Annotated in this window: 110 protein-coding genes and 1 pseudogene (2 of these 111 only partly in view); 38 read left to right on the top strand and 73 right to left on the bottom strand. The window is 69.1% G+C overall.

Features of this window, described 5'->3' with window-relative positions:
* The 3 genes in view from K3A85_RS03850 to K3A85_RS03840 are tightly spaced (at most 11 nt apart) and all read right to left on the bottom strand, a layout consistent with a single transcriptional unit that may run on beyond the window.
* Positions 1–108 carry the start of a DUF3592 domain-containing protein gene (locus K3A85_RS03850; protein WP_225205177.1) on the bottom strand. The gene continues 450 nt to the left of window position 1, outside the view, so the window shows 108 of its 558 coding nt (coding positions 1–108); it begins with the start codon at positions 106–108; the stop codon falls past the left edge of the window.
* An 11-nt stretch (positions 109–119) separates the two neighbouring features.
* On the bottom strand, positions 120–1,325 hold the full coding sequence (locus K3A85_RS03845) for a serine hydrolase domain-containing protein (RefSeq protein WP_225205176.1): 1,206 nt from the start codon (positions 1,323–1,325) through the stop codon (positions 120–122).
* Positions 1,322–2,506 carry a cation:proton antiporter gene (locus K3A85_RS03840; RefSeq protein WP_225205175.1) on the bottom strand — a complete coding sequence of 395 codons (1,185 nt, stop codon included), beginning with the start codon at positions 2,504–2,506 and terminating at the stop codon, positions 1,322–1,324. The genes K3A85_RS03845 and K3A85_RS03840 overlap by 4 nt, the downstream gene beginning before the upstream one ends.
* A gap of 263 nt (positions 2,507–2,769) precedes the next feature.
* Between K3A85_RS03840 and K3A85_RS03835 the strand changes: the two genes are divergently transcribed.
* Together K3A85_RS03835 and fumC are read left to right on the top strand one after the other, a co-directional pair.
* On the top strand, positions 2,770–3,021 hold the full coding sequence (locus K3A85_RS03835; RefSeq protein ID WP_225205174.1) for a hypothetical protein: 252 nt from the start codon (positions 2,770–2,772) through the stop codon (positions 3,019–3,021).
* Between the two features lie 68 nt (positions 3,022–3,089).
* Positions 3,090–4,466 (top strand): class II fumarate hydratase, encoded by a 1,377-nt coding sequence (gene fumC / locus K3A85_RS03830; protein WP_225205173.1) that lies wholly within the window; start codon positions 3,090–3,092, stop codon positions 4,464–4,466.
* Between the two features lie 4 nt (positions 4,467–4,470).
* Here fumC and metH read toward each other — a convergent pair whose 3' ends face one another.
* From metH to K3A85_RS03810, 4 genes are all read right to left on the bottom strand, one after another.
* Positions 4,471–7,104, bottom strand: a complete 2,634-nt coding sequence (metH, locus tag K3A85_RS03825) for a methionine synthase (protein WP_225205172.1) — start codon at positions 7,102–7,104, stop codon at positions 4,471–4,473.
* 88 nt (positions 7,105–7,192) lie between these two features.
* Positions 7,193–8,251, bottom strand: coding sequence for a homocysteine S-methyltransferase family protein (locus K3A85_RS03820; RefSeq protein ID WP_225205171.1), 1,059 nt, complete (start codon positions 8,249–8,251; stop codon positions 7,193–7,195).
* Positions 8,251–9,156: a methylenetetrahydrofolate reductase [NAD(P)H] gene (gene metF / locus K3A85_RS03815; protein ID WP_225205170.1), complete on the bottom strand. Its 906-nt coding sequence runs from the start codon at positions 9,154–9,156 to the stop codon at positions 8,251–8,253. Before metF ends, K3A85_RS03820 begins: the two co-directional genes overlap by 1 nt.
* Positions 9,153–10,133 (bottom strand): ArsR/SmtB family transcription factor, encoded by a 981-nt coding sequence (locus tag K3A85_RS03810; protein WP_318248060.1) that lies wholly within the window; start codon positions 10,131–10,133, stop codon positions 9,153–9,155. Before K3A85_RS03810 ends, metF begins: the two co-directional genes overlap by 4 nt.
* 155 nt (positions 10,134–10,288) lie before the next feature.
* Here K3A85_RS03810 and K3A85_RS03805 point away from each other — a divergent pair, with 155 nt between their 5' ends.
* Together K3A85_RS03805 and K3A85_RS03800 are read left to right on the top strand one after the other, a co-directional pair.
* Positions 10,289–10,618 carry a hypothetical protein gene (locus tag K3A85_RS03805; protein WP_225205169.1) on the top strand — a complete coding sequence of 110 codons (330 nt, stop codon included), beginning with the start codon at positions 10,289–10,291 and terminating at the stop codon, positions 10,616–10,618.
* 7 nt (positions 10,619–10,625) lie between these two features.
* A complete protein-coding gene (locus K3A85_RS03800; RefSeq protein ID WP_225205168.1) occupies positions 10,626–10,865 on the top strand; it encodes a hypothetical protein in 240 nt (79 codons plus the stop codon).
* Between the two features lie 31 nt (positions 10,866–10,896).
* On the opposite strand, the gene arfB is transcribed toward K3A85_RS03800, so the two are convergent.
* The 5 genes and pseudogenes from arfB to K3A85_RS18185 all read right to left on the bottom strand — a co-directional run.
* The gene (gene arfB / locus K3A85_RS03795) at positions 10,897–11,280 is read right to left on the bottom strand and encodes an alternative ribosome rescue aminoacyl-tRNA hydrolase ArfB (RefSeq protein ID WP_263624706.1); all 384 of its coding nucleotides are present in this window, start codon (positions 11,278–11,280) and stop codon (positions 10,897–10,899) included.
* Between the two features lie 29 nt (positions 11,281–11,309).
* On the bottom strand, positions 11,310–11,960 hold the full coding sequence (locus K3A85_RS03790) for an RluA family pseudouridine synthase (RefSeq protein ID WP_404822906.1): 651 nt from the start codon (positions 11,958–11,960) through the stop codon (positions 11,310–11,312).
* Positions 11,960–13,132, bottom strand: coding sequence for a pyridoxal phosphate-dependent aminotransferase (locus tag K3A85_RS03785; RefSeq protein ID WP_225205165.1), 1,173 nt, complete (start codon positions 13,130–13,132; stop codon positions 11,960–11,962). Before K3A85_RS03785 ends, K3A85_RS03790 begins: the two co-directional genes overlap by 1 nt.
* Positions 13,133–13,140: 8 nt before the next feature.
* Positions 13,141–14,928, bottom strand: a complete 1,788-nt coding sequence (gene pabB / locus K3A85_RS03780) for an aminodeoxychorismate synthase component I (protein ID WP_225205164.1) — start codon at positions 14,926–14,928, stop codon at positions 13,141–13,143.
* A gap of 23 nt (positions 14,929–14,951) precedes the next feature.
* Positions 14,952–15,125, bottom strand: a pseudogene (locus K3A85_RS18185) (PEPxxWA-CTERM sorting domain-containing protein); the annotation flags it as partial.
* Between the two features lie 639 nt (positions 15,126–15,764).
* Between K3A85_RS18185 and K3A85_RS03770 the strand changes: the two are divergent.
* Complete coding sequence (locus K3A85_RS03770; RefSeq protein ID WP_225205162.1) at positions 15,765–17,339, top strand: helicase HerA-like domain-containing protein; 1,575 nt, start codon at positions 15,765–15,767, stop codon at positions 17,337–17,339.
* Positions 17,340–17,345: 6 nt separating this feature from the next.
* Here the strand turns inward: K3A85_RS03770 and K3A85_RS03765 are convergent, their stop codons facing one another.
* The 5 genes from K3A85_RS03765 to K3A85_RS03745 form a co-directional block, all read right to left on the bottom strand.
* Positions 17,346–18,827, bottom strand: a complete 1,482-nt coding sequence (locus K3A85_RS03765) for a sensor histidine kinase (RefSeq protein ID WP_318248059.1) — start codon at positions 18,825–18,827, stop codon at positions 17,346–17,348.
* An 8-nt stretch (positions 18,828–18,835) separates the two neighbouring features.
* Entirely contained in the window at positions 18,836–19,579 is a 744-nt protein-coding gene (locus tag K3A85_RS03760) for a response regulator (protein ID WP_225205161.1), read from the bottom strand.
* Between the two features lie 47 nt (positions 19,580–19,626).
* The gene (locus tag K3A85_RS03755) at positions 19,627–20,370 is read right to left on the bottom strand and encodes an EF-hand domain-containing protein (RefSeq protein WP_225205160.1); all 744 of its coding nucleotides are present in this window, start codon (positions 20,368–20,370) and stop codon (positions 19,627–19,629) included.
* Positions 20,371–20,639: 269 nt separating this feature from the next.
* On the bottom strand, positions 20,640–21,011 hold the full coding sequence (locus K3A85_RS03750; protein WP_225205159.1) for a VOC family protein: 372 nt from the start codon (positions 21,009–21,011) through the stop codon (positions 20,640–20,642).
* Positions 21,012–21,103: 92 nt separating this feature from the next.
* Positions 21,104–22,903, bottom strand: coding sequence for an aminopeptidase P family protein (locus tag K3A85_RS03745; RefSeq protein WP_225205991.1), 1,800 nt, complete (start codon positions 22,901–22,903; stop codon positions 21,104–21,106).
* Positions 22,904–22,967: 64 nt separating this feature from the next.
* Here K3A85_RS03745 and K3A85_RS03740 point away from each other — a divergent pair, with 64 nt between their 5' ends.
* Positions 22,968–25,043, top strand: a complete 2,076-nt coding sequence (locus tag K3A85_RS03740) for a S9 family peptidase (protein ID WP_225205158.1) — start codon at positions 22,968–22,970, stop codon at positions 25,041–25,043.
* A 22-nt stretch (positions 25,044–25,065) separates the two neighbouring features.
* A complete protein-coding gene (locus K3A85_RS03735) occupies positions 25,066–25,470 on the top strand; it encodes an acyl-CoA thioesterase (protein ID WP_225205157.1) in 405 nt (134 codons plus the stop codon).
* Here K3A85_RS03735 and K3A85_RS03730 read toward each other — a convergent pair.
* The gene (locus K3A85_RS03730) at positions 25,467–27,251 is read right to left on the bottom strand and encodes a sensor domain-containing diguanylate cyclase (RefSeq protein ID WP_225205156.1); all 1,785 of its coding nucleotides are present in this window, start codon (positions 27,249–27,251) and stop codon (positions 25,467–25,469) included. The genes K3A85_RS03735 and K3A85_RS03730 overlap by 4 nt on opposite strands.
* Positions 27,252–27,287: 36 nt before the next feature.
* The gene (gene ald / locus K3A85_RS03725) at positions 27,288–28,403 is read right to left on the bottom strand and encodes an alanine dehydrogenase (protein ID WP_225205155.1); all 1,116 of its coding nucleotides are present in this window, start codon (positions 28,401–28,403) and stop codon (positions 27,288–27,290) included.
* Between the two features lie 135 nt (positions 28,404–28,538).
* Here ald and K3A85_RS03720 point away from each other — a divergent pair, with 135 nt between their 5' ends.
* Complete coding sequence (locus tag K3A85_RS03720; RefSeq protein WP_225205154.1) at positions 28,539–29,000, top strand: Lrp/AsnC family transcriptional regulator; 462 nt, start codon at positions 28,539–28,541, stop codon at positions 28,998–29,000.
* Here the strand turns inward: K3A85_RS03720 and K3A85_RS03715 are convergent.
* The 3 genes from K3A85_RS03715 to K3A85_RS03705 form a co-directional block, all read right to left on the bottom strand.
* On the bottom strand, positions 28,963–29,409 hold the full coding sequence (locus tag K3A85_RS03715; RefSeq protein WP_225205153.1) for a hypothetical protein: 447 nt from the start codon (positions 29,407–29,409) through the stop codon (positions 28,963–28,965). The two genes, K3A85_RS03720 and K3A85_RS03715, sit on opposite strands and share 38 nt — an antisense overlap.
* A 163-nt stretch (positions 29,410–29,572) precedes the next feature.
* Positions 29,573–32,041, bottom strand: a complete 2,469-nt coding sequence (locus K3A85_RS03710; RefSeq protein WP_225205152.1) for an FtsK/SpoIIIE family DNA translocase — start codon at positions 32,039–32,041, stop codon at positions 29,573–29,575.
* 101 nt (positions 32,042–32,142) lie between these two features.
* On the bottom strand, positions 32,143–32,634 hold the full coding sequence (locus tag K3A85_RS03705) for a thiamine phosphate synthase (protein ID WP_404822882.1): 492 nt from the start codon (positions 32,632–32,634) through the stop codon (positions 32,143–32,145).
* A gap of 49 nt (positions 32,635–32,683) precedes the next feature.
* Between K3A85_RS03705 and K3A85_RS03700 the strand changes: the two genes are divergently transcribed.
* The 3 genes from K3A85_RS03700 (at position 32,684) to K3A85_RS03690 (ending at position 35,398) form a co-directional block, all read left to right on the top strand.
* Entirely contained in the window at positions 32,684–33,364 is a 681-nt protein-coding gene (locus K3A85_RS03700) for a YggS family pyridoxal phosphate-dependent enzyme (protein ID WP_225205150.1), read from the top strand.
* 165 nt (positions 33,365–33,529) lie between these two features.
* The gene (locus K3A85_RS03695; RefSeq protein WP_225205149.1) at positions 33,530–34,837 is read left to right on the top strand and encodes a sensor domain-containing diguanylate cyclase; all 1,308 of its coding nucleotides are present in this window, start codon (positions 33,530–33,532) and stop codon (positions 34,835–34,837) included.
* Positions 34,838–34,918: 81 nt separating this feature from the next.
* The gene (locus tag K3A85_RS03690; protein WP_225205148.1) at positions 34,919–35,398 is read left to right on the top strand and encodes a cupin domain-containing protein; all 480 of its coding nucleotides are present in this window, start codon (positions 34,919–34,921) and stop codon (positions 35,396–35,398) included.
* A gap of 7 nt (positions 35,399–35,405) precedes the next feature.
* Here the strand turns inward: K3A85_RS03690 and pyk are convergent, their stop codons facing one another.
* The gene (pyk, locus tag K3A85_RS03685; protein WP_225205147.1) at positions 35,406–36,884 is read right to left on the bottom strand and encodes a pyruvate kinase; all 1,479 of its coding nucleotides are present in this window, start codon (positions 36,882–36,884) and stop codon (positions 35,406–35,408) included.
* A gap of 84 nt (positions 36,885–36,968) precedes the next feature.
* Here pyk and K3A85_RS03680 point away from each other — a divergent pair, with 84 nt between their 5' ends.
* Entirely contained in the window at positions 36,969–37,319 is a 351-nt protein-coding gene (locus tag K3A85_RS03680; protein WP_225205146.1) for a DUF1244 domain-containing protein, read from the top strand.
* Here K3A85_RS03680 and K3A85_RS03675 read toward each other — a convergent pair.
* Positions 37,316–38,011, bottom strand: a complete 696-nt coding sequence (locus tag K3A85_RS03675; protein ID WP_449867125.1) for an HPP family protein — start codon at positions 38,009–38,011, stop codon at positions 37,316–37,318. The genes K3A85_RS03680 and K3A85_RS03675 overlap by 4 nt on opposite strands.
* 99 nt (positions 38,012–38,110) lie before the next feature.
* Between K3A85_RS03675 and K3A85_RS03670 the strand changes: the two genes are divergently transcribed.
* Complete coding sequence (locus K3A85_RS03670; protein WP_225205144.1) at positions 38,111–39,046, top strand: 1-phosphofructokinase family hexose kinase; 936 nt, start codon at positions 38,111–38,113, stop codon at positions 39,044–39,046.
* On the opposite strand, the gene K3A85_RS03665 is transcribed toward K3A85_RS03670, so the two are convergent.
* The 7 genes from K3A85_RS03665 to K3A85_RS03635 form a co-directional block, all read right to left on the bottom strand.
* Positions 39,037–39,441, bottom strand: a complete 405-nt coding sequence (locus K3A85_RS03665) for a DUF6165 family protein (protein WP_225205143.1) — start codon at positions 39,439–39,441, stop codon at positions 39,037–39,039. The genes K3A85_RS03670 and K3A85_RS03665 overlap by 10 nt on opposite strands.
* Positions 39,438–41,204: a tetratricopeptide repeat protein gene (locus K3A85_RS03660; RefSeq protein WP_225205142.1), complete on the bottom strand. Its 1,767-nt coding sequence runs from the start codon at positions 41,202–41,204 to the stop codon at positions 39,438–39,440. Before K3A85_RS03660 ends, K3A85_RS03665 begins: the two co-directional genes overlap by 4 nt.
* A 92-nt stretch (positions 41,205–41,296) precedes the next feature.
* Positions 41,297–42,046, bottom strand: coding sequence for a glycosyltransferase (locus tag K3A85_RS03655; RefSeq protein WP_225205141.1), 750 nt, complete (start codon positions 42,044–42,046; stop codon positions 41,297–41,299).
* 75 nt (positions 42,047–42,121) lie between these two features.
* Positions 42,122–42,805, bottom strand: a complete 684-nt coding sequence (locus K3A85_RS03650) for a glycosyltransferase family 2 protein (RefSeq protein WP_225205140.1) — start codon at positions 42,803–42,805, stop codon at positions 42,122–42,124.
* Positions 42,806–42,982: 177 nt separating this feature from the next.
* The gene (gene rpsI / locus K3A85_RS03645; RefSeq protein ID WP_225205139.1) at positions 42,983–43,519 is read right to left on the bottom strand and encodes a 30S ribosomal protein S9; all 537 of its coding nucleotides are present in this window, start codon (positions 43,517–43,519) and stop codon (positions 42,983–42,985) included.
* Positions 43,520–43,523: 4 nt separating this feature from the next.
* The gene (rplM, locus tag K3A85_RS03640) at positions 43,524–44,003 is read right to left on the bottom strand and encodes a 50S ribosomal protein L13 (RefSeq protein WP_225205138.1); all 480 of its coding nucleotides are present in this window, start codon (positions 44,001–44,003) and stop codon (positions 43,524–43,526) included.
* Positions 44,004–44,143: 140 nt separating this feature from the next.
* Positions 44,144–45,190 carry a COX15/CtaA family protein gene (locus tag K3A85_RS03635; RefSeq protein ID WP_225205137.1) on the bottom strand — a complete coding sequence of 349 codons (1,047 nt, stop codon included), beginning with the start codon at positions 45,188–45,190 and terminating at the stop codon, positions 44,144–44,146.
* A 141-nt stretch (positions 45,191–45,331) separates the two neighbouring features.
* Between K3A85_RS03635 and K3A85_RS03630 the strand changes: the two genes are divergently transcribed.
* Positions 45,332–45,703: a MerC domain-containing protein gene (locus K3A85_RS03630; RefSeq protein WP_225205136.1), complete on the top strand. Its 372-nt coding sequence runs from the start codon at positions 45,332–45,334 to the stop codon at positions 45,701–45,703.
* Positions 45,704–45,766: 63 nt separating this feature from the next.
* Positions 45,767–46,783: a sulfur carrier protein ThiS gene (gene thiS / locus K3A85_RS03620; protein WP_263624619.1), complete on the top strand. Its 1,017-nt coding sequence runs from the start codon at positions 45,767–45,769 to the stop codon at positions 46,781–46,783.
* 1,119 nt (positions 46,784–47,902) lie between these two features.
* Here the strand turns inward: thiS and K3A85_RS03615 are convergent.
* A complete protein-coding gene (locus tag K3A85_RS03615) occupies positions 47,903–48,958 on the bottom strand; it encodes a ribonucleotide-diphosphate reductase subunit beta (protein ID WP_225205135.1) in 1,056 nt (351 codons plus the stop codon).
* 800 nt (positions 48,959–49,758) lie between these two features.
* Between K3A85_RS03615 and K3A85_RS03610 the strand changes: the two genes are divergently transcribed.
* Positions 49,759–49,971, top strand: coding sequence for a DUF2171 domain-containing protein (locus tag K3A85_RS03610; RefSeq protein WP_225205989.1), 213 nt, complete (start codon positions 49,759–49,761; stop codon positions 49,969–49,971).
* Between the two features lie 245 nt (positions 49,972–50,216).
* On the opposite strand, the gene K3A85_RS03605 is transcribed toward K3A85_RS03610, so the two are convergent.
* Positions 50,217–50,642: a PepSY domain-containing protein gene (locus K3A85_RS03605; RefSeq protein WP_225205134.1), complete on the bottom strand. Its 426-nt coding sequence runs from the start codon at positions 50,640–50,642 to the stop codon at positions 50,217–50,219.
* A 361-nt stretch (positions 50,643–51,003) separates the two neighbouring features.
* Complete coding sequence (locus K3A85_RS03600) at positions 51,004–53,031, bottom strand: ribonucleoside-diphosphate reductase subunit alpha (protein WP_404822881.1); 2,028 nt, start codon at positions 53,029–53,031, stop codon at positions 51,004–51,006.
* A 544-nt stretch (positions 53,032–53,575) separates the two neighbouring features.
* Between K3A85_RS03600 and K3A85_RS03595 the strand changes: the two genes are divergently transcribed.
* Positions 53,576–53,824, top strand: coding sequence for a GlsB/YeaQ/YmgE family stress response membrane protein (locus K3A85_RS03595; protein WP_225205132.1), 249 nt, complete (start codon positions 53,576–53,578; stop codon positions 53,822–53,824).
* Positions 53,825–53,859: 35 nt separating this feature from the next.
* On the opposite strand, the gene nadB is transcribed toward K3A85_RS03595, so the two are convergent.
* Positions 53,860–55,443: an L-aspartate oxidase gene (gene nadB / locus K3A85_RS03590; protein ID WP_225205131.1), complete on the bottom strand. Its 1,584-nt coding sequence runs from the start codon at positions 55,441–55,443 to the stop codon at positions 53,860–53,862.
* A 195-nt stretch (positions 55,444–55,638) separates the two neighbouring features.
* Here nadB and K3A85_RS03585 point away from each other — a divergent pair, with 195 nt between their 5' ends.
* Positions 55,639–55,800, top strand: a complete 162-nt coding sequence (locus tag K3A85_RS03585) for a hypothetical protein (RefSeq protein ID WP_225205130.1) — start codon at positions 55,639–55,641, stop codon at positions 55,798–55,800.
* Between the two features lie 16 nt (positions 55,801–55,816).
* Here the strand turns inward: K3A85_RS03585 and K3A85_RS03580 are convergent, their stop codons facing one another.
* Positions 55,817–56,755, bottom strand: coding sequence for an ABC transporter ATP-binding protein (locus K3A85_RS03580; RefSeq protein WP_225205129.1), 939 nt, complete (start codon positions 56,753–56,755; stop codon positions 55,817–55,819).
* A gap of 99 nt (positions 56,756–56,854) precedes the next feature.
* Here K3A85_RS03580 and K3A85_RS03575 point away from each other — a divergent pair, with 99 nt between their 5' ends.
* The 11 genes from K3A85_RS03575 to K3A85_RS03525 all read left to right on the top strand — a co-directional run bounded on the left by K3A85_RS03575 (position 56,855) and on the right by K3A85_RS03525 (position 63,971).
* Entirely contained in the window at positions 56,855–57,082 is a 228-nt protein-coding gene (locus tag K3A85_RS03575) for a zinc-finger domain-containing protein (protein WP_225205128.1), read from the top strand.
* Positions 57,083–57,145: 63 nt separating this feature from the next.
* Positions 57,146–58,576, top strand: a complete 1,431-nt coding sequence (tldD, locus tag K3A85_RS03570; protein WP_225205127.1) for a metalloprotease TldD — start codon at positions 57,146–57,148, stop codon at positions 58,574–58,576.
* A 5-nt stretch (positions 58,577–58,581) separates the two neighbouring features.
* On the top strand, positions 58,582–59,052 hold the full coding sequence (locus tag K3A85_RS03565; RefSeq protein WP_225205126.1) for a GFA family protein: 471 nt from the start codon (positions 58,582–58,584) through the stop codon (positions 59,050–59,052).
* 78 nt (positions 59,053–59,130) lie between these two features.
* Positions 59,131–59,553 carry a hypothetical protein gene (locus K3A85_RS03560; RefSeq protein WP_225205125.1) on the top strand — a complete coding sequence of 141 codons (423 nt, stop codon included), beginning with the start codon at positions 59,131–59,133 and terminating at the stop codon, positions 59,551–59,553.
* A 44-nt stretch (positions 59,554–59,597) separates the two neighbouring features.
* Positions 59,598–60,152: a GNAT family N-acetyltransferase gene (locus tag K3A85_RS03555; protein ID WP_225205124.1), complete on the top strand. Its 555-nt coding sequence runs from the start codon at positions 59,598–59,600 to the stop codon at positions 60,150–60,152.
* Between the two features lie 9 nt (positions 60,153–60,161).
* Complete coding sequence (gene ispG, locus K3A85_RS03550) at positions 60,162–61,298, top strand: flavodoxin-dependent (E)-4-hydroxy-3-methylbut-2-enyl-diphosphate synthase (RefSeq protein ID WP_225205123.1); 1,137 nt, start codon at positions 60,162–60,164, stop codon at positions 61,296–61,298.
* Positions 61,299–61,337: 39 nt separating this feature from the next.
* Positions 61,338–61,601 (top strand): ribbon-helix-helix domain-containing protein, encoded by a 264-nt coding sequence (locus K3A85_RS03545; RefSeq protein ID WP_225205122.1) that lies wholly within the window; start codon positions 61,338–61,340, stop codon positions 61,599–61,601.
* Positions 61,598–61,903, top strand: a complete 306-nt coding sequence (locus K3A85_RS03540) for a type II toxin-antitoxin system RelE/ParE family toxin (protein ID WP_225205121.1) — start codon at positions 61,598–61,600, stop codon at positions 61,901–61,903. Before K3A85_RS03545 ends, K3A85_RS03540 begins: the two co-directional genes overlap by 4 nt.
* Complete coding sequence (locus K3A85_RS03535) at positions 61,900–62,811, top strand: EamA family transporter (RefSeq protein ID WP_225205120.1); 912 nt, start codon at positions 61,900–61,902, stop codon at positions 62,809–62,811. The genes K3A85_RS03540 and K3A85_RS03535 overlap by 4 nt, the downstream gene beginning before the upstream one ends.
* Complete coding sequence (locus K3A85_RS03530) at positions 62,808–63,305, top strand: GNAT family N-acetyltransferase (RefSeq protein WP_225205119.1); 498 nt, start codon at positions 62,808–62,810, stop codon at positions 63,303–63,305. The genes K3A85_RS03535 and K3A85_RS03530 overlap by 4 nt, the downstream gene beginning before the upstream one ends.
* 48 nt (positions 63,306–63,353) lie before the next feature.
* Positions 63,354–63,971 (top strand): murein L,D-transpeptidase catalytic domain-containing protein, encoded by a 618-nt coding sequence (locus K3A85_RS03525; protein WP_225205118.1) that lies wholly within the window; start codon positions 63,354–63,356, stop codon positions 63,969–63,971.
* Positions 63,972–64,013: 42 nt separating this feature from the next.
* Here the strand turns inward: K3A85_RS03525 and K3A85_RS03520 are convergent, their stop codons facing one another.
* Complete coding sequence (locus K3A85_RS03520; protein WP_318248058.1) at positions 64,014–65,207, bottom strand: L,D-transpeptidase family protein; 1,194 nt, start codon at positions 65,205–65,207, stop codon at positions 64,014–64,016.
* 500 nt (positions 65,208–65,707) lie between these two features.
* Between K3A85_RS03520 and K3A85_RS03515 the strand changes: the two genes are divergently transcribed.
* A complete protein-coding gene (locus tag K3A85_RS03515) occupies positions 65,708–66,604 on the top strand; it encodes a DMT family transporter (protein ID WP_225205116.1) in 897 nt (298 codons plus the stop codon).
* Between the two features lie 21 nt (positions 66,605–66,625).
* Here K3A85_RS03515 and K3A85_RS03510 read toward each other — a convergent pair whose 3' ends face one another.
* The gene (locus K3A85_RS03510; RefSeq protein WP_225205115.1) at positions 66,626–66,796 is read right to left on the bottom strand and encodes a hypothetical protein; all 171 of its coding nucleotides are present in this window, start codon (positions 66,794–66,796) and stop codon (positions 66,626–66,628) included.
* Between the two features lie 345 nt (positions 66,797–67,141).
* Here K3A85_RS03510 and acnA point away from each other — a divergent pair, with 345 nt between their 5' ends.
* The gene (acnA, locus tag K3A85_RS03505; protein WP_225205114.1) at positions 67,142–69,814 is read left to right on the top strand and encodes an aconitate hydratase AcnA; all 2,673 of its coding nucleotides are present in this window, start codon (positions 67,142–67,144) and stop codon (positions 69,812–69,814) included.
* 182 nt (positions 69,815–69,996) lie between these two features.
* On the opposite strand, the gene K3A85_RS03500 is transcribed toward acnA, so the two are convergent.
* Positions 69,997–70,080, bottom strand: a complete 84-nt coding sequence (locus K3A85_RS03500) for a hypothetical protein (RefSeq protein WP_263624698.1) — start codon at positions 70,078–70,080, stop codon at positions 69,997–69,999.
* On the opposite strand from K3A85_RS03500, the gene K3A85_RS03495 reads away from it, so the two are divergent.
* Positions 70,073–70,627, top strand: a complete 555-nt coding sequence (locus K3A85_RS03495) for a hypothetical protein (RefSeq protein WP_225205112.1) — start codon at positions 70,073–70,075, stop codon at positions 70,625–70,627. The two genes, K3A85_RS03500 and K3A85_RS03495, sit on opposite strands and share 8 nt — an antisense overlap.
* 503 nt (positions 70,628–71,130) lie before the next feature.
* Here K3A85_RS03495 and ruvB read toward each other — a convergent pair.
* Complete coding sequence (gene ruvB / locus K3A85_RS03490) at positions 71,131–72,162, bottom strand: Holliday junction branch migration DNA helicase RuvB (RefSeq protein ID WP_225205111.1); 1,032 nt, start codon at positions 72,160–72,162, stop codon at positions 71,131–71,133.
* A gap of 1 nt (position 72,163) precedes the next feature.
* Entirely contained in the window at positions 72,164–72,781 is a 618-nt protein-coding gene (ruvA, locus tag K3A85_RS03485) for a Holliday junction branch migration protein RuvA (RefSeq protein WP_225205110.1), read from the bottom strand.
* Positions 72,782–72,879: 98 nt separating this feature from the next.
* On the opposite strand from ruvA, the gene K3A85_RS03480 reads away from it, so the two are divergent.
* Positions 72,880–74,370 carry a glycosyltransferase family protein gene (locus tag K3A85_RS03480; RefSeq protein ID WP_225205109.1) on the top strand — a complete coding sequence of 497 codons (1,491 nt, stop codon included), beginning with the start codon at positions 72,880–72,882 and terminating at the stop codon, positions 74,368–74,370.
* Positions 74,371–74,381: 11 nt separating this feature from the next.
* Here K3A85_RS03480 and ruvC read toward each other — a convergent pair whose 3' ends face one another.
* From ruvC to K3A85_RS03465, 3 genes are read right to left on the bottom strand one after another with little or no spacing between them, the layout of a single operon-like run.
* On the bottom strand, positions 74,382–74,858 hold the full coding sequence (gene ruvC / locus K3A85_RS03475) for a crossover junction endodeoxyribonuclease RuvC (protein ID WP_225205108.1): 477 nt from the start codon (positions 74,856–74,858) through the stop codon (positions 74,382–74,384).
* A gap of 15 nt (positions 74,859–74,873) precedes the next feature.
* Positions 74,874–75,224, bottom strand: a complete 351-nt coding sequence (locus K3A85_RS03470) for a DUF3147 family protein (RefSeq protein WP_225205107.1) — start codon at positions 75,222–75,224, stop codon at positions 74,874–74,876.
* Between the two features lie 5 nt (positions 75,225–75,229).
* The gene (locus K3A85_RS03465; RefSeq protein ID WP_225205106.1) at positions 75,230–75,994 is read right to left on the bottom strand and encodes a YebC/PmpR family DNA-binding transcriptional regulator; all 765 of its coding nucleotides are present in this window, start codon (positions 75,992–75,994) and stop codon (positions 75,230–75,232) included.
* Between the two features lie 177 nt (positions 75,995–76,171).
* Between K3A85_RS03465 and K3A85_RS03460 the strand changes: the two genes are divergently transcribed.
* Positions 76,172–76,879, top strand: coding sequence for a CPBP family glutamic-type intramembrane protease (locus K3A85_RS03460; RefSeq protein WP_225205105.1), 708 nt, complete (start codon positions 76,172–76,174; stop codon positions 76,877–76,879).
* A gap of 10 nt (positions 76,880–76,889) precedes the next feature.
* Here K3A85_RS03460 and K3A85_RS03455 read toward each other — a convergent pair whose 3' ends face one another.
* From K3A85_RS03455 to K3A85_RS03315, 29 genes are all read right to left on the bottom strand, one after another.
* Positions 76,890–78,188, bottom strand: coding sequence for a metal-dependent hydrolase family protein (locus K3A85_RS03455; protein ID WP_225205104.1), 1,299 nt, complete (start codon positions 78,186–78,188; stop codon positions 76,890–76,892).
* Between the two features lie 67 nt (positions 78,189–78,255).
* On the bottom strand, positions 78,256–79,122 hold the full coding sequence (locus K3A85_RS03450; protein ID WP_225205103.1) for an SDR family oxidoreductase: 867 nt from the start codon (positions 79,120–79,122) through the stop codon (positions 78,256–78,258).
* 130 nt (positions 79,123–79,252) lie between these two features.
* Positions 79,253–79,489 carry a DUF2312 domain-containing protein gene (locus K3A85_RS03445; RefSeq protein ID WP_169494743.1) on the bottom strand — a complete coding sequence of 79 codons (237 nt, stop codon included), beginning with the start codon at positions 79,487–79,489 and terminating at the stop codon, positions 79,253–79,255.
* Positions 79,490–79,579: 90 nt separating this feature from the next.
* Positions 79,580–80,287, bottom strand: coding sequence for an RlmE family RNA methyltransferase (locus K3A85_RS03440; protein ID WP_225205102.1), 708 nt, complete (start codon positions 80,285–80,287; stop codon positions 79,580–79,582).
* Positions 80,284–81,576, bottom strand: coding sequence for a Ppx/GppA phosphatase family protein (locus tag K3A85_RS03435; RefSeq protein ID WP_225205101.1), 1,293 nt, complete (start codon positions 81,574–81,576; stop codon positions 80,284–80,286). Before K3A85_RS03435 ends, K3A85_RS03440 begins: the two co-directional genes overlap by 4 nt.
* 262 nt (positions 81,577–81,838) lie before the next feature.
* Entirely contained in the window at positions 81,839–82,045 is a 207-nt protein-coding gene (locus tag K3A85_RS03430; RefSeq protein ID WP_225205100.1) for a hypothetical protein, read from the bottom strand.
* A complete protein-coding gene (locus K3A85_RS03425) occupies positions 82,045–82,365 on the bottom strand; it encodes a hypothetical protein (RefSeq protein WP_225205099.1) in 321 nt (106 codons plus the stop codon). The genes K3A85_RS03430 and K3A85_RS03425 overlap by 1 nt, the downstream gene beginning before the upstream one ends.
* A complete protein-coding gene (locus tag K3A85_RS03420) occupies positions 82,362–83,018 on the bottom strand; it encodes an N-acetylmuramidase domain-containing protein (protein ID WP_225205098.1) in 657 nt (218 codons plus the stop codon). The genes K3A85_RS03425 and K3A85_RS03420 overlap by 4 nt, the downstream gene beginning before the upstream one ends.
* Positions 83,018–83,227: a hypothetical protein gene (locus tag K3A85_RS03415; protein ID WP_225205097.1), complete on the bottom strand. Its 210-nt coding sequence runs from the start codon at positions 83,225–83,227 to the stop codon at positions 83,018–83,020. The genes K3A85_RS03420 and K3A85_RS03415 overlap by 1 nt, the downstream gene beginning before the upstream one ends.
* Before the next feature lie 3 nt (positions 83,228–83,230).
* Complete coding sequence (locus K3A85_RS03410; RefSeq protein ID WP_225205096.1) at positions 83,231–84,145, bottom strand: hypothetical protein; 915 nt, start codon at positions 84,143–84,145, stop codon at positions 83,231–83,233.
* A 23-nt stretch (positions 84,146–84,168) separates the two neighbouring features.
* Positions 84,169–85,842: a glycoside hydrolase family 55 protein gene (locus tag K3A85_RS03405; RefSeq protein WP_225205095.1), complete on the bottom strand. Its 1,674-nt coding sequence runs from the start codon at positions 85,840–85,842 to the stop codon at positions 84,169–84,171.
* Positions 85,829–86,431: a hypothetical protein gene (locus tag K3A85_RS03400; RefSeq protein ID WP_225205094.1), complete on the bottom strand. Its 603-nt coding sequence runs from the start codon at positions 86,429–86,431 to the stop codon at positions 85,829–85,831. The genes K3A85_RS03405 and K3A85_RS03400 overlap by 14 nt, the downstream gene beginning before the upstream one ends.
* 621 nt (positions 86,432–87,052) lie before the next feature.
* Positions 87,053–89,503: a hypothetical protein gene (locus K3A85_RS03395; protein WP_225205093.1), complete on the bottom strand. Its 2,451-nt coding sequence runs from the start codon at positions 89,501–89,503 to the stop codon at positions 87,053–87,055.
* Positions 89,500–93,387: a hypothetical protein gene (locus K3A85_RS03390; RefSeq protein ID WP_225205092.1), complete on the bottom strand. Its 3,888-nt coding sequence runs from the start codon at positions 93,385–93,387 to the stop codon at positions 89,500–89,502. The genes K3A85_RS03395 and K3A85_RS03390 overlap by 4 nt, the downstream gene beginning before the upstream one ends.
* Positions 93,388–95,271: a hypothetical protein gene (locus tag K3A85_RS03385; RefSeq protein ID WP_225205091.1), complete on the bottom strand. Its 1,884-nt coding sequence runs from the start codon at positions 95,269–95,271 to the stop codon at positions 93,388–93,390.
* 2 nt (positions 95,272–95,273) lie between these two features.
* Entirely contained in the window at positions 95,274–95,738 is a 465-nt protein-coding gene (locus K3A85_RS03380) for a hypothetical protein (protein ID WP_225205090.1), read from the bottom strand.
* The gene (locus tag K3A85_RS03375) at positions 95,738–96,169 is read right to left on the bottom strand and encodes a hypothetical protein (RefSeq protein ID WP_225205089.1); all 432 of its coding nucleotides are present in this window, start codon (positions 96,167–96,169) and stop codon (positions 95,738–95,740) included. The genes K3A85_RS03380 and K3A85_RS03375 overlap by 1 nt, the downstream gene beginning before the upstream one ends.
* On the bottom strand, positions 96,166–98,445 hold the full coding sequence (locus K3A85_RS03370; protein ID WP_225205088.1) for a hypothetical protein: 2,280 nt from the start codon (positions 98,443–98,445) through the stop codon (positions 96,166–96,168). Before K3A85_RS03370 ends, K3A85_RS03375 begins: the two co-directional genes overlap by 4 nt.
* 3 nt (positions 98,446–98,448) lie before the next feature.
* A complete protein-coding gene (locus K3A85_RS03365) occupies positions 98,449–99,090 on the bottom strand; it encodes a hypothetical protein (protein ID WP_225205087.1) in 642 nt (213 codons plus the stop codon).
* Positions 99,091–99,243: 153 nt separating this feature from the next.
* Complete coding sequence (locus K3A85_RS03360; protein WP_225205086.1) at positions 99,244–99,672, bottom strand: hypothetical protein; 429 nt, start codon at positions 99,670–99,672, stop codon at positions 99,244–99,246.
* 87 nt (positions 99,673–99,759) lie between these two features.
* Positions 99,760–100,668: a phage capsid protein gene (locus tag K3A85_RS03355; RefSeq protein WP_225205085.1), complete on the bottom strand. Its 909-nt coding sequence runs from the start codon at positions 100,666–100,668 to the stop codon at positions 99,760–99,762.
* A gap of 242 nt (positions 100,669–100,910) precedes the next feature.
* Positions 100,911–101,840, bottom strand: coding sequence for a hypothetical protein (locus K3A85_RS03350; RefSeq protein WP_225205084.1), 930 nt, complete (start codon positions 101,838–101,840; stop codon positions 100,911–100,913).
* Entirely contained in the window at positions 101,833–102,192 is a 360-nt protein-coding gene (locus K3A85_RS03345) for a Bbp19 family protein (RefSeq protein ID WP_225205083.1), read from the bottom strand. The genes K3A85_RS03350 and K3A85_RS03345 overlap by 8 nt, the downstream gene beginning before the upstream one ends.
* Positions 102,189–103,877 carry a portal protein gene (locus K3A85_RS03340; protein WP_225205082.1) on the bottom strand — a complete coding sequence of 563 codons (1,689 nt, stop codon included), beginning with the start codon at positions 103,875–103,877 and terminating at the stop codon, positions 102,189–102,191. Before K3A85_RS03340 ends, K3A85_RS03345 begins: the two co-directional genes overlap by 4 nt.
* Positions 103,878–103,907: 30 nt before the next feature.
* Positions 103,908–104,765, bottom strand: a complete 858-nt coding sequence (locus K3A85_RS03335; protein ID WP_225205081.1) for a hypothetical protein — start codon at positions 104,763–104,765, stop codon at positions 103,908–103,910.
* Between the two features lie 16 nt (positions 104,766–104,781).
* The gene (locus K3A85_RS03330) at positions 104,782–105,012 is read right to left on the bottom strand and encodes a hypothetical protein (protein ID WP_225205080.1); all 231 of its coding nucleotides are present in this window, start codon (positions 105,010–105,012) and stop codon (positions 104,782–104,784) included.
* Complete coding sequence (locus K3A85_RS03325) at positions 105,012–106,607, bottom strand: hypothetical protein (RefSeq protein ID WP_225205079.1); 1,596 nt, start codon at positions 106,605–106,607, stop codon at positions 105,012–105,014. Before K3A85_RS03325 ends, K3A85_RS03330 begins: the two co-directional genes overlap by 1 nt.
* Positions 106,604–106,762 carry a hypothetical protein gene (locus K3A85_RS03320; RefSeq protein WP_225205078.1) on the bottom strand — a complete coding sequence of 53 codons (159 nt, stop codon included), beginning with the start codon at positions 106,760–106,762 and terminating at the stop codon, positions 106,604–106,606. The genes K3A85_RS03325 and K3A85_RS03320 overlap by 4 nt, the downstream gene beginning before the upstream one ends.
* Positions 106,759–107,415 (bottom strand): hypothetical protein, encoded by a 657-nt coding sequence (locus tag K3A85_RS03315; protein ID WP_225205077.1) that lies wholly within the window; start codon positions 107,413–107,415, stop codon positions 106,759–106,761. The genes K3A85_RS03320 and K3A85_RS03315 overlap by 4 nt, the downstream gene beginning before the upstream one ends.
* Positions 107,416–108,685: 1,270 nt before the next feature.
* Between K3A85_RS03315 and K3A85_RS03310 the strand changes: the two genes are divergently transcribed.
* The 4 genes from K3A85_RS03310 to K3A85_RS03295 all read left to right on the top strand — a co-directional run.
* Positions 108,686–108,904, top strand: a complete 219-nt coding sequence (locus K3A85_RS03310; RefSeq protein WP_225205076.1) for a hypothetical protein — start codon at positions 108,686–108,688, stop codon at positions 108,902–108,904.
* 90 nt (positions 108,905–108,994) lie between these two features.
* The gene (locus K3A85_RS03305; RefSeq protein ID WP_225205075.1) at positions 108,995–109,999 is read left to right on the top strand and encodes an ArdC family protein; all 1,005 of its coding nucleotides are present in this window, start codon (positions 108,995–108,997) and stop codon (positions 109,997–109,999) included.
* 90 nt (positions 110,000–110,089) lie between these two features.
* Positions 110,090–110,482 (top strand): hypothetical protein, encoded by a 393-nt coding sequence (locus K3A85_RS03300; protein WP_225205074.1) that lies wholly within the window; start codon positions 110,090–110,092, stop codon positions 110,480–110,482.
* Positions 110,479–110,570, top strand: the beginning of a protein-coding gene (locus tag K3A85_RS03295; protein WP_225205073.1) for a hypothetical protein. The gene runs 121 nt beyond the window's last position; 92 of the gene's 213 nt are visible here — the first part of the coding sequence; the start codon lies at positions 110,479–110,481; the stop codon falls past the right edge of the window. The genes K3A85_RS03300 and K3A85_RS03295 overlap by 4 nt, the downstream gene beginning before the upstream one ends.

Here is a 110,570-nt window from a genome sequence, read left to right as displayed (position 1 = left end):
GACCGCGGGGCTCCACCCGGCGAAGAGGACGGCTGCCCGCCAGGTGCATCCGCACGCGCCGAGCATCAGCGCGGCGATGGCGAAGGTCAGGAGATCGAGCGCGGACATCGCGCGCAAGGCTACGGAGTCTTGCTTAACAAAGCCTGCCGCACGAGCGCCTCCTCGGCGGCGGTGAAGGCGCTGGAGGCTGCCGGCGGCGCCGCGTCGGGAACCGCCGTGACGAAGAAGGCGAGGCCGCGGCCCGTTGCGGGATCGACCCACAGCCCGGAGCGAAGGCCGTAGGCCTCGCCCGAATGGCCGATCCGCGTACGGCCGTCGCCGAACAGGTCATCGCGGCAGCGGTCGTTGCGCCCGGTCAGGATATGCACGCCAAGGCCGTAGGCGCAGTCGATCCCTCCGGCCTCGCCGCCTTCGTCGACGCCGTTGCGGCCATCGAAGCGCCACTGCGCCCGGGTCATCTCGGCAAAGGCCGCATGCGAGAGGAAGCCGCGCCCGCCGCGCGCCAGCATCTGCCCGATCCGGGCGAGGTCGTTCGCCGATATGCGCAAGCCGCCCTGCGGCGAAAACAGCGCGCCGTTCGTCCCCGGCACGTAGCCGGCAAGATCGCAGGCAAGGCCCGGCGCGGTGGCCACGAGGCAGGGCGGCGGCGCGCCGTGCAGATCGTCGCGCCGGACCTCGCCATCTGCGCCATGGAGCACGACCGCCCGCGCCACGACCTCGGGCGAGCAACCCGACCAGTTGAAACAGGCGGACAAATGCAGGGGGCGCAACACCAGCCGCTGCATCAGCCGGTCGAAGCGCTCGCCCGTCGCCGCTTCCATCACCGAGGCGACGACCGGGAAGTTGAGGTTGGTGTAATGGAACCAGTCGCTTCCCGGCGGATGCGCGCGATCCCATGCCTTCGGATCGGCCAGTCGGGTGCGGACCGTCTCGCCCAATGGGATGACGTAGTCGGCATCATCGACGAGGCTCGACAGGTGCGAAAGCAGCATCCGCAGCGTGACCGGCCGGTCAGGAAAGGCCGGGTTGCGCAGGCGCCAGCCGAGCCAGCGCGACACATCGGCGTCGAGATCAAGCCTGCGCCGGTCGACCAGCCGCATCACGCCCAGCGCCGTCACCAGCTTCGAGATCGAGGCGATGCGAACCGGATCGTCCGCGCCGACCGCGCGCCCGGTCTGCCGGTCGGCAAGGCCCTCCACCACCACCGGGCGCAGGCGGTGGGCATCGAAGGCGACGGCGATTCGGGCAGGCTGCGCGCTGGCCGATACGGGCGCGCCCATCGCCGCCAGCAGGGCGCCGACCGCGGCGAGCGCGCGCACGATCACGCCGCGGCGAGCGCTGCGAGCCGCGGGCGGACCATCGGCACGGTCAGCGCGGTCGATCCCACCGCCATCAGCAGCAGCGCGGTGAAGGTCTGCGCGGTGATCACCTGCTTGTCGAGCAGGACGTTGACGAAGATGATCATGATCAGCGCCTTGGTCTGCAGCATCCAGCCGATCACGCTCGCCTCGCCCTTGCGCCAGCCGAGCAGCCGCCCGGCAAGATGCACTCCGGCGAGCTTGCCCGCGACCGAGGCGACGAGCAGCACGCCGGCGGCGGCGAAGACCATCGCGCCGTCGACGCCGAAGCTGGTGCGAAGGCCCGTCGAAAGGAAGAACACCGGCATCACCGTCAGCAGCAGGAAGCTGCGCATCGCATCGAGCCGCGCGGTGTCGAACCAGCGCGCATCGAGCACCGCGCCGGCGAGGAAGGCGCCGACCATGAAGTGCAGGCCGGACCAGTCGGCCCCGAAAGCGACCACCGCCAGCCAGACCAGCGCGACATACCAGCGGTCGTCCTGCGGCAGTCGCTGCATGGCCTTGCGCATGACGAAGGCGGCAGCGGCGAAGACGGCGAGGAACAGGCCCTGCCGGCCGAGACGGGTCCAGTCGAGCAGGATCAGCGCGAGCACGCCCCAGATCGCCACGTCGTCGAGGCTGGCGTAGCGCAGCAGCCGCTGGCCGAGCGGCCGCCGGAACATTCCGAGCTTCTCCATCAACAGCACCAGGATCGGCAGCGCCGTGACCGCGCAGGCCATGCCGACGCCGAGCACCGCCTGGCCGTAGCTGCCCTTGGGCCCCACCCAGCCGGGCCCCGCCAGCAGCACCGCCCCCGCCGCAGCGCCGAGCAGCAGCGGCGCGACCAGCGCGCAGGCCGCGGTCACCGCGGTTTCGCCGCGGTGCTTCCAGGCATCGGCGAGGTCGAGCTCGAGCCCGGCGACGAACACGAACATCATCACCGCCCACCAGGCGATGCCGTTGAGCGCACCGATCACCTGCGGGTTGAACACGAAGGCATAGTAGCCGGGAAAGGCCGCGCCGAGCACGCCCGGCCCGAGCAGGATGCCGCCGACGATCTGCACCACCACCAGCGGCGCAAACCGGTCGGTGCGGGCGATCCGCCACGCGGCATATGGCACCGCCAGAATGATCGTCAGCGCGATCAGGAAGATTTCGGTCGTGCCCATCGAACCCCTTCTTTGCATCCCCGCCCGTCTCCGCGGGCGCGCTTGCGAGAGCCTCGCTCCGCCGCCGGGCGCAAGGGAGAATACGAATACGTGCCCGGCGGGGCGAGCCCTTCTGCGCCACCGGGACCGAAAGCGGGGCGGGAAAGCCCGCGTGGTTGACGCCATCTTGCGTTATGCGCCCGGTGCCGCCCGCCGGGTCGCATTAAGCTGCAACTGCGTCCGGACTGTTAGCCCTGTTGTCAACGACAATGGGAGACCGATCGATGGGCCATCACCTGCACGAGAACTTCAACGCCGCCGAAGAATGGAAGGCCGCCCGCCTCACCGAGATCGAGTTCGAGGAAATGGCGCGGGCGCTGAAGGCCGTGGCCAAGGCGCACGACCGGTCCTGCGACGACCTGCTCGATACCTTCGCCCGCCAGGGCCTCGCCGCGGCGCTCAGCCTGCTCGCCGCCAGCGACGGCGCCGGGACGACGGCCGAATACTACAACCACCGCTCGCCCGCGTCCTCATAAACCGGTTGCGGAACGCCTGCCTCCGCTGTCCATTGCCAGCAGGCAAGGACGCGAGGAGCACGACGCAGATGGCCCGCAGCGAAACCGATTCGATCGGCGCGATCGAGGTTCCCGACGACGCCTACTGGGGCGCGCAGACCCAGCGCAGCATCGAAAACTTCCCGTTCGGCGAGACCGAGCGCATGCCGCTCGGGATCGTCCATGCGCTGGCGCTGATCAAGCAGGCGGCGGCACGGGTCAACCGGGCGCACGGGCTCGACACGGCGCTCGGCCAGGCGATCGAGGCGGCCGCCGCCGATGTCGCCGCCGGGCGCTTCGACGACCAGTTTCCGCTGGTGATCTGGCAGACCGGCAGCGGCACGCAAAGCAACATGAACGTCAACGAGGTGGTGGCCGGGATCGCCAACGAGCGCCTTGCCGGCCAGCGCGGCGGCAAAAGCCCGGTCCACCCCAACGACGACGTCAATCGCGGCCAGTCGAGCAACGACAGCTTCCCGACCGCGCTGCACGTCGCCACCGTCATCGCCCTGCACCGCGACCTGCTGCCCGCGCTCGACCGGCTCCACGCCGCGCTCGATGCCAAGGCGCTGGACTGGGCCCACCTCGTCAAGATCGGCCGCACCCATCTGCAGGACGCAACGCCGCTGACGCTGGGGCAGGAATTTTCGGGCTACGTCCGCCAGCTCGCCGCGGCGCGCGAGCGCCTGTCCGACGCCGAGCGGCACCTGTTGCTGCTCGCGCAAGGGGGCACGGCGGTCGGCACCGGGCTCAATGCGCCGACAGGATTTGCCGAGGCCATGGCGAACGAACTGGCGCTGCTGACCGGCCACGCCTTCGAGGCCGCGCCCAACCCGTTCGAAGCGCTCGCCAGCAACGATGCGCTGGTCCAGTTCTCCGCCACCCTGGCGACGCTCGCCGTGGCGCTGACCAAGATCGCCAACGACATCCGCCTGCTCGGCTCCGGCCCGCGTTCGGGCCTTGGCGAGCTCGACCTTCCCGCCAACGAGCCGGGCAGTTCGATCATGCCGGGCAAGGTCAACCCGACGCAGTGCGAAATGCTCACGATGGTCGCCGCGCAAGTCATCGGCAACCACCAGGCCGTCACTGTCGGCGGGCTGCAGGGCCACCTCGAACTGAACGTGTTCAAGCCGATGATCGGCGCCGCCGTCCTCCGCTCGGTCCATCTCCTGTCGGTCGGCATGGCGAGCTTTGCCGAACGCTGCGTCGAGGGGCTCGAAGCCAATGAGGCACGGATCGCCGAGCTGGTCGAACGCTCGCTGATGCTGGTGACCGCGCTCGCGCCCGAGATCGGCTACGACAATGCGGCCAAGATCGCCAAGACCGCGCTCGCCGAAGGCCTGTCGCTGCGCGAGGCGGGCCTGAAGCTCGGTCTCGTCGACGAGGCCACCTTCGACCGCGTGGTGCGGCCGCGGGACATGGTCTGACGCGTCAGCTGAGGTTCGGCCGCAGCCAGCGCTCCGCCGTGGCGAGGTCGATCCCGCGCCGCGCGGCATAATCCTCGAGCTGGTCGCGGCCGATCGTGGCGACCCCGAAGTACTGGCTTTCGGGGTGCGCGAAGTAGAATCCGCTGACCGCCGCGGTCGGCAGCATCGCCTGGCTTTCGGTCAGCGTGATCCCGGCATTGCCCGGCGCGTCGAGCAGGTCGAACAGGATCGGCTTGAGGCTGTGGTCGGGGCACGCGGGATAGCCCGGGGCCGGGCGGATGCCGCGGTACTGTTCGCGGATCAGCGCCTCGTTGGTCAGCTGCTCGCCGGGCGCATAGGCCCACAGCGTGGTGCGCACGTGCGCGTGCAACCGCTCGGCGAAAGCTTCGGCGAAGCGGTCGGCCAGCGCTTTCAGCAGGATGTCCTGATAGTCGTCGTTCTCGGCCTTGAAGCGGGCCAGGTGCGGCTCGATGCCGTGAATGCCAACGGCAAAGCCGCCGATCCAGTCGCCCGCCGGGTCGATGAAGTCGGCCAGGCAGAAATTTGCGCGCCCGCGGCTCTTGGCGAACTGCTGGCGCAGGAACGGCAGGTGCAGCGGCGGCTGCGGGCCTTCGAGATGCAGCACCACGTCATCGCCGTGGCGCGCGCAGGGCCAGAAGCCCGCCACGCCCTTGGCGGTCAGCCACTTCTCGGCGATGATCCGGTCGAGCATCGCGCGCGCATCGGCATAGAGATTGCGCGCACTTTCGCCGACGACCTCGTCGTCGAGGATCGCCGGGTAGGTGCCCGCAAGCTCCCAGGCGCGGAAGAACGGGGTCCAGTCGAAGTATTCGGCAAGATCGGCAAGGTCCCATTCGGGGAACACATGCAGCCCGGGCTGCTCGGGCGGCGGCGCCTTCTCGGTGAAGTCGGGCGCATAGGCGTTGTCGCGCGCTTCCTCGAGGCGCAGCAGCTTCGATTCGCCCTTGCCCGCGCGCGCCTCGCGCACGTGCTGGTAATCGGCGGCGGTCGCCTTGACGAAGGGATCGCGCTGCGTGTCCGACAGCAGCTGGCTGGCAACGCCCACCGCGCGGCTCGCGTCGAGCACGTGGACGACCGGCCCGTCGTAGGCAGGGTCGATGCGCAATGCGGTGTGCACCTTGCTGGTCGTGGCCCCGCCGATCAACAGCGGGATCGAAAGGCCCGCGCGCTGCATTTCCTCGGCCACGGTCACCATCTCGTCGAGCGAGGGGGTGATCAGGCCCGACAGGCCGATCATGTCGACGTCTTCCTTCACCGCCGTGTCGATGATCGTCGCCCACGGCACCATCACGCCCAGGTCGATCACCTCGTAGCCGTTGCACTGCAGGACCACGCCGACGATGTTCTTGCCGATGTCGTGAACGTCGCCCTTCACGGTCGCCATGATGATCCGGCCCTTCGCCTTGGCGCCGGCTTCCTTTTCCGCCTCGATGAACGGGATCAGGTGCGCGACCGCCTTCTTCATCACGCGCGCGGACTTGACCACCTGCGGCAGGAACATCTTGCCCGATCCGAACAGGTCGCCGACCGTGTTCATGCCCTCCATCAGCGGGCCTTCGATCACCTCGATCGGACGACCGCCGCGCGCCGCGATTTCGCTGCGCGCTTCCTCGGTATCCTCCACGACATGGGCGTCGATGCCCTTGACCAGCGCGTGCTCCAGCCGGCGCACCACGTCCCAGCCGCGCCATTCCTCGGCGGCCTTTTCGGCGACGGCGTCCTTGCCCTTGAACGATTCGGCGAGCGTGATGAGGCGTTCCGTAGCGCCTTCATCGCGGTTGAGGATAACGTCCTCGCAGGCTTCGCGCAGCGCGGGGTCGATCTGGTCGTAGATGTCGAGCTGGCCTGCATTGACAATCGCCATGTCGAGCCCCGCGGGAATCGCGTGGTACAGGAACACCGAATGCATCGCCCGGCGCACCGTCTCGTTGCCGCGGAACGAGAACGACAGGTTCGATAGCCCGCCCGAGAAGTGCACATGCGGGCAGGCGACGCGGATTTCCTTCACCGCCTCGATGAAGTCGACCGCGTAGTTGTTGTGCTCCTCGATTCCCGTCGCCACGGCGAAGACGTTGGGGTCGAAGATGATGTCCTCGGGCGGGAAGCCGATCCCGGTCAGCAGCTTGTAGGCGCGGGTGCAGATCTCGACCTTGCGCGCCTTGGTGTCCGCCTGGCCCTTCTCGTCGAAGGCCATGACCACCACCGCCGCGCCATAGTCCATGCATAGCCTCGCATGCGCGAGGAACGCCTCTTCGCCTTCCTTCATCGAGATCGAATTGACGATCGGCTTGCCCGAAACGCACTTCAGCCCCGCCTCGATCACCTCCCACTTCGAGCTGTCGATCATCACCGGCACCCGCGCGATGTCGGGCTCAGCGGCGAGCAGCTTGAGGTAGGTGGTCATCGCCTCGACTGCGTCGAGCAGGCCCTCGTCCATGTTGACGTCGATCACCTGCGCGCCGTTTTCGACCTGCTGGCGCGCGACCTCGATCGCCTTGGTGTAGTCACCGGCAAGGATCAGCTTCTTGAACGCCGCCGAACCGGTGACGTTGGTGCGCTCGCCGACATTGACGAAGCGGGCGGAGGACGGTGCGGGAGAGGAGGAAGTTTGGGTCACAACAAGATTTCCGTTCGTGTCGAGCGAAGTCGAGACACCATGCGCCCCCGTGTCTCGACTTCGCTCGACACGAACGGGGGTATTCTGATTATCCGGCCATCAGGAACGGTTCGAGCCCGGCAAGGCGCGTCACCGTTTCGACCTGCGGCAGCGCGCGCGGGGCAAGGCCCGCCACCGCCTTGGCCATCGCCGCGATGTGCGCCGGCGTCGAACCGCAGCAGCCGCCCAGCACGTTGACCTGGCCGTGGTCCGCCCATTCCTTGACCAGCCCCGCCGTCGTTTCCGGCAGTTCGTCATAGGCGCCCAGTTCGTTGGGCAGGCCGGCGTTGGGATAGACCATGATCAGCGTGTCGGCATTTTCCGCCAGCGTGCGCACGTGCGGGCGCAGCTGGGTCGCGCCGAACGAGCAGTTGAGCCCGATCGTCACCGGCTTTGCATGGCGCACCGCGTACCAGAACGCCTCGACCGTGTGGCCCGAGAGGTTGCGGCCCGAAAGGTCGGTCAGCGTCATCGACAGCATGATCGGCACTTCGCGCCCGATCTCCTGCTCGAGCTGCCTGACCGCCATGATCCCGGCCTTGGCGTTCAGCGTGTCGAACACCGTCTCGATCAGGATGAAATCCGCCCCGCCTTCGACCAGCGCGGCGGCCTGTTCCTTGTAGACATCGACCAGCGTGTCCCAGTCTATCTCGCGAAAGCCCGGATCGTTGACGTCGGGCGAGAGCGACAGCGTCTTGTTGGTCGGCCCGATCGCGCCCGCGACGAAGCGCGGGCGCCCGTCCCTGGCGGCGTATTCGTCGGCCAGCCGCCGCGCGAGCTTTGCGCTCTCGACGTTGATCTCGCGCACCAGATGCTCCGCGCCATAATCGGCCTGGCTGATGCGGTTGGCGGAAAAGGTGTTGGTTTCGGCGATGTCCGCCCCCGCCTCGAAATAGGCGCGATGGATCGCCTCGGGCACCTCCGGCTTGGTCAGCGCGAGGATGTCGTTGTTGCCCTTCTGGTCCTTCGACAGGCCCAGCGTGCCGGCATAGTCCGCTTCGGCGAGCTTCCAGTTCTGGATCTCGGTCCCGAACGCGCCATCGGTGATCAGGATGCGCTGGGCGGCTTGCGCGATGAAATCGGCGCGCGCTTGCGAAGGGGTGAGCATCAGGCGTTCTTTCCGGTTACGGGGCGCAGGCCGAGCAGGTGGCAGGTCGCATAGGACAGGTCGGCGCGGTTGAGCGTGTAGAAGTGGAAGTCGCGCACGCCGCCCGCATAGAGCCGTCGGCACAGGTCCGCCGCCATCACTGCCGAGACGAGCCCGCGCGGGCCCGGGCGCTCGTCCAATCCTTCGAACATCGCTTCCATCCACGCCGGGATCTCGGTGTTGCCGCTCATCCGGCGGATCGCGGCGAAATTGGTCACCGGCATGATGCCCGGCAGGATCGGCGCGGTGATCCCCGCGGCCAGCGCCTTGTCCTGGAAACGGAACCAGGCGTCGGTCGAAAAGAAGAACTGGCTGATCGCGCGGGTCGCGCCCGCGTCCATCTTGCGCTTGAGGTTGTCGAGGTCGGCCTCGAGGCTCGCCGCCTCGGGATGGCCCTCGGGATAGGCGGCCACCGAAATCTCGAAATCGTGGCGCTTCTTCAGCCCTTCGACCAGCTCGGCGGCATTGCGGTAGCCCTCAGGGTGGGGCGTGAAGCGCCCGCCGTCCGACGGCGGCGGATCGCCGCGCAGGGCGACGATGTGGCGCACGCCCGCCTCCCAGTACTGGTCGGCGATCTCGTCGATCTCGCCCTTGCTCGCCGCCACGCAAGTCAGGTGCGCCGCGGGCACGAGGTCGGTCTCGGCGACGAGCCGCGACACGGTGGCGTGCGTGCGCTCGCGCGTGGTGCCCCCCGCGCCATAGGTCACCGAGACGAACTTGGGCGCGAGCGGGGCGAGCGTCACCACCGTCTCCCACAGCTGTTCGGCCATCGCCTCGGTCTTGGGCGGGAAGAATTCGAACGACACCGCGATGTCGCCGGGGAGCCCCCCAAACAGCGGTTGGTCGGGCACCTGGTCCTTGGTCATCCTGTCCTCCGGAGCGCGATCGCCCCTCCGTCCTGTTCGCGCCGACCGATCCAGATCTTGACGATCAATTCGTGCCCGGCGAGCGCGCGCTCGGCTTCCATGCGGTAGCCGGCGTCGCTGAAGAGCATGTTCATCTGCGCGTCGGAAAACCCGAGCCGCGCATGGGCATGGCGCTCGCGCAAGTCCTCGCGACCGTGCGCGGCGAAGTCGACGATCGCCAGCCGTCCGCCCGGACAGGTCACCCGCGCCGCCTCGGCCAGCACGAGTTCGGGGGCCGGGGCATAATGCAGCACCTGGTGCAGCAGCACGGTATCGAAGCTCGCGCCCTCGAACGGCAGGTCGGTGAAATCGCCGCGCACCAGCTCGAAGCGGTCGGCGGGCAGGTCCTGGAGCCGGGCGCGGGCGAGCCGCAGCATTTCCGGGCTGCGATCGAGCCCGGTCACCCTGGCGGCGCGGTCGGCGAACAGCTCGGCCATGCGGCCCGTGCCGGTGCCGATGTCGAGCAGGCGACCGAGGCCGTCTGCGCCGAGCAGCTCGGCCAGCGCGGCCTCGACCGGGCCGTCGGCGATGTGCAGGCTGCGCAGGGAATCCCACTCCTCGGCGTGCGCGGCGAAGTAGTCTTCGGCGCTCGCCTGCCGCGCGGCGCGGATCGCGTCGAGGTGGCGACGGTCGGCCATGCAGTCGGCGGCGAAGGTGACATCGACCGCCTCGCCCACCGCGAGAAGTCCCGCCAGGGTCGACTTGAGGCTGTCGCCATCGTGCCCGGCGGCGGCGCGCAGGAAGACCCAGCCGCCCTCGCGGCGCCGCTCGGCGAGGCCCGCATCGCACAGGATCTTGACGTGGCGCGAGACGCGCGGCTGGCTTTGCCCCAGCACCTGCGCGATTTCGCCCACCGCCAGCTCCATGCTGGCGAGCAGCCGCATGATCCGCAGGCGCGTGGGATCGGCAAGGGCGCGAAGGGAATCCAGCAAAGTCACGGGAGGGGATATAAAGCATTCTTTATATGGGTCAACGGATGCGCCCCCGCTCGTTCCCCCGCATTTTTGTGGCCTTGACGCCGCCGCAGCGATAGAATCGCCTCCGAGCCGGCGCAACGTCGGTCAACTATCTGATTTCCTTCGAGAGGGACCCCATGAAGAAGTTCGCCATGACGGCTTTCGCCGCCGCCGCCGCGCTTTCGCTCGCCGCCTGCGGCAAGTCCGACGACGCCTCGCAGGAAGCGGCCCCCGACAACGTCGAAATGCCCGCCGACGACCTGCCCGCGGTCGAACCTTCGGCCGCCGCACCGGCGCCGCAGCGTGAAGTCGCGCCCGCCGCCGATGCCTCGCAGGCCGCGATGAGCGCCGAAGATGCGGCCAAGAGCGCGGCCGACAGCGCCGTCTCCGCCGCCGAAGCCGCGCGCGCCGCCGCCGCCGCGGCCGAGACCGGCGCCGACAAGCCGGCTACCGCGCCGCAACAGTAAGCCCGCGATGCGCCCGGCCTTGCTGCCCGCGCTCGCCTTGCTGCCCGCGCTTGCGATGCTGTCCGCGCTGGGGGGGTGTTCGAAGGACACCGATCCCGGCCCGGGCGGCGTCACCGTGGGCGAGGCCAAGGCGCTCGACAAGGCCGCCGAGCGGCTCGAGGCGCGGCCCCGGCCGCCGCTCGACGAGGCGACGGTTCCCGCCGACCTCGTCGCGGTCCCCGGCGCCGCGCCGAGCGGAACGAACTGATCCGCGCCCCGCGGAGCGAACCGATCGCGCCCTAGTCGAACGAGACCTTGCCGCGCCCGGCCTTGATCGCGCCGCGCTTCTTCTTGCCTTCGAGGCGCGCGGTCTTGCCCACGCGGTTGAGCCTTGATTTCGCCCGCTTGACCGGCAGGTTGCAGGCCTCACGCAGCAGGTCGGCCAGCCGCTTGCGCCCGTCCTCGCGGTTCTGCTCCTGTGTGCGGTTGCTGCGCGCGGTCAGCACGATCTCGCCCTTGGCGGTCATCTTCGATCCGGCGAGATCCTTGAGGCGGTGGAACACCTCGGGCGGCAGGCGCAGCGCGAAGACGTCGAGCCGCAGCTGCGCCGCCGTCGCCACCTTGTTGACGTTCTGCCCGCCCGGCCCCGCCGCGGCGATGAAGCTTTCCTCGACCAGCGCCATCGCCCGGCTGACCAGGGCGTCGGGATCGATCACAGCGTGAAGCCGAGCGCCCTGAAATCGTCAGGGATCGGCGCTTCGGCCACGACCGGCGGCTTGCCCTCGCGCGGCACTTCGAGCCGCAGCGCATGGAGCAGCGTGCGGGAGGCGCCGTCACCGTCGCCGTAGACCGGATCGCCGACCAGCGGCTGGCCCAGCCCTTCCAGCGCATGAACGCGGATCTGGTGGGTACGGCCGGTTTCGGGCCGGAATTCGACCAGCGAAAGGCCATCGCGTTCGGCCAGCACCTTCCAGTGCGTGCGCGCGGGCTTGCCCTTCTTGGCCGCAATCATCCGCCAGCCGTTCGCCGCCGAGCTGATCTTTGCCAGCGCCAGGTCGATCGTGCCGTGCTTCAGCTCGAAGTTCCCCTGCACCACCCCGAGATAGACCTTGGTCACGCTGCGCGCCTCGAACGCCGCCGAAAAGCGCTTGAGCGCCTTGGGGTTGCGCGCGAGCAGCAGGCAGCCCGAAGTATCGCGGTCGAGCCGGTGCACCGGGGCGGGCGCGCGCTGGAAGCCGAAGCGCAGCTCGTCGAGGTAATCGTCGAGGCTCACGCCCCCGGCGCGCGGGGTATCGAGCGGCAGGCCTGCCGGCTTGTCGATCACCAGCGCTTCGCCGTCTTCGAACAGGATCGGGAAGTCGATCACGCCACCGCTCCTGCAATGCGCCGCAGCGCTTCGTCGAGCCGCGCGTCGTCCGCGGCAAAGGAAATGCGAAAACCGTCACGCCCGCCAAAGGCCGAGGCGGGCACGATGGCGACCCCGTGTTCGAGCAGGTGCATCGCCAGCGCATCGTCATCGCCGAACCGCGCCATCAGGGGCGCGGCGTCGACCATGCAGTAGAACGCGCCATCGGGCACCGGCGTCGACAGGCCCGCAATCGCGTTGATCGCCGCGACCACCTTGTCGCGCCGGGTGCGGAAGCGTTCGCGCCAGTCGGCCAGGAAGTCCTGCGGCCCTTCGAAGGCGGCGACCGCGGCGGCCTGGCTGATCGAGGCGGGATTGCCCGAAGAATGCGACTGCAGCTTGGCCATCGCCTGGATCAGCCACAGCGGCCCGGTCGCAACGCCGATGCGGAAGCCGGTCATCGCATGGCTCTTGGAGACGCCCGAGACGGTCAGCACGCGGCCTGCAAGGTCGGGGCATTCGACCGCCAGCGTGGCGTGCGCGCCTTCAACATAGCGCAGCGGCGCGTAGATGTCGTCGCTCATCACCAGCACGCGCGGGTGGCGGCGCAGGATCTCGCCCAGCGCCTGCAGCTCGGCCGCGGGATAGGTTGCGCCGGTGGGATTGCCGGGGCTGTTGAGCAGCAGCCAGCGCGTGGCCGGGGTGATCGCGGCTTCGAGCTGCTGCGCGCTGATGCGGAACCCGCTCGCCGCCGTGGTCGGCAGGTCGACCACCGTGGCGCCGGCAAAGCGCACGATTTCGGGATAGCTGACCCACCACGGGCTCGGCACCAGCACCTCGTCGCCGGGATCGAGCGTCGCCAGCAGCGCATGGAAGATCGCCTGCTTGCCCCCGGCGCTGACGATCACCTGCGATGGCGGCACCACGATCCCGAGGTCGCGCGCGAAATGCAGCGCCGCCGCGCTGCGCAGCGCGGGCGTGCCGGCGACCGCGGTATAGCGCGTGTCTCCCGCATCGAGCGCGCGCTTGGCCGCTTCGATCACGTGTGCGGGCGTGGCGAAGTCGGGTTCGCCCACCGACAGCGAGATCACGTCCTTGCCGCTGCTGCGCAGTTCCATCGCGCGGTCGGTCATCGCCGTGGTGCGCGAGGGCGCGATGCGCGCAAGCGCCGTGGAGAGCTGTTGGGACATCGCGCGCGTTACCCGCCGTGGAGCCGCGCCGGGCACAGCCCGCGCACCGCGTTCCCGACGAGGAACCCGCAGGAGAGATCGTCGAGGGTGAGGTCGGCCTCCTCGGCGCGGCCTTGCTCGATCAGGCTGCGGCGCAGCACGCCGGGCAAGAGGCCCGAAGCCGCGCGCGGGGTCAACAGGCGGCCATCGCGCTCGACGAAGACGTTGGTGAAGCTGCCTTCGGTCACGCACCCGTCCTCGCGCACCAGCAGCGCCTCGTCCGCGCCGGTGCGCCTCGCCACCGCCAGCGCCTCCTCGTAGAAGCCGCGGTCGGACGATTTATGGCGCAAGCGCCAGTCCCCGCTCGAGACCGGCAGCGGCAGCGCGATGCAGCCGACCGGCGCGGCGAACGGCGCCGGCAGGGGGCCCGCCTCGAGCGCAAAGGCGCCGCTGCGCGAAACCACCAGCCGCACCTTCGCCGGCGCGTCGAGATCGAAGCACAGGGCGTGGATCGCATTGCGCACGGCGTGGCGATCGAACACGAAGCCCAGCTCGACGGCGCTCGCCTTGAGGCGTTCGAGATGAAGCTCGAGCAGCCCGATCCCTTGCGCGGGATCGAACGCCATGGTCTCGATCAGGTCGGCATTGCCGGCGGACAAACGCAAGAAACTCCCCTTCACCACGCATTCGCGCCATTCGCGCATGGGAGTGGAATCGGCGACGAGCCCCGATCCGACCCCCATGGTGGCGCGACCCCCCTGGGCGCCCCCGTGATCGGGGACGAGACGTATCGTCCGGATTGCCACATTGAACGCGGCATCGCCAGTGCTGTCCACACGCCCTATCGCACCACAATAGGGGCCGCGCGCATCGCGCTCGACCGCGTCGATCAGCTCCATCGCGCGGATCTTGGGCGCGCCGGTGATCGAACCGCACGGGAAGATCGCCCGGAGCAGGTCGGCCGCGCCGGTTCCGGGCGCCAGCTTCGCGCGCACCGTGCTCACCATCTGGTGGACCGTCGGATAGGTCTCGACCGCGAAGGGCGCCTCGACCCGCACCGAGCCTGGCTGCGCCACGCGCGACAGGTCGTTGCGCATCAGGTCGACGATCATCAGGTTCTCGGCGCGATCCTTGGGATTGGCCGCCAGTTCGTCGCGCAGCGCTTCGTCTTCGGCGGCATCGCGCCCGCGCCGCGCGGTGCCCTTCATCGGGCGCACGGTGGCCGTGCCGTCGCGCAGCTTGAAGAACAGTTCGGGCGAGAACGAGAGGTGCCAGTGCGCGCCGTCCCAGATCACCCCGCCATAGCCTGCGCGCGCATCGCCCCGGATCGCGCGGTAGATCGCCAGCGGATCGCCGGACCATGTGCCGCCGAGCGGGAAGGTCAGGTTGGCCTGGTAGATGTCGCCCGCACCGATCGCCTCGCGGATGCGCGCGAACGCCGCGCCGTAGCCGCCCGGCGATAGCTGCGGATCGAGCGGCCCGAGCCTGCCCGGACCGGCGATCTGCCGCTCCAGCCAGACCTCAACCTCGCTTGAGGTAAGCTCCTGCCAACCATCGAAGCGCGCGAACCAGGCCAGCGGGCCCGCTGCCCCGGTCCTCGCCTGCGCCAGCGGAGCCAGCCGCGGCTCGAGCGCGAGGCCCGCCTCGTAGGCGAGGAACCCGGCCCAGTCGCCGGGCGTCGCGGCGAGCCGGTCGAGCGCGGCGGGCACGTCCGCCGCGGTCCGCGCGACGACGATCTCGCGCGCGCCCTGGTAGAGCCGCGAAGGACTGGCGCCGCAGGACCGGGCGTCGTCGAGCAGGATGAAGGGCGCGCGCATGGAGCAGCGCGGCCCTTAGCGGTTCAGCCCGGGCGATGCAAAACCGGCAAGCCGCGTCGGCGGGCCGCCACTGGCCGCAGCAACGGACGGTCCGTTTGCGACCGGCGCCCGCGGCGGCGCATCGCGGCGCCGGCGAGTCCGAAGCCGACCACGGCGATCGCCCATGTCGCAGGCTCGGGCACGGCGCTGACCGAGAATGTGTAGCGCCCCGCCCCGGCGCCCGCGAAGCCGACGTCGTAGGTGCAGCAGGAATCGCTGTAGTCGCTGCGGCTTCCGTCGGGGTAGGTCACCGAATAGGGCGCCGCGACGCCGATCACCGCGCGATAGAGCGTGGGCGAGAGCTGTTCGAGCAGCGGCGCGGTCACCGTATCGTCGGAGCCGCAGTACGCGAGCGTGCCGTCGCCTTCGCGGTCGCAGTAGTCGACGGTATTGGTGCGCTTGGTGATCTCGCCCCCGACCGAATCGGCAGGGCCCGACAGCTGCAGGTCGAAGCGGTAGCGTCCCGGCCCGAGGGCGATCCGGTCGGCAAGGGTGATGGCCTCGCCTGCGGCAAACGCGCCCTCGCCGATGATCGTGGCGGCGCCGACCGGCGATGCGAGGGCGATGCAGGTGAACGGCACGAGCGCGCAAATGGCATAGCGCATGGTTCCGGCTCCTCGCTCCCGCATCGACACGACGCCATGCGCGATCGCCGATGACAAGCGGCCTTGCGACAAGGCGGGTGCGGCGGGGCCTGAACCGAACGCGCGCGCGGTCCGGTTCGGCCCACGATCCCGTTTGCAAACCCCGGCGCGCGGCCTAGACCTCATCCGGCGACAGCGGAAGGACAGGCGCGGATGGGCGAGATCGTGATCGGGCTGGGGGCGGACGGACAGCAGCAGGTGTTGCGGCTCGACCGCGCCAACCGCCATGGGCTGGTCGCGGGCGCGACCGGCACGGGCAAGACGGTGACGCTGCAGGGCATCGCCGAACAGTTCAGCCGCGCCGGCGTGCCGGTGTTCATGGCCGACGTGAAGGGCGACCTGTCGGGCATCGCCATGCCCGGCAGCCCGACCTTCAAGAACGCCGACAAGCTCGAGGCGCGAGCGAAGGAAGTCGGCCTTGCCGACTATGCCTATGCCGACAACCCGGCGGTGTTCTGGGACCTCTATGGCGAGGGGGGCCATCCGATCCGCACGACGATCTCGGAAATGGGGCCTGTGCTGCTCGCGCGGCTGCTCGGCCTCAACGATACGCAGGAAGGCGTGCTCAACATCGCCTTCCGCTACGCCGACGACAACGGCCTGCTGCTGATCGACCTCGCCGACCTGCAATCGGTGCTGGTCGCCTGCGCGCAGAACGCGAGCGCGCTGGCGACGCAGTACGGCAATGTCTCGAAGGCCAGCGTCGGCACGATCCAGCGCCAGCTGCTCGCCTTCGAAAGCCAGGGCGCGGACCGCTTCTTCGGCGAGCCGGCGTTCGAGATCAACGACTTCATCAAGGTGGACGAGCAGGGCCGCGGCATGGTCAACGTGCTTGCCGCCGACAAGCTGATGCAAAGCCCCAAGCTCTACGCGACCTTCCTGCTGTGGCTGCTGTCCGAGCTGTTCGAGGCGCTGCCCGAGATTGGCGACCCCGAAAAGCCTTGCCTCGTGTTCTTCTTCGACGAGGCGCACCTCTTGTTCGACGATGCCCCGCAGGCGCTGTTCGACAAGGTCGAGCAGGTCGTTCGCCTGATCCGCTCGAAGGGCGTGGGCGTCTACTTCGTCACCCAGAACCCGATCGACATTCCCGAAAAGATCGCCGGGCAACTGGGCAACCGCGTGCAGCACGCGCTGCGCGCGTTCACCCCGCGCGACCAGAAGGCGATCCGCGCCGCCGCCGAAACCTTCCGCATCAATCCCGATCTCGATGTCGAAAAGGTGATCACCGAGCTGAAAGTGGGCGAGGCGCTGGTCTCGACGCTCGATGCCGATGGCGCGCCGGGGGTGGTCCAGCGCACGCTGGTCGCGCCGCCGCGCTCGCGCCTGGGGCCGGTCAGCCCGAAGGAGCGGGCGGTGATCCAGTCGGTCAGCCCGTTCGAGGGCAAGTACGACACCGCCGTCAACCGCGAGAGCGCTGCCGAAGTGCTGGCGCAGAAGGCCGCCGATGCGGCCGCGGCGGCGAGGCAGGTCGAGGAGCAGGGCGAAGTCGCGCAGCGTGGCGCGGCGCGCCAATCGCCCAGCCTGTGGGGCAAGGCGGGCAAGGCGGCGGTGGGCGCGGTGGCGAGTTCGGCGGGCGCGGTGATCGCCGCCGAGATCATGGGCAAGAAGTCGCGCGCCTCGCCGGTCGCCTCGGGGCTTTCCGCGGTGGTCGGCACGGTCGCGACGCAGATCGGCGGCGCCGCCTTCGGCCGCTTTGCGCGCGGGCTGCTCGGCGGGCTGCTCCGCTAGCGCCGGTCAGGCGAGCGGAAGCCGCAGTTCGGCGGCGAGCCCTGCGACCTTGCCGCCATCGAGCCGGTTCTTCAGCACGAGACTGCCGCCGTGCTGCTCGGCAATGGCGCGGGCGAGCGCAAGGCCGAGCCCGGCGCCGCCGGTGGCGCTGTTGCGCGAGGCTTCGAGCCGGGTGAACGGCTCCATCATCCGCGCGATCTCCGCTTCGGGAATGCCCGGGCCATCGTCCTCCACCCGCAGCAGCGCATGGCGTCCGTCGCGCACCAGCGAGATGCGCGCGCGCATGCCGTAGCGCAGCGCATTGGAGACGAGGTTGCGCAAGGCCCGGCGCAGCCAGGTCGGCCGCAGGCGCAGGACCATGCGCTCGGTCTCGCCGAGGTCGACGTCCTCGCCCATGTCCTCGTATTCGCCGACCACGTCGGCGACGAGCGCGGACAGCTGCGTGCTCTCCACCGGGTCGGTCGGCCGACCGACGCGGGCGAGCGAGAGGATGTCGTCGAGCGAGCGGGTGATGTCCTCGATCGTGGCGGCCATCCGCGCGCGCTCGGCATCGTCGTCGACCGCCTCGATCCGCACGCGCAGCGCGGCGAGCGGGGTCTTGAGATCGTGGCCGATCGCGCCGAGCATCACGTCCTTTTCATCGAGCAGCGAAACGATCCGGTGCTCCATCGCGTTGTGCGCCTCGATCAGCCGCTGCACGTCCTCGGGTCCTTCGGGGGCGAGCTGGCCGTCGAGCGAGCGGTCGGCGGCGAAGCTCTCGACCCGGCGGGTCAGCGCGCGCAGGGGCCGGGCGATGCGCCGCACGATCAGCGCAGTCGCGCCGACCAGCACGATGTAGGTGAACACCGTCTGCAGCAGCAGCGAGATCAGGATGCGCCGCTCGTCGGCGGGCACCAGCACCCGCGCCACCAGCCAGCGCCCGTCGGCCTGGCGCAGCGCGGCGAGGACCAGGCGCGGCGGATCGTCGTCGGCATTGACGAGCGGCGGGCGGCGCGTGGTGCGGAACCAGCGCCCGATGACGGGGTCGTCCCACGGCCGGCGCTCGATCACCACGACCGTCGGTTCGGCAAGGCCCTGCGCTTCGAGCACTTCCTGCAGCGGCGTTTCGGCATCGCTGCGGCGATGATCGCCCCTGCCCGCAGCGAACGTGGATTCGATCCGCAGCCGCAGCGGCCGCGGCAGGCGGAAGCCGTCGTCGGGGCGACGATGGAACCGGCCTTGCGCATCTGCGGCGGACTGGGGCGGTCCATCGGGCGGGGGAGGTCCGTCAGGCGGCGGGGGGCCGTCCTGCGGCAACTGGCCGAGCAGGCGGAAGGCGAGCGCGTTGACCATGCCGTTGAGGTGCCGCTCGTGCTGCGCGCGCCACATCAGGCCAGAGGACAGCCCTTGCGCCACCATCAGCGCGAGCGCCAGCGCCAGCAGCATCTGCCCCTGGAGGCTGCGCGGCCAGACCGGGAGCCGGCGCAGGCGGGAAGAGAGCGCGCGCACCGTCGCGGTCAGTCGGTCGCCGGGCGCTTGCGCACTTCGGCCGCAAGCATGTAGCCGCCGCCCCACACGGTCTGGACCAGCTGCGGATTGCGGCTGTCGACCTCGATCTTGCGGCGCAGGCGGCTGATCTGGTTGTCGATCGCCCGGTCGAACAGGTGCGCCTCGCGCCCCTGCACCATGTCGAGCAGGCGGTCGCGGTCGAGCACTTGGCGCGGGTGGTCGAGGAAGGCGAGCAGCAGGCGGAACTCGGCCGAGGAGATCGCCACCGCCGCGCCTTCGGGATCGGTCAGGCGGCGCTTGAGCGGATCGAGGCACCAGCCTTCGAATTCGTAGACGAACGCATCGCCGCTTTCGGCCGGCTGGCGCGCGGCGCGGCGCAGCACGCTGCGGATGCGCGCGACCAGTTCGCGCGGGTCGAAGGGCTTGACCACGTAATCGTCGGCGCCGATCTCGAGCCCGACGATGCGGTCGGTCGCCTCGCCGCGCGCGGTGATGAAGATCACCGGAAGCTGCCGCGCCTCGACGAGGTGGCGGCACAGCGACAGCCCGTCCTCGCCCGGCATCATGATGTCGAGCAGGGCGATGTCGGGCCGCTGCCCGCCCTCGCTCTCGAGCAGGCGGCTGCGCGCTTCGGCAGCGGTTCCGGCCTGGGTCACGGCGAAGCCCTGGCGGACGAGGTAGTCCGCCAGGGGCTCCCGAAGGGCCGGTTCGTCGTCGACGAGGAGGACGCGGGTGGGCGTGGTCTCGGTCATCGCGCCGGCTTATCGCAGAATTGGCGCCAAATCACGCACCGGCAGGATCACTCGCCGGGCGGTGGCATCATGTCGCCCATACCGCCTCCCATCCCGCCCATCGGCTCGCCGTCGCGGGCGCGCGGTCGCATCGCCCGGAACGCGGCGCGGCGCTCCTCGCGGGTGATCTTGCCGTCGTGGTTGGCATCGGCGGCATCGAAGTGCGCCTTGACCGCGGCGTCGTATTCGGCGCGGGTGACGGCGCCGTCCTTGTTCGCGTCGGCAAGCATCAGCAGCATCGGCCCGCCCATCATCATGTCGCCGCCGCGGCCGCCGCGCATGCCGTGCGGGCCGCGCATCGGACCGTCGGGTCCACCGGCCATCGGACCCTCGGCGCCAGGAGGCGGCGGGCCGTCGGCGCCGGGCGGCGGCGGAGGCATGTCGGGGCCGCCCATCGGGCCCTTCATCGCACGGTGGTGCGCAACGAACTCGTCGCGGCTGATCGCGCCGTCGCGGTTGGTGTCGATCTCGTCGAACTTCTTCGCGGTCCTGGCATCGCGGTCGGCCTGGTCGAGCTTGCCGTCGCCATTGACGTCGAGCTTCGCCCACATCGCGTCGGCGCCCGCCTTGGCCTCGGCCCAGGTCACCGTGCCGTCGCCGTCGGCATCGGCGCCGCCGTGCATGCGGTGCGGCGCCGGGGGCGCGGGCGGCGTGGCGCCATCGGGCGCCGCGGCATAGAGCGTGCCGGCGCCGAGCACGAGAGCGGCGGCGGACACGCCGAGGACGTATTTCTTGATCGCGTTGCTGGTCACTGGCGGCTCCGGTCCGTTGAAAAACTGGAGGAAGCTGCGGCGCGCGGCAGGGGGCAGCGGCCGAAGGGGGAGTGTCCGTCCGCCCCGACCCCGAGGGGCTGGAGAGGGGAACCGTTCGCCACAGCTTCCTTGAGCAGCGGTATAGGCGCAGCTTGTCGCGCAACTATGCCGCGCACCGGGGCATTTTGTCGCAGTTTGTCACAGCCGCAGAGCCGCGTTCATCAACGGGCAAGCTAGAGAGGAGCGGGGAGCCGCCTGCCTGCCCGCCTTCAGCCCATGACGAAGGCGTTGAGCTTGTTGCCGTCGGGGTCGCGGAAGTAGGCGGCGTAGAACCCCTCCTCGCCGCGCGGGCCGGGCGCGCCCTCGCACGTGCCGCCGTGCGCCAGCGCGATGGCATGGAGCCGGCCGACCTGCGCTTCATCCTTCGCCTCTAGCGCGACCATCACGCCGTTGCCGACGGTGGCGGGCTGCCCGTCGAACGGCAGGGTGAGGCCGATGCCCGCGCCACCGCCGGGCGTGCCCCAGGCAATCGCGCCGTCCCACTCCATCATCCGCCCGGTGCCGAGTTCGGCGGCGAGCGCGTCGTAGAAGGCCGCCCCGCGCGCGAGATCACGGGTGCCGAGCGTCACGTATCCGATCATCGTCCTGTCTCCCTGTCGTCGCCGCCCGACTCGCAAACGAGGCCGGGCGACGGGAAGAACATATCACGAACAAATGCGCCGGCAAGCTTGCGTCACAGCGGTGCGCAGGCCTGCTCCAGCCAGGCAAGGTCGTCGCCCGAAAGCTGCGGCGCAAGCAGCGCGAAGGTGCGCGCGTGATAGGCGTTCCACCAGGCGCGTTCCTCGGCCGTCAACAGCGTCTCGTCGACCAGCGCGCGCTCGATCGGCACGTGGGTCAGCGTCTCGAAGCCGTAGAATTCGCCTTCGGCCCCGGCGATCTCGCGCTGCTCGACGAGGACCAGGTTCTCGATGCGGATGCCGTATTCGCCGGTCTTGTAGTAGCCGGGTTCGTTCGACAGGATCATGCCCGGACGCAGGTCCTGCCCGGTGCCGGCCTGTCCGCCCGCCGCCTTGGCGATGCGCTGCGGCCCTTCGTGGACCGACAGGAAGCTGCCGACGCCGTGGCCGGTGCCGTGCGCGTAGTCGAGCCCCGCCTGCCACAGGAACTGGCGCGCGAAAGCGTCGAGCTGGCTGCCGGCGGTGCCCTTGGGGAAGACCGCGCGGTCGAGCGCGATGTGGCCCTTGAGCACGCGGGTGAAGCGGTCCTTGACCTCGGCCGGCGGCGCATCGGGGCCGATCCAGACGGTGCGCGTGATGTCGGTGGTGCCATCGACGTACTGCCCGCCCGAATCGACGAGGTAAACGCTGTTGGGCTCGAGCGCGCGGTTGGTCTCCTCGCTGACGCGGTAGTGCACCACCGCCCCGTTCGGCCCCGCGCCCGAGATCGTGTCGAACGAGAGGTCGCGCAGCAGCCCGCCCTCGGCGCGGAACGCTTCCAGCTTGTCCGAAGCGGAAAGCTCGGTCACCCCGCCCTGCGGCGCGGTCGTCGTCACCCAGTGCAGGAAGCGCGCGACGGCGGCGCCGTCGCGTTCCTGCGCGGCCTTGTGCCCGGCCTGCTCGACCGGGTTCTTGATCGCCTTGGGCAGTACGGTGGGATCGGTCACCGCGACGACGCGCGCCCCGGCGGCTTCCAGCGTTGCGAAGATCGCCGCCACCGCGCGTTCGGGATCGACCGCGACCTTCTTGCCGGCGAGCGCCTGCAGCGCGGGCACGAAGGCATCGCGCGGAGCGATCCGCACGGCATTGCCGAGGTGCGCGACGAGCTCGGGCGTCACCTTCTCGGGCGCGATGAACAGGTCGGCGGTGCCGTCGGCATGGGCCAGCACGAACGAGAGCGCCACCGGCGTGCGCTCGACGTCGCTGCCCCGCAGGTTGAGCAGCCAGGCGACCGAATCGAGCGCCGAGATCACCACCGCGTCGAGCGCGTGGGCGGCGAGCCATTCGGCCACGGCGGCGCGCTTTTCGTTGCCCGATTGCCCGGCGTGGCCGTCGGCATGAACCAGCGCGGGGGCGAGCGAGGGCGCAGGACGGTCCTCCCACACCGCGTCGACTGGGTTGCCCTCGACCGCGACCAGCCGCGCGCCGCGCGCTTCGAGCGCCTGGGCGACGCCGACCGCCCAGCCCTTGGCATGGAGCCAGGCGTCATAGCCGATGGTCGCGCCTTCGGGCGCGTTCCGCGCCAGCCACTCGGCGACCGAGGTCTGCGGCACCGACTGGTATTCCCAGAAGCGCCCATCGACCTGATCGCGCACCTGCAGCGTGTAGCGTCCGTCGACGAAGATCGCGGCCTTTTCCTTCAGCACCACCGCGGTCCCGGCCGAACCGCCGAAGCCGGTCAGCCAGGCGAGCCGCTGCGCATAGGCTCCGACATATTCGCTCATGTGTTCGTCGGAGATCGGGATGACGAAGCCATCGAGGCCGCGCGCCGCCAGTTCCTTGCGCAGCGCGTCGAGTCGGGCTTCATGGGTGTGCATCAGCATGGTTCGTGTCCTGTGCGCGAATGTCGTTCGCCTTGCGGGCGTCATGCGGGGACCATAGATGCAGGGCATGGAACAGACCACCCCGCCGATCGCCGCCAAGAAGCCCTCGAGCTTCACTCGCCACGGTTTCACCGTCATCGACGACTACGCCTGGCTGCGCGATCCCGGCTATCCCAAGGTCGAGGATCAGGCGGTGCTCGACCACCTCAAGGCGGAGAACGCCTGGTTCGAAGCGCGGATGCAGCCGCACCAGGGCACGATCGACGCGCTGTTCGCCGAGATGCGCGCGCGGGTGAAGGAAGCCGACAAGTCGGTGCCGCAGAAGGACGGCGATTTCCTCTACTGGATCGAATTCGAGGAAGGCGCCGAATACAAGAAGTGGTGGCGCCGCCCGGTGGGCGCGGCCGACGACGGCAGCGCCGACGAACTGATCCTCGACGAAGTCGCGCTCGCGCAGGGCCACGACTACTTCCGCCTCGGCGCGATCTCGGTCTCGAACGACGGGACCCGCCTCGCCTGGAGCGTCGACGACAACGGCTCGGAACGCTACACCGTGCGGATCAAGGTCATCGCCAGCGGCGAAGTCCTGCCCGACGTGATCGAGGGCACCAATTCGGGCCTGATCTGGGTCAAGGGCGACAGCGGCCTCGTCTATTCGCTCGCCAACGAGAACTGGCGCACCGACAACGTCCGCCTGCACTGGCTCGGCCAGCCGGTGAGCGAGGACGTGGAACTCTACCACGAGGACGACGAAGGCTTCCGCGCCGGCGCGTCGCTGTCGGCCAACGAGAAGTGGCTGATCCTGTCGACCGGCGACCACGAGACCAGCGAAGTGCGGCTCGTCCCCGCCGACGATCCGCTCAAGGCCCCGCTGCTCGTCAAGCCGCGGCAGGCGGGCGTCGAATACGATGTCGACGTGCGCGACGATACGCTGTTCGTCCACACCAACGACACCCACGAGAACTTCCGCCTCGCCACCGCGCCGCTGGCCACGCCCGGCGAGTGGACCACGCTGATCGCGGGCAGCGACGACTTCTACCTGACCGGGTTCGACCTGTTCCGCGACTTTTACGTCGTCGAGGGCCGCGTGCGCGGGCTCGACCGGATCGAGGTGCGCTATTACGACGATCCCGCGCGGATCGAACCGATCGCCTTCCCCGAGGCGAGCTACGAGGCGAGCCTTGGCGACAATCCCGAATGGGCGGTCGACAAGCTGCGGGTGAGCTATGAATCGATGGTCAGCCCGGCTTCGGTCTATGACTACCACGTCGCCGACGGGTCGCTCGAACTGCTCAAGGTGCAGGAGATCCCGAGCGGCTACGACGCCTCGCTCTACGAGACCGCGCGGCTCGAGATCCCTGCACGCGACGGCACTGCGGTGCCGGTCTCGGTGCTCTGGCGCAAGGACCGCGAAGCAGCGGGCCCGCTCCACCTCTACGGCTACGGCGCCTATGGCATCGCCATCGGCCCCGGTTTCTCGACCACGCGGCTCAGCCTCGTCGATCGCGGCTTTGCCTATGCCATCGCGCATATCCGGGGCGGCGACGACCTCGGTCGGCGCTGGTACAAGGACGGCAAGCTCGACAAGCGCACCAACACCTTCAACGATTTCGTCGACGTCGCGCGCGGGCTCATCGAACGCGGCTTTACCAAGGAAGGGCGCATCTCGATCTCGGGCGGCTCGGCCGGGGGCGAGCTGATGGGCGCGGTGATCAATTCCGATCCGCACCTGTTCGGCGCGGTGGTGGCGCACGTGCCCTTCGTCGACGTGCTCAACACCATGCTCGACGAGAGCCTGCCGCTGACCCCGGGCGAATGGCCCGAATGGGGCAACCCGATCGAGGACGCCGCCGCGTTCGAGCTGATCCGCTCCTATTCGCCCTACGATCAGGTCAAGCCGCAGGCCTACCCGCCGCTGCTGGTCACCGCCGGATTGAACGATCCGCGCGTGACCTACTGGGAACCGGCCAAGTGGGTGGCGAAGCTGCGCGAAGTGAAGACCGACGCCAACGAGCTGCTGCTCAAGACCAACATGGGCGCAGGGCACGGCGGCAAGTCGGGCAGGTTCGGATCGATCAACGAAGTCGCCGAGGAGTACGCCTTCGTGCTCTGGCAGCTGGGCGTGCCCGCCTGAGCGGCGCGCCCGGAGCGATACGATGAGCAACCGACACACGCTTACCTTCACCGCGCTTGCCGAACACATCGACGTGATGGGCCACGTCAACAACGCGGTCTGGGTGCAGTGGATGGAGGCGCTGGCCGTCGCCCATTGGGAGGCGGTCGCGCCGGCAGAGCACCAGGCCGCCTATGTCTGGGTCGTGACCCGGCACGAGATCGATTATCGCGGCAACATCGGCGAGGGCGAAACCGTGACCGCCGAAACCTTCATCCCGCAGCCGCCGTCGGGCGCGCGGTTCGATCGCTGCGTCGAGTTCCGCGATGGCCGGGGCAAGGTGATCGTCGCGGCAAGGACGACCTGGGCGCTGCTCGACAAGGCGAGCGGGCGGCTGCTGCGCGTGCCGGCCGACGTCGCGGCGCCGTTCCTGCCGGACAAGCCCTAGCCGGCGGCGACCGCACTCAGCGGCTCGGGCGGGGTGAACGCGGTCAGCCGCTCGCGCATCGTGCGGTTGCGGCCGAGCCGCTTGGCTTCGTAGAGCAGGCGGTCGCAGTGCGCATAGAGCGCGTCGAAGCGCGCGGCGAGCTGGCCGTGGAGGTCGTGCTCGACCAGCCCCATGCTGGCGGTGACGACGCGGTCGAGCCCCGGCAGCTCGAGCGCGATGCGCGTGCTGATCGCGCGGCGGCGGCGCTCGGCGCGCTCGGCCGAATCGCTGCCGCGCAGCAGCAGCAGGAACTCCTCGCCGCCCAGCCGCACCGCGCGGGTGTCGCCGTCGCCGGCGAGCGCATGCGCCACGATCCTGAGCACGGCGTCGCCCATGGCGTGGCCGTGGCGGTCGTTGATGCTCTTGAAATGATCGAGATCGAGCACCGCCATCGTGCGGAACCCTTGCGCGAACAGGTCCTCGAAGCGCTGCTCGATCGAGCGGCGGTTCCACAGCCCGGTCAGCGCATCGCGCCCGGCGACGCCTTCGAGCTCGAGCGCCAGCGCGGTCGCGCGGTCGCGCTCGCGCCGCAGGTCGAGCAGGCGGCTGAGGATGCCCATCGAGCTGACGATGACCTCGACCGCAAGGGCAAGCTGCTGCGCGGCGATCGCGTTGGTCGGCTGCGCATCGGGCGAGACGTAGCGCGCGATGCGGTAGCCCGCGACCAGCAGCGCCGGCGCCCAGCCGACGATCTGGTAGAGCACCAGCCGGCTACCGTGGCGCCAGGCATCGATCATCCCCCAGACGATGAACGCGATCGCCATGCCCATCGCGAGGTAGACCGACATCGTCGAATAGGGTCGCAGCACCTCGAACGGCAGCGTCGAAACGAGGCCGCAGCACAAGGTCAGCGCAACGATCACGCGGGTGGCGAAGGCGGTGCGCCGGCCGAGCATCCCCGGCTCGATGAAGGTCGCGACGAACATCAGCGCGCTCGCGCCCATCAGCGCGTAGCAGAAGGTCGATATCGCGCCTTCCACGAAGATCGTCGGCTCGGCGAGGATGTGGATGAAGCCGGTTCCGACCAGCGCCTGCGCGAGCATCGCGAAGATCAGCAGGGTGTGCCAGACGACATAGGGTTCGCGCAGCACCACCCAGTAGCCGCCGGCCATCAGCAGCGGCACCACCAGCATGCCGCAGATCCCCGCCACCGCGACGATCTGGCCCAGCATCCAGCCGCTGCCGAGCGGCTCGCTGTCGAGCCGGGCGTCGCTCGCCAGCGTCTTCGACCACGGCCCGACGATTCGCGCGACGACGAAGCGGCTCTGCCCGGTGACCGGCGGCAGCGGTGCGCTGACCAGCGGCCCGCCGCCCATGTGGTGGGTCTGGGCGGCGGAATAGCGCTGCGTGCGCCGGGTCCCGTCGGCGTCGATCACGGTCAGGTCGATTCGCGCGAAGGTCACCGCGTGGGTGACGAAGCCCGCCGGGCGCGGCGCCGCCGGATCGAGCCGGAAGCGCACGAAGATCACGTCCTCGGCGATGCTGTAATGATTGTCGGCGCAGATCCAGCGCGCCGGGTCGATCGTCGCGAAGTCCTCGCCCAGCGCCGCGCTCGCGTGGCAGGTCTGCGCGGCGCGGATCGGCGCCGCCCGCGCGCTGCCGGGGAACGCGAACAGCCCGGCGACGAGCGCGGCGAGCACGCTGGCGAAAAGGGCCGCGAACAGCGCGCAGGGCGATGCCGGCGCGCAAGCGACATCGCGCGCAAGGCCTCCCGTGTGCGGCTTTGCGATCCGGACCATCATGCCTGCTTAGAACAGCAGGTCTTATTTCCAGTTAAATTACATAAGTAATTTTGCGTAAGGCTCGTAGTCGTAGCCCAGTTCCCGCGCGACCGCTTCGTAGGTTACGTGCCCTGCGTGAACGTTAAGACCTTCGGCGAGGTGGGCGTCGCGGCGCAGCGCTTCCTGCCAGCCGAGATCGGCGATGCGCAGCGCGTGCGGCAGCGTCACGTTGTTGAGCGCATAGGTGCTCGTCCGCGCCACCGCGCCCGGCATGTTGGCCACGCAGTAGTGGACGATGCCGTCGACGACATAGGTCGGCTCGGCGTGGGTCGTCGCATGGCTGGTCTCGAAGCAGCCGCCCTGGTCGATCGCGACGTCGACCAGCACCGCGCCCGGCTTCATCGTGCCGAGCATCTCGCGCGTCACCAGCTTGGGCGCGGCGGCGCCGGGGATCAGCACCGCGCCGATCACCAGGTCCGCCTCGGCCACCGCGGCGGCGAGGTTGGCGCGATTGGAAAAGCGGGTCTTGGCGCGCGCCTCGAAATGGATGCCGAGCCGTTCAAGCACGTCCGGATCGCGATCGAGCACGGTCACGTCGGCGCCGAGGCCCACCGCCATCTGCGCGGCGTTGAACCCGACCACGCCGCCGCCGATCACCGCGACCTTGCCCGGCAGCACGCCCGGCACGCCGCCCAGCAGCACGCCGCGCCCGCCGTGCGCCTTTTCGAGCGCGGTGGCGCCGGCCTGGATCGACATGCGCCCGGCGACCTGGCTCATCGGCTTGAGGAGCGGCAGCGAGCCGTTCGGCCCTGTCACCGTCTCGTAGGCGATCGCGGTGACGCCCGACTTGACCAGGTCCGCGGTCTGTTCAGGATCGGGCGCGAGGTGGAGATAGGTGTAGAGCACCTGGCCCTCGCGCAGCATCGCGCGCTCGACCGCCTGCGGCTCCTTGACCTTGACGATCATCTCGCAGCCGTCGAACACCGTCCGGGCGTCGGGCTGGATCGTCGCGCCGGCAGCTTCGTAGTCGGCGTCGCTCGCGCCGATGCCGAGCCCGGCGCCGGTCTCGACCCAGACCTCGTGGCCATGGACGACAAGCTCGCGCGCGCTCTCGGGGGTCAGCCCGACGCGGTATTCGTGGTTCTTGATCTCGCGGACGGTGCCGACACGCATCGCAACTCTCCCGGGGTTCCTCGTGGCGCCGAGGATACGCGCAACGCCGCGCGATGTTTCACCGGATTGGGGCTTGCGCGCGCACGCCTGCGGGAATTATTCCCGCGCGAACGCCAAAAACCGGGACAATCCTGCATGGACCGTGCGGACATCGCGCTGATCGAAGCACTGCAACGCGATTCGTCGCGCTCAATCGCCGAGCTTGCCGAAGCGCTCGCGCTCTCGCCCTCGGCGTGCCACCGCCGCATTCGCGCGCTCGAGGAAAAGGGCGTGATCGAAGGCTATGCCGCGCGGCTCGATCCGCACCGGCTGGGCCTTACCGTCGAGGTCTTTGTCGAGATCACGCTGACCAGCCAGAGCCGCGAGGCGATGGACCGCTTCGAGCGCGCGGTGGGCGATTTCGACGACATCCTCGAATGCCACCTGATGAGCGGCAGCGCGGACTACCTGCTGCGCGTCGCCGCCGCCGACCTCGGCCAGTACGATGCGATCCACCGCGACTGCCTCGCCCGCCTGCCCGGCGTCTCGGCGATGCGCTCGAGCTTCTCGCTGCGCCGGATCAAGCGCTTTGCCGGCTATCCGGCGCGGCGGGCCTGACCCCGGCGCGAGAGGGCGCCGCGCGTGGGCGCGGGCGCGGCCGGCCGCGCGGGCCCGGTCCGCTGTCGATCAGGCGCAGTGGCGAGCCCGCTTCGCCCAGCCCGTATTCGGCCGCGATCTGCTGCTTGAGCGCATCGACCGCCGCTTCGTCGACGAGGTGGGCGAGCGGGAAGCGATGGACCACCAGGTCCTCGGTCACGTCGACCAGGGTCAGCGAGCGGGCGCCGACCGTCTCGGCCAGCCGGCTGACGTTGAACCCGTCGGCGAGATACCACGAATCGCGATCCCAGCTGACGATGCGCCGCTCGCAATAGCGGCAGGCGGACAGGTGCGAGCCGTCCTCATCGTGCTCGATCCAGCGCTCGGGACGATGCATGCGGGTGAACCAGCACTGGGTCAGGGCTTGCATGGGCGGCGCGTCCTCTTGCGGTCTGTCTCTCCACGATTTTGGACCGGCGCGCCGGAAGGCGACGGTGGAAGACAAAGACCCCGACCCGCCGGTCCATCGACAAGGACGGCGCCGCGCGGCGCTGGTTAAGGGCAACTTTGCAAAAGACCGAATCCGGCTGCGGTCACAACGGATTGCCGTCCTTGTCGCGATAGATCTCGCGGCGGCCGACATGGTTGGCGGGGCCGACCAGGCCATCGGCCTCCATCCGCTCGATCCACTTCGACGCGGTGTTGTAGCCCACCCCCATCTGGCGCTGGATCCAGCTGGCCGAGGCCTTCTGGCTTTCGAACACCAGCTGGCAGACCTGGCGATACTTGCGCTCCTCGGGATTGTCCGAGGCGGTCGCATCGAGGTCGTCGAAGCCGAAACCGCCGTCCTCGGGTTCCTCGGTGACCGAATCGACGTATTCCGGGCTGCCCTGGCTGCGCCAGTGGTTGGCGACCTTCTCGACTTCCTCGTCGCTGACGAAGGGGCCGTGGACGCGCTTGATCGGGTCGGTGTTGGGCTTGTAGAGCATGTCGCCCTTGCCCAGCAGCTGCTCGGCGCCCTGTTCGCCCAGGATCGTGCGGCTGTCGATGCGGCTGGTCACGGCGAAGCTGATGCGCGTCGGCAGGTTGGCCTTGATCACGCCGGTGATGACGTCGACCGAGGGGCGCTGCGTCGCCATGATCAGGTGGATGCCCGCCGCGCGGCTCTTCTGCGAAAGGCGCTGGATCAGGACTTCGATCTCCTTGCCGACGGTGACCATGAGGTCGGCCAGCTCGTCGACGATGACCACGATCTGCGGCAGCACCTGGTAATCGAGCTGCTGCTCCTCGAACAGCTCCTCGCCGGTGTCGGGATCGAAGCCGACCTGGATGCGCCGGCCGAGCGGCTTGCCCTTGGACGCGGCGGCGCGGACCTTCTCGTTGAAGCCCGAGAGGTTGCGCACCCCGATCGAGGACATCTGGCGATAGCGCCGCTCCATTTCCTCGACCGCCCACTTGAGCGCGCGCACCGCCTTGGCCGGCTCGGTCACCACCGGCGAGAGCAGGTGCGGGATGTCGTCGTAGGATTTCAGCTCGAGCACCTTGGGATCGACCAGGATCAGGCGGCACTGCGCGGGCGTCAGGCGATAGAGCAGCGAGAGCAGGATGCAGTTGAGCCCGACCGACTTGCCCGAACCGGTGGTGCCCGCGACCAGCAGGTGGGGCATCGTCGCAAGGTCGGCGACGACCGGCTCGCCGGCGATGTCCTTGCCCAGGATGATCGGCAGCAGCGCCTTGGAGCTGGCGAACTTGTCGCACTCGACGATCTCGCGGAAGGAGACCATGTCGCGCACCGCGTTGGGCAGTTCGATGCCCATGACCGTGCGGCCGGGGATCGAGGAGACGCGCGCCGAGATCGCGCTCATGTTGCGGGCGATGTCGTCGGCCAGGCCGATCACCCGGCTCGCCTTGATCCCGGGCGCGGGCTCCAGCTCGTACATCGTCACCACCGGGCCGGTGCGCACCGCGGTGATCTCGCCCTTGACGTTGAAGTCGTCGAGCACGTTCTCGAGCAGGCGGGCGTTGCGCTCGAGCGCGAGCTTGTCGATCTTGGGCTGCGAATTGGGCGCCGGCTCCTCGAGCAGGCCGGTGGACGGCAGCTCGAACTTGTCGAACAGGTCGCCCTGGCGCAGCCTCGCGCCGCCGGCGAGCGGGGTCGGCGCGGCCGGCCGGGTGGGATCGGAAATCTCGGTCGGGCGGCGCGGCGGAGCCTCGACCTCGGCCTCCGCGAAGATCGCGCCCGCGTCGGCGGCGGCCCCCCCGGCCCCCTTTCCCTTGCGCTCCTTGCGCTCCTTGCGCAGCGGGGTGGCGAGACCTTCGTCGTTTGCCGGCACGACCCCGGCCGGCGCGCGACGGAACAGGGCCGGGATGGTCAGCAGCCGCTGCCACTCGAACGCGAAGACGCGGCCGAGGACGAGCGTGCCCGTGCCGAACGCGACGAGTGCGAGGGCAAGGATGATCCAGCCCTCGCCCGCGGGCGAAAGGTGGGCGATGCCGCGCACCGCGGCGGCGCCGAGCAGGCCGAGCAGGCCGCCCGCGCCCGCGGGCAGGGTCCAGCCCGGGGCCGAGAAGGCGAGCGCGAGGGTCGTGCCGATCAGCGCCATCGCCAGCGCGAGCTGGAGCGCCAGCCGCCACCACGCGGGCGCGGCGAGGGGCGCGTCGTCCTCCTCGTCGTCGATGCCCTCGTCGATCAGGTCGCCCGCAGCGTCCCACAGGCGGCGCGCATAGACATAGAGCAGCGGCAGCAGCAGGGCGCCGGGCAGGCCGAACAGCATCAGCACGCGCTCGGCCGCCCAGGCGCCGGGCAGGCCCATCCAGTTCTCGACCGGGCTGCCCGAGGCAGTGCTGCCCGAAGGATCGGTCTGGGTATAGCTGGCGAGCGCGAGCGCGAGGAACACCAGCGCCGCGAACAGCGCCGCGCCGCCGATCAGCTCGGCGCTGCGGCGCAGGCTGCGGCGCAGGATGGCGCGCCAGTCGCCACGCGCGGCCGGGCGCGGGCCTGCGGGCGCGGAAGCGCCGCGCGCGCGGGGCGATCCCGCAGTCGATAGTGCCCGGCTTGCCATTGCGATCCCTTCCGTCCCGTGGGGAACATAATGCGCCCGAAGCGGGGGCAGCGTCAAGAATCCTGCGGAATTCCGCGAAAGATTCCAATGTGGTTTTCCGCTCAGGCGAGCCCGTCGATCGCCGCCCAGCGCGCTCGGCCCAGCCGCAGCGCCCGCGCGCGGGTCATCCCGCCGAGCGCGATCACCGGCAGCGGCGCGCGGCGCGCGAGCAGGAGGAAGCGCACCGCGCCGAGCGTGGCGGCGCCGGGATGGCTGCGCGTGGGGTGGACCGGCGAGAGCAGCACCGCGTGGGCGCGATCGCGCGTCGCCTGCCCGATCTCGCGCAGCGAATGCGCCGTGGCGAGGCGCAGGCCCCGCCGGGCGCGCTGCGCCGGCGCGCCATAGACCCCGTCGATCCGCCAGCCCCTCTGCGGCCGGCTCGCGAGCACCGCGACGCCGCGGGCGCGGCACAGCCGGGCGAGAGCGTCGAACCGCGCGGTGCGCGCCGCGGGCGCGAGGTGATAGTGGCGGAAGACGAAGCCGCTGCCCCGCGGCAGGCGGGCGATGGCGCGCGCGAGCCCCGCGTCGTTGCGCGCGTCGGAGAGCAGCAGCACGCGGGGGACGGGGTGGTTTCGGCCCATCGCTTCGCTATAGCACCGCGCCATGAACCCGCCAGCCGACTCCGCCGCCCTCTCCCCCCTCGACGACGTGCGCGCGCGCATCGCGCAAAGCTGCCGGATCGCGCGACGCGCGCCCGAGGGCGTGACGCTGGTCGCCGTGTCCAAGACCAAGCCGGCCGAGGCGGTGCTGGACCTCATCGCGCAAGGGCAGCGCGTGTTCGGCGAAAACCGCGTCCAGGAAGCGCAGGCCAAGTTCCCGGCGATCCGCGAGGCGCATCCCGACGTCGCGGTCCACCTCGTCGGCCAGCTCCAGTCGAACAAGGCCGAGGACGCGGTGCGGCTGTTCGACTGCATCCATTCGCTCGACCGGCCCTCGCTGCTGGCGGCGCTCGCGCGCGCGATGGACAAGGTCGGGCGGCGCGTGCCGCTGTTCGTCCAGGTCAATATCGGCGCCGAGGAGCAGAAGGGCGGCTGCGCGATTGCCGACCTGCCCGCGCTGCTGGGCGAAGCGCGCGCGGCGGACCTGCCGGTCGAGGGACTGATGTGCGTGCCGCCGGCGGGCATCGAGGCCGCGCCGTTCTTCGCGCTGCTTGCCAGGTTCGCCGCCGACCACGGCCTTGCCGGCCTGTCGATGGGGATGAGCGAGGACTTCGAGACCGCGGTCACGCTCGGCGCCACCCACGTCCGCGTCGGCTCGGCGCTGTTCGGGGCGCGGCACGCGTAGCGGGGCGCCCGCCGGGCGCACGCCGGGTCCATTCGGGGTGCATGGGTAAACGCGGCGCTAACCCTGCCCTGCGGTTCCCCCTTGGGCACGCCTTAACAGCCTGCATGGCCCCGCCCCCGTAGAACGCTGCAGGTCGCCGCCTCCAGAGCGGCCAGGGGATCGGCGTTGGACAAGAACCAGGAACACGTGGCAGCCGCCCGGGCTGCGTCGGACGCGGCGCACCTCGTGCTGACCTGCGTCCACGTGGCGTCGATCCTGCTCGTGATCGCCTGCTTTTCCGCCACCGCCTATCACAACGCGGTCGACAACGCGGGTCGATCCTCGGTGCTCCATGCGGTCTCGACCGGACTGCTGCTCGTCTTCGCCTGCCAGCTCGCGCTCCAGGCGCTAGCGATGCGCGCCGACAAGCGCAACCGCGCCAACCAAGACGAGATCGACGAGGCGCGCTGGCAGACCGCCGAGCTGTTCGCGATGACCGACATGCTCCAGGCGGCCGAGACCTACGACGATGCGAGCGCGGTGCTGATGGCGACCGCGCGGCGGCTGCTGCCACGCTACGGCGCGGCGCTCTACATCTTCAACAATTCGCGCGACCGGCTCGACCTCGCCAAGGCCTGGGACCTGCCGCAGGGCTACGTCGCGCCCGAAACGCTCAGCCCGCACAACTGCTGGGCGCTGAAGCGCGGCAAGCCGCAGGTCAACGTGCCCTCGGACGCCACGCTGTGCTGCTCGCACCACGCCAGCGCGGCGGCGACGGTCGAGATCCCGATGATGGCCTGCGGCCAGGTCCACGGGCTGCTGATCCTGCTCCCCGAGGACCAGCACGACGTTTTCGCCCGGTTGCTCGGGGTGCGCCGGCTGGGCCGCGCGCTCGCCGATTCGATGTCGCTCGCGCTGTCCAACATCGCGCTGCGCGAAAAGCTGCGCACGCAGTCGCTGCGCGATCCGCTGACCGGGCTCTACAACCGCCGCTACATGGAGGACGCGCTCGAGCGGTTCGTCTCGCTGGGCGCGCGCACCGGCGGCAGCACCGCGGTGATCATGCTCGATCTCGACAACTTCAAGCATCTCAACGACGACCACGGCCACGCCAAGGGCGATGCGGTGCTGCGCGACGTCGCCGCGCAGATGGTCGGCGCGCTGCGCCCGACCGACGTGCTGTGCCGCTATGGCGGCGAGGAGCTGCTGGCGATCCTGCCCGATTGCAGCCTCGAGGACGCCGCCGAGAAGGCCGACATCCTGCGCGAGCGGATCGAGCTGCTGAGCGAAGTCCACGCCTGCGCGATCAGCGCCTCGCTCGGCGTGGCGGCAGTGCCCGAGGCGGCGACCACGGCGTCGGACGTCGTGCCGATTGCCGATGCCGCGCTCTATGCCGCCAAGAAGGCGGGCAAGAACCGCGTCGTCTGCGCCGAGCGCCGCGCCGCGCGCGAAGGCGGCGTCGCGCCGCGGCTCGCGGTGACCGGCAGGGGTTGAGCCCGGTTGCGGCTTTGACCGCAAGGATCGGGACGCGCCGACACGGTCGGACAGGGCAAGACGCGGGCGAGGAGAATGCCCATGCGCCCCTGGTCGATCCTGCCCGCCATCGCCCTTGCGTCGTCCGCCACGCTCGCGGCCGAACCGGACCCCGCTTCTTCCCCGCAGGGCTGGGTCCCTGAAGAAATCCCGTGGCAGGCCCGGGGCGCGCAGGGCACGCGCTTTGCCCTGCTCGAAGGGCGGCGGGACCAGGCAGGCACCGCCTTCACTTATGCGTTCTCGATTCCCGCCGGTGTCTGGGATTCGCCGCACAGCCACAGCTCTACCGCGCGCGTCTTCGTTGCGCGCGGCGCGTTGCGCATCGGCTATGGCGCATCGGCCGACCGCGCCCGCGCGCGGACCTATCCTGCCGGGAGCGTGATCGTGGTGCCTGCTGGCGCCGTCCACTACGACGGCGCGGACGAGGATACGGTGATCATCGGCGTCGCCAGCGGGCCATGGTCGACGACCTATCTCGACGGATCGGCCCCGGCGTCGGCGGGCACCCCGCTGAAGCGCTAGCGCGCGTTCAGCGGCGCTTGAGTTCGTCGCCGGTCAGCGTGACCACGTGGAGCAGGTTGGTCGCGCCCGGCGTGCCGAAGGGGACGCCCGCCAGCGTGATCAGGCGCGAACCCGCCGTGCCGAAGCCATGGCGCAGCGCCATGCGCTTGCCCTTGGCGATCATCTCCTCGAAGCTGCCGATGTCCTGCGTGCGCACCGCGTGCGCGCCCCACAGCAGGCCGACCTTGCGCGCGGTGCGCTCGGACGGGGTGAGCACCAGCATCGGCACCCCCGGCCGTTCGCGCGCGACGCGGCGCGCGGTCGAGCCCGAGCCGGTGAACACGATGATCCCCGAGATCGGCAGCGTCTGCGCGATCGAGGCGCAGGCCTCGGCCAGCGCGTCGGCGGTGGTGGGATCGGGCCGGGTCTCGATGAAGTGGACCCGCGCGGCATAGCCGGGGTCGGCTTCGACCTGCGCGGCGATGCGGTCCATGATCGTCACCGCCTCCTCGGGCCAGGCGCCGGCGGCGGTCTCGGCCGAGAGCATCACCGCGTCGGCGCCGTCGTAGACCGCGTTGGCGACGTCGGACACTTCGGCGCGGGTCGGCGTCGGCGCCTCGATCATCGATTCGAGCATCTGCGTCGCCACCACCACCGGCTTGCCCTGGCGGCGCGCGGTCTCGACGATGCGCTTCTGCAGCGGCGGCACTTCCTCGGGGTTCAGTTCCACGCCGAGGTCGCCGCGCGCGACCATGATGCCGTCGGCCAGTTCGACGATCTCGTCGAGCCGGGTGATCGCCGCGGGCTTCTCGATCTTGGCCATCAGCGCGCCGTAGCCGCCCATCAGGCGGCGCGCCTCGGCGACGTCCTCGGGCCGCTGGACGAACGACAGCGCGATCCAGTCGGCGCCCTGTTCGACCGCGAAGGCGAGGTCGCGGCGGTCCTTTTCGGTCAGCGCCGGCACCGGCACGACCGCGTCGGGCACGTTGACGCCCTTGCGGTTGGAGATGACCCCGCCGACTTCGGCGCTGCACAGGATCTCGTTGTCGTCGGCGCGAATCACGCGCAGGCGCAGCTTGCCGTCGTCGATCAGCAGGCGCTGGCCCTTCTGGAGGATGCCGAACAGCTCGGGATGCGGCAGGCAGACGCGGGTTTCGTCGCCCGGCTCGGGATTGCGGTCGAGCGTGAAGTGGGCGGAATGGCGGATCACCGCCTTGTCGTCCTTGAACGTGCCGACGCGCAGCTTCGGCCCCTGCAGGTCGCACAGGATGGTGATCGGCCGCCCGACCTTCGCCTCGAGCGCGCGGATCGCGGCGATCGTCTCGGCGTGGGTGGCGTGGTCGCCATGGCTCATGTTGACGCGGAAGGCGTCGGCGCCGGCGCGGTGGAGCTTCTCGAGCATCTCGGGCGCGCGGCTGGCCGGGCCGACCGTGGCGAGGATCTTGACCTTGCGGTCGCGAAGATCGTTGCCGGTGCGTTTGCGTGCTGGGGTTGCCGGGTTCGCCACGGGATCTTCCTTGCCTTTGCTGCGGGCGCGATATGGCCTAACCCGCCTTAAAACCCAAGCGCCTATGGCTTAAGGACGATTGCAATGGATACGAATGCGCCTGTAACGCTCGAAACGCTGCCCGATGCAGTGGCGGCGGCGGCCTTCCGCACGCTGGTGCGCCACCTCCAGCTGCGCCACGATGCGCAGAACATCGACCTGATGGGGCTGGCGGGCTTCTGCCGCAATTGCCTGGCCGACTGGATCGTCGAGGCTGGTGCTCCGCTGGGCGTGACGCTGGACAAGGCGGCGGCGCGCGAACTGATCCACGGCATGCCGGCGGGCGAATGGAAGGCGACCCGCCAGAGCGAAGCCACCCCCGAACAACTGGCGCGGATGGAACGGAGCCTGAAGAAGAACGAGGAAGTCCGCGCCGCGGCGGCGCAGCGGGGCTAGGCCCGGCCCGACCGCCAGCGCGCGATCACGCGCTGTTCGACTTCGCGGAACAGCGCGTCGAGATCCTCGCGCTCGACGTCGAGCACTTCGTCCCACCCCTCGAGCACGGCGTCGAGATCGGCCGCTTCGTAGGTCCCCGCCCAGGTGCCGGCGGGCAGGACCGGCGCGGGGTGCGCCCGGTGCGGCCAGGGGTGGCCGGTCAGGCTGTTGTAGGCCCAGCCGGCGAAGATCAGCAGGACCACGTTGGGCAGGAACGGCACCAGCAGCACGGCATAGGTCCACCCGCTCGCCTTCACTCCCAGGGCGCAGAGCAGCGCGCAGGCGCCGCCCGGCGGGTGCAGGCAGCGCGACAGCGTCATCGCCGCGATGGCGAAGCCGACGGCAAGGCTCGCGGCGAGCCAGGGCGCGCCCACGGCATGGCCCAGGGCTAGGCCGATCGCGGCGGAAATCAGGTTGCCGCCCAGCACCGACCAGGGCTGCGCCAACGGGCTTGCCGGAACCGCGAAGACCAGCACCGCCGAGGCGCCGAGCGGGGCGACCAGCCAGGGCGCGTCGCCATAGGCGAACAGCCTCGTCACCAGGCCGGCCAGCGCAATCCCAATCAGCGCGCCAAGGGCGCCGCGCAGCCAGCCGAGCCGGCCTGCCGCCCGCCCTTGCGCCGCCGCGGCGGCTCCGCGAAATATCGGTGGCAATCCAACCTCCCCCTCGCCTGCGATTGACCGGGCGCAATACAGCGCTGGCGCGTTGCTGCGAGAAGGAAATCCTTGGCCCAGCAAGACGGATCATTTGCCATGCCCGCCATCGCCACGCTGACGCTCAACCCGACGATCGACGTCGCCTACGAGGTCGAGAGGATCGTGCCGACGCACAAGATCCGCACTTCGCGCGAATACTACAACCCCGGCGGCGGCGGCATCAACGTCGCCCGCGTGTTCGTGCGGCTGGGCGGCAATGCGCGCTGCATCTACCTGTCGGGCGGGGCCACCGGGGCGGCGTTCGACGGCCTGCTCGACCTGCACCAGCTGGTCCGCACGCGCATCGCCATCGCCGGCCCGACGCGGATCGCGCTCGACGCGCTCGAGCACGCGAGCGGCAAGGAATACCGCTTCACCCCCGCCGGGCCGACGGTGAGCGAGGCCGAATGGACCGCCGGCCTCGAGGCGATCGAGCGGACGCCCTGCGAATGGCTGGTGGCGAGCGGCTCGCTGCCGCCGGGCATGCCGGCGGACTTCTACGCGACGCTTAGCCTTCGCCTCGCCGCGCGCGGCGTGCCGCTGGTGCTCGACACTTCGGGCGAGGCCCTGCGCCAGGGCCTGGCCGGCGGCGGCATCGCGCTCGTCAAGCCGAGCCGGGGCGAGCTCGAGGCGCTGGTCGGCCGCAAGCTCGCGAGCGTGGCGGCGATCGCCGAGGCCGCGGCGGGCATCGTCGCGGCGGGACAGGCGCGGATCGTCGCCACCACGCTCGGCCACGAAGGCGCGGTGCTGACCCACGCGGGCGGCAGCGTGCATGCCCCGGCGCTCGACATCGCGGCGCAGAGCGCGGTGGGCGCGGGCGACAGCTTCGTCGCCGGCATGGTCTTCGCGCTGGCGGGCGGCATGGCGGTCGAAGAAGCGTTCCGCCACGGCGTCGCGGCGGGCAGCGCGGCGGTGCTGCGCGCGGGCACCGATCTCGCCCGCGCCGAGGACGTCGCGCGCCTGTTGCCGCAGGTGCGGCTCGTTCAGGCGTAGGCCTGGTAGCTCTTTTCCTCGACGATGGCCGAGCCGGTGGCGAGGTTGATCGCGCGCTTCAACGCCGCGCGGTGGTCGTTCTTGCGATAGACCGCGCGGGCGAGCGCGACGAATTCGGCATCGAACGCCTGCGCGCGCTCCTTGTCGCGCAGCGCGTCCTCGACCTCCCACAGCTCGGCGTTGACCGCGGCGAGCGCGGCGCGCTCGGCGGCGATGCGCTCGGGCGCGGGGAGCCGTTCGGCGACGATCGCGAGCAGCGCGTCGAGTTCGCGCAGGATGTTGGCCTGCGCCTGGGCATCGGCGATCCGCGCGCGCTTGAGCTCGAGGATGGTGATCTTGTCGATCACCTCGCCCCACGCGGCGGGCACCAGCGCCATGCCGGCGGGCGAGGTCACGCCGCGCCCCTTGCGCCGACGAGCGCGGCGAGCCGGGGGGCGGCCTGCGCGAACAGGCCGTCCCAGTCCCCCTCGCGGCTCTGGCGCAGGAGCCGCATCGCCGGATACCAGCGGCAATCCTCGCCCTGCGCGCCCCAGCGCCAGTCCGGCGTGTGGCGCAGCATCGCCCAGGTGGGCACGCCGAGCCCGCCGGCCAGATGCGCGACCGAGGTGTCCGACGTGACGACGAGGTCGCAGGCCTGCATCACCGCCGCCGTATCAAGAAAAGCCTCGCCCGGCGCGTCGAACGGTTCGGCGGGCACGTCGACGACCATGCCGGCGGGCAACCGGTCGAGCTGGGCGAGCCCTGTGCCCTTGTGCAGGCTGACCAGCGCGACGCCCGGCACGCGCGCCAGCGGCGCGGCGGCAGCGAGCGGGAACGAGCGGCCGGCGTCGATCCGTCCGGTGCTGCCCTGCCAGCAGATGCCGACGCGGAAGGGCGCGGGCGCAAGCCTTTCGCGCCAGGCGGCGACGCGCGCCGGCTCGGCGCGGAGCCAGGGCTCGCTCGGCACCGCCTCGCCCGCGAGGTGGCACAGATAGGGCAGCGAGAGCAGCGAGACCTGCGCGTCGAACGGACCGGTCGCCTGGTCGGGCGTGGTCACCACAAGGTCGGGCAAGGCCGGGCGCAGCAGCGCGACGAGCGGCGGCTGGACCACCAGGGTGACCGCCGCGCCATGGCGCGTGAGCGCCCGCGCATGGGGCGCGAACTGGAGCGTATCGCCTAGGCCCTGCTCGAAATCGACGCGGATGCGCTGCCCGGCAAGCTCGGGTCCGATGCGGAAAGGCGGCGTGCGCGGGCCATCGGCGCCGAGGTTGTCGGCGCGCCATTCGTGGCGCGGCCAGCCCCGCGCGAAATCGCCTTCGAGCAGGTCGAGCGTGCCGAGGTTGAACAGCGCGGTGGGGAACTGCGGGCGCAGCGCCAGCGCGGCATCGAACGCGGCGCGCGCCTCGGCCAGCGCGCCTGCCTGCTGCAGCGCGGCGCCGAGGTGGTTGTGCAGCTCGGGCGTCCCGGGCGCGCCGGCGAGCGCGCGGCGCGCCGTCGCCACCGCCTCGTCGAAGCGGCCTTCGCACAGCAGCGTGGTCGCAAGGCCGTCGAGCAGCGCGGGCGTCTCGGGCGCAAGCTCGAGCGCGCGGCTCCATTCGGCGCGCGATTCGGCAAGGCGGTCGAGTTCGCGCAGCGCGCCGGCGCGGTTGGCGTGCGCGGCGGGATCGTCGGGCGCGAGCGCGCAGGCCCGCGCCGCCGCCGCCTCGGCCTCGGCATGGCGGCCGAGATGGACCAGCGCGACCGCGCGGGTATTGGCGAGCGCGCCGGCATCGGCCTCCCCGGCGACCGCGAGCCCGGCCTCGGCGAGGTCGAGCGCGGCGAGCGCGGCTTCGGCGGCGCCGTCCTCGATCGCCAGGCGCGCCTGCGCGACGAGCGCATCGGCCTGCGCCGCGGCCAGCGCGGGATCGGCGGGCCAGAGCAGGCGCAGCAGGTGGATCTGGCGCAGCAGCAGCTCGATCCGGCCCTCGTTCCACAGCCGCTCGAGCAGCGCGAAGGCCGCGGGCGGCGGCGGCGCGGGCGGCGGGGCGATGCCGAACAGCGCGGCCAGTTCGTCGCGCGCGCGGCGGTTGGCGGGAAAGCGTTCGAGCACTTGCGCCAGCGCATCGCTCGCCGCGCCGGTATCGGCCCGCCGCGCGGCGGCGCGCGCGATGGTCAGCAGGTGTTCGGGCGAAGGAGACATGGGCCAAGCAATGCCGCCGGGATGTTGCGGCTTCGTGGCGAACGTGACGAAGGTGAAGAACGTGACGAACCTGACGGGCGCCGGGTCACCGCCTAGTCGGCAAGATCGAAGGTGCGGCGATAGAACGCGCGGCTGTCCTCGTCGGTCACCCAGTCGCGCCAGCTCGCCTGCGGCAGCGACGGCATCGCGACGACGTTGGGCAGCGGCGTGCGGATATCGCCTTCCTCGGTCTTGGCCACGGTGTTGCGCCCGTGGGCGAGCGCCAGCATCGTCCGCGCCGGATCGAGCTGGACCATCGGCTCGGTAAAGCCGTTGGTGAAGGCCGGCTCCTCGCCCGAGGCGCGGGCGGCGTCGTGCTTGTGGCGGCGGGCGTAGTCGCGGGTATAGGCGAGCGCGCCGTTGCACGAATGGTTGGGGCCATAGGGCCCGTAGGCGACCATCCGTCCGGTCGCGGTGAACCAGATCGGCAGCACGCTCGACCCCGCCAGCGGCAACCCGCTCGCCGCGAGCGATTCGACGGCGTGGCGGATGCGCTGCGCCGGATACCAGTCGTCGTCGTCGAAGCAGACGATCACCTCGCCATCGGCATAGCGGTGCAACCGGTTGCGCTTCTCGCCCAGCGGCACGCGCGCGGCGCTGTGGACGACGCGGACGGCAAGGTCGGCCTTCCATTCGGGCCGGAGCACCGGCGCTCGCGGGCTGTCGTCGAGGATCACCACCTCGATCAGTTCGCGCGGATAGTCCTGCAGCCGCACGCAGCGCAGCAGCTGCTCGAGGAAATTGTGGCGGCGGTAGGTCGGGGTGACGACGCTGACGGTCGGCAGGCGTTCGGGTGCAGGCATGGCGGTGCGGTCTCAGATCAGGCTGATCGGCTGCCCGGCGAGCCGCGACAACTCGTCGCCGTGGCGGAATTCGGCCTAGGCGGCAGGATGCGAAAGGTAGTGCCCGACGATCAGCGGCAGGCGGGTGCGCTTCATTTGCAGCTGGTCGACCAGCGACCAGAACACGGTGTCGGCGACGCTGCGGATCGGTTCGCCGGCGGCGGTGCGGTAGGGATAGCGCGGCAGGCGCAGGTGGACGTCCATCCGCCACAGCACGGCCGGGCCGAACGTGCCGCGATCGCCGCTGCCGCTGCCGAGGCGGACGCTGCGCCCGGGCATCGGCGCCGGCGGCCAGGCGGGATCGAACGGCAGGTCGATCGCCGGGCGGCAGGGCCCGGTGGCGTCGCATTCGGCCTTGGCGAAGCAGATCTTCCAGTCGCCGCCGACGAGCATCGCCTGCTCGCGCTCGGCCGCGCGCTCCATCTGCGCGACCGCATCGCTGCACAACCGGTCGTCGAGGTTGAGGTTCATCGCGAAGGGCGTGCGCACTCCGGCGAGCGCGAAGTTCCACGCCTCGTAGATCGTCACCGGCTCGCCGAGGCGGATCGTGCGCGCGTCGAGGTCGGCGGGCACGTCGTCGCCGTTGTCGAACACGTAGATCACCTCGACCGGGCGGGTCTGCGCGGCAAGGTTGGCGCGATGCGCGCGCAGCAGCGCGTGGCGATCGGGATCCTTGTGCCAGACCGCGCAGAACACCGTCGTCCTTGCCGCTTCGCTCATTCCCACGCCCCCCGACGTTGCCCGTGACCGCAGCGACTTATGCGCGGTTGCGGACGGAAATGTGACAAGTCCCGCGCGCCGGCCAAGCAAAAAGGGCCGCGTCGACGAACGACGCGGCCCTTGATGCCGTCCCGGCGCTGCGCAGGCGCGCAGACAGCCGGGCGAAAGAGGAGAGGATCAGCGCTTGCTGAACTGGAAGCTGCGGCGGGCCTTGGCGCGGCCGTACTTCTTGCGTTCGACGACGCGCGGGTCGCGGGTGAGGAAGCCGGCGGCCTTGACCGCGCCGCGCAGGGCGGGCTCGAACTTCGACAGCGCCTGGGCGATGCCGTGCTTGACCGCGCCGGCCTGGCCCGAAAGACCGCCACCCTTGACGGTGCAGACGATGTCGTACTGGCCTTCGCGGCCGGCGACCTGGAACGGCTGGTTGATCACCAGGCGCAGGGTCGGACGGGCGAAGTAGACTTCCTGGTCGCGGCCGTTGACGGTGACCTTGCCCGAACCGGGCTTGAGCCACACGCGGGCGACGGCGTCCTTGCGGCGGCCGGTGGCGTAGGAACGGCCCTGGGCGTCGACTTCACGCTCGCGCAGCGGCGCGGTGGGCGCGGCCGGGACGACCGGCGCATCGGCGTCGGCGGCGGCAGCGGCCGGAGCGGGGGCATTGGCGGTGAGGGTCTTCAGATCCGCCAGGCTCGAAACGGTATCGGTGTCGGACATGGCTTTATGCACCCACCTTGTTCTTGCGGTTCAACGAAGCGACGTCGAACGCTTCGGGCTGGGTACCGGCATGCGGGTGTTCCGCGCCGGCATAGAGGTGCAGCGCGCGCATCTGCGCACGGCCGAGGGGGCCGCGCGGGATCATGCGCTCGACCGCCTTTTCGAGCACGCGCTCGGGGAAGCGGCCTTCGAGCACCTTGGCTGCGGTCACTTCCTTGATGCCGCCGGCATAACCGGTGTGCTTGTAGTACACCTTGTCCTTGAGCTTGTTGCCGGTGAACTTCACCTTGTCGGCGTTGATCACGACGACGTGGTCGCCGCAATCGACGTGCGGGGTGAAGCTCGGCTTGTGCTTGCCGCGCAGGAGATTGGCGACGATGACGGCCAGGCGGCCGACCACCAGGCCTTCGGCATCGATCAGATGCCACTTCTTTTCCACCTCGGCCGGCTTGATCGACCGGGTGACCTTGCTGAGAGCCTTCATGGCTGGGTCCTTAAGAATCGGGTACGCCGCATGCGGGCATCGGCCCGGCGCGACGAGGAAGCGCGCCTTTGTTGGAAAGCGCGCGACAAGTCAAGCTTTCGGGCGGCTTTCCGAAGCGGTAAAATGATACCGCAAGGGTTTCAGGCGGCCGATCTGCGGCCCGCGATGTGCGCGCCCCAGGTCGTCGCGACCAGCAGCAGCGCGCCGGTCAGCTGGTGCAGCACGCCGAGCCAGATCGCCACGCCGCTCCAGACCGTGGCGATGCCGAGCAGGATCTGCGTGCCGAAGGCGGCATGGATCGCGACCGAAGCGGCGCGGCGCGTGCGGCGCACCTTGCGCGCGAGCACGACGAGCACCGCGACCACGCCCCAGGCCCACCAGCGGTGGATGAAGGGCACGAGGAACGGATCGGACAGCAGGGCATGGCGCGCACCCCGCGCCCAGTCGATCCCGGCGGGCACGAATGCGCCCTGCATCAGCGGCCAGGCGTCCCAGTTGAACCAGCCCGCGCCCGCCGTCACCCCGGCGCGCAGGCCCGCGGTGAGCGCACCCCACAGCAGCTGGACGCCGAGCACGCCGAGTGCCAGCGCGGCAAGCCCGGTCAGCCGCGCGCGCGGGCTCCCCCGATGCAGGGCGCGCAGGTCGAGCGCGGTCCAGACGAGGCCGGAGAGCGTCGTCAGCGCGACGAGCAGGTGCGCGGCGAGACGGAAGTGGCTGACCTTGATGTCGTGGACGATGCCCGACTTGACCATCCACCAGCCGACCGCGCCCTGCAACGCGCCCAGCGCGAGCAGCGCGAGCAGGCGCGGCTTGTAGCCTTCGGGGATGCGCCCGCGCATCCAGAACCAGACGAGCGGCAGGGCGAAGACCACGCCGATCGTGCGCGCGAGCAGGCGGTGGACCCACTCCCAGAAGAAGATGAACTTGTAGGTGGCGAGCGTAATTCCCGCCGGGCCGTTGACGAGGATGTACTGCGGCGTCTGGCGATACTTGGCGAATTCGGCAGCCCAGGCCGCCTCGGTCAGCGGCGGCAGCGTGCCCGAGACGACGTTCCATTCGGTGATCGAGACGCCCGATTCGGTGAGCCGGGTGATCCCGCCGACGACGACGATGCCGAGCACCATCGCCGCGACGACGAAGAGCCAGCGAGCAAGGGCAAGGGGGGCGGGTCGGAGGGCGCTGTCCATGGCGCGGCGCTCTGCGACTGCCTGCCGCGAATCGCAAGCGGTATCGGGGGGCAAACGGGCGCGCGCCGATTTGGGCGACCGGACGGGAATCCACTTAGGCCATTGCGTGATGTTATAGTGTTACATATATCGGTCTGCGCGATGCCTTCCGCCCTCCCCGCCCTGCGTGCCCGGCTCGACCGGTTCGGCGTGCTCCTTTCGGGGCTGTGCCTGATCCATTGCCTCGCCGGGCTGTTCCTCGTCGGCGTGCTCGGCCTCGGCGGCGGGGTGCTGCTCGACCCGGCGATCCACCGCATCGGCCTGGTGCTGGCGCTGCTCGTCGGCGCGAGCACGATCGGCCTTGCCGCGCTGCGCCACGGCCACCGCCTGCCGCTGGCGATCGGCGCGAGCGGCCTCGCGCTGATGCTGGGCGCGGTGCTGGTCGACCACGGCCGCGGCGAGGCGCTGCTGACGATCATCGGCGTGGTGCTCGTCGCCTGCGCGCACGTGATCAACCTGCGCCGCAGCTGCTGATCGGCGGGCCGCTGTCCTTTTAGCGCCCTTGCGCCCCGGCAGCGCGGCGCTACATCGGCGCGCATGGCCAGCTCTCCCTCCCCCGCCGCCCTGCTCTCGCTCACCGTCAACGGCGAGCCGCGTCGCACCGCGCCCGGCACGATCGCCGATCTCGTGCGCAGCCTCGAACTCGATCCGGCCAAGGTCGCGGTCGAGCGCAACGGCGAGATCGCGCCGCGCTCGACCCTGGCGCAAGTGCCGCTGGCCGACGGCGACGTGCTCGAGATCGTGCACTTCGTCGGCGGCGGCCAGGGCGACACCGGGCCGGACGACGACGATACCTGGACCGTGGCGGGCCGCACGTTCCGCTCGCGCCTGATCGTCGGCACCGGCAAGTACAAGGACTTCGCCCAGAACGCCGCCGCGGTCGAAGCGTCGGGCGCCGAGATCGTCACCGTCGCCGTGCGCCGGGTCAACGTCTCGGACCCAAAGGCGCCGATGCTGACCGACTTCATCGACCCCAGGAAGATCACCTACCTGCCCAACACCGCCGGCTGCTTTACCGCCGAAGACGCCATCCGCACGCTGCGCCTCGCGCGCGAGGCGGGCGGCTGGGACCTGGTCAAGCTCGAAGTGCTGGGCGAGGCAAAGACGCTCTACCCCAACATGGTCGAAACCATCCGCGCCACCGAAGTGCTGGCCAAGGAAGGCTTCGCGCCGATGGTCTATTGCACCGACGATCCGATCGCGGCGAAGCAGCTGGAAGATGCAGGCGCGGTCGCGGTGATGCCGCTGGGCGCGCCGATCGGCTCGGGCCTCGGCATCCAGAACCGCGTGACCATCCGCCTGATCGTCGAAGGCGCCAAGGTGCCGGTGCTGGTCGATGCCGGCGTCGGCACGGCGAGCGATGCGGCGGTGGCGATGGAACTGGGCTGCGACGGCGTGCTGATGAACACCGCCATCGCCGAGGCCAAGGACCCGCTGCGGATGGCCCGCGCGATGAAGCTGGCGGTCGAAGCCGGCCGCGCCGCCTACCGCGCCGGGCGCATGGCCACGCGCAAGTACGCCGATCCCTCCAGTCCGCTTGCCGGACTCATCTGAGACCCACGCCCGCTTGCCGGGCCGATCTGAGGCCCACGCCCCGACATCCGGCGGCGAACCCGGACCTAATGCCTTGGGGAAACGGGCACGGACCTGCGCGACCGGCGCGGGCGCCATTGCCTGGCGCTGCGCGAAGGAGGGCGGTGAACGCTGTGGCGAGTGGCCGGCGGGGCGTTGGATCCCGCACGGCTCGGCCTTGTTCGGACGGGGGCTCGTATCCCTTGCGACGGCTCGCGTGCCGCATCGGGTCCGTAGCGAGTCCCTAAGGATAAGTTCCGGGATAAGCAGGGCCGCGCGAGGGGGCCAGGCCGGACCGGAACCGGACTTCATGGGAGCGCTGCCACGCGGCTGGACCGCCGCACCACATCCGCCCGTCCGTTGCACTGGCTGGGTTTGTGCCCGGGACTTGGGGCTTAACGCCCTCGCTCGCCGCATCTGGTGAGAGATCCGGCTTCCCGCAGCGCCGACCCGCGCCGGTCGCGTCGGGGCCTTGCCGCATGGGCGCAACCCCGAAGGAGCGAAGAGCAAGCCGGCCATGCCGCTCCCGGTCCGTGGGGTGGCGTATAACCTATATGGTTAGTCGTGTCAAGATGGGTTGGGGAGGGTTCGCGCAGGAATCGCAGAGAGCGCGGAGAAGGAAGAGAAGGTAGGTGCGAGGGGCATGGCCCCTCGCGCTCCCGGGACGTCTTCCGGCTTTGGCCTTGCGGATGCGGCGCGGGGTGCGGGGGGCTTCGGGGGTTGCGCCGAAGGAAGGACGCAGGGCTGCGGAGTCACGTTCGGTCAGCTCTTTCCCGTCCATCCTGAGCTTGTCGAAGGATCGTCCTTTTTCTTCGCCGGCAGGTGCTGCGCGGTACCCCTCCACCACCCTGCGGGTGGTCCCCCTCCCCTTCCAGGGGAGGATCGGCGGGAAGCTCCCGCATGATTTTGTCGGGCAAGTTAAGCGGGGCGTAGTAGAGATCGCGCGCAAGGCGGCCATCAATGGGAGCGCGAGGGGCTGTGCCCCTCGCATCAATCCCTTTGTTCCTGCCTCTGCCCGAACCTCAAGAAGCGGGACCCCGGATCAAGTCCGGGGTGACGCGTAAGAGAGGGGCGCGGGCAGGGCGCGCGGGGTCGTGGTGGTTATTCGGCCGCAATCCCAGCCGCGCCGAACATGTCGACGTCGGCTTCTTCGGTGGTGGGTTCGTTGGCGGCGGTCTTGGCCTTGCGGCGGGAATCGAAGCTCGACCAGACGTCGTTCCAGTTGCCGCGGGTGGCGGCCTTGGAATATTCGGTGGCGCGGGTTTCGAAGAAGTTGGCGTGTTCCACGCCGTTGAGCAGCGGGGCGAGCCAGGGGAGCGGGTGGTCCTCGATCATGTAGATCGGCTGGAAGCCCAGTTGGCCCAGGCGCCAGTCGGCGATGTAGCGGATGTAGCGCTTGATTTCCTTGGGGCTCATGCCGGGCACGGGGCCCTGCTCGAAGGCGAGATCGATGAAGGCGTCCTCGAGCCGGACGGTCTTCTGGCAGCAGTCGATGATGTCTTCCTTCACCGCCTTGGTCAGGCAGCCGCGCTCCTGAACGAAGGCGTGGAACAGGCGGGTGATGCCTTCGCAGTGGAGCGATTCATCGCGCACCGACCAGCTGACGATCTGGCCCATGCCCTTCATCTTGTTGAAGCGGGGGAAGTTCATCAGCATGGCGAAGCTCGCGAAGAGCTGGAGCCCTTCGGTGAAGCCGCCGAACATGGCGAGGGTGCGGGCGATGTCTTCGTCGGTTTCGACGCCGAACAGCTGCAGGTAATCGTGCTTGGCCTTCATCTCCTCGTACTCGAGGAACATGCCGTATTCGCTTTCGGGCATGCCGATGGTGTCGAGCAGGTGCGAGTAGGCGGCGATGTGCACCGTCTCCATGTTGGAGAAGGCGGCGAGCATCATCTTGACCTCGGTCGGCTTGAACACGCGGCCGTACTTTTCGTGGTAGCAATCCTGCACCTCGACGTCGGCCTGGGTGAAGAAGCGGAAGATCTGCGTTAGCAGGTTGCGTTCGTGCTCGCTGATCTTCTGCGCCCAGTCGCGGCAATCCTCGCCCAGCGGCACTTCTTCCGGCATCCAGTGGATCTGCTGCTGGCGCTTCCAGAACTCGTAGGCCCAGGGATATTCGAAGGGCTTGTAGGTCTTGCGGGCTTCGAGAAGGGGCATGGGTCCGGGTCCTCTTGGAATCAGCGGTGGGAATGTAGGGTGTGCGGGGCGGCGGTGAAAGCGGGCGCGGGCTTCCCGCGCGGGCAGGCTGAGGGTTTTCCACCGCCGTAACGCGGGCAAGCGCAGGGCGCGGCGGCGGCCACTCGGTTCGGCGCAGGCGCGGCGCGGGCGGGCGCAGCGCCTTGCCCCCGGGTGCTGGTGCGGGAACGGCGGGTTTGGCGCGGCATTGGAGGGACAAGCGGGTGCCGGCGCGAACGGGTCGCGGGCGGCACGCGGTCATCACCAGAACCACGAGGAGATTCACCATGGGTGAATACGAACCCAACGATTCGCGCAATGTCACCGGCGCCGGCAACGGCGCGCCGCAGCAGTCGGGCGTGCGCAGCGCGGGCGGAGCCGACCAGCACGAAGGCGGCCAGCGCTGGAACGGCGATGGCGAGCGCAGCGGCCAGATGAACCAGCAGCAGGGCGGCAGCAGCCAGATGGAGCAGCAGTCCGGCGGCTCGGGCCAGCAGGGCGACCAGATGGGCTATGGCAGCGGCCAGGATGGGCGCCAGAACCAGGGGCTGGGCGGCGCGACCAGCGCGAACAGCGGCACCGAAGGCAGCCGCGTGCAGTTCACCGCCGACCCGCAGCTCGAACAGCAGGCCGGATCGCAGCAGCAGCAGGACGGCAGCTGGGGCTCGGGCCAGCAGGAGCAGTTCCAGAACAACGAGCGCGACCAGCAGGGCGGAAGCGGCGCGGTCACCGGTCGTGACGCCCCGGTCGATCAGCAGGCGGCGAGCCAGGTTGCCGAGCACATGGAAGTGATCGGCGCCGACGGCGTGCACCTCGGCACGGTCGACCACGTCGAGGGCGGCCGCATCAAGCTGACCAAGAAGGACAGCGGGATGGGCGCCCACGAGGGCCACCACCACTACATTCCGCTGGCGCTGGTGGCCGGGGTCGAGGGCGACAAGGTGCGCCTCTCGGCCAATGCCGACGTCGCCTATGGCATGGAAGAAGAGGAATAAGGGCGAGCGCCCCGACGCCAAAGCTCCGTCCCCTTCGGAGCCAGGCCGCGCCACGTCGTAAATGGCCAGGCCGGAAGGCGCCCCGTCGCAAGGCGGGGCGTTTTTCTGTCGGTGTGCATGGTCCGCGATCGGCCGAGCCGATCGCTTGCTCGGCGCCGGCCCGCACCCCCACCCGGCCTCCCATCCAGCATATCGTGAGATGAGAGGCCGGGCGGGGCTGCGCGCCGTCGTTCGTGAGCCTGCTTCTACTTCCAGAACCAGCCGGGCTTGAGCTTGCGGCTCGCGCGGTTGCGCCACATCTGGATGTAGAGCCAGAGGCCTGAGAAGCTGAAGAACACCATCGCGAAGCCCGACAGCGTCGCGATCGCCACGCCCGCCGGCCCGAAGCTCTCGCCCGAGTGGAGATGATGCAAGAGGCCGACCAGCGCGCGCGGGTCGCCGGGCTTGGGCTTGGGCCGGCACATGTAGTCGGGCGGGCAGACGAAGGCGGGCTTGGCGGAGGCCTGGGCCGCCTTCGGCCGGTCGCCGTCGCCGCCCGCGAGCAGCGGCACGACCTGGCTGGCCACGCCGGTCAGCGCGATCCACAGCAGGAACACCGAAAAGAACACCGAAAGCCAGCGGTGCCACTTGCGCATGAAGAGATCCCCTTTGATATTGCGAATTGTTCGCATCCGTAGCGCCACCTGCTGGGATCAGGCAAGCGGCGCCCGTGTCGCGCATTGTCGCAAGGGGAAGCAAGCCGCGAAGTGTCGCGGGGTGTAACGGGGCGTCGCCCCTCCCCCTCATGGGGGAGGACGGGTGGGGGTGTTCAGCGCTGGCGTCGACGCGCGGCCGGGCCGCGCTCCCCCACCCCCAACCCCTCCCCGACGGGGAGGGGGGAAAAGCTAGATGCGTCTGCGAGGTCACTGCCACAGGGCCTTCAATGCCACTGCGGTCCCGACCACGAGCGCCAAGGGGCCGCGAAAAGCAGCGCGGGCCAGTTGTCAGCAACGTGAGGCGTTACCGTCATGGCCCGCGCTTTCTCCTGCGCCATCACTGGCAGGCCAAGCATTCCTCGTAGTCGGTCTGGCCGGCGGCCAGTTCGATCACCGGGGCGCTGGCGGTGTTGTCGGCCTCGACGCCGCCGGCGAAGCCAGCGCGCTGGACCGACTTCGAGCGGAGGTAGTAGAGGCTCTTGATGCCCTTCTCCCACGCCTGGAAGTGGAGCATCAGCAGGTCCCACTTGTCGACGTCGGCGGGGATGTAGAGGTTCAGCGACTGCGCCTGGTCGATGTAGGGCGTGCGGTCCGCCGCGAACTCGAGCAGCCAGCGCTGGTCGATCTCGAAGCTGGTCTTGTAGATCGCCTTTTCCTCAGGGGAGAGGAAATCGAGATGCTGGACCGAGCCGCCGCGCTCGAGGATCGAGTTCCACACGTTGGTGGAATCCTTCGACTTTTCCTGCAGCAGCTTTTCGAGGTACTCGTTCTTGACCACGAACGAGCCCGACAGCGTCTTGTGCGTGTAGATATTGGCCGGGATCGGCTCGATGCAGGCGCTGGTGCCGCCGCAGATGATCGAGATCGACGCGGTCGGCGCGATCGCCATCTTGCACGAGAAGCGCTGCATCACGCCCATGTCGGCGGCATCCGGGCAGGGCCCGCGCTCCTGCGCCAGAAGCAGGCTAGCTTCATCGGCCTTGGCGGCGATGTGCTTGAACATCTTGAGGTTCCAGGCCTTGGCCATGGCGCTCTCGAAGGCGATGCCCTTCTTCTGCAGGAACGAGTGGAAGCCCATCACGCCCATGCCGACGCTGCGCTCGCGCATCGCCGAATACTTGGCGCGGGCCATCTCCTCGGGCGCGCGGTCGATGTAGTCCTGCAGGACGTTGTCGAGGAAGCGCAGCACGTCCTCGATGAACTGCTTGTCGCCGTTCCATTCGTCCCAGGTTTCGAGGTTCAGCGAGGACAGGCAGCACACCGCGGTGCGGTCGTTGCCGAGGTGGTCGCGGCCCGTCGGCAGGGTGATTTCCGAGCACAGGTTCGAGGTCGAGACCTTGAGGCCCAGATCGCGGTGATGCTTGGGCATCGTGCGGTTCACCGTGTCGTTGAACACGATGTAGGGCTCGCCCGTGGCGAGGCGGGTCTCGACCAGCTTCTGGAACAGCGAGCGCGCATCGACCTTGCCGCGCACCGAGCCGTCCTTGGGGCTGCGCAGCGCGAATTCGGCGCCGTCGCGCACCGCTTCCATGAACTCGTCGGTGAGCAGCACGCCGTGGTGCAGATTCAGCGCCTTGCGGTTGAAGTCGCCCGAGGGCTTGCGGATCTCGAGGAACTCCTCGATCTCGGGGTGCGAGATGTCGAGGTAGCAGGCGGCCGAGCCGCGGCGCAGCGAGCCCTGGCTGATCGCCAGCGTCAGGCTGTCCATCACGCGGACGAAGGGGATGATGCCGCTGGTCTTGCCGTTGAGGCCGACCGATTCGCCGATGCCGCGGACCTTGCCCCAGTAGGTGCCGATGCCGCCGCCGCGCGAGGCGAGCCAGACGTTCTCGTTCCAGGTGCCGACGATGCCTTCGAGGCTGTCCTCGACCGAATTGAGGTAGCAGGAGATCGGCAGGCCGCGCCCGGTGCCGCCGTTCGACAGGACCGGCGTCGCCGGCATGAACCACAGCTTGGAAATGTAGTCGTAGAGCCGCTGGGCGTGCGCTTGGTCGTCGGCATAGGCATCGGCGACGCGGGCGAAGAGGTCCTGGTACTTTTCACCCGGCAGCAGGTAGCGGTCGTCGAGCGTGTCCTTGCCGAAAGCGGTCAGCAGCGCATCGCGGCTGGCGTCGGTGACGATCGTGAAGCGGCGCGGCTGGACGGTCTTGGAATCGACCTTGGCCGCAGGCGCCGACGCCGCGACGGTCGCCGCCGCCACGCTCGCGGCCATCCCGGCGAGCAGGGTGTCGCTGCCCTGGTCCTTCGCGCCCATGCCGATCGCCTTTTCGTCCTTGGGGGCCTCGGGCGCGATCGTTTCCGCGCTGCTGTCGAAACCCAGTTCATCCTGTGCCGTCACGGAGCCGTCCCCAGTCCTGAAATCCACCTGCAACCCCCGCTTCGCGTGCCCCGCGACGCGCGAGGCGGTTTCGTGATCCTGCCGCAGCCGGGACGCGCGCGGCCCATCCGCTTGCATCCCTGGCCGGCCGGTCGAATCGGGGCCTGCCCGATCCTACATGGTTTGGAACATAAGTGGAACGAAGTTCCCTTATCCCGCGACATGTGGCGCTGCGGCGAACGACCTTTCGACCCGGTGCGCGCAAGGCGCAGGACGCTGCCGCGCACCGTGCGGTGCCCGCGCGTGTCCAACTAGGTCTAGAGGTCCCCCACCGGTTCAACCACAATCCATAGTGCCTCAACCGGTTTCAGACACAAGGGGGGGATGGCCCGAAGGGCGATTCGGTTCGTCGCACGCGTGATTCGTTTCACCGCAGTGACAGTCATTGTGCAGTGCAGCGACGCGTGGGTCGAGGCGCTGTTCAAGACCCTATCGCAAGGCCGCAAAATAAATTTGCTCCATTGCGACCTCCTGTGGAAAATCGCGGCGGACGCGAAGGCCGGCGCAAGCCGAACGGAAGGTGCAAGTTGCCATGCTCAATATCCTGTCGATACTCGTCACCGGCCTCGTTGTCGGCGCGCTCGCCCGGTTCGTCTATCCCGGCGCGGTCGAGATGGGGCTGGTCAAGACCATCCTGCTCGGCATCGGCGGCTCGCTGGTGGCCGGGCTCTTCGCCAGCTGGCGCGACAAGGGCACGTTCGGCGAAGGCGTCAGCCGCGCCGGGTGCCTCGCCTCGGTGATCGGGGCGATCGTGCTGATCTTCATCGGCCGGCACATCTGACGCGAGCGGCCCGCGCCGAGCGCCGGCCCCGCGCCTCAGGGCACCAGGATCGTATCGCGCGGGGCCGCCTCGGTCTGCGGATAGTCGAGGTTGTAGTGCAGGCCGCGGCTTTCGTGCCGCGCGCGCGCCGAACGGACGATCAGTTCGGCGCTCTGCAGCAGGTTGCGCAGCTCGATCAGGTCGGTCGAGACGCGGAAGTGGCCGTAGTAGTCGTTGACCTCGTCGAACAGCAGCTTGATGCGGTGGGCGGCGCGTTCGAGCCGCTTGTTGGTGCGCACGATGCCCACGTAGTTCCACATGAAGCGGCGGATTTCGGTCCAGTTCTGCTTGATGACGACTTCCTCGTCGGAATCGGTGACGCGGCTTTCGTCCCACGGGCGAACGGCGGGCGGCGCATCGAAGCTGTCCCAGCGCGCGAGGATGTCGCGCGCGGCGGCATCGCCGAACACGAAGCATTCGAGCAGCGAGTTGGAAGCGAGGCGGTTGGCGCCGTGCAGGCCGCTCTCGGTGCATTCGCCCGCGGCATAGAGCCCGGGCAGGTCGGTGCGGCCGGCAAGATCGATGAGGATGCCGCCGCAGGTGTAGTGCTGCGCCGGCACCACCGGGATCGGCGCTCGGGTCATGTCGATGCCGAGCCCGAGCAGCCGCTCGTAGATGTTGGGGAAGTGGCCGCGCACGAACTCGGCCGGCATGTGGCTGATGTCGAGATGGACGTAGTCGAGGCCGAAGCGCTTGATCTCGGCGTCGATCGCGCGCGCGACGACGTCGCGGGGGGCAAGCTCGAGCCGTTCGGCGTCGTAGAACTCCATGAAGCGCTTGCCGGTGCGCGGGTTGATCAGCCGCCCGCCTTCGCCGCGCACCGCTTCGGTGATGAGGAAGTTCTTGACCTCGAGGTTGTAGAGGCAGGTCGGGTGGAACTGCATCATCTCCATGTTGGAGATGCGCGCGCCCGCGCGCCAGGCCATGGCGATGCCATCGCCGGTGGCGCCGCGCGGCGCGGTGCTGAACTGGTACACGCGGCCCGCGCCGCCGGTGGCGAGGATCGTGGCGCGCGCGGTATAGGCCTCGACCCGGCCCGAGGCCTCGTCGAGCGCATAGACCCCCCAGACCCGGCCCGAGCCCGAGTAGCGTTCGGCCTCGTGGCGGCCGGTGATGAGGTCGATGCAGGCATGGCCCGGCAGCAGGGTCACGTTGGGATGGTCGGTCGCCGCCTTGAGCAGCGCCTTCTGCACGGCGGCGCCGGTGGCGTCGTCGACGTGGACGATGCGGCGGTGCGAGTGCCCGCCCTCGCGGGTGAGGTGGAGGCTGCCTTCCTCGGCATTGAACGGCACGCCGAGGTCGGCGAGGCGCCGGATCGCCTGGGGCGCGTGTTCGACCACGAATTCGACCGTCTCGCGCCGGTTGAGCCCGGCGCCGGCGATCATCGTGTCGCGGATGTGGTTGTCGAAGGTGTCGCCCTCGTCGAGCACCGCGGCGATCCCGCCCTGCGCCCAGTTGGTCGAGCCGCCGTCGAGCGCGCCCTTGGCGAGGACGAGCACCTTGCAGCGTTCGGCGAGCACCAGCGCGGCAGTGAGGCCGGCGGCGCCGGAGCCGATGATCAGGACGTCGTGTTGGGTCAAGCGAGGCGTTTCCCGCAGCTAGGGACGTGGGCCTGTCCCTTTGCGCCCCCGGCGTGGGTTTGAAAAGCCGGTTCGCAAGGGCAACCTTCCTAAACAGCAAGTAACCAACAATCGGATTAATTACCTTAAATTCACTTCGCAGGTGCAATATAATCCATTATGGATCTTCCGTCGCCACCGAGGGGCCCTGGGCAAATGCTGGGACGCGTGATGTGCCTGTTCGATCGCCATCGACCCAAGCGGGAGCGGATCTCGTGGGACGGCCTGGGCTATGTCTCGCACTGCCGCCACTGCAGCGCGACGATCCGCCGCAAGCCGCGCGGCGGCTGGCGCCGCGAGGCGGTGGACGCCGCCTGAACGCCCGGATTTCGCCTCAGCCGGCGGTGGTCAGGCGGACGAAGACATCCTCGAGATCGGCCTCGCGCGTGGACACGTCGGCGATGGCGTAGCCCTGGTCCTGGACCAGCGCGAGCACCTGCCCGGCGTTCATCCGGTCCTTGTCGTAGGCGATCTCCACCGCGCGCTCGCCGGTGACGGTGCTCTTGAGGAAAGCGGGATGCTGCGGTGCAGCGGAAACCTCGCGGTCGAGCGTCAGGACGACGATCTTTTCCCTTGCCATATCAACGAGTTCGCGCGTCGGTTTGTTGGCGATCAGCTTGCCGTGGTTGATGATCGCGATCTGGTCGCAGAGTTCCTCGGCCTCTTCGAGGTAGTGCGTGGTGAGGACCACGGTCACGCCTTCCTCGCGGTTGAGCTTGACCACCAGCTCCCACAACTGGCGGCGCAGTTCGACGTCGACGCCGGCGGTGGGCTCGTCGAGCACCAGCACCGGCGGGCGGTGGACCATCGCCTTGGCGACGAGCAGGCGGCGCTTCATGCCGCCCGACAGCGAGCGGGCATAGGCATCGGCCTTGTCGGCGAGGTGGACCGCGCGCAGCAGGTCCATCGAGCGGCGCTGCGCCTTGGGCACGCCGTAGAGCCCGGCCTGGATGTCGAGCACCTCGACCGGCGTGAAGAAGGGGTCGAACACGATCTCCTGCGGCACGATCCCGATCGAGGCCTTGGCGTTGCGCTGGTCGCGGTCGATGTCGTGGCCCCAGATCTCGACATGGCCCGAGGTCTTCATCACCAGCCCGGCGAGCGTGTTGATCAGCGTCGACTTGCCGGCGCCGTTGGGGCCGAGCAGACCGAAGATCTGGCCCTGCGGCACGTCGAAGCTGACGCCGTCGAGCGCGAGCTTGCCCGGCGCCCTGCCGGTGGGGGCGTAGCGCTTGACGAGATCGCGGATGAGAATGGCGGGGGGCGTGGTCATGCCGCCTTCCCTGCCCGCGCCGCGCGGCGAGGTAAAGGGCCAACTAGGGATCACCGCCCGCTTGTCGCGCCCCTGCGGTTTTGCTAGCGCGCGGGCACCATGATCCAGGCTCCCGAAACGATCTTCACCGATGCCACCCGCGTGTGGTGCGACGGCGCGACCGACATTCGTGGCGGCAGCGCGCTCGGCCATCCGCGCGTCTACATGGAAATCGACGAGAAGGGCTTTGCCGAATGCGGCTATTGCGACCGCCGCTTCGTGCTCAAGGGCGGCCCGGCGGAGGCCGGCCTGCGCGAAGTCTCGGCCGGCGACATCAATCCGGAGTGATCCGGTCGCGCCGGTAATGCCGGTGCAGTAGCAAGCGCGCGCAAGTGCGCCTATATCGGGCGGATGGACACCCGCTCGCTGCTCTATCGCCCCGGCCTTCTGACCCCCGACGACGCCCTGCGGCTGGCGCGCGATACGCTCAAGGCCTGCGACGACGGCGAGCTCTACCTGCAGTTCATCGCCTCCGAGAGCTTCGGCTTCGACGACGGGCGGCTCAAGACCGCCGACTATTCGCGCGATGCGGGCTTCGGCCTGCGCGGGGTGTCGGGCGAGATGACCGGCTTTGCCCATGCCAACGAGATTTCCGCCGCTGCGATCGCGCGCGCGGGCGAAACGCTCAAGCTGCTCGATCCGGCCAAGGGCAGCCCCGCGCCGCCGCCGTGCAGCAGCAACCGCCATCTCTACACCGACGCCTCGCCGCTCGACGCCGTGCCGTTCGAGGCCAAGGTCCGCCTGCTCGAGACGATCGACGCGGCGGCGCGCGCGCGCGATCCGCGCGTGGCGCAAGTCTCGGCCTCGCTCTCGGCGAGCTGGTCGGTGGTCGAGATCGTGCGCGCCGACGGCTTCGTCGCGCACGACGTGCGGCCGCTGGTGCGGCTCAACGTCTCGATCGTCGCCGAGCAGGGCGGCCGGCGCGAGACCGGCACCTTCGGCATCGGCGGGCGGCGGCTCTACGACGACCTGTTCGCGCCCGAGACCTGGAACCGCGCGATCGACAGCGCGCTGGCGCAGGCGCTGGTGAACCTCGAATCGGTGGCGGCGCCGGCGGGCGAGATGACCGTGCTGGTCGGCCCCGGCTGGCCCGGCGTGCTGCTGCACGAGGCGGTGGGCCACGGGCTCGAGGGCGACTTCAATCGCAAGGGCACCAGCGCGTTCTCGGGCCGCATCGGCCAGCGCGTCGCCGCGCCCGGCGTGACGGTGATCGACGACGGCTCGCTGCTGGGCGTCAACGGGCAGGGGCGGCGCGGCTCGCTCTCGATCGACGACGAAGGCACCCCGACGCAGGAGAACGTGCTGATCGAGGACGGAATCCTGAAAGGCTATATCCAGGACCGGCTCAACGCGCGGCTGATGGGCGTGGAGCCGACCGGCAACGGTCGCCGCGAAAGCTATGCCCACGCGCCGATGCCGCGGATGACCAACACCTTCATGCGCGGCGGCGAGGACGACCCGGCCGAGCTTCTGTCGCGCGTGAAGAACGGCATCTATGCCAGGAGCTTCGGCGGCGGGCAGGTGGACATCACCAGCGGCAAGTTCGTGTTCAGTTGCACCGAGGCCTATCGCGTCGAGAACGGCAAGCTCGGCGCGCCGATCAAGGGCGCGACGCTGATCGGCGACGGGCCGACGGTGCTCACCCGCGTGACCGGGATCGGCAACGACATGGCGCTCGACGAGGGCGTCGGCATCTGCGGCAAGGGCGGGCAATCGGTGCCGGCGGGCGTGGGCCAGCCGACGCTGCTGGTCGAAGGCCTGACCGTGGGCGGCACCGCCTGAGCGCCGTGGCGCAGGGCGATACGATCCTTGGCGGGTGCGGCTGCGGCGCGGTGCGCTACCGCGCGATCGACGCCGGGATGCGCCCCTATGCCTGCCATTGCATCGGCTGCCAGACCCGCCAGGGCGCGTCCTTCGCGTTGAACCAGCAGGTCGCGGCGGCCGACCTCGTCGTCGACGGCGAGACGATTTCGGGCACGGTGCTGGCGGCGAGCGGGGCGCGCGTGACGCACCATGCCTGCCCGTTCTGCCTGACCCGGCTCTATACCGTGAACGAGCGGCGGCCCGACTGGCCGACGATCCGGGCCGGGACCCGCGACGACAGCCCGGAGATCGTGCCCGCGTTCCACGTCTGGGTGCGCGACAAGCAGCCGTGGATCGTGCTGCCACAGGACGTGCCGACGTTCGAGACGCAGCCGGAGGAGTACGCCTGGGCAGCGTTGGCGCGGGGCGAAGGCCCGGCCGCTGCGACGCGTTAGAGGCGACAGGCCGGTCAGCGCCGGTTCAGCAGGACGGGATTATCGATCTGCGATCGAACGCGAAAGGACACGCGAATCATGGCAAGGATCTTGCGCGCGACGGGCCTCGCCCTGGCGGCCGGGGTAATGGTGCTGGCGGCGGGCGTTGCGGAAGCGAAACCGCGGCTGACCGGCGAGCAGCAGCTCGCCAAGATGCTCGAGGGCCGGGTTGCCGGCGAGCCGGTGAACTGCATCAACAACCCGACGATCTCGTCGGCGCGGGTGATCGACAAGACCGCGATCGTCTACGATTCGGGCAACACGCTTTACGTCCAGCGGCCGCGCACGGGCGTGGAATCGCTCGACGACGACGCGATCCTCGTCACCCGGCTCTACGGCTCGCAGCTGTGCAGCGTCGATACGGTGCAGCTGGTCGACCGCGTCAGCGGCTTCTGGCGGGGCTTCGTCGGGCTCGACACCTTCGTGCCGTACACCAAGGTGAAGGTCGCCGCGGCGAAGTAACCGCCGCGCTGGAAACCGTCCGGGCGCGGGGCTAGACGGGAGCGATGATTCTCCGCCTCGCCACGCCTGCCGATACCGCCGCGCTCGCCGACCTCGGCCGCCGCGCGGTCGCGGCCAAGTTCGAGCACCTCTACAAGCCGGAGGATTTCGCGACCTTCCTCGGCCAGGCGCACAGCCACGCCAAGGTTGCCGCGGAAATCGCCGACCCCGGCATGCGCATCGCGGTGATCGAGGAGGACGGGGCGCTGATCGCGTTCTGCAAGCTGGTGCTCAGCAGCACGCTGTCGGAAGGCTACAGCGATGCGGTGCGCCCGCTCGAGCTCAAGCAGCTTTACACCGACCCGGCGCGGATCGGCGGGGGCCTCGGCAAGCGGTTGATGGACTGGGCGCTGGCGCAGGCGGCGCACGAGGGCGCCGACGAGGTGCAGCTGACCGTCTACAGCGAGAATTTCGACGCACAGCGGTTCTACCACCGCTACGGTTTCGCCAAGATCGCGGACATCGAATTCTGGGTGGGCAACCATTGCGACCCCGAATTCCTCTATGCGCGCAAGATGACTCCTGCCGATGGTAGCCTCGCTGCCGCGGCGCAGGTATAGGACGACCCCATGTCTTCGATCCGTCCCTGGCGCACCATCGCGCGTCGCAAGAGCCGCCAGATCATGGTCGGTTCGGTCCCTGTCGGCGGCGATGCCCCGATCACCGTCCAGACTATGACCAACACGCCGACCAGCGATGCCGTGGCGACGATCGACCAGATCCGGCGCTGCGAGGAAGCCGGCGCCGACATCATCCGCGTTTCGTGCCCCGACGTCGAGAGCACCGCCGCCTTCGGCAAGATCGTCAAGGCGGCGCGCGTGCCGATCGTCGCCGACATCCACTTCCACTACAAGCGCGCGCTCGAGGCCGCCGACGCGGGCGCGGCGTGCCTGCGGATCAATCCGGGCAACATCGGCTCGAACGAGCGCGTGGCCGAAGTGGTGCGCGCGGCCAAGGCCAACGGCTGCGCCATCCGCATCGGCGTGAACGCCGGCAGCCTCGAAAAGGACCTGCTCGAAAAGTACGGCGAGCCGTGCCCCGAGGCGCTGGTGGAATCTGCACTCGATCACATCAAGCTGCTGCAGGACCACGATTTCCACGAATACAAGGTGGCGGTGAAGGCCTCCGACGTGTTCCTCGCCGTCAGCGCCTACATGGGCCTTGCCGAAGCGGTCGATTGCCCGCTGCACCTCGGCATCACCGAGGCGGGCGGGCTGATCGGCGGCACGGTCAAGTCCTCGATCGGCATCGGCAACCTGCTCTGGGCGGGCATCGGCGACACGCTGCGCGTTTCGCTGTCGGCCGAGCCGGAAGAGGAAGTGCGCGTCGGCTTCGAAATCCTCAAGGCGCTGGGCCTGCGCACCCGCGGCGTGCGCGTGGTTTCGTGCCCCAGCTGCGCGCGCCAGGGCTTCGACGTGATCCGCACGGTGGAAGCGCTCGAAAAGCGGCTGACCCACATCAAGACGCCGATCTCGCTGTCGGTGCTGGGCTGCGTCGTCAACGGCCCGGGCGAAGCGCGCGAGACCGACATCGGCGTGACCGGCGGCGGCAACGGCAAGCACATGGTCTATCTCTCGGGCGTGACCGATCACCACGTGCAATCGGAAGAGATGCTCGACCACATCGTCGCGCTGGTCGAGAAGAAGGCGGCCGAGATCGAGGCCGCCACCACCGATGCGGGCGAGGTGACCGAGGCGGCGGAGTAGGCGTTGTCGAAGCACGCCTGCTGGGCTAGCTTCGACGCCATGGGCAAGATCGATCAGCTTAGTGTCGACATTCCCGCCGATTTCCGTGAGCTCGCGGAGGGCGCGGTGGCCGGCGGCGAGTTCAGCTCGCTCGAGCACGTGGTCGACGCCGCGCTGCGCGCCTGGGCGGCGAAGCGGGAAGCCGACATGGAGAAGCTTCGCGCGCTGATCGACGAAGGCATCGACAGCGGTTTCGAGCCCTGGGAAGGGATCGAAGCCATCATCGCCGAGGGGCGTCGAAAGCTGGCAGAGCGCCAGAAGTGACCCATCGCATCGAACGCGCCGCGAGGGCGCGCGACGACCTCGTGGAGGTCTGGCTCTATCTGGCTGCGCATGATCCGTCGGCTGCCGACCGCCAGTTGCGGCGACTTGACTCAGCGATAGCGTCGCTTGCGGATTTCCCCCGGTTGGGGCGCGCACGCGACGACATGCGGCCCGGCATCCGTTCGCTGCTGTGCGCACCACACCTGGTCTTGTACGATGTGTCCGACGACCTTGCGCTGGTCCGGGTTATCCGCGTCATCGACGCGAGGCGCGACCTTCCCTCGATCGAGATCGAACCTTGACCGCACCGGCTCGTACCCACCTCCCCGCTCTCCATCTGCTGCTCGCACTTGTCGTCATGGCGGTGTGGGGGACCAATTTCGTCGTCATCAAGCTGGCGCTGGCGCATCTGCCGCCGTTGACTCTGGCCTGCCTGCGGTTCGTGCTGGTGTTCTTCCCGCTCGCGCTCGTGCTGCCGCGGCCGAAGGTGCCGTGGCGCAACCTTGTGGCTTATGGCGTGCTGATCGGCGCGGGGCAGTTCGGGCTGCTGTTCACGGCGATGCGCGGGGAGATCACGCCCGGCCTCGCGAGCCTCGTCGTGCAGGTGCAGGTGTTCTTCACCATCGGCCTGTCGATGCGCCTCACCGGCGAGCGCGTGGCGCTGGCGCAAGTCGCGGCGCTGCTGCTCGCGACGGCGGGCCTTGCGGTGATCCTGACGCACACCGACGGCAGCGCGACGCCGCTCGGGCTCGCGTTGGTGCTCGGGGCCGCCCTCAGCTGGTCGGGCGGCAACATGGTGGCGCGGGCGGCCGGACAGCACGATCCGAAGCTCAACATGCTCGCCTATGTCGTATGGTCGGCGCTGTTCGCGGTGCCGCCGCTGCTGGGCTTCGCGCTGCTGCTCGAAGGACCGGCCGCGATGGCGCGCGGGATCGCGGCGGCCGATGGCTGGACCTGGGGCGCAGTGCTGTGGCAATCGGTCGGCAACACGATGTTCGGCTATGCCGCGTGGGGCTGGCTGCTCGCCCGGCATCCCGCCGCGCAAGTCGCGCCGCTCGCGCTGCTGGTGCCGGTATTCGGCCTCGGCGCGTCGGCGCTGCTGCTGGGCGAGCCGTTGCAGGGCTGGAAACTGGCCGCTTTCGCGCTGGTGATGATGGGGCTGGCGCTGGGCATGCTCTGGCCACGGCTCAAGGGGAGGATGACACGATGACGCTTTCGATACGGCCGGCAACGCGCGCGGACATCGGCCTGATCGCCGAACTGATCCGCGCGCTGGCGGACTACGAGAAGCTGCTGGACGAAGTGCGCTTCGACCAGAGCGTGCTGGAGCAGAAGCTGTTCGGCCCGCGCCCTTATGCCGAAGTGGTGATCGGCGAGATCGACGGGGTGGCGCAGGGCTTCGCGCTGTTCTTCCACAACTTCTCGACCTTCGAAGGCAAGCCCGGGATCTATCTCGAGGATCTGTTCGTAAAGCCCGAAGCGCGCGGGAGCGGGCTGGGCAAGGCGCTGCTGGCGCACCTCGCGGCGCTGGCGGTGGAGCGCGATTGCGCCCGGCTCGAATGGAGGGTGCTCGACTGGAACGAGCCCTCGATAGGCTTCTACAAGGCGCTCGGCGCGAAGTTCATGGACGAATGGACGGTGATGCGCGTCGATGGCAAAGCGCTGGCCGATCTCGGCGCGAGCGCGCTTGCAACAGGGGCCTAGCCTGCGCGTTCACGCTGCGGCAGGATCGAGCGGGCTATGGACGGGGCCATGACGCACGACAGGCGAACGGTGTTGAAGGGGGCGGGCGCGGCCGCGCTGGCAGTGGCGCTTCCCGCGCGTGTCCTTGCGCAACCCGCCGGCGCGAGCGAGCGCGACCGGCGCATCCTCGGCGTCGCCAAGGACCGGCTCGAGCGCTATCGCGGCTCGCTGTGGCGCACTGATCTGGTCGGGGTGGCCGATTTCGGGCTGCCTTCGTCGATGCCGCGCTTTCACTTCGCGGATCTCGAAAAAGGCGAGGTACGCTCGTTCCTCGTCGCGCACGGCAAGGGCTCCGATCCCGAGCACGACGGCATGCTCAAGTGGTTCTCGAACGAGCCCAACAGCCTTGCGACGTCGCGGGGAGCCTACATCACCTACGAGTGGTATGTCGGCAAGTACGGCACCTCGATCCGGCTTGGCGGGATGGATGCCGACAACTCGAACGTGCTCGACCGCGCGATCGTGCTGCACCCGGCGTGGTACGCCAACGCCTCGGTGATCGAGAAATGGGGCAAGCTCGGCCGCAGCGACGGCTGCTTCGCGATGGGCGAGGCCGACTTCAACGAGGCGCTGTGGCACTTGTCGGGCGGGCGCCTGATCTTTGCCGACCGGCTGGGGATTTATTGAGCGGCGGGCTTCCCCGCCCGCTCATGTTGGAAGTTCTATCCCTTACAGCGGGTTGTCCAGCTTGATCACCGCTTCGTTGCTCTTGCGCTGGCTGGTGTGGAGCTGGCGGGCTTGCGCGAAGCTGGCGATCACCGGGGCGTCGCGCCCGTAAAGGTCGGCGAAGCTGCGCATCACGCCGTTCACGTCGCGCGCGACGGTGAAGTAGGTGATGTAGACCGCCCAGGGGTTGGTCATCGGCACCTTGGTGTACTTGCCCGACAGGTTGTATTCGACCGCGGTTTCGGGCGGCAGGTCGGCGCCGAGGATGGCCATCGTCATGGCGAGCTCGGTCGCGCGTTCGGCGCGGATGCAGCCGTGGCTCAGTGCGCGCTGCGGCTGGGCGAACAGGTTCCGGCTGGGCGTGTCGTGGATGTAGATCGCGTGCTCGTTGGGCATGTCGAGCTTGACCCGGCCGAGCGCGTTGTTTTCGCCCGGCTGCTGAACGACGGTGATCGTGCCGTCGGCGTTCTTCGTGGCGACATAGCCTTCGCGCGCCGCCTGCTTGGGGTTGCCGATCAGCCGCGCGCCGAGCCCTTCGCCGACGACGATCGACTGCGGCACGGTCCAGGTGGGGTTGAACACCACGTTCTTGACCTGCTCGGCCAGCTGCGGGGTGGCGGTCTTGCCGGGCTTGCCGACGATCGCGCGATAGGTGCGGATGATCTGGTTGTTGACCGTCAGCCGCAGCTCCTGCTCGGGCACGTTGATGATCAGGTACTGCAGGCCGAGGTCCTGCGCCAGCCAGCGCCAGCGGTCCATATTGGCGCGGATCATCGCGACCTGCTTGGGATCCTTGGTCTTGGTCAGCATGTCCTTGAGCAAGGCATAGTCGGGGTGCTTGGGCGCGAGGCCGGCGAGCACGCCCTTGATGTCGTGCATCTCGGTCGCCTGGGCGAGCAGTTGCGCGTTGGGGTGGAGATCCTGGTCGGGGTCTACCGCAAACCATTGTACCCGCGCGGGCATCGGCGTGCGCCCGTCGCGCAGGTCCTCGGCGAGCCAGACGAACAGGCGGCTGGCGAGCTGGTCGAGCGCCTCGCCCTCGCCCGCCTTGATTGCGGCGGCAAGCGCGGTGGGCTCGTAGTCGCGCGCGAACAGGCCCTCGGCGCCGATGCCGCGGATCGCGGCAAGGAGGCTTTGCGCGTCGGCCAGCGTCCAGTGCGCCACGGGGAGCGTCTCGGGCTCTTCGACCACGGGCACCGGCGCGCCGGGGGCAGGGGTCGCGACGGCGGGTGCGGCAGCGGAGGTCGCAGTCGCGGGCGCAGGCCTCGCCGGCGCTGAGCCCGGAGCCGGAGCCGGGGCGGGAGCGGGGGCAGCAGCCGGAGTAGGGGCCGGGGCGGGCTTGGCGGCGCGCGCCTGCGCGGTCAGGTCGACCGGACCGTCCGGCTGGCGAGCGAGCACCGGCGTGGCAGCGAGCGAACCTGCGACAAGGCTGGCCCCGACAAAAGCGCCGAGGGGGCCGGAAAGGCAGGTTCGATCGAAGAGGCGCATCATCTGGTTCCCTGTTGGCAGGCGCGGTGAGGACGGGGCGTCGGGCATCGCACCGGCCGTCGACCGGTTCCTGCCCCATGCCCGGCAGGCAATCAAGCAGGCCGCCTGACTGCATGCTGAATCATCGTCTGCGGGCGCGGGTTCCGCTCCGGTGCACAAGTTTCGCCTGCTACTTTCCTGGCCCTGCGCACGCGGCTAAGGCCCGCGCGATGCCTCGCCATGCCCATTTCCTGCCGATCGTGACGGCGCTGCTCGGCCTTGCCCTGTTCGGGGTGATGGACGGCGTGATGAAGAGCGCCTCGATCGCGGTCGGCCCCTATGGCGCGATGTTCTGGCGCGGCCTGATCGGTTCGGCGATGATGGCGCCCTTGTGGTGGCGCCAGCGCCGCCGCGCCGGCGCCCGCGGCTGGCCGGACGCTGCGGTGATGCGCGTGCACATGCTGCGCGGGCTGGTCGCGGTGGTCATGGCGGTGACGTTCTTCTTCGGGCTGGTCCGCACGCCGATGGCCGAGGCCATGGCGCTGTCGTTCATCGCGCCGCTGATCGCGCTCTATCTGGCGGCGCTGCTGCTGGGGGAGAAGGTCAGCCCCAAGGCGGTCGGCGGCTCGTTGCTGGCGCTGGCGGGCGTGGGGATAATCGCGGCGGGCAAGTTCGGCGGCAGCTACACGCGCGACGGGGTCGTCGGGCTGGTCGCGATCCTCGCCTCGGCGGTGCTCTATGCGTGGAACCTGGTGCTGCAGCGGCGCCAGGCGCAAGTCGCGGCGCCCGAGGAGATCGCCTTTTTCCAGGCTGCGTTCGGCTTCCTGTTCCTGGCGCCCGGCGCGGTGTTCCTCGCGCCCTGGCCGAGCCTTGCCGTGTGGGGTGTGATCGCGGCGGCGGCGGCGCTCGCGATGGGGTCGCTGATGCTGCTCGGCTGGGCCTATGCCCGCGCCGAGGCGCAGGTGCTGGTGCCGCTGGAATACACGGCGTTCGTCTGGGCCGCGCTGGTCGGCTGGATCGCCTTTGCCGAGCCGGTCACGCTGCGCACGCTGGCGGGCGTGACGCTGATCGTCGCCGGCTGCCTCTATGCGACGCGGCGCAGCGCTCCGCTTCCCGAAGCTTCCTGAGGGCCGTCGCTGCCGGCGCGCCTAGCCGGGCAGGTGGCTTTGCAGGATCGACCACAAGGCGCCGGCGATCACCGCGGCCGACATGGCGGCGATGATCGCCTGGGCGGTGCGGTCCTGCGCTGCCGGGGTGCGGCGCGGGGCAACGCTGTCGTAGGGGTGATGGCGGCGGTGCCGCCCGGGGCGCGTGGCCATGGATTGTGCCCTTTCCTTGTCCGGCCGGATCCGACCGGACCTGCAGAATAAGACAATTAAGTTACAAATCATGCAAAAAATGTCTTCGTAATGTAACAGTCAAGCGCCCGCGCGGCCTGCGCGCGCGGCTGTGGCCGCTTGTTGCTAATGACTTGCAAAGTCGTGATTTGCCGATCGCAGTGGCGCAAGATAGGCGTTCTGCGCCCCTTGACGCAGGCCTTCGAAGCGCGCAGGGCGCAGGGCGTTTCCGGCTGCCCTGTCCGCCGTTCGCGCCCCCTCGCTGCAGGTGGCCGTTCCCCAGCGGACGGCAGGAAGGCCATCCACAACGAGGGACAACGACTCGCCATGACCCAGGTCGGACAGGACACGCTCGGCACCCGCTCCACGCTCAATGTCGGCGGCAAGGATTTCGCCTACTACTCGCTGAACAAGGCGGCCGCCAAATTCGGCGACGTCTCGCGCCTGCCCTTCTCGATGAAGGTGCTGCTCGAGAACCTGCTGCGCTTCGAGGACGGCGGCTTCACCGTGTCGACCGACGACGTCCAGGCGATCGTCGACTGGCAGAAGAACCCCACCGAGACCAACCGCGAGATCCAGTACCGCCCGGCCCGCGTGCTGCTGCAGGACTTCACCGGCGTGCCCTGCGTGGTCGACCTCGCCGCGATGCGTGACGCGATCGCCAGCCTCGGCGGCGACACCAGCAAGATCAACCCGCTGGTCCCGGTCAACCTCGTGATCGACCACTCGGTCATGGTAGACGAATTCGGTCATCCCAAGGCGTTCGAAGAGAACATGGAGATCGAATACCAGCGCAACATGGAGCGCTACGACTTCCTCAAGTGGGGCTCCAAGTCGCTCAACAACTTCTACGCCGTGCCGCCGGGCACCGGCATCTGCCACCAGGTCAACCTCGAGAACATCGCCCAGGCGGTGTGGACCAGCGTGGACCAGAACGGCCAGGCGGTCGCCTATCCCGACACCTGCGTCGGCACCGACAGCCACACCACCATGGTCAACGGCCTGGGCGTGCTCGGCTGGGGCGTCGGCGGGATCGAGGCCGAAGCCGCGATGCTCGGCCAGCCGGTGTCGATGCTGATCCCCGAAGTCGTCGGCTTCAAGTTCACCGGCGAGCTGCAGGAAGGCGTTACCGCCACCGACCTCGTGCTGACCTGCACCAACATGCTGCGCAAGCACGGCGTGGTCGGCCGTTTCGTCGAATACTACGGCCCGGGCCTTGCTGCGCTGACGCTGGCCGACCGCGCCACGCTCGCCAACATGGCGCCCGAATACGGCGCGACCTGCGGCTTCTTCGGCATCGACGACAAGACGCTCGACTACATGCGCCTGACCGGCCGCGAGGAAGCGCAGATCGCGCTGGTCGAAGCCTATGCCAAGGAGCAGGGCTTCTGGATCGACCCCTCGGTCGAGCCGGTGTTCTCCTCGACGCTCGAACTCGACCTCTCGACCGTCGTGCCCTCGCTCGCCGGCCCCAAGCGCCCGCAGGACCGCGTCTCGCTTCCCGAAGTCGACGACGTGTTCAACGCCGACATGGCCAACACCTACAAGAAGGCGCAGACCCGCGTTCCGGTCGAGGGCAAGGACTTCGACATCGGTGACGGCGACGTGACCATCGCGGCGATCACCAGCTGCACCAACACCTCGAACCCTGGCGTGCTGGTGGCGGCGGGCCTCGTCGCCAAGAAGGCCAACGAACTGGGCCTCAAGCCCAAGCCCTGGGTGAAGACCTCGCTGGCGCCCGGCTCGCAGGTCGTCACCGACTACCTCAACAAGGCGGGCCTGCAGGAGCACCTCGACGCGGTCGGGTTCAACCTCGTCGGCTATGGCTGCACCACCTGCATCGGCAACTCGGGGCCGCTCGCCGAGCCGATCAGCAAGGCGATCAACGAAAATGGCCTCGTCGCCGCGGCGGTGATCTCGGGCAACCGCAACTTCGAGGGCCGCGTCTCGCCCGACGTGCGCGCGAACTTCCTCGCCAGCCCGCCGCTGGTCGTCGCCTACGCGCTCAAGGGCACGGTGATCGAGGACTTCGTCTCGACCCCGATCGGCAAGAGCAAGGACGGCCAGGACGTGTTCCTCAAGGACATCTGGCCGACCAACGAGGAAGTCTACACGACGATGGCCGGCTGCATGGACCGCGCCATGTTCCAGGCCCGCTATGCCGACGTCTACAAGGGCGACAAGCACTGGCAGGCGATCGACGTCACCGGCTCGGAAACCTACTCGTGGCGCGCCGGCTCGACCTACGTCGCCAACCCGCCCTACTTCGAGGGGATGACGATGACCCCGGCGCCGGTGGCCGACATCATCGAGGCCAAGCCCCTGCTGATCCTCGGCGATTCGATCACCACCGACCACATCTCGCCGGCCGGCTCGATCAAGGCCGACAGCCCCGCCGGCCAGTGGCTGATGGAGCACCAGGTCTCGAAGGCCGACTTCAACTCCTACGGCGCGCGCCGTGGCCACCACGAAGTGATGATGCGCGGCACTTTCGCCAACATCCGCATCAAGAACGAGATGGTCCCGGGGATCGAGGGCGGCTTCTCGCGCTATGGCGCCGAAGTCGGCGCGGTCTACGACGTGGCGATGAAGCACAAGGCCGACGGCACCCCGATGGTGGTGATCGCCGGCAAGGAATACGGCACCGGCTCGAGCCGCGACTGGGCGGCCAAGGGCACCAACCTGCTCGGCGTGCGCGCGGTGATCGTCGAGAGCTTCGAGCGCATCCACCGTTCGAACCTCGTCGGCATGGGCGTGCTGCCGCTGCAGTTCAAGGACGGCGAGAGCCGCACGTCGCTGGGCCTCTCGGGTGACGACACCTACACCATCAAGGGCGTCGCCAATCTCAAGCCGCGCCAGGACGTCGAAGTCGAGGTGACCCGCCTCGACGGTTCGAAGTTCAGCTTCACTGCGCTGTGCCGCATCGATACCGCCAACGAGGTCGAGTACTTCATGAACGGCGGCATCCTGCACTACGTGCTGCGCAAGCTCGCCGCATAAGGCTGTCGGCTTCGGCCGGCATCAAGGGGGCGGTCCGGCGACGGGCCGCCCCTTTTGCGTGCGCAACCGCGGCGATCGGTGGCGGGCCCCACGCGCCGCGACTTGCGCGCACGAAAAAGGGCGGCTCCCCCCGAAGCCGCCCTTTCCCGATGCCCACTGGAGAAGGGCAGAAGACTTGCGTCTCAGGCCGAGCGATAGGCCGCGCGAAGGGCCAGCTGGCGTCGCCCGACGAGGGCGGCCGCGGCCAGGCCGAACAGGATGACCATCGAAGGCTCGGGCACCTGCGTGCCGCCGTTCGACGTCGAGCTCGACGGGCCGCCCGGGCTTCCCTGGCCCGAGGAGGACGGACCCGAAGAGGTGGCGCCCGACGACGTGGCGCCGGACGAGGTGGCGCCGGACGAGGTCGACGAGCTGGTGCTGGAGCTCGTGCTCGTGCTGGTGCTCGTGCTCATGTTGCCCGAGGTCGACGCGCCGGACGAAGTGCTGGTCGTGGCGCCGGACGAGGTCGAGGTGGTCGAGCTGAGATTGCCCGAGGAGGTCGAGGTCGAAGTGCCGCCGCCCGAGCTGGAACTGGAGCTCGAGCTCGACGAGCCCGAGCTCGAGCTGGAGGTCGATCCGCCCGAGGTGGAGCTCGAGGTCGATCCGGTGCTGGTCGAGGACACGACCACGCTGCCGCCGCCGCCGCTGGCACCGAAGAAGCCGCCGAAGAAACCGCCGCCGAAGCCGCCGCCCGAGCTGCCGCCGACCACCACCGAGGGCTGGCCGCCGCCCGAACTGCCGCCGACCGCAGCCGGAGGAAGCGGCGCCATGTAGGGCACCGGCACCATGGCCGCAGTCTCGACCGGATCGGCCTCGGGCTTGACCGCGGTTGCTTTGATCAGCTTGCGCGGGCGGTGGGTCTTGCGCGGAATCTTGCGCTTGGACTTCTTGTGCCGGCCGGGCGCGACCTTGTGCGCCTTGATTGGCTTGATGTGGTGGATCTCGGACGTCGAGGGCGCCTCGGCGACGTGGACCGCGCCACCGCCGAGCACAGCGCCGCCGGCCGCGCAGGCCGCCAGTTTCGCCAATGCCATCCGAACAGACATGCTACACGCTTTCGTTGCCTGATGCCGGACGTCCTGAGCGCGCCCGTCCACCGTAGGGTTCGACACATGCAAACGGCCGGGATTCGGGCAAGGCGATTAACCAGAATATCGGCGGCTGCGGGGCGTCAAACTGAGCCTGGATGGAGGCATACCTTAACTCTGTCCCGCGATGGAACTTGTTTGTTCCCGAGTGTAAGGAATCCCGACTCCCCGCCGCGCCCGCGCGGCCGGTCAATCGCCCGGCTCGAACAGGCCCGGCAACTGGCCCGACGGCGGCGTCAGCCCGAGGTGCTGCCAGCCGCGATCGTTGAGGCATCGTCCGCGCGCGGTGCGGGCGACGAGGCCAAGCTGGATCAGGTAGGGCTCGATCACTTCCTCGATCGTGTCGCGCGGTTCGGACAGCCCTGCCGCGAGCGTTTCCACACCGACCGGGCCGCCCCTGTAGATGTCCGCGATCATGGTGAGGTAGCGCCGGTCCTGCAGGTCGAGGCCGAGGCCGTCGACTTCGAGCCGGGTCAGCGCATCGTCGGCAATGGCGCGGGTGATCGTCTCGGCGCCCGCGACTTGCGCGAAGTCGCGCACCCGGCGCAGCAGGCGGCCGGCGACGCGCGGGGTGCCGCGCGCGCGCCGCGCGATCTCGGTGGCGCCGCCCTTGTCGATGCCGATGCCCATCAGCCCCGCGCCGCGCGCGACCACGCGCTCCAGCTCGGGCACCGTGTAGAACTGCAATCGCACGGGGATGCCGAAGCGATCGCGCAACGGCGTCTGCAGCAGCCCCTGCCGCGTCGTGGCGCCGATCAGCGTGAACGGCGGCAGGTCGATCCGCACCGAGCGCGCCGATGGCCCTTCGCCGATGATGAGGTCGAGCGCGCGGTCCTCCATCGCCGGATAAAGCACTTCCTCGACCACCGGATTGAGGCGATGGATCTCGTCGATGAACAGCACGTCGCCGTGCTCGAGATTGGTCAGCAGCGCGGCGAGGTCGCCGGCCTTGGCGATCACCGGCCCGCTGGTGGCACGGAAATTGACGCCGAGCTCGCGCGCGATGATCTGGGCGAGCGTGGTCTTGCCGAGGCCTGGCGGCCCGAAGAACAGCACGTGGTCCATCGCCTCGTTGCGCTGACGCGCGCTTTCGATGAACACGCGCAGGTTGTCCTTGGCGGCGGCCTGTCCGGTGAAGTCGTCGAGCGACTTGGGACGCAGCGCGGCGTCCGGGTCTTCGACCTGGCGCTGGGCGGAAAGGAGGGGGTTGTCGGTTGGCATATCAGGCCGTTGCACGCTTCAGGGCAACGCGGACGAGGTCGTTGAGGACTGCGTCCTCGCCGAGTTCCTCGATTGCGCGGGCCACGGCCGTGCTGGCCACGGCGGGCTTGAAGCCGAGGTTCTGCAGCGCCGAAACCGCGTCCGCGCTGGCCGATCCTGCGGGCACAGCAAGGCCGACGTCGCCGCCCGCGCCCACCGGACCGGACAGGCCTGCAAGCCAGCCTGCCTTGTCCTTCAACTCGTTGACGATGCGGCTGGCGAGCTTGGGCCCCACGCCGTTGGCGCGCGCGACCATGGCGCTGTCGCCATGGGCGCAGGCGCGCTGCAGTTCCTCGACCGACAGCGCCGAGAGGATCGCGAGCGCGACCTTGCTGCCGACGCCCTGCACCGCGGTCAGCAGGCGGAACCAGGCGCGTTCGCCCGCGCTGGTGAAGCCGATCAGGCGCTGGTCGGTCTCGGAGACCTGCATCTCGGTGTGGACCACCACCTTGTCGCCCGCCAGCCCCAGATGCGCCAGCGTCTTGGCCGAGCAGTGGACGAGGTAGCCGACGCCGTTCACGTCGATCACGGCCCAGTCCGGGCCGGTATCGTCGAGGATGCCGGTCAGCTTTGCGATCATGCTTTGTTCCTATGCACGGCAGCGCGGGCGGCGGCAAGAGCGGTTCGTGCGGGGGATGCGGATGACAGCGGGCCGGTCTTGGCTTATGCGCAAGCGCCATGCAGGGGGAACAGAGCAGGGCGGCACGGCGTCCCGACCGGGCCTGGACGGTGGCCGTGGCGGGGCTTGTCGCACTGGGCACCGGATTGCGCATCGCGAGCTTTTCGCTCTTCGACCTGCGCTACGCGGACGAGCTTACGCAGTATCTCGAACAGGCGAACCGGTTCCTGACCGGTCACGGCATCGTGCCGTGGGAGTGGCGGCTGGGTCTTCGCAACGCGCTCATACCCTATCTCCTGGTCCCGCCGCTGGCCCTGGGGCGCGCGCTGGCCCCGGGAACCCTGCTCGGCTTCGCGCTGGCGCGCATCGCCTATGCCGCGCTGACCCTGCAGGCGCTTCCCGCAGCCTGGCGGCTCGGCGCGCTCGTTTCGCGCCGTCATGCCCTGGTGGCGCTGGCGGTCGTCGCGCTGTGGTGGGAGAGCGTCCTCTACACCAACCTGCTGCTGGCCGAGAGCCTGGCCGCAGTGCTCGTGCTGCTGGCCGCCGCGTCGATGCTGCAGCCTTCGGCCAGCGCGCGCCAGCTCGCGCTGGCGGGGCTGCTGTGCGGTCTCGGCATGCTGGTGCGCTTTCAGTTCGCGGTCTTCGTGGCGATCCTGGCGGTCGGCGCGCTTCGGTTCGAAAGAGCGCGCTGGGTGCCGTACCTGTGCGGATGCGTCGTCGCCGCCGCAGTCGGCATCCTCGGCGATCTGGCGGCGGGCCTGGCGCCATTCTCGTGGTTCTGGACGAACCTCCTCGTCAATGTCGGCCAGGACCAGGCGAGCCGGTTCGGGGTTGCGCCGCCGACCGAGTATGCGCTGCTGCTGTGGCGGCACCTGTGGCCGGTGGCGCCGCTCGTCCTTGCCGCCGCCATCGCTGCCGGGCCGCGCTATCGCCCGCTGCTGCTCGCCGCACTCGTCCACATCGCGGCGCACAGCCTGATCGCGCACAAGGAATACCGCTTCATCTGGATTTCGGTGCTTGCGCTGCTCGTGCTGGCGGCGATCGGCTCGGTCACCGTGCTCGAACGGGTGCTGGCGGACCGGACCGGCGAGGCCCGCGCCCGGCCGGTGGCGCTCGCCATGCTGATCCTCGCCTGGGTCAGCGCCTCGACATTGTCGGCCAAGTCCAACGGCGGCATCGTCGCCGCCCGCGTCGGCGGCGCGCTCCCCGAACTTGCCGACCTCGCCTTGCGCGATCCGGGCGTCTGCGCGATCGCCCTGCCGTTCGACGATCGCTACGTGCTTCTGCCCGTGGCGCTGCGACGCCCGGTGCCGCTGCTGCTTTCGCCGGCGGAGGACGACGTCGCAGGGGGCAGCCCGCGCCTGCCGGCGGCCGTGGTCGACGGCGCGAACGCGCTGTTGCTGACCCACGCTCCCGAGGACAAGCGCCTGCGGCGCGAACGGTGCATGCCCTATGCCGGCGATCAGGTCTGCCTCTATCGCCGCAGCGGAAGCTGCCGGCCGGCCGGGGACTACAGCTATCAGCGCATGCTGGAGAAGCACCAGCTCTGAAGCAGCGCCGCCTAGCGGTGGCTGCCGAGCATGTTGGCGTGGGTGATGGCGACGGCGAGCGCATCCGAGGCGTCCTCGCCGGCGAGCTTCACGCCGGGCAGCAGCACCTTGAGCATGTGCTGGATCTGCTGCTTTTCCGCGCCGCCGGTGCCGACCAGCGCCTTCTTGATGACCTTGGTCGGATATTCGGCGACGGGCAGGCCCGCGCGCGCCACCGACAGCATGGCGACGCCGCGCGCCTGCCCCAGCTTGAGCGTGGACTGCGGATTGACGTTGACGAAGACTTCCTCGACCGCGCCGGCGTCGGGCTTGTAGAGATCGATCACGGAGGCAAGCGCCGCATCGAGTTCGACCAGCCGCTCGGCCATGCTCGCCTTGGCGTCGGTGCGGATCTGCCCGTTGGCGACGTGGCTGAGGCGGCTGCCGGCCTTCGAGACCACGCCCCAGCCGGTGCAGGTGAGCCCGGGGTCGATGCCCAGAATGATCATAGGCGCATGATCATGTCACAGCTTCAGCCCGAAGCGCGGTCCGATCTGCATCATTCCGAGGTACAGCCCCACGGTCAACGCACAGCCCGCGGCAAGCGCCAGCCAGAACGAAACCCCATGGCGCAGCAGGGCCGGGATCACGAGGAACATCGGCAGGCTCGGCAACACGTACCAGAACGTCGCCTCGGCATGGACCGCCATGTTTTCGGCATCGGGGCGCGCGTGCCACAGGAACACCATGCCCAGCACCGAGACGAGCGGCAGCGATGCGACCAGCGCGCCCAGGGCGGGCATGCGCTTCCCCACTTCGGCGATGGCCGCGATCAGCACGCCCGCAAGCAGTGCCTTCGCGGCCAGGTGCCACATGCCGGTCAGCCCAGCGTTTCCATCACGTCGTCGGGGATGTCGTAGTTGCCCCAGACGGTCTGGACGTCGTCGTCGTCCTCGAGCACGTCGATCAGCTTGAGCAGCGTCGCCGCGTTCTCGGCATCGACCGCGGTCTTGAGGCTGGGCTTCCACGCAAGCTTGACGCCCTCGGCTTCGCCCAGCGTCTTTTCCAGCTCGCGCGCGACTTCGTGCAGCGATTCGACCGCGACCCAGATCTGGTGGCTGCCGGGGTTCTCGTCGCCGTCGCCGAGATCGCTCTCGACGTCCTCGGCGCCCGCTTCGATCGCGGCCTCGAGGACCTTTTCCTCGTCACCGACCTTGCCCGGATACTCGATCAGGCCGAGCCGCTCGAAGCCGTGGCTGACCGCGCCGCTCGCCCCCAGGTTGCCCCCGTTCTTGGCGAACGCGGTGCGCACGTTGGTGGCGGTGCGGTTGCGGTTGTCGGTGAGCGCCTCGACGATGATCGCGACGCCGCCCGGACCATAGCCCTCGTAGCGCACTTCCTCGTAGTTCTCGCCGTCGCCCTTGCTCGCCTTGTCGATCGCGCGGGCGATGTTGTCCTTGGGCATCGACTGCGCCTTGGCCGCGTTGATCGCGGCGCGCAGGCGCGGGTTCATGTCCGGGTCGGGCATGCCCATCTTGGCGGCGACGGTGATTTCGCGGCTGAGCTTGGAGAACATCGCCGAGCGCTTCTTGTCCTGCGCGCCCTTGCGATGCATGATGTTCTTGAATTTGGAATGGCCTGCCATGGTCGTGCTTCTTGCGGCTCTGAATGGAGTGGTTCTGGCGCGGCCCTAGCCGTTTCGGCGCGTCCGGGCAATTGGCGGCCGGGCAATCTTTGCAGGCGCGCTCGTGCACGGCGCGTTTTTCGGCCGCGCAACCGGGCGCTAGGCGCGTATTAACACGTAGCGCGCGATAAGCGGCCGATGCGTGCGACGATCTTCGAAGCTGTCAGCGAATTTGCCGCCTTCCTGCGCCGGCCCCGGCTGCTCGTCCCCTCGGGCCTGCGGGCGACGGGGGCGGGGCGGCTGTGGTTCGGCATGGCGGCGCTGCACCTTGGCGTGCTGCTGCTGGTGCTGCTGCCGTTCCTCAAGCTGTGGCAGCAGGTCTTCGCGCTGCCGTCGCCCGACGCCTACGGCAAGCTCGCGCCGCAACTGATGGCGCCGTTGGTGGTCGTGGTCGCGCCGGTGCTGGAGGAGGCGATCTTCCGCGGCTGGCTGACGGGAAGGCCGCGCGCGCTGTGGCTGCTCGGCTGCTTCCTCGGCCTTGTCGCCGTGGCCCTGGTAGCGGGCGCGGGCGGGAGCGCGATTGGCACCAGCGTTGCGCTGCTGGCGCTGCTTGTAGCCGCGCCCGCAGGCTGGTTCGCGCTGCGCCGCCGACCCTCGCTGGCGCTGTTCGACCGCTGGCAGCCGGTGGCGTTCTACGGCAGCGCGGTGGTCTTTGCGCTGTCGCATCTCGCCAACTATCCGCGCGTCAGTCCTGCCGCGATCGCGCTGGTCCTGCCGCAGCTGTGGACGGGCCTGACCGCGGGCTTCGTTCGGCTGCGGCTAGGCCTGCCGGCCTCCATCCTGCTGCACATGACCTCGAACGCGCTCGCGCTCGGGCTCGCCTTCGCGCTATCGCAGCTGGGGTGAGGCGGGCGCGCTACTGCGCGCCCTTGACCACCTTGCCGCCCTTCATCACGAAGTCGACGTGCTCGAGCCGGGTCACGTCGGCGAGCGGATCGCCCGAGACCGCGATGATGTCGGCGGGCATGCCCGGCGCGATCCGGCCGACGCTGTCCTTGCGGTCGAGCACTTCGGCGGCGCTGGTCGTGGCGGCGACGATCGCCTGCATCGGGGTCATCCCAGCCGCGACCATCAGCGCGAATTCCTGCGCGTTGAGCCCGTGCTTCGATACCCCGCTGTCGGTGCCGAACGCGATCTTCACGCCCGAGCGGATGGCGAGACGGTGGCTTTCCTTCATCGCTGCGGCGGCCTGCTCGGCCTTGACGATCGAGGCCGGCGGCAGTGCGCCGGCGCGCGCCTGGGCGAGCGCGGCGACCGGCGCCATCATCGTCGGCACGAGCCAGGTGCCGTGCGCGACCATCGCCTTGACTGTCGGCTCGTCGAGGAAGGTGCCGTGCTCGATCGTGTCGACGCCCTGCGCCACGGCGCTCGCCGTGCCGGCGGCGGCGTGGCTGTGCGCGGCCGCCTTGCGCCCGAAGCTGTGCGCGGTGTCGATGACCGCCTTCATCTCCTCGCTGGTCATCTGCTGGCCGAGCCCGCCGGCGACGTTGGACAGCACCCCGCCGGTGGCGGCGAACTTGATCACCTGCGCGCCGAGCCGGATCTGTTCGCGCACGGCGCGGCGGCAGTCGTCGGCGCCGTTGCAGACGTTGTTGTAGTCGTGCGGGTGGAAGGCATCGAAGCTTTCCTCGTTGAGCCCGTTGTTGTCGCCGTGGCCGCCCGAGACCGAGATTGCCTCGCCCGCGTTGACGATCGTCGGACCCTCGATGTCGCCGCGGGCGGTGGCGTCGCGCAGCGCGCGGATGCCGCGCGGCGGGCCGCCGAGGTCGCGCACGGTGGTAAAGCCCGCTTCAAGCGTTTCGCGCGCGTGCTGCGCGGCGAGGAAGGCGGCGTCCTCGCGGTCGCGCGTGGTCGCATCGAGCCGCGCCTTGAGCGGGTCGCCGTCGCTGAACAGATGGACGTGGAGATCGGTAAGGCCGGGCAGCACGAACCTGTCGCCCAGTTCGACGACTTTCGCGCCCGCCGGCGCCGGCACGTTGCCGTCGCGGATCTCGCTGACCTTGCCGTCGGTGACGACGATCGTCGAGGCCCCGCGCGCCGCCTTGCCCGGCTGGTCGAGCAGGCGCCCGGCGTGGATGTAGGTGACGTCGGCAGCCTGCGCCGTAGCGGGCAAGGCGCAGCCGGCGAGCAGGACGGTGGCAAGGATGCGGCGCATGATCGGTCTCCCCTATGGTTGCAGGGGAGACTAACCGCCGATGCTCCAAGGTAAAGCCTTACCGCGATCAGCCGTTGACGATGGTGCCGCCGTTGGGATGCAGGACCTGTCCCGACATGTAGGAGGAGTCTTCGCAGGCGAGGAACAGGAAGGCCGGCGCCACCTCGTTGGGCTGGCCCGGGCGGCCCATCGGCGTCTTTTCGCCGAAGTGCGAGAGCTTCTCCTCGCTTGCCCCGCCGCTGGGGTTGAGCGGCGTCCAGATCGGCCCGGGCGCGACCGCGTTGACGCGGATGCCGTGGGGGACGAGGTTTTCCGACAGCGAGCGGGTGAACGCGGTGATCGCGCCCTTGGTGCTCGAATAGTCGAGCAGTTCGGGTTCGCCCTGGTACATCGTGACCGAGGTGCAGTTGACGATCGCCGCCCCTTGCTTGAGGTGCTCGCGCGCGGCCTGGACCAGGTAGAACATCGCGAAGATGTTGGTCTGGAACGTGCGCTGCAACTGCGCCGGGGTGATGTCGCGGATATCCTTGTCGGGGTGCTGCTCGCCGGCATTGTTGACGAGGACGTCGAGCCGGCCCCAGGTCTCGATCACCAGGTCGACCAGCGCCCGGCCCACGTCCGGATCGCCGAGGTCGCCGGCGAAGGTCAGCGCCTCGCCGCCTTCCGCCTCGCACAGCGCGCGGGTCTTCTGTGCGTCTTCGTCCTCGCAGAGGTAGGCGATCGCGACCTTCGCGCCTTCGCGTGCGAACAGCACGGCCACGGCGCGTCCGATGCCGCTGTCCGCGCCGGTGACAATCGCGACCATGCCCTTGAGCCTGCCCGAGCCGGGAAAGCGCGGCTGCCATTCGGGCTTGGGGCTGAGATCGGCTTCACTGCCCGGCAGACCATCCTCATGGATCTGCGGGCGGACATCGGCGGCGTGCTGGTCGGTCATCTCTGGTTCCTCGCGCGGGAAAGGCGAGGGACCAACCGGAGGTCGCGGAACCGGTTCCTGCCGCAGCACGCCGCTGCGACAGGCCGCGCTCAGCCGATGCCGAGCGCGTTCCTGCCCCGGCGCGCAGGCGTCAATCGATGCCGAGCGCGTTCTTGTAGGTTTCGAGCACGGCTTCCATCTCGCGGCGGTCGTCGGGCTTCATCTTCCGCAGGCGGACGATCTGGCGCATGATCTTGGCGTCGTAACCGGTGGCCTTGGCCTCGTTGTAGACGTCCTTGATGTCGTCGCCGATGCCCTTCTTCTCTTCTTCGAGGCGCTCGATGCGCTCGATCAGGAGGCGCAGGCGGTCGTCGGCGGATTCGGCCATCGGGGTACTCCGGGAAGGTCTCGAGGAAACTGGAAGCGGGGCCTTTAGGACCAGCCGCCCGATTCGCGCAAAACCCCGCCTGTGGAAATGTCAGTCGGCTCCGTCCTCGCCGTCGGGAGCGGAGGGAGCGGCCTGCGCGCGGCCCTTGAACCCTTGCGCGATGACGTACCACTCGGACGAATCCTTGCGGCTCGCCGGCGGCTTGGCGTGCTTCACCGTGCGGAAGTTCTTCTTGAGGATTTGCAGCAGTTCGCCGTCGGTGCCGCCTGCAAAGACTTTCGCCACGAAGGCCCCGCCCGGCGCGAGGGTGGTCACGGCAAAGTCCACCGCGGTCTCGACCAGGCCCATCGTGCGCAAGTGGTCGGTCTGCTTGTGGCCGACGGTGTTGGCGGCCATGTCCGAGATGACGAGGTCGGGAGGCCCGTCGAGCGCGCCTTCGAGCGCGGCGGGGGCCTCGTCGGCCATGAAGTCCATCTCGAAGATGGTCACGCCCTCGATCGGATCGGTCGGCAGGAGGTCGATCCCGACCACCGCCGCCTGCGGCGCTTTCTTGCGCACCACCTGGCTCCACCCGCCCGGCGCGATGCCGAGATCGACCACCCGTTTCGCGCCTTTCAGCAGGCCGAACTTCTCGTCGAGCTCGATCAGCTTGAACGCCGCGCGGCTGCGCCAGCCCTCGGCCTTGGCCTGCTTGACGTAAGGATCGTTGAGCTGGCGCGAAAGCCAGCGGACCGACGACTGGCTGCGGCCCTTGCCCGTCTTCAGCCGCTCGCGCGGGTCACGTCCGGAACGGCTCATGCGCGGGCACTCCGCTTGAGGTTGCGCAGCGCCTCGCGGCTGCGTTCGGCGTCGCTGCCTGCAGCCATCAGGCTGCGCAGGATGCCTTCGCGGATGCCGCGGTCGGCAATGCCGAGCCGGTCGGCCGGCCAGATGTCGAAGATCGATTCGAGGATCGCGCAGCCGGCGACGACGAGGTCCGCCCGTTCGCGCCCGATGCACGGCACCGCCTGGCGTTCGGGCGGCGACATCGCCGCGAGCGACTGGCTGATCGCGCGCATCGCCGCGGTCGGCACGATCAGCCCGTCGACCGCGCGCCGGTCGTACTGCGGCAGTTGCAGGTGCAAGGTGGCGAGCGTCGTGACCGTGCCGCTGGTGCCGAGCAGCCGGATCGCCCCGCGCGCGACCGCGCGTTCGCGCTCCTGCGCGATACGGTCGGAAAAGGCGGCGAAGCCTTCGTCGACGAGGCGGCGCATCTCGGCATAGGCCGCGGCGCGGGCGACCGGATGGTCGGCGATCGGACCGACCCCTTCGGTCAGCGAGACCACCCCCCACGGCACCGACTGCCAGTCGAGAATCCGCGGCACGGCCTCGCGCGTGTCGACCAGCACCATCTCGGTCGAGCCGCCGCCGATGTCGAAGATCATCGCAGGGCCTTCGCCGTGCTCGAGCAGGATGTGGCAGCCGAGCACGGCAAGGCGCGCTTCCTCCTGCGCGGTGATGATGTTGAGCCGGATGCCGGTCTCGGCATGGACGCGCTCGATGAAGGCGGCGCCGTTGGTCGCGCGCCGGCAGGCCTCGGTCGCGACCGAGCGGGCGAGGTGGACGTTGCGCTTCTTGAGCTTCTCGGCGCAGACGTGCAGCGCGGCGAGCGCGCGGTCCATCGCCGCATCCGACAGCCGCCCCGACTGGGCAAGCCCTTCCCCGAGGCGCACGACACGGCTGAACGCGTCGATCACCACGAAGTGATCGCCCGAAGGCCGCGCGATCAGCAGGCGGCAGTTGTTGGTGCCGAGATCGATCGCTGCATAGGCCTGGCGATGGTGGGGAACCGGCTTGGTCCAGCCATTGCTGCGGGCCTGTTCGGCTCCCGCGGCGAGGGCAGCTCCGCCCGAGGCTTGCGCGTCCGGTGTCCCGCCATGGGGAGGCGGGGGGCCCTTGCTGGCGCCGGCGCTTGCAGTCGGGGCCGGCGTGCCCGCATCACGGGACGCCCGCGGGGCGACGGTCCGGGACGGAGCCGAACTCCGGCCCCGTTTCCTGCCGCTGCGCTGCCCCCGCCGCTTCTTCGCCGGCGGATCGAAGTCCGCCATGATCGTCGTATCGCTTTATGTTCTCCCGCGCGCCTGACCGCGAGCGGGTACTTGACGCCATGGTAGCGACGCCCGGTCGCGCGCACAAGGCATGGTGGTCATTTCCACGCCGGGGCCGCTTGACACCGCCAATCCCCCCGCCTAAGTGCGCGCCTCTCGTTGCCCCGTCGTCTAAAGGTAAGTTCTGCGACGGACGTTATTTTTCAATAACTTAGGTGGCGAAAACGGTGCGACTTTGCCCGTTTTTTCCCATTTCGTCGCATCATGGCAGCGGCAGGATGATCGCGTCGCCCAGGTCGTCCAGCTTGGTCTGGAGCGATCCGATGATTGTCCCGTCGATCGCGTTGTTGATCGAGCTGGCGAACTGCTTCGTGTCGATCACCTGGCCGGTGACGTCACGTACCGCGGCGGCTTGAACCTGAGCCGCCGCCCGAGCGCGCTGGGCGATGGAAAGCACAGCACGCGGCATCAGTGCTGCGCCTCTTCGCTGTCGCTGTCGCCACCGTCGAATGAAGCGCCCTTGTCACCCCACTGCGCCCTCAGCGTGCGCCGATTGATCGCCATGCCGAGGCCGCACAGCACCAGCACCACGCCGCCGATCGCGATCCACAAGACCCAGCGCAGCGTCGTCGCTCGATTGTCCTCGGTCGCCACCGTCCATCCATGATCCGGCAGCAGCGCCGCCATGCCCCACCACACGATCGCGGTCAGTACCACCGCGCCGGCAATGCTGAAGATCAGCGCCAACAGCTTGCGCCAGTCGCGTGGTGGCCAGTCGGGCAAGGTCATTCGGCCATCTCCGCCGCCAGCCTCTCGTCGTACAGGTTCCGGCGATAGCCGGCGCCGTTGTAGGCCGCTGCGAAGGGCTTGCACGTCGCGGGATTGCTGGTCAGCAGCGCAAGCTCGTCCTGCAGCCGGAAGTGCTCGATATAGCGGATCAGCATGTCCAGCTGCGCCGCCTCGCTCTCCGCGGCCGCGCGGGCCATGGCATAGGGAGAGTCATAGTCGAGCTCGTCCCACCATTCCCCCATCACCTGGAACGCGCCCCAGCTGCACGCCTGGAAAGCCTCCTCCACCGCGCCGGTGGCGATGGCTCCGTTCAGCTTGGCCCAGCTGTCCTCGTTGTATCCGCCACTGTCGCGCTGGCTGAACGCGGCCGGGCTGAAGCGGCCCCCGGTCCACTTGTGGAACCTGTGACGCTCGAACAGGATCTTCGGCCGGCCGGCGGCATCGAAGCCTCGGCCCGAGGACTCCACCTTGCGCACCGCATTCAGCTGTCGGATCGAACAGCCAAGCCGTACCGCTGCGCTGGCGATGTCACCGGGCGAAAGGGCCGCCGCGCGGGTGTTGCTGAACTGCGCCAGCAGCGCGGCCCGCGAACGCGGACCCCACTGGCCGTCGGGCGCTGCGCCAACGGCGCGCTGCAGGTCGATGATCGTCATCATTTCACCACGTGCGGTACGTCGATCGGCATCCGGCCGCCCGACAGCTGATACAGCGCGAGCGCCAGCACCGCCCAGGCCAGTGTCTTTTTCAGCCAGGTCCACAGACCCTTCCCCGCTTCGGCGAACAGCTCGCGCGCAATTTCCTCCTTCAGCTTGGACACCACGGCCGACACGTCGGCGTCGGTCAGCTTGCGGTCCTCGCCCACCGCTCAGCTGCCCGTGTAGCCGCGCAGGTTGACATAGATGCCGCCGGTGACCGCGGATACCGCAGCGACGTTGACAGCGGTGTTCGCGGTGCCGCGCAGGCAGGGGCTGAAGGCGATGTCGCCTGCGCCAAGAGCGGTATCGGTCGCGGCGGTCTGCAGCTTGCCGCGCCACATGACGGTGGTGCCGTCCTTCACGACAATTTCGGTCGCAGCCCCAAGAACATCGTGGGTGATGTCGATCGCGCAGACGTAGTTGCGGACGCTGGCGCCTGCGGCCGCCTTGACGGCAACGTCAGCCGTCGAATTGACGATCCCGCCGGTAACGGCAGCGTACTGCCAATACGTTGCCGACAGCGCCGGCTGCGTCACGAGCCCATTGCTGTCGCCGCGCGTCCGGTCCCAGGTCGAGCCGTTGAAACCGAATGCGGCCATCGCGACCGGATCAGGGTTCGAGGCCCAGCCAGTGCGTCCGGTGAACCCGATCAGCGGGCGTGCGTCCGAGCCGCCGCCGGAACCGCCTTGACCGGCCGAAACATAGAGCATGCCGTTGGCGTTGCTGAGCGCATCGGCGCGCTGCCCATCGGTCAAGGTGGCCCATGTCGTACCGCCATTGACCCGCCCGCCGATCTTGATCGGATTGCCGGCGTCCGTCGTTGCCTGCGCCACGTTGCCTTGGACCTGATCCGCGGCCGCGCCCGTGTTTGCGGCCGAAACGCGCAGCGGGTTGGCGGCCGTCACCGGGGCGCAAGCCGCGTTGCTCGCATTGCACTGCAGCGGCACCGTCGCCGGTGCGGTCACTCGGCCGAGCGCGGTCGGATAGACCGACTGCGCGTAAGCCGGCGCTTCGGCGAACCCCATGCCGAGCACCAGGACCAGCAGCAGCACAACCACGGCCGCCACGAATTGCAGCTTCTTCATCGCAAGGTTCCTCCTGTTGTTGGTCACGCGGCTCCCTGGCGGGTGACGACCCACCCGGTGTGGGGGTTGGCCGCGCGCCGCCAAGTCAGCTCGACGGCGGTGTTGTCGGCGGTGATCGTGGCCTTGGTGATGCCGTTCGACTTGATCGTGATGGTGTTCGCGCCGTTGACCGCCCCGCGCGAGAGGACCGTCACCGTGAAGCCGTTATACATCTTGGTGTAGTCGCCAGACGGGTTTAGCTCGACCGTCCGCGGCGCGGTCAATGCCGTCTGGAACACGAGCACGTTCGGCCCGCCATCGGTCGGCAGGTTGTAGTCTGCGTTGCCCAGATCGGCCGAAAGGCGGCGGCGCTCGTTGCGCTCGTAAACGAGGGCATCGGCCGTGGCTCCGTTCGCAATATCGGTGAACGGCACGGTCAGGAAGCCGTCGTCGGAATGGTATCCGACGCGAGCCATGCCGCCACCGCCGGTCGCCAGCCAAGTAAAGTTGTTGAGAGCGTACCCGATCGCCGAACGCATATAGCCGATGGTCAAGTCGCGAACCGCGCCCCCGATGTAGGATAAGCGGATCGACGGCGACATATTGCCGCTATTGATATCAATATTGCCACTGATCGACAGCGTACCGATGTGCAGGACGCAGCTCGGCGCGTAAATTAAAGAATTTTGCGTGCTTGAAAACGCGGTGCTGTCACCGTCGATGGCGAAGGTTTCGAGCTTGAGCGCGCCGATCTCTGCCCCCGAGCCGGCTTGAAAGGAAATCAACGGGTTGCCTCGACCGCCGCTGGCGTTGGTCCCTTTGTTGCCCAGGAACTCCAAACTCTCGATGGTCCACGCAAACCCTCGAATTTGCTTTAAGGCCACATCGGTCATCGACCCCATTTCGATAACCATACGGCCCCACCAGTTTCCGGGGGTGCCAGCGGTAGTGCCGGACCAATCCATCGCGTGCCCCGTAAGGCCGAGGCCCGTGCCGACGAAGCGGAAGTGTGACCACGAGTTGCCCCACGGAGCTTCCTGTCCGCCCTCGACCTTGATGCCGTCGTATCCCCCCTCGAAAACCACATTGTGCATCTGGCTAAGATACATCGAGGTGCCGGTGCCGGCCGGGGCGGGGATATACGGGATGAGCAGACAGGCGGCCGAAGAATTGCCCACCTGCTGCGTGGCGTAGGTGAGCCGCAGGTTCGATAGCTCGACCGAGTGCATATACCCGCTGGCGCCGTCGCCGGTCTTGTCGCAGGTGATGACAGGCACGTTGTTGGTGTATTGCTTGATGATCGACTGCTCGGGGCCGTCCCCGATGATGCCCCAACCGTGGTTGCGGTAGATGCGAAGCGGTTGCGTGATCTTGTAAGTGCCCGCCGGGAGACGCACCCGGCGACGGTTCAGTGTCGCCCAATCGACCGCGGCCTGGAGCGCGGGGTAGTCATCGGTCGCGTTGTCGCCCTTGGCGCCGAAGTCCTTGACGCTCGGCGTCTCCATCAGCTTTTCGGCAATCCACCGTCGAACCGCGCCGGTAGCCGCCAGCAAAAAGGTGCGCAGCCGCAACCCGCCCGGCGTCGCGCCATCATGGACCGCAACGTCCCCCTGCTCGGGGATGAAGGCCGCGCGCCCTACCGGATAGACGATGTTGTCGAGCGTCTTGCTTCCCGTCGTCGTCCCGGTCTGCTCGATCGGCAGCTTAAGCGAGCCCATTGTACCCTCCATCGTAAGTGTCGCCGCTGCCGGCGATGCCGTGGAAACCACCGTCGAACGTGCCGGCGCTGGCCGGCGTGGTCACGAAGCTGGAGAAAGGGAGGGCCTGCGGCTCGCCATAGGCATCGAAGTAGAACAGCCGGTCGATCCGGTCGGCGCGCAGCGGCAACTCGTTGATCGTCTCGCCGCGCTGCACCCGCACCGCGCGGCCGCCAAGCTCGGCCTGGTCGCGCCTCTGCTCCTGCGCCACGCGGGTCAGCAGGTCGAGCGCGGTTTCAACGCTGCGGGCGGGGAAGGGGCTGTGGGGCGCGAACGGGCGATGCTGCGCAATCTCGCTCTCGCGCAGCAACTGCCAGTGTTCCATGGGGGCGCCGTCGGTCCGCGCGGTGATCTTGGCGGCGGCGCTCGGCCCGTCGCCAGTGATCGTATAGTCGATATCCCGCACCAACAGCACCGGCGCGCTGCCGTCGGCAGGCCAGCGCCACACCAGCAACTCGTCCGCGCTGGCGAACGAAAACGGGATCGCCTCCGGCAGACTGCCCGCGCCCGGATAGTACCAATGCTCGCTGGAAGTCGTCTCGACAGTCACGGGCCAATCCATTCACGACCGATCGATTCGCGAACGGATCGCGATTCGACCGGGAACGGATGGGGATCGGAAGGCCCGGAGATAGGACCTCGATCTAGCCTAGTTTGTCATAAGCGTCAATTTTGAAAGCAGCGTCACCCAATTTGGCGCTTATTGGCACTTCTTGGCGCTATCTCGACCTGGCTGGGCCGGTTTTCTTGGCAAATCGGTTGAGGGCTCATGGTCGAAGCACTTGCCCATAAGCGCAACATAGGGGATATTAACCCTCAGGTAGCTGCCTCGGCGAATACCTTTCGAATGCTCCACCCGGCCCTGACGCTTCTATGCGCCGGAGGCATAGGGCCTACCGGAGCGCGGGCTCGACCCCGTATGTTCGAAAGGAGCGGATCATGCGTGTGCATGTTCGCGCTTACGAGCGGTTTCGCCTCGGGCGAGTGGAGCATGTGCGTGCCCACACTCGCCGCTGGCCGAACCAGCTTGAATTCAACTTCTAGGCGAGGTTGAACGCCGGGGCAGTTACCACCCCCTGCGCATTACGAAATTCGCACACGCATATCGCTTTTACAAGGACAATGTTCGCGCATCGCGAACGTCGTGTTCATCTGGACCACGATCCTGCCGTCACCGTCCCACCACATTCCCCAGGTTCGGCGCCCGCACCGGTGCCCCAGCGCCCGTCATCGAGCCGGGCCCTGCCCAGTACGCCGTCCCCTGTTCCTGCGCATGCCTGATCGCCGCGCGGCGCGCCTGCGCCACGTTCGGGTCGGCCAGCTCGTCGATCCGGTCGCCCAGCAACCGCTCGTAGGCAAGCCGCGTGTACCACAGCGATATGCCGGGAATCTCCGGCTCGATCGCGCGCACCGCGTCCTTGCCCCAGTTCGCCTTGGTCGTCGGATCGCCATCGAGCGCGGCCTTCGCGTTGCCGATCGTCGCGCGGCCGATGTTGTCCACCGCCTGCGCGCCGGGGCCGAGCAGGCTGCGCCCCATGCCCCCGCCGAACCGGTCGGTGCTGCTTCCCAGCAGGTCGCCGAAGATGCCCGCTCCGCCGCCCTGCAGCGCGGCCGCGCCGATGAATCGTCGCGTCGTCATGTCCTGCGGGTCGCGCCCCTTGGCCAGCTCCTTCAGCTGCAACGCCGCCGCGCCGCCGGCGGTGGTCAGCAGCATCAGCGAAAGGCCGTAGGCGGCCTTCCCCGTGATGCTCTCCTGCTCCAGCATCCGCCGGCCGTGCAGCGAAAGCATGGCCATCGGGAAGCCCTTGAACAGGAAGAAGCTGCGGCCCAGCTCACCCACCCAGGTGCCCCTCTTGAGCCGCGAATTGATCGTCGCGCGCGTGCGCAGGTCGGGCTCGATCACGGCATAGTCCATTTCGGTGTGGATCAGCCGCAACAGGTCGTCCGCAGCGCTCGCGCCCGCCGGCCCGGCCGCGATGTCCTCGGGGAACAGCCATTCCGCGCCACGCTCCGTCCGCGTCGGCGTCGCGCGCAGCTTGTCCCACCGCGCGCCGTCGAAGCCATAGCGGGAGAGCATGCGCCGGAACCCTGCGTCCAGCCCCTCCCAGCTCGTGCCGCGCTGCTGTGTCAGGTTGGCCATCAGCTCCAGCCCGAAAGCCATCTTCCCGGCCTCGGTGTGCATGGCAAGGCCGCTCGCCCGAATGACCCCTTCGGCAAGGCGGCGCGACAGTTCGTGCGTCAGTTCCTCGCCGGTATAGCGCCACTGCGCCGCGGCCAGGCTGATCCACTCCTGGCTCACCATGCCAAGCCGCGCGGCCAGTTCGCGATCGGCGGCATTGCCCGGGTTCATCAGCTCGAAGTATCGGGCGAACATCCGCATCACCGGGATGCGGTTGTATCCCGCCGCGTGGGCCATCGTGCCGAAGTCGGCGGCGGCAGACAGCGCAGCGCCGCCCAGCTTCGCAGCGGTCTGCTGCGCCCGGAAGATCGAAAAGCCGATCGCCAGGCGGCGGCTTTCCGGGCGGTGCATGGATCCCGAATATTCGCCGTAGAGCAGCTCCAGCTGCGATCTGGCCTTGTACGCCCGGTCCATGGCCCGCGCATCCTTGGCCAGCGCGGCCGATTTCTCCAGCCAGTCGCCCTGCCAGCGCAACGTTGCCTGCGGGTTCGGCCCCAGTTTCTCGAGTGCGGCGATGTCGCGGCTCATGCGCTCCACGTGCGCCAGCATGGCATCGAACGGCGTCGCGCTGCCGGCGAAGCGGTCGGCATAGGCGCGCCATTCGTCCGGCCCGGCAAAGTGCAGCACGCGGTGATCGGCCCGACTGTTGGCCAGCGCCGCGCCGCCGATCGCGCCCGGCTCGCGCCGGCTCCATCCGTCGGTGGCAATTGCCTCCCACATATCGTCCAGCAGCGTGGAAAGCCGCGCGTCGTCCATCGGCAACCCGGTTTCCCAGTCGATCATCTTGGCGCGGTCCAGCAGGTCGCCCTGCATCACGAACGCTTTCCACTCCGCCGCCCCGGCCTCGCGGATGCGCCGCGCGTCGTGCAGCTGGGGCAGCGCCCACCCTTCCAGCTTGGCGATATTGCCCCCGGCGGCGTTGAACCGGCTGCGCAGCCATTCGGCCGTGCGCTGCCAGGCTTCGGCGATTTCCTTGGCGTTCAGGCTGCCGCTGTCGCGCCCGTGCAGCTCGTCCACCACGTCGTTAAGGTCGCTCTTGAAGCGCACTTCGCCCAGCAGGTTGCGCCGGTGCTTGGCCAGCAGGCCAGAAAGCATGCCCATCGCCTGGTTGCGCACCGCCACCCGGTGCTTGTCCATCGCCACGATTTCCTCGTGCGCGGCCTCGCCATTGAACGCCCCGTTAGGCAGTGCGTCGCGCTGCCGCCGTTCCAGCCAGTCCGATTGCGCGCGCGCCTGCAGCAGCGCCGTGCGCTTGCGGTGCAGCGCTGCGGCCTCCAGTGCGCGCATGGCCCGCTCGCTCGCCTCGCTCGCCGCAGCGCTCTCGCCCATCGTGTGCTTCAGCACGTTGAAGTGCATCGAATAGAGCCGGTCGGCCTCCGCCGCCTTGCCCTTGGCAATCTTGCCCTCGGCCACAAGCCCGGCGACACAGGTGGAAATCGTCATGCGTTGCCCTTCGGTCCGGGGATCATGCAGTTCTCGATGGTGGCGTTGTCGGCGGTGTCGCGGTCGATGTCGGCCAGCAGGTCCTTCATCGACTTCGGCGGGCTGCCATCGCCCAGATCGAATGTCGGCTCGATCGGCCCGCCGAACAGCCCTTCGGGCAAGGTCGGGTCCTGCGCCTTGCCTGTCTTGCGCGCGCCGCTCAGCGGCTGCTGCGCCGCCAGGTCGTTCTCCTGCCGCGCCTTGGCCTGCAGGTTCGGATCGACGGCTGCGCCATTGTCAAGTGAAGCACCACGACTGCCGCCTTCCGGCGATCCATCGAACACCGCGATCGTCGTATGGGTATCGTCCTGAAAGCGGATGCCTTCATACCCGCGCGAACGCAGTTCGTCGACGATGTGGCGGCGAATGCCCTCGGCATCGGAACCAGTTATGCGCTTGGTAAAAGACCACAAGGAGTTGGTCGCGTTTGCTCCGCCTATGGTCAGGTCGCGCTTTGCATCTTGCACGATGATTTTGCTGATCCGGCCTTTTTCCGGAAGGCTGGCAAGGACCGCAAGACCTTCTTGCGTTGTGATGTCCAGCAGCTTGGCAGAAGCCGGCGCGGCTTCCACAAGAATACGCCCGGCTTTGCCCACAACCCGGCGGCCGCCACCAGCCCCGGCATAACGGGCTGCATCCATGACGTTTTCGGCCCAGAAAGTCATGCCCAAGCCGTTTGGGTTAGCGGGTTCCCACATCCCCGCCGTCGCGTGGAACAGGGCTTGACGGCCGGATTGTTCGATCACGGCAGCGCGCGCCTCGGCATTGGTCAGATGCTGCTCCCACTGCGGGGTTATTTCGCCATCGGCATTGGCAACGGGAATGTCCTCGGCCACCGCCTCGGCCGCCCGTGCATCGTGCTCCAGCGTGTCCGCCTGCCGCGCCGCGCTGTCGCCTTCGGGATCGAGGAACCGGGTCGTTTCCTCGCGGGGCAGGTCCTCTAGCCTTGGCGGGCCTTCAGCAGCGCTTCCATCATTCGCGCGTTCTTGGCCGCCCGCTGTCGGATTTCCTCCGTCGCGCGCGGGTCTGCCGCTATCTCCCGCTGCTGCGCCAGCTTCTCCGCCAGGAGCGGGATTTTCGGAGGTATGCGGCCATTCATAGTCCAAGTCCTCGTACTGGATGTCGCCAGTTTCGTCCACGGCGGCCCAGCGGGTCGCATCGGCAATGTCGTTGATCGCCTTCGCCAGCGCGTCGTCCCAGTGCAGAAACTCGGGCAACGTGTGGGCGATGTCGTAGGCGTAGGAAAGCAGCTCGTCGTCCAGCAAGTCGGGCGCCATGCCCCACGCTTCGGCAATGGCTTCGAACTGCTGCCGTGCGAAAAGCGAAACAGGAGAGGGCGCGTCCCCTTGGTCCGATTCGGCGAGAATTGCCGAAGGATCGGGCGGGGCCTCGCCCATTTGCGCCGCATCCTCTCGGGTGTAGCGCTTCTTTCCGTCATTGAATCGCTGGTCGATGAAAGCCAGCACTTCGGCGGTCGTAGGGCGGCCACCTTCCGCGCCGTTCAGATAGCCCGCCTCGTGAAGAAGTTCGCCGATCTGGTCGACCGAACGGCCGCTATGGCGAAGCAACGGTCCGAATGCGCCCATGTGCTTCCAGTTGCGCCCCCCGCCGGATCGCGCCCGGCGCGCCCGATTCTTGGCAGCTTCGGAAATCATCCCATCCGGCCCGATTTCCTTGGGCGACAGGGTTTTCAGCCCAAGATTGTGGCCCTCGTCGTCGCGTAACCCGCCCACGCTGGCGATGAAGTCCAGCACGTCGAGCGGACCTTTGCTGCGTATCCGGTCGGTAATGGACCTTGCGCGCACGAACGCGCCGTCCTTGCGTCGCACGCGAACGCCGCCACCCTTTTCCTTCACCAGCTCTAACAGTGCGGTGCGTACTTCGGGCGCGGTAACGCCCAACTCCTTGGCTATTGCGTCCAGGTCGTTCAGGTCGCGTCCGGGCTCCGCAACCATGGCGCGCACCCGGCTTACCGTGTCTTGCGCTTCTGCGGGCAGGTCCGGACGCGCGGTTGCCTCGACTGGCTTCACGGGTTCGGCCAGCGGCACTGGCGCCCCGTCCGCGTCGGTTGGCTCCACCGGCACGGGGTGCGCGTCCTCAGGGAAGGCATCGGCCACGATCTGCTCCGGGTCCATGCCCCGCGCGCGCATTTCCGCTTCGAGCCGCGCCGTCTCCGCCCGCACTTGCGCCAGCTCGGCGTCGATCTGCGCGCGTAGCCCCGCTTCCATGTCGGTCGCTGCGGCAGGGTTCAGGTGCAGCCCGCCGCCGTCGCTGCCCGATCCGCCCATTTTGCGGTCGGCAAAGGCGCGGATGTCCCCTGCCGTCCGCCCTTCCATGATCGAACGGTTGGCCGTGATGCTGGCATCGTGGATCAGCCCTTTCAGCGGCGTGTCGCCCCCCGCGCGCAACACCTTCTCGGCGTCCGCTGGCCCCAGCAGGTGCATCAGGTACAGGTTGCCCTCGGTCACCGGCGCGCCGATCCGCTGCAGGTGCGCGGCATTGTCGGCGGTAAGGTCCGCCATCAACGCGTCCTGCAACCGGGGGTCTGCCCGCTTGGCAAGGATCTCCGCGCGGGTAAGGCCACCCGTGCCGAAGCGGCGGGTATAGTATCCGATCCATGTTCCGGCGGTGAACTGATAGCGTCCGAACGCGGTCGATGTCGCGGCGGCGGCGGCATCGTTGCCGCTGCTCTCCGCGCGCCGCACCCGCGCCATGAACCGGCTTTGCGCATCCCCTGCGACCGTCCCCGTGGCCAGTGCCGTATCGCCCCGGCCAAGTTGCGGAACGGGTCCGCCCGCATCGGGCGGAACAAAGGAGGGCTTTTCGCCTGCCGTCCCCGCGATGATGTCCGCCATCCGCTGGCCCAGCAGGTCAAGGTGCGCCTGCGTGCCCTGACCGTTCGGCAGGAAGGGGTTGCTGCCCTCGATCGCCGCGTTGCGCGCCAGAGCATCCGCCGCGCCGCGCTCGGCCTCGCTCATGTTCTCCCGCCCGATCAGCGCGCTGGAAAGGTCGGCAATCAGCTTGTCCTCGCCCGCCGGGTCCAGCGTCGCGCGCGCTTCCCACCGCGTGCGCAAGCCTTGGGGCAGCCGTTCCCAATTGGCCGCCACCGCCCTTTCGAACCCGGCATGCGCGCCGCGCGCCACGCCGTGGACCGCTGCACCGAACACGAACGCTTCGGCCGCCCCCATGGCGATGTCGCTGGCCGTCATGGGCTTCTCGCCCAGCTTCACGCGCGCGTCGCTGTTGGCGGGTGCCTGCCCGACTTCCAGCGCAGCGTTCACCGCGCCTTCCACCAGCATCCCGCGCAGCACCGGCAGGGCTGCGGCCTTCAGCGCGGCCCCGGCCATGGCGCCACCGATCAGGTTTTCCGGGTCGCCGAAGCTGGATATGGCCCCGCCGATGAATTGCACCCCGGCGCCGCCGCGCGCCGCCAGTTGCGCGTCCTTCGCATAGGCGCCGTCACGGGTGATCGCCGCCGCCTCGAACGCCGTGCGATCTTTCGGCAGCGCGGCCAGCGACTTCGGCAGCGGCACGCCGCGCGCGCGCAAGTCCTGCAGCCGCTTCCACACCGCGTCGCGCTTGTCTTGTCCGAAAAGCGCACCGTTGCCCGTCTGCAACCTGATCAGGTCGTGCTGGCCTTCCACTTCGTCCAGCGCGTCCGCCAGCGACAGGTACGCATCACCCACGCGCCGGTTCTGCGTGAAGGGCACGGCGTCGAAGCTCGATCGCACCGCCGCCGGAATGCTCTCCAGCAGCGAAGGCGTCGGCTCGGGCGGCGGGGGCGGTGCCTGGGCGGCGTCCAACCGCGGCCCGCTCCATCGCTCGTTGGAAATCGGCAGCGGCATTCATCGGCCTCCCATGGGCGGCGCGCCGAACAGGAACACGCTGCGGCTCTTGGTCAGCAGGCTGCGCCCCTGCGCGTCCTGCAGGCGGTAATAGACGGTGCCGTCCGGGTCCTCGTGGTCCACCGTCGGCTGATAGTGGGCCAGCACGTCGGCTTTGTTGGCCGGCGCGCCATTGGCATAGACCGCGCCATGCGCTGCGAAGTCGAACCGGCTCATGCGCCGGTCGAAGTCCGCCCCGGTCCATGTCTCGGGCAGGATCACCTTGCGCCCGCGCACGTCGCCGATGCCGCCGCGCCAGGCGCCATCGGGATACTGGCGCGCGCCCATCACGATACCGATGGAGCGAAGGAAGGCGGGCTTGTCGAAGCCGCTCTTGTTGGCCTTCGACATCGCGCCCACGTAGTAATCCAGCGCCGCCTCGTACACGTCGCCGCCGCCACCCAGCTGGTTGATCAGGGCAGGCGAAAGCGCCTCGGCAAATGCCGTCCTGGTCGCCTCGTCGTCGATCGCGCCCTTGTCGGTCTGTGGCAGGAACGGCGCCGCCCTGTCCTGCGCCGCGCGGCGGTTCGTGCCCAACAGCGCCGTATCGCGTGCGTTTGGCGGCAGCGGCGCGAACAAGGCCAATTTCGCCTGCCCCATCTTGGCGGCCACCCGGCTGCGCTGGTCCACCGGCATGGCAGCCATCTGTGCCACTGCCTGCGCCTGCCCGCCGGGGCCGCTGCGCCAAAGGGTCGAAAGGTTTTCCCCGTCCTTCTCGTCGCGGTTGTCCAGCGCCTTCTGCGCGCGCTGCAGCCGGCGCGCTTCTTCGGCGCTCGCCCGGCCGGCGCTTTGCTTGGCGCGAAGGTCGGCTATCGCCACAGACAGTTGAGGCGTAGTCATCCCCCGCATCGCCTTGGCCTGCTCGGCTCCTTCCGCAAGGTAGGCGAACTCGAGCAGGTCGGCCTGCTTCACCCCGGCATTCTTCGCACCGTTGAAGGCATTCTGGATTTCGGCCTGGGGAACGTCGTCGCCGTTGTCGATGCGGACCTTGATTGCCTTCAGCGCATCCACCGCGTCGCCCCGCGCCGCGCTCGCCGCGCGCTCGACTTCAAGCTGCTGCTCGCGCCCGGCGGCCTTCGCCCGCCCGCGCCATTGTTCCATTTCGTCGGCGCTGAACACGCCCTGCAGCGAACCATCGTCCAGAAGCGCCTGAACCCCCGACACGTTGCCGGCGTTCAGCAATCCGTCGAGCGTCCCGCCGAAGGTCTGGCGCAGCGCTCCGTCCCACACCTTTGCCTTGGTGTTGCCGTCCCAGTCCGCCGCATCGATCATCTGCTTGATCGGAGTCAGGTCCTTGATCGCCTGCAGCGGGTCGGGCTTGCTCTGTTGCGTGATCGCGATGGCGTCGATCGCCTTCTGCGCACCCACGCCCTGCGCCTTGGCGCGCTGGCCCAGCGCCCAGGCGCTTTCCTCACCCACCAGCGCGTCGCGGAAGCCCCGCACGGCGGGCATGAACCGGGCAAGCACTTCCGGGTCGTTGCCGCTGGCCTGGCCCAGGTCGTCCATGAAGCGGTTGGTCAGCTCGTCGGCCTTGGCCGCCGCGGCATCCTCGTGGCCGATCGCGCCGTCCTTGCTGTTCGTGCGCAGTGCGGTCATGGCCTGCTGCGCCTCCAGCTTGGCGTCGGCCAGCTTGCCCATCCAGATCGCCGTCACCGCGCTGCGCTCGCGCCGCTTGGCGTCCTCCGCCACGCGCATGTCCACTTGCGCGTTCTGGTCCGCCATGCGGCTCATGGTCTGGCCCAGCGAAGTGATCCCCTGCGCAATCGCCATGCCGACCTGCCCGGTCTGAACCTGGCTTTTCATCACCACGCCTTGCGGCAGCCGCGCGATATAGCCTTCGGCCATCGTCAGCCTCCCGCGATGGCCGCCATGCGGCCTTGGTTGCGCTGGTTGCTGGCCCCGCCCAGCGCCGTCGAAACCGCGTTGAACACGCCGCTGATGATGGCGCCTGTGGCGGCGCTGCGATGCGCCTTCGCGCTCGCCAGGTAGTTGGCCTGCTCGCCCCGGGCCTGATCGCGCCGACGCGCGATGTCCAGCTCGGCCTGTCGTGCTGATTCCGCAATGACATCGGCGGCGCTGCCGGTGCCGGCCATGGCCCCGCTGCCTGCCATTTCGGTAAGGGCATCGCCCGCCTGCCGCCGCTCCTGCCGGCGAACGTTGTAAACGTCCTGCTCGCCGGCCAGCACCGCGCGGCGCGCGTTCTCCTTGTCCACGCGCGCGGCCGCGCGCTCCTGCCCGGCCTGCTCGAATCCCTGGTACAGCTGGCCCCCGGCTTGCGCCGCGATCGCCAGCACGGGCAAAGCTGCGCCCATTATCGTGTCCTCCGGTAAACCAGCATGTCGCCGCCGTCGGGCGCCGCGTCGGCCAGTCGCGTTTCCAGCTCCAGCCCGATGTGCCGCGCCCATTTCCGCGCACCCGCGTTCCCCGCATCCACCAGCGCGTCCACGCGCGCGTGCGGCAGCGCGGCAATGAAGCGCCGCGATGCCGTCAGCAGCCGATGGACCGCCGCTCCCTTGTCCAGCGCGAAAAGTCCCCACAGGCTGGCGTAACGGGCATGGCGCTCCACCGCGCCGCCGCAGAAGATGATCCGGCCGTCGGCGTCGCGAACCGTGAAGGCGTTCCCTGCCTGTGCGAAGGACGCCGCCGCCGCCTGCCGGCCGTGCCAGTCCAGTTCGGCCAGTTGGGCGGGCTGCAGCACCAGCTCCAGCGCATGTTCAGCCATGAACGGGTCAATGCGGATCATCGCTGGCTCACCTCCAGCGTCGCGCACCACGCCAGCACCGTGGCGGGGAAGGGAGCCACTCTTTCCACGCACAGCCTCGGGCGGCGCGTGAAGTCGCCTATGGCGTCGAACGCCACGAAGCCGCTTTCCAGCGCGAAGCCCTCGTCCATCGTGCTGTCGGTCGAAAGTCCCTCGATGTCCTCCAGCGGGCTCGCCGCTTCGCCGAAGCGCAGCCCGCGCGCCTTCTCCAGCTCCACCCAGGCCGTGCCGATCCGCGCCATCTTGCCGCGGGCCGGGCCGTTGTCGCCTCCTGCCTCGATCGGCATCCCGACCATTCGCGCGGCAAAGGGCAAGCCGGCGATCACGTTCGAAGCTGCTTCCGGCAGCGTGAATCGTCCGGTGGGATCGGTCGCGAGCGTGTACCATGCGCCGTCCGCCACAACCTCGATCCGCCGCGACTTCAGATGCGGATGCACGAGCGAGTCCACGGGCGCGCCATCGCGGCTCAGCGCCATGTCGAGCATGATCGCCCCGGCGGCCGAATCTCCGTCCTCGCGCCACGGCGCCATGCGCAGCACGAACCACGCGCCGTCGAACTCGGCCGCGATCCACAGCTGGTCGTTCACGCCATTGGGATCCGTGATTGTGCAGATGCTGCGCGCCGCCATGCCCGCCGCCAGCGTCCGTCTTGCCCAGCCCAGCGCCTGTTCCTCGGGAACATAGACGGCGCACCACAGCGTGCCGTCGCTGCGCAGCGCCCACAGGTGGTTCAGCGGCAACTGCTGGCTCGCCAGCGCGACAAGGCGCGTTCCTTCCGGCGCGATGTGGCGCGCATAGCGGTTCAGGTCCTGCGCCGGGTCCGCGCTTTGCGGCGCGCTCGATGCTTCATGCACCCGCCGGCCCGATCGGCCGATGTAGATCGCTCGCCCATCCAGCTCGACCGGCGCCACCGCCGCCGCGCCGCGGCTCGGCACCGGGTCGATGCGGCGGTTGTTGGGGCCTATGCCGGTCGCCGCGCCGCCGGGACCCAGCGCGTGCATGCCCTTGGCGGTCAGGATCAGCAGCCGGTCCTCGCCCACCATGTGCAGCACCGGGTTGGGATCGGGCAGCCGCACGGTCAGCGCCATGTCGTTGGTCAGCTCGCCCAGCTCGTTGAACGTCGAAAAGTTCAGCAGGTCGGCCGCCGCGCTGCCGTACACCACCTGGTCCTTGGCCAGCCACAGCCGCTCGTTCCATACGCACGCCGCCTCCGGCCACCCGCGCGTGTCGCTGAAGGCGCCGAAGCGCCACCTCCACGTGCCATAGGCGTAGGCCGCGCCGCTCGGAACGAACTCGGTCCACCCCGCGCCGCCCCAGTAACCGCCATGATACTCGTAATTTCCCGTCGTCGCCGAAAAGGGCAGGTGGCGCAGCACGGTCGCGCTCACCGTGCTGGCGTCGGTGAATCCGGTGATGCGCAGGATGCCGATGCGATCGTGCACGTACTCCAGCTGCACGCCGCCCGCGTCTTTCTCGTTGATGTCCTGTCCGCGGCCCACGCCGTCCCACTCAACGCCCTCGGTATGCACCGGCTGCAACCCGCCGGTGCGCCCGCCCGCGCCAAGGCCGACCACGCGATAGACCCGCTCGCCGAACGTCAGCAGCTGGCCCTGCGTCACCGTGATGCCCGGCTCCCACGCCGGGATGTCGCCGAAGTCCTCGGCCTCCATCTGGAACAGGCTGCCAACGTCGGTGGCGGCAAAGATCGGGCTCGTCGCGCTCAGCGTCACCGCGCCGGTCAGCGCGCTCGCCGAAACGCGCAAGCTCTTGTCGTCGTTGCGGTCGTCGAACGGCCCGTCCTTCAGCGCCAGCGGCGCGAACGAAAACGCCGTCGCGCCGTCGCGGCGGAACTGCATCGGAGCGCGCGTGCGCAACAGGCAATACATCACGTCGTAGGATTGGTGGGTGCGCAGCGCCTGGACATCCGCCCAGGAATAGCTGCTGGCCACTTCGACGGGATTGCCGCTGGCGTCCACGATCAGCGCGTCGTTGGTAAACACGCGGAACTTGCCCGCGCTCGCTTCCACCACGTGGCCCTGCGTGGTGTTGTATTCGAAGCGGAACAGCCGGCACGGTCCCGCAGCGGGTTCCACCACGATCGTGCCCGGCATGGCCTCGGCCGGGCCTTCCAGCAACGGCGCAAAGCCGGTCATTTCCTCCAGCGCCACCGCATAGATGCCCTGGTCGATCCGCGCGGACAGCCGGCGCGAAATCTCGCCGCCGTTGAAGCTGGTCTGCACCGGCGAAACGCGGCTCATGGGCTATCGCCCGTACCGCTGGTAGGGGCGCTCGCGCGCGCCCAGCCAGTCGCTCTTCACCGTCACCTGTCGGCGGCTCGTCCGCCCCGTCGAAAGCCCGTCGGCGCGCTTGGCGGCGGCCAGCGCGGCCTGCGCCAGCTTGCGCGTGCGGTCCACCACCGTTTCCGATTGGGTCACCGTGTCCGCCATGCGCGCGGCCAGCTCCGCGCGCACGGCGGCGGCGAAGTGCGCGGGCCACTTGCTCGTGTCGCTGCCCAGCTCGTAGCTTATGAAGCGTACAGGCAGCGGCGCCTCGCGGTCGGTCAGGATGCGGCCGCCTTCTTCTTCGCCGTCGAAAAAGCGGTCGCCGTCCTCATGGCTCGGCGGCAACCAGCGCGCGCAATCGCCCGGCAGGCCATAGGCGTAGAGCCAGCCCGCCCCTTCGGCCAGCGCCTCCTGCAACGGCAGGTTCTGCCGCCGGATCGCGAAATTCCAGGTGTGCTTGGGCAGCAGCTCGCGCACCACGCTGGCCCAGTGCGTGCGGGCCGATGCGGCGATCCGGCCGGTGTCGTCGATCGCGTTGATCCGGGTGCGGCTACCCAGGTCCTCCAGCGCGCCGTTCACGATGTCGGTCTGCGAAGGCGTCACGGCATAGGGCGCGGGCATCGGGGCCTCCAGCGATCAGGGGCGGGATCGAAAAGGCGGCGCGCCGGGTGTCCTTCCGATCCCCATCCGAAGTCATCCTTTCGGGATGCCCGGCGCGCCGCAGGTTTGAACGCCGGCCCGGGAGAGGATTGGGCCGGCGCTCGGGTCGCTTGGTCAGCGCTTGCTGATCTCGAAATCGGTCACCAGGGTGCCCGCGGCCGGCCACGCGGCCGAGGGGGTCAGGATCACCGTTTCCGCGCCGGTCAGCGGGTCGGCCGCCAGCGCGGTCGCCTTGATGTCGAACCGCTTGATCGTGTCCGCTGCGGCGCCGGCCTGCGCCGTGGCATACTTCGCCACATTGCCGGCAATGCCGACCTGCAGGTTGATGCCCGCCAGCGACACGCTGCACGTGGCGCGCGCGCCCATCGGCACGCTGCCCGTGGGCACGATCGCCATGATCAGCGGATTGGTCGTGCCGCCCACGCCCGCGTCCGCCAGGTTGAAAACGTTGCGGAACCGGCGCACGCCCGCGTCCACGGAAGTGCCGGGGGTCTTCGCCAGCGCATCCGCGCTGTTGTAGGCGGAACCGTCAGTACCAGCCATCTGCCTGTCCTTTTCTTGTCTGCCGCCGCGCGTCGCGGGGCTGCGTCATCGGGGAAGGGCGGCGGGCGCGATGGCCCGCCGCGCCGGTTACTGGGTCTGCAGGATGAAGCACTTGTCCTCGTCGGTGCGGACCACCGCCGACCGCGCTTCGCCGTAGAACTGCTCGGAATGGTTCTTGTCGGCGCGATCGGTGATCTTGCCCCAGAACTCCACCCACACGCCGCGATGCAGCCCGCTCGGCACGAACACCGGCAGCTGGCGCGTCGCTCCGCCATTGGCGAAGAAACTGGCGTAGCTGCGCGGCATCGATTCCGCGTCGGGCGTGATGCTGAAGAAGCGGAAGCCCATGAACGGCTTGATTTCCCCGTTCTCCAGCGGCTTGCTGCCGTTGTAGTCGAAGCTCTTGTATTCGGGGATCTGCAGCAGGTCGGTTTCGTCCTCCGGCTGCAGCAGGATGATCGGCTTTTCGCGCTGGATGTTCACGTGCCGCTTGCGCAGCAGTTCCCGCGTCGCGATCAGCTTGTCCAGCGTCAGCCCGGTGCCGCCGTGCGCGATGATGTTGGCGTTCTTGAACGGCACGGCCGTGTCGCCCAGCTCGCCCGACCAGGCGTTGCCGAAGTAGCCCACGCCGAACATGTCGTCGTGATAGGTCGCGGCCGCGGCGGCCACTTCCTTCACCAGCGGGCTGCCGAGGTCCACCTCGGTGGTCTCGCTGTCGTCGCGGTCGAGCAGCGGCGCCACGTTGGCCTTCTTGCCGGGCGCGATCCAGCGCGCCACGCTGTCGATGTCGGTGCTGTTGGTGTCGGTGTTGCGGCCCTGCTTCTCTTCCATCTTCAGACGGCCGAAGCGGTTCTCGATGCGGGCCTTCTTGCTGCCGGTGTACGGCGCGCTCGAACCGCACAGGCCGTACAGCATGCCGGGTTCCTGGCGCAGCGTCGCGGTCACGTTGTTGCTGAACGTGATGTTGCGATGGTTATCGGCAAAATTCTCAGCCATATTCGCCTCCTGGGCAAAAAATCAAACGGGTCAGGTCTGGTTTCTCGACCGGGGAGGCGACCATCGGGCCGGGCCGGTCTCGCGGATTACGCGCCGCTGCGCGTGGCTGCTTTCGCCTTGCACCGGGGCCTGCATCGCCTTGCGGCGCTACCGGGGAAGCCGGAATGAAAAGGGCGTCTCCGGTCGGGGTGCAACCGGAGACGCCCTTAAAATTCGTCATAGAGGGGAATTTGTCAAGTCACCTATTTGCGGCCGGCCGCGGCCTCGTTCAATCGCTTCCACTTTGCCGCCTCGGGCGTGCCCTTGGTGCCGGCCTTGTCCATGAACGCCTTGTCGTTCATCAGCTTGTTGATTTCCGCCTGCGCCGCCTGCGGGCTCATGCCGCCCATGTTCAGCGCCACGCTGGTGCTGTCCACCTTCTCCAGCTCGCCGGTACGCTCGGCCAGCGTGAACAGCGCGCGCAGCGTCTTGCCTGCGCCGTGCGTCTGTTCCAGCGCTCGCACCATCGCGTCGGTCGATTCCGCGTCGATCCCCGCCGCGCTCAGCATCGCGCGGGTTGCCTCCAACCGCACGTTGTAGCCGTGCGCCCCCAGCTCCAGGTCCAGCGCGCGCAGCTCTTCCTGGTTGGTCGTGGCGATCTTCGAAAGCTGCTCGGCCTGCACCCGGTTGAAGAACCGCGCCGTGGCCTCGGCGTGGCGGGCCGGGATGCCCTCGTCGAAGGCGAACTTCCGGTATTCGGCCGCCATCGCGCCGCTGTCGCCCTCGGGCACTTCCAGCGCGTACTTGTCGGCGCTTTCGGGGCGCAGCTTCTCGCCGAACTCCTTCCACCCGGCATCGTCCTGTGGAATCGGAACGCGGCCGCGCGCCCATGCGCGCGTTTCCTTCAGCCCCTTCGCCAGGTCCTCGACGCTGCCGTACCGGGCAAGGTCGGGATCGTTGCGCAACTCGTCGGCAAGGCCGTTCATCCACGCCGGATACTGGGAGGAAGCCTGCTCACCCCCACTGCCCGAAGCGCCTTCACCCGCGCCCGCCGTTCCCGTGCCTTGCGTACCCGCCGCAGCAGGGCCGCCGCCGCCGCTCTGGCTTCCGCCGCCAGCGCCCGCTCCGCCTTCCGCCGCGCCCGCCGCTCCCGGGTCGATGCCATCGCTCAACGCTCCCGCCACCTCACTCATCGTTCATCTCCCTGATTTGGCGCGCCATCCGCGCCAGCTTGCGGCCATCTCCGCGCAACATGGAAAGCAGGTGCAGCACCACGTGCCGCTGCCCTTCGCGCTGGCGCAACTCGGCCTCGCTCGCCGAAAGCCGCACCTTGCCGATACCGGCCAACGCCCCCAGGTCGGCCAGCACGATCGCGGCTTCCGGCGTCAGCGTCTGGCGGTCGGCCCCGCCGAAGAACACGGCAGCATAGGCGTCGCGCAACCGACGCTCCCGGCGGAACTGCAGCGCAGCCAGCGCGCGGCGCGTCAGCGCGCCGCGCTGTTCGGCCTCCAGTGCCATCAGCTCGATATCGCGCTCGATGCTCACGCCATCCCCCCTTGCGGCAGGCCCTGCGGCGCTGTCGCGCTAAGGTCCTTGGCAGCGCCGGCCAGCGCCGGCGCCGCCGCCAGCAATTGTTGCAGCTCGGCCGCTCGCTGCTTCTCGGCGTCGAACGCCTCGCGCTCGTCCTCGGTCGCCCGCATCGACGCCGGCACGCCCGCGATCCTCCCCAGCTCCGGGATCACCTTGCTCATGGGGAACTCGCGCTTGAACTCGTCGACCACGCTCGGGTCGAATTGCGCCAGCAGTCCGACCTGCTGGGCAAGGTTCAAAAACGCCGCGCTCTTGCCTGCTTCCTGCATCGCGGTCAGCCCGTTGTCGTAGCTGATGCCGATCCCGCCGCTCGCGGCCAGATACTCGGCAACCTCGGGCGGCGCGTCGGCCAGCAGCCCCAGCTCGCCCATCAGCACCAGCTCGGTTTCCGTCATCGGCGAAAGCCACCACTGCTCCTGGTTCGCCAGCGGCGAAAGCAGCGTGCCCTTCTCGGCGGTTTCCTCGGCCACCCGGTTGGCGGGAATGTGTGACTTGTATTCGCGGTTCAGCTGCAACAGGTCGCGGAAATAGGCGCGGTCGATCAGCGCCTTGGCCTCCATCGACAGCTCGCGCGCGTCGGTCGCGTCCCCGCCGGTCAGCATTTCGCGCACCAGCGGATTGCCCTGCTCGTCCAGCCCCCCATAGGTCATGCCGAACGGCTTGATTTCCACCACGTCGATGTCGTCGTCCGGCAGCAGCAGCGGCGGCTTCAGCTTCAGCTCGGCGCCGAACGCACGGTCCAGCCACATTTCCTGCTCAAGCCGGATCGTCGGCAGCACCTTCATCGTCGGGCTGCGGCCCCAGGTGTTCTTGTTCGCCCGGCTGAAGGCGGAAACGATCCGGCGCAGCGTGTTGTATCCGCCGGTGCGGAACATCACGTCGTCCGATTCCGAATGGTATCCGGCGCTCCACGGCTTGCCGGCAGCGTCGATTCGCTCGGGATCGAACTGCGCGTTCGGCTCGATCACGTGCAGGAAGGTGAACGGCTTGTCGGGATTGGCGTTCGGTCCCTGCATGGCCTCGCGCACGTGCGGCGGACTGTCCTCGCCCCACTTGCGCATCGCCGCCTCGGCGGTCAGCTCGATGCGCCGGTGCAACCGCATCGGGTTGCCTTCGGCGTCGCGCTCGATCCACACGTCACCGATGAACTCGGACTGATAGGACAGCCCGATCGGACGGCCGCGCAGGTCACGCCGGATGTCGATCCAGAAGCTTTGCGGGCCGAACGAAAACAGGCTCATGGCCGATTCGTGCACGGCGCCGGCAAAGCCGCTCCGGGGATCGTTGCGCAGCGCGAACAGGCGGCCCTCCACCTGCTCGATCCATTGCTGGTTCGCCACCTTTCGCATCAGCGCCGCATCACCCAGCGCCAGCTTCTGCCAGCGCTGCCCCTTGGGCATCACGAAGCTCTCGAACAGCGCCACGCCGTCCTCCAGCGCCTGCGCGGCATAGGGCTCGTGCGCGGTCGTCGCCGCGGCCTGCTCGCGCATCCACTTGCTGGCGCGCATCGAACCGCCGAACAGGCTGTTGTCCTGCTCGGGATAGACGAGCCGCGCGATTTCGGCCCAAAGGCTGTCGTGGCTCGACCGCGCACTTTGCATGCGGGTCTGGTTGGCCTTTACCTTGGCGGGGTCGATCATCGCGCGGCGCGTCCTTTCGTCGGGGTTGGATCAGGCGGCCAGGGGAAGGGCTGCCGGCGGCACCGGGAACGCCAGGTATCCCGCCGGGATCGCGCTCGATCGGCCACCGCCCACCGGCAACGGCGCCAGCAGGTCCACGCGGCTCCACGCCGCGCCAGCCTCGTCCACCAGCCACACGCTCGAAACCGCGCAGCCAGCGACGCCCACTGGGAACTCGATCGCGCGCGTCAGCAGCCGCTCGCCCCCGGCCAGCGAATCCGCAAAGGCCGCTGCGCCGAACTGCAACGCCGGCAGCGGCTCGATCCGCCTGCCCTGCGCATCGCCGAACACCACGGTGAACGCCGAACCGGCATCGGCCGTGGCTGAAAGCTCCAGCACCGCCGGTCCCTGCGCAACCGCCTCGACGTGGGCTTCGGGCCGGATCAGCCCCATCAGAGCCGCCGCCGCCGTGCCGATCGTGTCGGTGCCCGCATCCACTTCGAAGCCCGCAAAGCGCAGCGCGTCGCGCAGCTGCTCGACCTTGGTCGCGATGTCGTTCACGTCCGGGTTCCCCGGCGCGTCCTCGGGCATCGGCGCATCGGCGAACGTGCCGGGAAGGTCGGTGCCGGGGGCAGGGGCCTCGGGCTCGCCTTGCATGGCGCCGTCGCGGGCAACTTCGGCGGCCGTCGGTTCGCTCGGCTCTCCCGTCGGCTCCGCCAGCTTGTCCGCTGCTTCCTTGCGTCCCGAAGTCTCGGCGTCGATTGCCGCCAGCAGCGTCTTGCGCGCACTGCCGGCCGCTTCGAGTTCGCGCAGCGCGGCCAGCTGGCCGTCGCCCATTTCCGGCAGGCTCGCCGCGATGCTGTCCACGCGCCCGTTCAGCAGTTCGGGCAGGTCGTATTCTACCGTCATAGTCGGTTTCCTTCCTTCACTCGCCCAGCTTGCTCTTCGCCCCGCTGGAAGGGGATGCTTCGGCCCCAAGGCCGCCGGTGCGCTGGTTCACGCGCGATCCGCGCCGGCTCTGCAGCGCGTCGGACACGGCGGACGGGCTGCGATCGATCGCCTGGATCGGCGCGGCCTGCTTTTTCGGCTTGGGGGACAGGACGCGGCTCACCAGCGAGCCCACGGCGCCGAACAGACCCGATACGATGGCTGACATCACGCCTTCTCCCGATGTGCGAAAAATCCCTGGCCGAAGTCCGCCCGACCGCGCCGCCGCGCCCGCTCGCGCCGCGCCGGGCGGGCCGGATCGGCCTCGTCCTCGCCGGCCTCGCCGCGCTTGGTCATCAGCAGCGAAAGATACTGGCCGGCGTCGTGTACGTGGCTGAAGTCGTTCTTCAGCGGCTTGTCGGCCCAGCGCCCGCTTCCGTTGGAAAGCTGGCTGCGCACGATCACGTACCCGTTGTTGAACCCGCGGCGCAGCATGCGGCACGTGTCCGCGATCATCAGCGCCGGCTGCCCGCCGATCATCCGGGTCAGCGGGCGGCGCACCGCCTCGATCCGCTCGGGCAGCCTGTTGCCCTTGCACGGCGCCGGCTTGATCTTCCAGTCGCGCGCCCTGCCGCCCACCGTCTCGCGGAAAGCCTTCCAGAACAGCTTGATCCAGCCATACTGGTCGCGCTCGTTGCCGAAGAACGCCGCCGGGTCCGCCGCGGCGCCGCCGAACGCGAACTTGCCGTACCTGTCCAGCCAGTGCTCTCCGCAGATGCGCCCGAACGCTTCCGGTCCCATCTGCTCGAGCCCGCCCTTCTCGTCGTCCTCGAACACCACCACCTCGGACAGCCAGCGCTGTCGGCCAAGGTCGTCTATCTGACCGAACACGGCGGCAGGCGTGCTGCCCCCGTCCACCGAAAGGAACACCGGCACCCCTTGCAGCGGCTGCAGGTCGGCCGCGCAATGGATCTTGTCGTTGAACTCGGGGTACACCGGCTGCCCGTTGCGCACCGCGCCGAACTCGTTGTCCACGAACCGCCGGATGTCGTTGGCCGTCAGGCCCAGCATCAGCGATTCGTAATACCCTTCGGGCAGGTTTTTCACGTTCTCGGGCGGGGGATTTTTCGATCGCCCGCCGGGCTGCCGATGGTATCCGATGTTGAAGCGCGGCCCCAGCACGCTGCGCAGCTGCTCGGCCAGGTCGTCGGGGATCGGCAGCTTCTTCTCGACCAGCAGCTCATAGGTCCAGTTGTCGATGTCCGGCGCGTTGAAGTCGGCGATCACCGCGCGGTACTGGCACCCGCCATGCGCTGCGCTCGGGTATCGGCCCGTGCGCGGCAGGCCATAGCGGATCACCGCCCGGTCCAGCGTGTCCACTTCGTTCAGCCACAGGCCGGTGAGCTCCAGCCCCTTCAGCACGTCCTCGGCCTTCTGGTCGCCCATCGCGCGGAAATAGGTTTCGATTTCCCAGCGCTCCGGCGGCTCGCCGTTCAGCAGCGCCACGTCGAACGAAAGGCGGTGGGCCATCTCCCGCCCGTTCCAGTTGTCCTTGGTCTTGGGAAACCACGTGAACCAGCTGTTCAGCACGTTGGTTTCGAGCTGGCCGTATGTGTCGCGCACCACGCACCAGCGCACCCGGCGCACCTTCCGCCCACCCTCGATCACCGCGTTCTGCAGCCGCGGCGATTGCACGATCTTGCGGATGCAGCTTGTCGTCTTGGCGCTGCCGTAAGGCCCCATGATCGCGCAGATCAGGCTTTCGTCCGCGATGAACGCCTCGGAAACCGGACCCACCGGTGCAAGGGCGGTGATCCCGCTCATGCCCGCTCGTCCCTATCGTCGCTCTGCGTTTCGTCGCGCACCGGCAGGCCGAACAGCCGCCGCGCGCGCTCGGGATCGCGGGCCATTCCCGCCAGCTGGCGCTTGATCCGCTCGGCCCGCTCGCCCTTGCCGAAGTTGTAGCGCTGGCCGCTCATTCCGCGGCGTCCTCGGCGTCGATTTCGCTCCACTCGGCGTCCACCAGCTGGCCATCGACCAGCTTCATCCCCGCCAGCATGTCCGCGCTCACCTGGCCGGTATCCACCGCGCCCTGGATAAGCGCCGCCGCCTGCCGGCTCTGGTCGTCCAGCTGGTCGAAGCTGCCGGCAACGCCGCCCGGGAACACCAGCACGCCATCGCTGCGCACGTTGACGTTCGCCTCGACCGGCTTCTTGCTGTGGACGTACTCCGAAACCGCCTTTGCCGCCGCCAGCTGCACGTTCAGCGCCTTGATCGCGATGTCGCCGGTTTTCGAATCCTTGCCCGGGTCCGCGATGCGGATCAGCTCCACCATCTGGTCCAGCGGCATCGCGTACAGGCTCGCCATCGCTTCCACCGGGTCGCCGAACTTGTGCGTGATCAACTTGGCCAGCTGCTGGTTGCGCTTGTTGCCCGCTCCCTTGGGTCGCCCGGCCTTGCGATCCTCGCCCTGCTGCTGGCGGATCAGGCGGAAGGCATCGCGTGGCAGGTTGCCGTTCGCGTCGCGCATCGCGTCGATGCGCTCGGCATCCCACTCGCCGCCGAACAGGCCAGCGCCGCCTGCCGCGGCGCGGCGGAAAGCTGTTTCCAGGCTGGAGGGCTCGCTTGACATCGGCGTCAGGCCCGCCCTACCGTCGGCCTGCTGTCACCACAGAGCGAGCGATGCGCCACCCACAGGCCGCTTCCATCCCGGACCCGCTCCACGCGCCGCAATCCCTTCGCGCCGCCAATCGCTGAACGCTTCAGGCACTCCCGCACCCCGGACCCCATGCTGCGCGGGGAAGCCTTCCGGCCTCTCCCGACCGCAGCCCATCGGCAGCCAAGGCCGATGGCAGGTCCTTGAGCCCAATTTTCCAGATTTCCGGCCCCGTCGCGGGAACCCGCGTCGGTGCAGGCCACGGCCCCGAAGGGGGAAGGGCCCCCCCGGCGGCCATCGGCCGCCGCCCCCCGCCCGGCGCGGATCGCGATCGAGCGCGGCGAGCGCGTCGCCAGACTGACGATTAGACGACCGGCACCCTGCAAGGCGCGGAAATCCGCCGATCCTGCCGCACCGTGCGACGGTTTCCATGCGACGCTGCGCCTTGCGATCCGCCGAAACCCGCAGAAATCCGTGATCGAGGCCGACGCCACCAGCTCGGCGGCGCCGGCCCCTTCGGCCCAGCTGGAGCGGTCGCTGTCACCACAACCAGGCCGATCCGCAGCTGGCGCACCATGCCGCGCCGCCGCGAAATTCCCCAGGCCGCCGCACCCACGCCCCCCAAACACCCATCGAGGCGAATATCCGCCCCCTTGAATATTCCCGTCGAAGATGCAGCCCGAGCCCATGCCGCAATAATTCGCCGTAGACGACAAAAACCGCAAGCCCCTCTCTTTCCCTGTTCCAAATGTTCCGCACTGGAACAGGACATAGAACAAGGGAAAGGCGCAATTGCGCGGACCTCGGGGCATGTTCCGAATGTTCTGGCCCGACCCGCCTGCGCATAACGCATGTGCACTCACGCGCAGATGCAGAGCTAGAGCGCGTCAATAGAACATTCGGAACAGGTTGCGAAAGGCGCGTAAATCCGCCATTCTCCTTGTTCCACCGGCAATATCATGCGGAACAACTGGAACACCCCGGACCCATTGCCCGGCGGCCAATTCCTCGTTCGAGCAATCGGGTCCGGGTCCGGTCCGGTGAAGGACAAAGGCGACGCGATCGGGCGCCAGGCGCGGCAGTCTGTGAGGCTCGGAAATCAAGCGGAAACCGGCCGCACCGCGCGGCTTTCGCCGCGCTGGCCGGTTGCAAAATTTCCCCTATTGACGAACTCGTTTTTTGCCTTCTATGACTAATAACGGCGCGGCGATGGTCGCCAGCGCACCCCGGCAGAAAGGCCGAAACAATGACCGCCAGCACCACTAGGCCCGTTCGTTCACAGGCATTCATCAACGCCTATCGTACCGCGTCAGCGGCGGCCGAAAGGATGGACGACCATGAGCTGCGCCGCGCGTTCGTCGCGGCCGAAGAGGCTTACAACGACGACGGCCGCGACAACACCGCCCAGCACGGACGCTTCCGCGCCTTCGAAGGAGAGATGGATCACCGCGACGCCTACGAATGACCGCCCTTCGTGCAGCTGGGTCCGGGTGGGTCCAGCTGCCAGACGGGCGGCCATCGTGGCCGCATCAACCCCGGCAGGAGGCCGAAACCGATGTCCAAGCCTGATATCTACGAAACCATTACCAGCGCGATCGTGCGCCGCCTCGAGGCGGGCACAAAGCCTTGGGCGCCGTCATGGGCAACCGACGGAACGACGGGCGGCACGCCGCCCCTGCCCCTCCGCGTCACCGGCGAATGCTATCGCGGAATCAATGTCCTGTTGTTGTGGGCATCGGCCGACGAAAACGGCTTTCGCTCGCGCAGATGGATGACCTTCAAGCAAGCCCAGGCGCTCGGCGGTTCCGTGCGCAAGGGCTCGAAGGGCACCGGGATTGTGTTTTTCAAGAAGCTCACTGTCACCGAGCAGAACGACGCGGGAGAGGACCAGGAGCGAAATATTCCCATGATGCGCGGTTTTACGGTGTTCAACGCCGACCAGATCGAAGGCTTGCCGGCAAAGTTCTACGCGCGGCCGGCGGTTATCCCCGGCGCCAGCAAAGAGCGCGATGAAGTGGCCGACAGTGCCCTTCGCAGCTCCGGTGCGCAGATCCGTGAAAGCGGCGACCGCGCTTACTATGCGCCGACCATGGACCTTGTGAACATGCCGACGTTTGACCGGTTCGCCACCGTCGGCGGCTATCTCGCCACCCTCGCGCACGAGCTTTGCCACTGGTCTGGGCACGAGTCCCGCCTCAACCGCCAGTTGCTCAACAAGTTCGGGTCCAAGGACTATGCGTTCGAAGAGCTGGTTGCGGAAATCGGCGCGGCTTTTGTCGGCGCGCGTCTCGGCATCGTGGGCGATCACATCGACGATCACGCCGCTTATCTCGCTCACTGGCTGCAGGCGCTGCGCAGCGACAAGCGGATGATTTTCAAGGCTGCGAGCCTTGCGCAGCAAGCGTGCGACTTGGTGCTTGCCAATGCGGGCGAGCTGGACGGCTTCGCCGAATTCGAGGACCGGGCGGAACCGGTAGCAGATGCGCCGGTGCCGGGTGAGTCCCCGCTACCTGTCGCGCTCGGCTCGGCAGCACCCGCTCAGTTTGCCTTGGCGCTCTGACCGCTCCCTGCGGCGCTGGGTCCGGGTCCGGGTCCAGCGTCCAGATGGGCGGCCAAGGTGGCCGCGCGTACCCGGCAGAAAGGCCGAGCAATGCACGATCGTGAACCCTGCGAACACTGCGGCAAGCGGACTGCCTGCCCCCACTATCCAGCCCATGCCGCCGGCTTCCTTGCCCGCGTTCAACTCGCTGCGCGGTGTCTGCGCACTGGCACCGGAATCGGATCGCGCGCTTACGACAACTGCTTCGAAATGTTCGATGGCGATGCGGTGGTGGCCATGCTCGATCGATGGGCCGAGCGCGATCCGGTCTTGCGCGCCGCGATCGATGCCGAATGGCGCTGCGCCGCCGCCCGCCAAGGATGGAGCCGCGCCGTCGCGCGCTTCATCACCGTGTCAGAGGATCGCCTGCCCTTCGCGGCCCGCCAGCTGCGTGACGCTGAACGCGATCCGGCGGGCACCCTCCAGCTCGGCCTGGCGCTATGACGATCCCACGCCGCAAGCCCGCCTGGAGCCGCCCCCTCGCGGTTCCCTTTACCCCGCAAGAGGACGAAGCCCTTTGCCAGATGGTTCG

The organism is Novosphingobium huizhouense (genome assembly GCF_020179475.1).
Lineage (GTDB): Bacteria > Pseudomonadota > Alphaproteobacteria > Sphingomonadales > Sphingomonadaceae > Novosphingobium > Novosphingobium huizhouense.
This window is presented reverse-complemented; position numbering and strand designations above follow the sequence as displayed.

Excerpts from the sequence above, each read along its gene's own strand:
- K3A85_RS03840 (WP_225205175.1), bottom strand. The coding sequence starts at position 2,506 with ATGGGCACGACCGAAATCTTCCTGATCGCGCTGACGATCATTCTGGCG.
- K3A85_RS03835 (WP_225205174.1), top strand. The coding sequence starts at position 2,770 with ATGGGCCATCACCTGCACGAGAACTTCAACGCCGCCGAAGAATGGAAG.
- fumC (WP_225205173.1), top strand. The coding sequence starts at position 3,090 with ATGGCCCGCAGCGAAACCGATTCGATCGGCGCGATCGAGGTTCCCGAC.
- K3A85_RS03820 (WP_225205171.1), bottom strand. The coding sequence starts at position 8,251 with ATGCTCACCCCTTCGCAAGCGCGCGCCGATTTCATCGCGCAAGCCGCC.
- metF (WP_225205170.1), bottom strand. The coding sequence starts at position 9,156 with ATGACCAAGGACCAGGTGCCCGACCAACCGCTGTTTGGGGGGCTCCCC.
- K3A85_RS03805 (WP_225205169.1), top strand. The coding sequence starts at position 10,289 with ATGAAGAAGTTCGCCATGACGGCTTTCGCCGCCGCCGCCGCGCTTTCG.
- K3A85_RS03800 (WP_225205168.1), top strand. The coding sequence starts at position 10,626 with ATGCGCCCGGCCTTGCTGCCCGCGCTCGCCTTGCTGCCCGCGCTTGCG.
- arfB (WP_263624706.1), bottom strand. The coding sequence starts at position 11,280 with ATGGCGCTGGTCGAGGAAAGCTTCATCGCCGCGGCGGGGCCGGGCGGG.
- K3A85_RS03785 (WP_225205165.1), bottom strand. The coding sequence starts at position 13,132 with ATGTCCCAACAGCTCTCCACGGCGCTTGCGCGCATCGCGCCCTCGCGC.
- pabB (WP_225205164.1), bottom strand. The coding sequence starts at position 14,928 with ATGCGCGCGCCCTTCATCCTGCTCGACGACGCCCGGTCCTGCGGCGCC.
- K3A85_RS03770 (WP_225205162.1), top strand. The coding sequence starts at position 15,765 with ATGGGCGAGATCGTGATCGGGCTGGGGGCGGACGGACAGCAGCAGGTG.
- K3A85_RS03760 (WP_225205161.1), bottom strand. The coding sequence starts at position 19,579 with ATGACCGAGACCACGCCCACCCGCGTCCTCCTCGTCGACGACGAACCG.
- K3A85_RS03750 (WP_225205159.1), bottom strand. The coding sequence starts at position 21,011 with ATGATCGGATACGTGACGCTCGGCACCCGTGATCTCGCGCGCGGGGCG.
- K3A85_RS03745 (WP_225205991.1), bottom strand. The coding sequence starts at position 22,903 with ATGCACACCCATGAAGCCCGACTCGACGCGCTGCGCAAGGAACTGGCG.
- K3A85_RS03740 (WP_225205158.1), top strand. The coding sequence starts at position 22,968 with ATGCAGGGCATGGAACAGACCACCCCGCCGATCGCCGCCAAGAAGCCC.
- K3A85_RS03735 (WP_225205157.1), top strand. The coding sequence starts at position 25,066 with ATGAGCAACCGACACACGCTTACCTTCACCGCGCTTGCCGAACACATC.
- K3A85_RS03730 (WP_225205156.1), bottom strand. The coding sequence starts at position 27,251 with ATGATGGTCCGGATCGCAAAGCCGCACACGGGAGGCCTTGCGCGCGAT.
- ald (WP_225205155.1), bottom strand. The coding sequence starts at position 28,403 with ATGCGTGTCGGCACCGTCCGCGAGATCAAGAACCACGAATACCGCGTC.
- K3A85_RS03720 (WP_225205154.1), top strand. The coding sequence starts at position 28,539 with ATGGACCGTGCGGACATCGCGCTGATCGAAGCACTGCAACGCGATTCG.
- K3A85_RS03715 (WP_225205153.1), bottom strand. The coding sequence starts at position 29,409 with ATGCAAGCCCTGACCCAGTGCTGGTTCACCCGCATGCATCGTCCCGAG.
- K3A85_RS03710 (WP_225205152.1), bottom strand. The coding sequence starts at position 32,041 with ATGGCAAGCCGGGCACTATCGACTGCGGGATCGCCCCGCGCGCGCGGC.
- K3A85_RS03700 (WP_225205150.1), top strand. The coding sequence starts at position 32,684 with ATGAACCCGCCAGCCGACTCCGCCGCCCTCTCCCCCCTCGACGACGTG.
- K3A85_RS03690 (WP_225205148.1), top strand. The coding sequence starts at position 34,919 with ATGCGCCCCTGGTCGATCCTGCCCGCCATCGCCCTTGCGTCGTCCGCC.
- K3A85_RS03680 (WP_225205146.1), top strand. The coding sequence starts at position 36,969 with ATGGATACGAATGCGCCTGTAACGCTCGAAACGCTGCCCGATGCAGTG.
- K3A85_RS03670 (WP_225205144.1), top strand. The coding sequence starts at position 38,111 with ATGCCCGCCATCGCCACGCTGACGCTCAACCCGACGATCGACGTCGCC.
- K3A85_RS03660 (WP_225205142.1), bottom strand. The coding sequence starts at position 41,204 with ATGTCTCCTTCGCCCGAACACCTGCTGACCATCGCGCGCGCCGCCGCG.
- K3A85_RS03655 (WP_225205141.1), bottom strand. The coding sequence starts at position 42,046 with ATGCCTGCACCCGAACGCCTGCCGACCGTCAGCGTCGTCACCCCGACC.
- K3A85_RS03650 (WP_225205140.1), bottom strand. The coding sequence starts at position 42,805 with ATGAGCGAAGCGGCAAGGACGACGGTGTTCTGCGCGGTCTGGCACAAG.
- rpsI (WP_225205139.1), bottom strand. The coding sequence starts at position 43,519 with ATGTCCGACACCGATACCGTTTCGAGCCTGGCGGATCTGAAGACCCTC.
- rplM (WP_225205138.1), bottom strand. The coding sequence starts at position 44,003 with ATGAAGGCTCTCAGCAAGGTCACCCGGTCGATCAAGCCGGCCGAGGTG.
- K3A85_RS03635 (WP_225205137.1), bottom strand. The coding sequence starts at position 45,190 with ATGGACAGCGCCCTCCGACCCGCCCCCCTTGCCCTTGCTCGCTGGCTC.
- K3A85_RS03630 (WP_225205136.1), top strand. The coding sequence starts at position 45,332 with ATGCCTTCCGCCCTCCCCGCCCTGCGTGCCCGGCTCGACCGGTTCGGC.
- thiS (WP_263624619.1), top strand. The coding sequence starts at position 45,767 with ATGGCCAGCTCTCCCTCCCCCGCCGCCCTGCTCTCGCTCACCGTCAAC.
- K3A85_RS03615 (WP_225205135.1), bottom strand. The coding sequence starts at position 48,958 with ATGCCCCTTCTCGAAGCCCGCAAGACCTACAAGCCCTTCGAATATCCC.
- K3A85_RS03610 (WP_225205989.1), top strand. The coding sequence starts at position 49,759 with ATGGAAGTGATCGGCGCCGACGGCGTGCACCTCGGCACGGTCGACCAC.
- K3A85_RS03605 (WP_225205134.1), bottom strand. The coding sequence starts at position 50,642 with ATGCGAACAATTCGCAATATCAAAGGGGATCTCTTCATGCGCAAGTGG.
- K3A85_RS03595 (WP_225205132.1), top strand. The coding sequence starts at position 53,576 with ATGCTCAATATCCTGTCGATACTCGTCACCGGCCTCGTTGTCGGCGCG.
- K3A85_RS03585 (WP_225205130.1), top strand. The coding sequence starts at position 55,639 with ATGCTGGGACGCGTGATGTGCCTGTTCGATCGCCATCGACCCAAGCGG.
- K3A85_RS03580 (WP_225205129.1), bottom strand. The coding sequence starts at position 56,755 with ATGACCACGCCCCCCGCCATTCTCATCCGCGATCTCGTCAAGCGCTAC.
- K3A85_RS03575 (WP_225205128.1), top strand. The coding sequence starts at position 56,855 with ATGATCCAGGCTCCCGAAACGATCTTCACCGATGCCACCCGCGTGTGG.
- tldD (WP_225205127.1), top strand. The coding sequence starts at position 57,146 with ATGGACACCCGCTCGCTGCTCTATCGCCCCGGCCTTCTGACCCCCGAC.
- K3A85_RS03560 (WP_225205125.1), top strand. The coding sequence starts at position 59,131 with ATGGCAAGGATCTTGCGCGCGACGGGCCTCGCCCTGGCGGCCGGGGTA.
- K3A85_RS03555 (WP_225205124.1), top strand. The coding sequence starts at position 59,598 with ATGATTCTCCGCCTCGCCACGCCTGCCGATACCGCCGCGCTCGCCGAC.
- ispG (WP_225205123.1), top strand. The coding sequence starts at position 60,162 with ATGTCTTCGATCCGTCCCTGGCGCACCATCGCGCGTCGCAAGAGCCGC.
- K3A85_RS03545 (WP_225205122.1), top strand. The coding sequence starts at position 61,338 with ATGGGCAAGATCGATCAGCTTAGTGTCGACATTCCCGCCGATTTCCGT.
- K3A85_RS03530 (WP_225205119.1), top strand. The coding sequence starts at position 62,808 with ATGACGCTTTCGATACGGCCGGCAACGCGCGCGGACATCGGCCTGATC.
- K3A85_RS03525 (WP_225205118.1), top strand. The coding sequence starts at position 63,354 with ATGACGCACGACAGGCGAACGGTGTTGAAGGGGGCGGGCGCGGCCGCG.
- K3A85_RS03515 (WP_225205116.1), top strand. The coding sequence starts at position 65,708 with ATGCCTCGCCATGCCCATTTCCTGCCGATCGTGACGGCGCTGCTCGGC.
- K3A85_RS03510 (WP_225205115.1), bottom strand. The coding sequence starts at position 66,796 with ATGGCCACGCGCCCCGGGCGGCACCGCCGCCATCACCCCTACGACAGC.
- acnA (WP_225205114.1), top strand. The coding sequence starts at position 67,142 with ATGACCCAGGTCGGACAGGACACGCTCGGCACCCGCTCCACGCTCAAT.
- K3A85_RS03495 (WP_225205112.1), top strand. The coding sequence starts at position 70,073 with ATGACCATCGAAGGCTCGGGCACCTGCGTGCCGCCGTTCGACGTCGAG.
- K3A85_RS03500 (WP_263624698.1), bottom strand. The coding sequence starts at position 70,080 with ATGGTCATCCTGTTCGGCCTGGCCGCGGCCGCCCTCGTCGGGCGACGC.
- ruvB (WP_225205111.1), bottom strand. The coding sequence starts at position 72,162 with ATGCCAACCGACAACCCCCTCCTTTCCGCCCAGCGCCAGGTCGAAGAC.
- ruvA (WP_225205110.1), bottom strand. The coding sequence starts at position 72,781 with ATGATCGCAAAGCTGACCGGCATCCTCGACGATACCGGCCCGGACTGG.
- K3A85_RS03480 (WP_225205109.1), top strand. The coding sequence starts at position 72,880 with ATGCAGGGGGAACAGAGCAGGGCGGCACGGCGTCCCGACCGGGCCTGG.
- ruvC (WP_225205108.1), bottom strand. The coding sequence starts at position 74,858 with ATGATCATTCTGGGCATCGACCCCGGGCTCACCTGCACCGGCTGGGGC.
- K3A85_RS03470 (WP_225205107.1), bottom strand. The coding sequence starts at position 75,224 with ATGTGGCACCTGGCCGCGAAGGCACTGCTTGCGGGCGTGCTGATCGCG.
- K3A85_RS03465 (WP_225205106.1), bottom strand. The coding sequence starts at position 75,994 with ATGGCAGGCCATTCCAAATTCAAGAACATCATGCATCGCAAGGGCGCG.
- K3A85_RS03460 (WP_225205105.1), top strand. The coding sequence starts at position 76,172 with ATGCGTGCGACGATCTTCGAAGCTGTCAGCGAATTTGCCGCCTTCCTG.
- K3A85_RS03455 (WP_225205104.1), bottom strand. The coding sequence starts at position 78,188 with ATGCGCCGCATCCTTGCCACCGTCCTGCTCGCCGGCTGCGCCTTGCCC.
- K3A85_RS03450 (WP_225205103.1), bottom strand. The coding sequence starts at position 79,122 with ATGACCGACCAGCACGCCGCCGATGTCCGCCCGCAGATCCATGAGGAT.
- K3A85_RS03445 (WP_169494743.1), bottom strand. The coding sequence starts at position 79,489 with ATGGCCGAATCCGCCGACGACCGCCTGCGCCTCCTGATCGAGCGCATC.
- K3A85_RS03440 (WP_225205102.1), bottom strand. The coding sequence starts at position 80,287 with ATGAGCCGTTCCGGACGTGACCCGCGCGAGCGGCTGAAGACGGGCAAG.
- K3A85_RS03435 (WP_225205101.1), bottom strand. The coding sequence starts at position 81,576 with ATGGCGGACTTCGATCCGCCGGCGAAGAAGCGGCGGGGGCAGCGCAGC.
- K3A85_RS03430 (WP_225205100.1), bottom strand. The coding sequence starts at position 82,045 with ATGCCGCGTGCTGTGCTTTCCATCGCCCAGCGCGCTCGGGCGGCGGCT.
- K3A85_RS03425 (WP_225205099.1), bottom strand. The coding sequence starts at position 82,365 with ATGACCTTGCCCGACTGGCCACCACGCGACTGGCGCAAGCTGTTGGCG.
- K3A85_RS03420 (WP_225205098.1), bottom strand. The coding sequence starts at position 83,018 with ATGACGATCATCGACCTGCAGCGCGCCGTTGGCGCAGCGCCCGACGGC.
- K3A85_RS03410 (WP_225205096.1), bottom strand. The coding sequence starts at position 84,145 with ATGAAGAAGCTGCAATTCGTGGCGGCCGTGGTTGTGCTGCTGCTGGTC.
- K3A85_RS03405 (WP_225205095.1), bottom strand. The coding sequence starts at position 85,842 with ATGGGCTCGCTTAAGCTGCCGATCGAGCAGACCGGGACGACGACGGGA.
- K3A85_RS03395 (WP_225205093.1), bottom strand. The coding sequence starts at position 89,503 with ATGACGATTTCCACCTGTGTCGCCGGGCTTGTGGCCGAGGGCAAGATT.
- K3A85_RS03390 (WP_225205092.1), bottom strand. The coding sequence starts at position 93,387 with ATGCCGCTGCCGATTTCCAACGAGCGATGGAGCGGGCCGCGGTTGGAC.
- K3A85_RS03385 (WP_225205091.1), bottom strand. The coding sequence starts at position 95,271 with ATGGCCGAAGGCTATATCGCGCGGCTGCCGCAAGGCGTGGTGATGAAA.
- K3A85_RS03380 (WP_225205090.1), bottom strand. The coding sequence starts at position 95,738 with ATGGGCGCAGCTTTGCCCGTGCTGGCGATCGCGGCGCAAGCCGGGGGC.
- K3A85_RS03375 (WP_225205089.1), bottom strand. The coding sequence starts at position 96,169 with ATGATCCGCATTGACCCGTTCATGGCTGAACATGCGCTGGAGCTGGTG.
- K3A85_RS03370 (WP_225205088.1), bottom strand. The coding sequence starts at position 98,445 with ATGAGCCGCGTTTCGCCGGTGCAGACCAGCTTCAACGGCGGCGAGATT.
- K3A85_RS03365 (WP_225205087.1), bottom strand. The coding sequence starts at position 99,090 with ATGCCCGCGCCCTATGCCGTGACGCCTTCGCAGACCGACATCGTGAAC.
- K3A85_RS03360 (WP_225205086.1), bottom strand. The coding sequence starts at position 99,672 with ATGGCTGGTACTGACGGTTCCGCCTACAACAGCGCGGATGCGCTGGCG.
- K3A85_RS03355 (WP_225205085.1), bottom strand. The coding sequence starts at position 100,668 with ATGGCTGAGAATTTTGCCGATAACCATCGCAACATCACGTTCAGCAAC.
- K3A85_RS03350 (WP_225205084.1), bottom strand. The coding sequence starts at position 101,840 with ATGAGTGAGGTGGCGGGAGCGTTGAGCGATGGCATCGACCCGGGAGCG.
- K3A85_RS03340 (WP_225205082.1), bottom strand. The coding sequence starts at position 103,877 with ATGATCGACCCCGCCAAGGTAAAGGCCAACCAGACCCGCATGCAAAGT.
- K3A85_RS03335 (WP_225205081.1), bottom strand. The coding sequence starts at position 104,765 with ATGACGGTAGAATACGACCTGCCCGAACTGCTGAACGGGCGCGTGGAC.
- K3A85_RS03330 (WP_225205080.1), bottom strand. The coding sequence starts at position 105,012 with ATGTCAGCCATCGTATCGGGTCTGTTCGGCGCCGTGGGCTCGCTGGTG.
- K3A85_RS03325 (WP_225205079.1), bottom strand. The coding sequence starts at position 106,607 with ATGAGCGGGATCACCGCCCTTGCACCGGTGGGTCCGGTTTCCGAGGCG.
- K3A85_RS03320 (WP_225205078.1), bottom strand. The coding sequence starts at position 106,762 with ATGAGCGGCCAGCGCTACAACTTCGGCAAGGGCGAGCGGGCCGAGCGG.
- K3A85_RS03315 (WP_225205077.1), bottom strand. The coding sequence starts at position 107,415 with ATGTCAAGCGAGCCCTCCAGCCTGGAAACAGCTTTCCGCCGCGCCGCG.
- K3A85_RS03310 (WP_225205076.1), top strand. The coding sequence starts at position 108,686 with ATGACCGCCAGCACCACTAGGCCCGTTCGTTCACAGGCATTCATCAAC.
- K3A85_RS03305 (WP_225205075.1), top strand. The coding sequence starts at position 108,995 with ATGTCCAAGCCTGATATCTACGAAACCATTACCAGCGCGATCGTGCGC.
- K3A85_RS03300 (WP_225205074.1), top strand. The coding sequence starts at position 110,090 with ATGCACGATCGTGAACCCTGCGAACACTGCGGCAAGCGGACTGCCTGC.